The following is a 111,438-nucleotide window of genomic DNA, read 5'->3' as shown; positions in this document are numbered from 1 at the left end:
TCACCCTGTTCCGGCAGTACGACGAGCCACAGCGCGTCGAGCGCGCGACCGTCGACCCGGACATGTCCGTCCTCGGCCCGGAGTTCGGCGGCGACGCCGCCGCGGTGGCCGACGCCCTGCGCGACCTCGTCGAACACGACCCGGACGCCTTCGACGGCGAGACCGTCTCCGTCGAGGTCGACGGCGAGGCCCACGAGGTCGACACCGCGGTCGCGGATTTCAGCCGCGAGGAGGTGACGGAGTCCGGCGAGCATATCACCCCGCACGTGGTCGAGCCCTCGTTCGGTATCGGCCGCATCGTCTACTCCGTCCTGACCCACGCGTACGGCCGTGACACCGTCGACGGGGAGGAGCGCGCGTATCTGGACCTGCCCGCCGAGGTCGCACCCACTACCGTCGGCGTCTTCCCGCTGATGGACAAGGACGGCCTCGGCGAGCGCGCCCGCGAGGTCGAGGCGGACCTGCGGGGGGCCGGCTTCGCCGTCACCTACGACGACTCGGGCAACATCGGCCGGCGCTATCGCCGTCAGGACGAGGTCGGCACGCCCTACTGCGTGACCGTCGACTACGACACTCTGGAGGACGACACCGTCACCGTCCGTGAGCGTGACTCGACCGACCAGGCCCGCGTCCCGGTCGCGGAGCTGCCCGCCACCCTGACCGCACTCCGGGCAGGCACGACGGCCATCGACGACCTGTAGACCGATGCCCGACGTCCCCCGGTCCGACGGCGTCACGGCCGGCGACGAGCCGGGCGTCGCCCGGACCGATGGGGGGGAGGCGCCGGGGGCTACCCCGGACGGCGTGCTCGCCCGCCTGCGCCAGCCCGAGGTGGAGCGCCGGCTGGTCCACGTCACGGGTGCGTTCGCGCCGGCCAGCCACCTGCTCGGCGTGCTCACCTGGGCCCAACTGGGGCTGGCGCTGCTGGCGTGCTCGCTCGGCGTCGCGCTGCTGGAGGCGGGGCGACTCTCCGGGACGCTCGACCTGACCGTCTTCGACCGTCTCACCCGCGAGTACGAGGAGGAGAACGTCGCTGCCTACGCGCTGTACGTGGTGAGCGTCACGGCGGTGGTGCTCGCCTTCCAGCCGCGGGTGGCCATCCCGGCGGTACTGGCGCTCGCCATCGCCGACCCCGTCTCCGGGCTGCTCGGCTCCAGCGACCTCCAGGAGGTGAAGCAGGGGTACGTCCTGCTCGCGACGTTCGGCGTCGCCACGGGGCTGGCGGGCTTCTTCGTCCCCGTGCCGGCGGCCGTCCTCTGTGGCCTGGCGACCACATTCGCCGACGGCGTCAAGCCGAGCATCCGGGGGTACGTCCTCGACGACAACCTGACCATCCCGCCCGCGGCCGCCCTGGCGATGACCGCCTGGCTGGAGCTGTCGGGCTCGCTGCCGGCGCCGTTCTAGCCCGTACCCGGACGGCCCCCGGTCCCGGACTACCCGCGCCGCTGGGTGTGACCGGGGTAGTCCCGCTCGAAGCGGTCCTCGATCTCGCCGTGGTCGAACTCGACGAGCGTCGGCCGGCCGTGGGGGCAGGCGTACGGGTTCTCGCAGTCGTCGAGCGCCGACAGCAGCGCGACGACGGTCCCCTCGCGGAGCGACTCGTTGCCCGTGACGGCCGGGTAGCAGGCCATGTCGCCCAGCAGTGCGTCGACGCGCTCGGTGACGGTGGCCGCGGGGTCGCCGGCCGCCAGGTCCGCGAGCAGGTCACGGACGAGGTCGACGTCCATCACGTCGGCCAGGATCGCCGGGACCGCCGAGACCCGCACCGTGGACTCCCCCTCGGCGTCCACCAGCGCGACCGACAGGCCGAGTCGCTCCAGGGCCTCGCCGCGCTCGCGGACGAGTTCGGCCTCCTCACTGGTCACGGCGACCGCGACCGGCTCTGCGAGCGTCTGTGTCGTGACCGGGGCGTCGAGGAACCGCTCGCGGAGCGCCTCGTAGTTGACCCGCTCGTCGGCCGCGTGCTGGTCGACCAGCACCAGCCCGTCGTCGGTCTCGGCGACCAGGTATGTCTCGGAGAACTGGCCCAGCAGCCGCATCCCGGGGAGCCGGTCGAAGGCGAACGAGCGATCGACGGCCTCGCCGCCGAGCGTCCGCTGCTCGGTGGTCCCGCGCAACCGCCGGTGGGGGTCCGCCGTCGGTCCGGCCCCGCTCGCGCTTGCCCCCCCACCGGGCGCGGTCCGGGCGCCGGCCGCCGACTCGGAGCCCGAGCCCGCCGATGCGGTGCCGGTCCGGCCGTCGAGGTCGTTGCTCGTGGTCGCGTCGTCGGCCGTCGGGTCGGGCCCCGACTCGTCGGCGTCCGGTGCGGCCGTCGGCGCGATACCGTCGCTCTCGTCGACGCGCCAGCGTCCCGGTGCCGTCTCCGTGCGGGCCTCGCGCTCGGCCGCGTCCGGGCCGGGGTCCTCGACGCCGGGGTCGGGCTCGCCGTCGGCGCCGTCGGCCTGCCAGCGGCCGTCGTCGACCCGCCGGGGCTCCTCGCCGGTGCCGGCCAGCGAGTCCGCCTCCTTCACCGCGCGCTCGGGGGAGATCTCCGTCTGCCCGGGCTGGGAGCGCCCGCGTGGCGCCGAGGAGCGGACGAACCCGGCGTCGAGCAGCGCCGTGCGGACCGCCCGCTGGACCTGCCGGCGGACGCCCGCCTCGTCGGCGAACCGGACCTCCCGCTTGCGCGGGTGGACGTTCACGTCCACCTCGGCGGCGGGTACGGAGAGGAAGAGCGCGGCGAACGGGTAGCGGTCGCCCGCCAGCTGCCCGCCGTAGGCCTCGACGACGGCCTCCCGCACCGCGCGGGCAGTGACCCAGCGCCCGTTGACGTAGACGTTGCAGTACTCGCTGCCGCTGCGGGTGGTCTCGGGGTCGCTGACGAGGCCGCAGACGCCGTCCAGCGGACCGCCGGGGTCGGCGTCCGCCGCCCGGGCCGCGGTCCGCGCCGCGTCGGTCGTCGGGTCGGCACCGCCCCCGCCGACACGCACCGTCCCCGCGGCGACCTCGCGGCCGTAGACCGCCAGCATCGCGCCCCGGAGGTCGCCCTGCCCGGGCGTCGCGAACGTCTCCCGGCCGTCGTGGGTCAGCGAGACCGCCGTGTTCGGGTTCGCCAGCGCGTAACCCGCCACCACACGGTTGACGTGGGCGAACTCCGTCGCCTCGGTCTTCAGGTATTTCCGGCGCGCGGGGACGTTGTAGAACAGGTCGTCGACCTCGACGGTCGTCCCCGCCGGGCAGCCGACGCGCTCGACGGGGCCCACCTCGCCGCCCTCGACGACGAGCTCCGTCCCCGTGGCGGCCGCCTCGGTGTCGGTATCGTCGCGGTCGCCCCGGGGGCGCGTCCGGACGGTCAGCCGTGAGACGGCGCCGATGGCGTGGAGCGCCTCGCCGCGGAAGCCCAGCGTCCCGACGCCGGATTCGAGGTCCGAGACGTCGCGTATCTTGGAGGTGGTATGCTCGCGGACGGCCCGCTCGACCTCGCCGCGGGTCATCCCGACGCCGTCGTCGGCGACGCGGATGCCGTCGCTGCCGCCGGCCTCGACGGCCACCTCGACGCGGCCCGCGTCGGCGTCGATGGCGTTCTCCACCAGCTCCTTGACCGCGCTGGCGGGGCGTTCGACGATCTCGCCGGCGGCGATGCGGTCCACGGTCGCCGCGTCGAGTTCGTGTATCTCGGGCACTGTGAGCGGGGTCTCGGGACGGGAACAGGTGGGCGTTACGGTCGTCACGGCCCCTTCGGCTCGCTCCGGGCACTCGCGGACCGCCCGGGGCACGGCCGGCAATCGAGCCGCGCGACGTGCCAGCGCGCGTCGTCGTGCACCGCCGACCGCTCGTCACTCCGCCCGCGGGGTCGCCAGCGCCCGTCCCAGTGCGAGGACCGGAGCGCACAGCATGGGCCCGACGACGGCGGCGATGGAGAGGAAGGCCAGCAGGACCCCACCGCCGAGCCCGGTCGGCGGGTCGACGGGGTCGACGATCGTCAGCGTCATCACGATGAACCCGAGGACGACGACCCCGCCCCAGGCCGCGGCCGTCCGTCGGTCGCGGGCGAGCGCGGCGCCGAGCGGGAGGCAGGCGACCAGCGGGCCCGCGACGGCGAGCGACCCCATCGTCGTGCCGAGCGGTCCGGAGCCACCGACGGCGAGTTCGAGCGCGAACAGTGCGGCCGCGGCCCCCGCGAGCGCGAGGACGGCGCCGACCGCGAGCGAGCGTGGCGTCCACCGGCGCTCGCGCACCGCCGGGCGAGTGGCGGCCACCCCGACCGGGATGGCGGCGAGCGCCGGCGCGGTTATCCATAGCCAGTCCGGCCCGTAGACGATAGCCGGGACGACCACCGCCGCGACGCCACAGGCGACGAACCCGCCGCCGAGGGTGGTCGGGTCCCGTTCGGACCCCCGAACGGCGTAGGCCGCGACTCCGAGCCCCAGCGCGAACAGGAACGTCTGCCCGAGGACGAAGCGTCCCAGCGTCTCGATGACGACCGGGAGCGTGGCCAGCGCGAGCGCGGCGTTCGTCCTGATGCCGCTGGTCGATGCGGGCCCGATGACGACGCGCGCCTCGCCGACGCCCTTCCGGGCGCCCAACGCCGCGTCGCCGGTGTGTCCCGTCCAGGCCGCGGTGCGGCCGTCCTTGACGGCCCCTGCGGGCGCGTTGGTGACGACCGTCCCGGCCGGACCGCGGACGCGGAACAGGTCGGCGTTCATCCGGATACCGGTCCCCTCGCCGTCGGCGTTGAGGTAGTCGACCATCAGCAGGCCGGCGTGGCGCTCGGCCGCGTCCGCGTCGTACAGGACGACCACGGCGACGTTCGCCTCGAGCCGGGCGTCCCGGAGCGTCGCATCGTCGGGCGGGCCGTAGCCGTCGGTGCGTTCGCGGGCGATCCCGTCCAGCGTCCCCCCGTCGAGGCCGTCGGTGGCGTTCAGCCGGTTCCGGATGGTCCACGTGGCGCTGCCGTTCGCGTGGACCTGGACGAGCGCGCGGCTCTCGCGGACGGTCACGTCGGCACCGCGGTCGTCGGCGGCCTGCTCGAAGAGCGTGCCGCAGGCCGGACAGGCGGGTCGGGGCGGGGAGCTGGCCCCGGCGGGTGCGAGCGTCGCGACCGCGAGCACCGCGAGCACGACCGCGACGGCCACACCGGGGCGTGGAGGGCGGCGCATGGCGGGACCGTTTCGACCGTTCGGTAAATGTCTTGTCGGGGGCGCGGCCGACGCCGCCACCGTGCTCGCACCGCTCCGGCGCTCCCGACGGCCCCCGTGACCGAAGCGGTCGGCCCCAATCGGCCGGCAGGTGCATACCAGAGGCCCGACAACGAGGGGGCATGCACGGTGCGGAACCGAGCCGGCGGGCGCTGCTCGCGGCGGCCGGAGCCGGCGCTCTCGGCGCGCTCGCGGGCTGTTCGACCCCCGACGGCGGCGACGGGACCGCGGCCACGGAGCCGCTCCCCCCGGACCGCGAGACCGAACTCGCGGAGGCGTTCGCCCCGACGCTGCACTTCGACGCCGCGGAGACGTGGTTCCCGACCGACCCCCGGCCGTACGCGACCGACCGCGACGGCGAGCGGGTGGTCGCCGGGTTCGACGCCGTCGAGGGCTACCTCGCCGCCGGTGGCCCCGACGACCCGCCGGCGCCGACGCTGTTCTACAACGGCCGGCGCTACCGGGACTCGCCGCTGGAGGTGATCCAGTTCTGGTGGTACTCGGCGTTCGACCAGTTCTCGACCAACTTCCACTGGCACGACTGGGAGGCCCTCCACGTCTTCGTCGACGCCGAGTCGGACATACAGCAGCTGTACGTCGCCAGCTCGCACTCCCGGTCGGTCCCGAACAACGAGTTCATCGACCCGGCCCGGCAGCCGCGGGTGCTCTCGGAGCTCGGCTCGCACTCCAGCGCGCTCTCGCTGAACGAGCTGGCCGAGAGCTTCCAGCGGCTCCCCATCGACGGGGCGCCCGCCGACGTGACCAACGCGGCGCTGAGCGTCGTGGAGACGCTCGCGGAGCTGCCGGTCGCCTACGGGCTCCCCCGCGACGAGGCGTTCCGGCTGCCGTACGTCGTCCCGGAGCTGGACGGTGCGCCGGTGTACGAGCATCCGGCGCTGCCGACGTTCGAGCGGCGCCACCTCGCCCCCCCGGAGCACACCGTCCGGTCGTACGCCGAGCTGGCACAGCCCCCGAGCGACCTCCCCGGGCGGGTGCCGGGCCTGGCGCTCGGCCCTGGCGGCGACATCGACTACGACCTCGTGCCGACGAGCGAGGCGGAGGACATCGACGCGTTCACGGGCCCGCAGCTGAGCTTCGAGCTCTCCGTCCCCGGCTTCGTCGAGGACGCCATCGCGAGCCATATCACGACCGCCGGAACGCCGTGGGACCAGTCCCGCTACCGGAACCCGGCGGAGGACATCAGCGACCCGAACCACCGCGCGACGCTGGCCGAGCGCTACGCGGCCATCGGCGAGGGCGGGCCGGCGGCCCGGCTGGTCGCCGCCGTCCGGGACGTGGCGCCCGACGGCGACGCCCCCGACGGGGAGGGCGTGACGACCGAGCAACCGACCGTCGAATCCATCGCCCTCGTCGAGAGCGACCCGGTCGCCGTCCCGACGTCTCGGGGCGCCGTCGTCGCCGACGTGTCCGCCGGTGAACACCGCCTGACGGTCAACGGCGCCGGCCGCGCGCCCCACAGCGAGCGACTGACGACCGACGGCCCGACCGCGGCGGGCGCGGCCGGGACGGTGGCGATGGTCGCCACCGAGGACGCCCGGAAGCTCCGCATCGACACCGAGGGGACCGACGACGACCTCCGGCGCGCCGCCGTCGAGGACGACTTCGGCGGCCGCATCTACGACAGCCGGTTGGAGGGGCGCGACGCCGTCTACGTCCACCGCGAGGGGGCCTACACCGCCGAGGTCCGGGACACGGACGACGAGGTGGGCGCCTTCCGGGTCAACCCCGACCCCGACCCCGACGCGGACGACCCGGTGACCGTCGAGCGCCCCCGGACGGGGAAGGCCTCGCTGGCGGCGTTCCTCGGGTCGTTGGCCGGCGAGACACGCGACGCGGTGGCCGATGCGGCCGACGGGGACCCGGACGACGATGACGACGACACCCCCGGCGGCGGGAGCCGACCCACGCCGTCGGGGGCTGCCGGCGGGCTGGCGACCGCGCTGGACGCGGTACAGCGCGCGGCGGCCGCGGCGCTCGAGCGCGCCGAACAGGGCGACGGGCAGGGGGCCGACCAGCAGCTCCGGGCCGTCGTAACCCGGCTCGAACGGGTGGGCGAGGCGCTCTCATCGGCCCGGGGGAACGTTCCGGGGACGACCGCGAACGCGGTCGACCGCCGGCTGTCGCAGCTCCAGCGTCGGGCGGAGCAGGCGCTCGACGCCGAGACGCTGTGAGACGGTTCTACGCGAGCCCCCGAAACATACGTACGGAACGGCTGTTCGGGCGGATATACCGTATATAGCCGGGTTATGGCTGATACAACTCCTATACGGCCTCGGCGACGACGGAGACGTAGCCGATGGTCCCGTCCTCGACCTGCCGGCCCAGCTTCGCCCCCTGCTCGCGGAGGGACGCGGCGTCCCCGCCGGCGGCGGCGACCAGCCCCTCGATGTCGACGGCCTCGCCGACCTGCTCGCGCATCGCCAACAGGTCCTCGCGGTGGTCCCGGACCTCGGCGACGCGGAAGCCGGCGTCCTCGACGCGCTCGCGTAGCCGCTCGCGGTCGCGGTCCGTCCCGTTGGTCAGACAGAGCGCGCCCGCGATGAACGGCGGCAGCTCCGGCGACTCGCCGTCGGTGACGACGTCCGAGAGGGCGAGTCGACCCCCTTCGTCGAGCACGCGTCGGGCCTCGGCGAGCGTGGCCGGGACATCGTCGGAGAGACAGAGCGTGCACTCTGCGAGGACCACGTCGAGCGCGTCGTCCCGGACCGGGAACGACAGCATGTCCCCGCGGACGACCGGCAGGTCGGGCACGCCGTCGTCGAGTCCGGGGTCGCGGTCCAGACCGACCGGCCGTGCGCCGCGCTCGGCGGCGAGTGCGAGCGACTCCCCGCCGCCGCAGCCGGCGTCCAGCAGGCGCGTCCCGGCGCCCACGCCAGCCCGGTCCAGCAGTTCACCGGTCGCCGCCGCACCGCCCGGATGCAGCGGGTCGTCGGTGACCGCCCGGAGCGCGGCCCAGGGGTTCGACAGCGCGGCTTCCAGCGGGTTCATCTCAGTCGTCGTCCTCCGCGAGGTAGTGGGTGGTCTCCCCGGGGTCGGCGTCCAGCGCGTCGGCCTCGGGGTCGGGCAGGTCCGCCGCCGCCGCCTCCGTGGCGCGGTCGGCAAAGGAGGTCGGCGCGCCGACGGCGTCACGACCGCCCCAGTCGTTCCGGTTCCGGATGGCGTACTCCCCGTCGTCGGTGGTCATGTTGTAGGCGCAGAACGGCACCAGCTCCCCGCTCTCCGTGGGAACGGAGACACAGCAGTTCGAGAGCTTCCCCGCGTCGCCGACGTCGACGTCCATGAAGCCGGTGAAGGAGACGGCGAGCACGTCGCCGAACATCTCGAGGATCTCGTCGGGCACCCCCGGAATCGGGGTGGCATCGTCGCCACAGCAGCCGACCGCCGAGCAGACCGCGTCCCCGCCGAGGTCGGTCCCGGCCATCATCTCCAGCCACTGCTCCTCGCCGATCATCGAGGACATCTGCTGGTAGAGCTCGGGGGAGACGTACTGCGCGAGCGATGAGACCTCGCCGTCGTCGTCCCGGACCAGGATGCTGGCCATCTGGCAGGTGGCCGAGCAGCAGGGAATCGGCATGAAGTCACGGGTGCCGAGCCCCGGCATCTGGTCGGCGAAGGTCCGGGCGGCCTCGTCCATCGAGAAGCGGCCGCCGTGCTCCTCGTACCGGCCGAACTGCGCGACCGGCTGGAAGTTGATCGACTCGACCACGTCCAGGTTGTCCATCGCGAACTCGACGATGTCGGCCATCTCGTCGTCGTTGACGTCCGGGACGACGGTCGGGACCAGCACGACCGGGAGGCCAGCCTCGCGGCAGGCCTCGACGGCCCGCCGTTTCTCCTCGATGATATCGACCTCGCGGATCTCCTCGCTGGCCTCGCCGCTGAGGCCGTCGAACTGGAGGTAGATGGCCGTGACGCCGGCGTCGGCCAGCCGCCCCGCGTACCCCTCCTCCGTGCCCAGGCGGATGCCGTTCGTGTTCACCTCGATGTGGGTGAAGTCCATATCCCGCGCGAGTTCGACCAGTTCGGGCAGGTCGTCCCGTACGGTCGGCTCGCCGCCGGAGAACTGGACCGGCCGGGGCTCGCCGTCCTGCTTGACCGTCTCCAGCAGGTCGACGACCTCCTCGGTCGGCCGGTGGGCGCCCTCGGGGCTGGACGAGGCGAAGCAGAACGAACAGGAGAGGTTGCAGCTCTCGGTCACCTCCACGACCGCGAGACAGGCGTGGTCGTTGTCGACGACGAACTCCTCCTCGGGCGCCGGCTCGGGGGCGACCCCGCCGGCCATCTCGTGGGCCCACTCCCAGTGGTCGACCGACCCCCAGACCCGCCGGCTGGCGTGGCCGTGGTCGGAACACTCCCGGGCCAGTTCGACGTGTTCGTCGTCGCCGTCCTCGTGGACCTCGTACCGGCCGGGGATCCGCTCGAGGCAGTCGGGACAGAGGCTCGTCGTCTCGGCCAGTACCCTGGGGGTACCTGACATGGGAATATGGGTCGACCGACTCACAATAATAGTTGCCCAGGTTCGCCCCGAAACTACACGACCGCGCCGGCACCGGTGCCGGTGGCCATCACCGCTCGACCAGCGTCGACACCCGGGCGTTCTCCTTCAGGTGGAGGCCGGCCTCGGGCACCGTCAGCGGTACCCGTGGCAGCCGCCGGACGTGCAGCGTCGGGTGGCTCGCGCCCCGTTCGACCAGTGCGTCCCGTGGCTGGAGCACGACCGGCTCCTCGCCCGTCAGCGACTCGTTGTACGTGACGAGGTAGGTCCCCGGCGAGAGCGTCCACCAGCCGTAGTCCTCGTCCGGGTCGTTCTTCACCGTGTCCAGCGGGGTCGTCTCGGCGGGGTCCAGTTCGCCGCCGCCGAAGTCGATGGCGCCGGGTGCGGTGAGGGCGTGGACGGCGTCGACCGTCAGGTCGAGCCCCGGACCCGCTGTCTGGGTCCTCTCGTGGACGATGCCGTCGACGCGGTCGGCGAGTGACATATGCGGGGCCACGGTCGGCGCGGCGAAAAGCGTCGGGGGGACCTCACCAGGGGATGCGTTCGCGGTCCTTCCAGAGGCGGCCCGCGGGGCTGCCGGGCCGGAACCGCGCGCAGTAGACCGGCGTCTCGGCGCCCGTCTCCGGCGACCGCGGGGCCGCGTCGCCGCCCATGTCCGTGGCGACCCAGCCCGGGGAGACGGCGTTGGCCAGCAGCCCGTCGTCGGCGTACTCGCCGTGGAGGTAGGCGGTGAGCCCGCCGACGCCGACCTTCGAGAGCCGGTACGGCGGGTAGTCCCCGCCCATCTCGCCGCTCGTGTACCGCCCCAGTCCCGACGAGAGGGTGACGACGCGCCCACCCTCGCGCTCGAGCAGCAGCGGCAGGGCGTGCTTCGCCACGAGCGTCGGGCCCCGCAGGTTCACGGCCAGCGTGTGGTCCAGGTCGGCCGTGTCCGTCGTGTGGAGCGGCCCCGAGCGCGGGAACACGCCCGCGTTGTTAACGACAACATCGAGGCGACCGGCCTCGCCGTCGACCCGGTCGACCGCGGCGGCGATCTCTGCCTCCTCGGTCACGTCCAGTTCGACCGGCTGCTGGTCGGGCGCGTCCACGTCGTCGGTATCGCGCGCGCCGGCGTAGACGGTCGCACCCAGGGCCGCCAGCTCGGCAGCGATGGCGGCCCCGATACCGCGGGTCGCCCCCGTCACCAGCGCCACCTGCCCCTCCAGCGAATCGTACAGTGTCGGCTCGGTTTCGGTCACGTACCGCGTTCGGCCGCCGCCGTCGTAGCCGTTTCCCCCGGCGCTCGCCCGGGTCAGTCGCCCTCGGCCGCGGCAGCGAGGTGCTCCCGGGCCTCCTCGCGGGTCATCCCGCGGACGCCACAGGAACAGCCGAGCAGCTCCGGTTCGCCACGTTCGTCGACCTGTGCCTCGCTCGCGACGACCAGCCCCTCCTCGGGGTCGTAGTCGTAGCCGACGCGGTAGCTCACCTGCACGACCCCCTCGACCGCGTGGTCGGCGTCGGGGTCCGGCTCGGCGATTGCCCGCTCGTGCTCCTCGCTCATCGACGCCTTCCACTCCTCCAGGGTCGCCTCGGGGTCGCGCTCGGACTCGTCGGCCATAGGTGGGCCTGCGGGGCGGGGACCGAGAAGGTCACGACCTGCGGCGCGGCCGCTACGCGGTGTGGGGGCGACGCCGGGCGGGCGTCCGGCGACGGGAACGACGGGGAGCGTTGTGGCCGTCGCGCGTTCAGGCGCTGACGTCCTCGGAGACGTCCTCGACCTGGGTCTGGACGTCCTCCGAGATCTCGTCGACCTGCTCCTGCAGGTCGGCGGCGGCGTCCTCCAGCTGCTCGGTGGCGTCCTCGATGGACTCCGTCAGCTGGCCGACGCCGTCCTGGAAGCCGTCCTGGACGCCGTCGAGCCCCTCGGCGACCTGGTCCTCGAACTCGTCACCGCGCTCCTCGAACTCGTCTTGCAGGTCCTCGACCTGGCTCTGGAGGTCCTCCAGGGCCTCGACCGTGTTGTCCTCGAGGTCATCGGTGGACTCGAGCAGGGAGTCGATCTGCTCGTCCAGGCTCTCCAGCAGGTCCGACATGAACTCGTCGACGGAGTCGGCGCCCTCGCGCAGGTTCTCCTCGAACTGGTCGGCGGCCTCCTCGCGGCTCTCCGCGATGGTGTCGAGCTGCTCGTCGATGCTCTCGCGGAGATCACCGACGACCTCCTGGTCGCTGGGGAGCGCCGCCTCGACGGCGTCGAGGTAGGCCTCGATGCCCGAGCGGACGAGGTCCGCGCCACTGTCCGAGACCTCGCGCGTCGGCTCGATGGAGTCGACGACGGCCCCGTTGACCTCGCGCTGGACCGCCACGCTCGTGTGGATGGCCTCCTGGGTGGTCTGGATCGCACTGCGCTGTGCCTCGAACGCGATTCCGAACGGCGAACTGTTCTCTGCCATTATACTCCGCTATACGACAGCGGTATGGATAAACTTTGGGCATAGAAGACCACTCTATACCAGCGAGTACCACTCTATGTCAGAGGCGGTTCGGGACGGACACCGCCCGAGTCCACGTCGCGGCCGCCACGGTCGACCCGAACCCACCGGCCCCGCTCCCCGCGACTCCTTCCGCTCGGGTGGTACGTGCGTATCGCGGCCGGTAGCGCTGTTGCCCGGATAGGCCGGGACGTTTATCCAACCCACCACGCCACCGAAACGACCGTCACGAGCCGGCAGACGGGCCGTGAGTGACCGGGTTCCCGGTCCACACCCCGTGCGATGCCGGCGGGCGTCGCCCCGTGCAGTACGTTTTAGCCGGAGGCGCCCGGGCCCATCGGTATGGCAGAGCAAGGCACGTTCGAGGGGTACGGCGGGCGACACGTTCCGGAGCCGCTGGAGGAGCCGCTCGCGGAGCTGGCGGGCGCGTTCGACCAGCTGAAGAACGACGAGGCGTTCCAGCGGGAGTTCGAGTCCCTGCTGGAGCATTTCGGCGGCCGGCCGACGCCCGTCTTCCACGCTGAGACGCTCAGCGAACGCTACGACACGGAGATCTACTTCAAGCACGAGGACCTGCTCCACGGCGGCGCTCACAAGCTCAACAACACGCTCGGACAGGCGCTGCTCGCCAAGCGGGCGGGCAAGGAGCGGCTCATCGCCGAGACCGGCGCCGGCCAGCACGGCACCGCGACGGCGATGGTCGGCGCCCTCCTCGATATGGACACGACCGTCTACATGGGCCGGCACGACATGGGGCGCCAGGAGATGAACGTGTTCCGGATGCGGCTGATGGGCGCGGACGTCGAGCCCGTCGAGCGCGGCAACGAGGGGCTCGCGGAGGCCGTCGACGCCGCGATGGAGGACCTCATCGAGCGCACCGACGAGACCCACTACCTCGTCGGGAGCGCCGTCGGCCCGGACCCGTTCCCGCGGATGGTCCGGCATTTCCAGTCGGTCATCGGCCGCGAGGCCCGCGAACAGGTCCAGGAGCTCCACGGTGACCTGCCGGACGCCTGCGTGGCCTGTGTCGGCGGCGGCTCCAACGCCATCGGCCTGTTCCACGCGTTCAAGGACGACGACGTCGCCTTCTACGGCGCCGAGCCCGCCGGCAAGGGGCTGAACTCCGGCCAGCACTCGGCCCCGCTCTCGGCCACCGAGCGCGAGGACCCCGAGGTGTTCCAGGGGATGCGGACCCGCGTCATCGACGACGGGACGGAGAACCACTCCGTCTCCGCCGGCCTCGACTACCCCGCCGTCGGCCCCGAGCACGCCGCGCTCCAGGAACTCGGCCGCGCGGAGTACCACGGCATCACCGACGAGGAGGCGCTGGCCGCGTTCCGCGAACTCAGCGAGGCCGAGGGCATCATCCCCGCCCTGGAGCCGAGCCACGCCATCGCGCTCGCCTGCAAACTGGCCGAGGCGGACCGCCACGACACCCTGCTGGTGAACCTCTGTGGCCGCGGCGACAAGGACATGCGGACCGCCGCCGAGCAGTTCGACCTGAGCTAACCCCCCGTTGCTGCAGTTCGGCCACCGCCCGTCCAGCGCTGCCACGACAGTCCTACCACGGAATCCACCCGACAACTCGACGTATCGTGCCATTATCCCTCAAACAGCCATATATCTCCAGAAAGGACCCGGCTTCATCGGTATCCTCGCCGTCACGGCTCTGCCGCGAAGATTTATCTCCGGAGCCGTCACAGTCCCGACGCGAATGGGATTCCTCACCCGACTCAAGACCGGCTGGGCGCTGTCGATGGACAGCCTCGATGTCCTCCGTGACGAGCCGAGCCTCGCGGTGTTCCCGGCCATCTCGGGGGTCGCCGGCGCCATCTATCTCGCCCTGATCCTCGGCGGTGCACTCCTCCTGACGGGCCCGAACCCCGGGATGGTCATGTACGCCGCGCTGTTCCTCGTCTACCTCGGGACCGCCTTCATCGCGGCTTTCTTCTCGGCCGCGCTGATGCATAACGCCCGCGAGGTGTTCCACGGCCGGGACCCGACGCTGGGCGAGGGGCTGGCGGCCGCCTGGCGGAACCGGGGACCGCTGCTCGCCTGGGCGGTCATCTCCGCGGTCGTCGGGACGGTACTGAACGCCCTGGAGAGCACGGACAACCCGCTCGCCGAGCTGGCGTCCGTCCTGTTCAGCGTCGCGTGGAGCATCCTGACCTACTTCGTGGTCCCCGTCATCGTCTTCGAGGCGGTCTCCGTCCGGGAGATGTTCGAGCGCTCCGGCGAGACGTTCAGGAACACCTGGGGCGAGACCGCCGGCGCGAGCTTCGGCGTCGGCATCGTGACGGTGCTGTTCACGCTTGCGGGGCTGGCGGTCGCCGCGCTGGCGTTCTTCGTCCTCGGCGGTAGCGGGCTGGGGCTGATCGGTGCCATCGCCATCGCCGTGCCGGTCGTCCTGTTGGCCTACCTGTTCGGCACGACGCTCGGGTCGGTCGCAAAGACCGCGCTGTACGTCTACGCCACGGAGGGCGAGCGCCCCCAGCAGTTCGACAACGTCGACTTCCAGGCCGCCGGCACGGGGTCGCGGTAGGCGGCCTCGTCCCTACCGCCGAGGGTCGAGCCGGCCGAAAAACGTGCGTCGAGAACCGGAACCGCGGGTCCTACCGCTCAGCCCTCGATGGGGATGGGAGTCCCCTGGGCCGTGTCCCCCGCCGCGAAGGGGAGGGTGACCTCGAGGATGCCGTTGTTGTACCTCGCGGCGATGGCGTCCTCGTCGACCTGCTTGGGGAAGCGGAACCGACGGTGGTACGTCTTCTTCCGCCCACGGTCCTCCTCCGTGTGGTCGGCGGAGACGTTCAGGACGCCGTCATCCCACGCGAGCTCGATATCGTCGCGGTCGAAGCCGGGGAGCTCCAGCGTGAGGACGAACTCCCCCTCCTCCTCGTACAGTTCGTAGTCGGTACTGCCGGCGTCACCGAAGACCCGAGAGGGCAGGTCGAGCCCCTGCATCCAGCTGCTTGTCGGTCCAGTCGGTAGCGCCATCATGTGTCACCTCGATTGCATCCGCTGTTAGTCGCTCGGTGGACTAAAATCCTATTTGAGAACTGGTAGTTTGTGACTTACTGCTGAATCACACACCTGCTGCGGTGGCCAGAGGGGTTCCAGGGTGTCCTGCAGTGGTCGACGAGCGACCGGGGAAACGATTGCACGGGTCCGTATCCGCGGACTCCGGCGGGGAGCCGGACGGCTCCCGACGACCCACCCGGAGGACCGCCGTCACCGAGCCCTCAGTCGTCGAGCACGTCGGCCCGGCACTCCTCGTCGAAGCGGAGTGCCGTGTCGACCTCCGCCGGGTCGACGTCCTCGAACGCGTCGCGGGCGATGGAGCGGAGATGGACCTCGTCGGCCCCGTCGACGATGCGGAACGCGCGGACGTGCTCGTAGAAGTGCGCGATGGGCAGGTCCTTGCCGATGCCGTTGCCGCCACAGACCTGCAGCGCGAGGTCGATGATCTCGTTGGTGACGCGGGCGGTGTACACCTTCGACATCGCGACCTCGATGCGGGCGTCGGACTGGTCGAGTTCGCGGGCCGCGTGCCGGACCCCGGTCCGGGCCATGTGGAGCTTCGTCTCGGCCTCGGCGATGCGGTGGCGCAGCGACTGCTTCTCGGACAGGTCCGAGCCGAACGCCTCCCGCTCCTCGAGGTACGCCTTCGCGATGTCGAGCGAGCGCTCGGCCATCCCGGAGTAGCGCATGCAGTGGGTGAGCCGGCCGCCGCCGAGGCGCATCTGTGCGACCCGGAAGCCCTCGCCCTCCTCGCCGACCGTGTTCTCGACCGGAACGCGGACGTTCTTGTACTTGATCTCGGCGTGGCCGCCAGTCCGCTCGGTGATGTCGTGGCCGCCCAGATGGGGGACGTTCCGGACGATCTCGACGCCCGGGGTGTCCGTCGGCACGAGGATGATGGAGGTGCCCTCGTACGGGTGGGCGTCCATGTCCGTCCGGGCCATCACGAGCAGGAAGTCGGCATCCAGCCCGTCGGAGGTCCACCACTTGTGGCCGTTGATGACCCACTCGTCGCCGTCCCTGACGGCGGTGGTCTGGAGCATCTTCGGGTCGGAGCCGCCGCCGCCCATCGGCTCGGTCATCGAGAAGCCCGAGGAGATCTCGCCCTGGACGAGCGGGCGCAGCCACTCCTCCTTCTGCTCCTCCGTGCCGACCATCTCGAGGGTGTGCATGTTCCCCTCCTGGGGGGCGTTCGCGCGGATGGAGAGGGCACCCAGCAGCGACCGCCCGACCTGCTCGAACGAGGGGAGCATATCGCTGAAGTCCAGGCCCTGCCCGCCGTACTCCTCGGGGACCTGGGGCGCGAACAGGTCCCGCGTCTTTGCCATCTCCCAGAACTCCTCCAGCTCGTCCTCGGTGACGGGTTCGCCGGTCCGCAGCGCCTCTCGCTCGCGCGGGATGACCACCTCGTCCATGAACGCCTCGACGCGGCTCGCGACCTCCTTTGCTTTCTCGGAGTCGTGGTACTCCATGCGTACCCATCCGGCTCCGGCCACCTAAATTGATAGCCTGTCGCCCGGCCATCGACGGGGACGGTATATGCCGTCCGCGCGGCCGGTTCAGGCGCAGGAGAACCCCCCGTCCACGACGAGCGCCTGGCCAGTGACCCAGGCCGCCTCGTCGCTGGCGAGGTAGAGCATCGCGTTGGCGATGTCCTCCGGCCGCCCCAGCCGGCCGAGCGGGTACTGCTCGGCCATCCGCGAGGCGAGCTGCTCCCACTCCTCGTCGGACCGGCCCTCCTTCGGCATCGGCGTCTCGGTCACGCCCGGGCAGACGGCGTTCGCCCGGATGCCGTCCGGGCCCAACTCGGCCGCGATGGCGCGGGTGTAGTTGACCACTGCGCCCTTCGACAGCGAGTAGGCCGACATCCCCGGCGAGCCGATGACGCCCGCCAGCGACGCCGTGTTGACGATGGCGCCCGACCCCTGCTCCTTCAGGTGCGGGATGGCCGCCCGGCAGCCGTTCCACACGCCCTTGACGTTGATGTCGATGACGCGGTCGCGGGTCTCGAGGTCGAGTTCCTCCGTGTCGGTGCTGTCGTGGTCGATGCCCGCGTTGTTGAGCACGATGTCGAGGCCGAACTCCGCGACGGTAGCGTCGATGGCGTCGCGGAACGCGGCGGCATCCCGGACATCCAGCTCGTGCGCGGCGGCCTCACCGCCCGCGTCCTCGATGCGGTCGGCGGTCTCCCGGGCGGCCCCGTGGTCCACGTCGGAGGCGACCACCGTGGCCCCCTCCTCGGCGAACCGTTCGGCGGCGGCCCGCCCCAGTCCCGACCCGGCGCCCGTGACGTACGCGGTCTCGCCTTCGAGTCGCATGGATCCGGCCTCTGCGCCCGTCGCCGAGAAAGCTTCGGCGGACGAACCGTTTTGCTCGCCCGGCACCCAGTCGGGGTATGGACCGCGGGTTCACCATCCGGGTCGCGGCCGTCGGGACGCTCGTGGCCGGCGGCCTCGTCGCCACGCTGGCCGGCGACGTGACCGTCGCCGGCGTCACCGGCAGGACCCTCGGGTTCGGCCTCCTCGCGGCCGGCCTCGGCCTCGCGGCGACCGCCGAGGGTACCGACGGCGAGCGCCGCACGACCCTGCTGCTCGCGTTCTCGGGTGGGTGCCTCCTGCTGGCGAGCCGGACCGACGGCCCGGGACGGTACGGAGCCGTCGCGCTCGCCACGGTGGCCGCCGTCGGGGCGCTCTACCGGGATACCCTCACCGGCGGGACCGTGGAGTGAGTCCCGTCACACCCCGTTCCGCAGCCCGTCGAACGCCCCCGTCTCCTCGACGCGACGGACGTTCTCCGCGAGGATGTCAGCACACCGCTCGAAGTACCGCGGCGTGTGCCCGGCGTTGTGTGGGGTGATGAGGACGTCCTCCAGCATCCAGAGCGGGTGGTCCTCGGGGAGCGGCTCGGGGTCGGTCACGTCCAGCGCGGCGGCCGCCAGCCGGTTGCGCCGGAGCGTCTCCACCAGCGCGGCCGTGTCGACGACCGGGCCCCGCGCGACGTTGACCAGCGTCGCGTCCGGCCCGAGCAGGGCGAGCGTGTCGTCGCCAACCAGCCCCCGCGTCCGGTCGGTCAGCGGGCACGCGAGGACGAGGTGGTCCGTCCGCGGGAGGACCGCCGACAGGCCGTCGTACCCCACCACCTCGTCGGTCGGACCGCCCTTCCCGGGGCTGTGCCGGACGCCGACCGTCTCGACGCCGAACCCCTGCAGCCGCCTGACGATGGCCTCGCCGATGGCGCCCAGCCCGACTACCGTCACGGTCGAGCCCTGGAGTTCGCCGGCGGCCTGGAAGTGCGACCACTCCCGGCGCTGCTGGCGTCGCCAGCCCTCGTCCAGCCGCCGGACCATGGTCAGCAGCCAGCCGACGACGTGCTCGGCGACGTTCGGGCCGTGGACCCCGGAGGCGTTGGTGACCGCGACGCCCCGCTCGAGGAGCGCGTCCATCGGGAGGTGGTCGACGCCCGCGTAGGTGCACGCGAAGAGCCGCAGACCCCCGGCCGCCGCCAGCAGGTCCGCGTCGAGACGATTGCTCGTCACCACCGCCGCCTCGGCGACCGCCCGGCGCTGCTCCGCGGGCGTCCGCGCCAGCGTCACGTCCACCCCGGGGAGCCGCTCGTGGAGCGCGTCGACGTACTCGGTTGCCGGGATACCGTGCGGTTTGTGCTGTAGCACGGATATCTCCTCGATACGGTCGGACATATCCGCCGTACTCCGTAGAACTGTATAAACTCCGCGCGCCACCTGGTGGTATACACGACTATCGAACGCTCCCCTGTGATGTGGACGGCTTCGTCCGGGAGCCCAGCCCTCCGGTGTCCACTTACTCAGTGTTATGCTCCGTGTGGGCGACCGCTCCGCCGTGACTGATGACTACTCCCGGCGAACGGTGCTGGGTGCGACGGGTGGCGTAACGCTGACGGCACTCCCGGGCGGGCGGCTGCTGCAGCAGGACCCGGAGAACGGCCGTGGCCCGCCGGGGGGAAGCGACGTGGAGAGCCTCGCCATCGAGCGGGTCGGTCGGTACGAGACCGGCGAGTTCGACGGCGGTGCCGAAATCGTCGCGTACGACGCCGCACGGTCGCGGCTGTTCGTGGTGAACTCCGGCGCCGGACGGGTCGAGGTGCTCGACGTCTCGGACCCGGCGGCGCCCGAACAGGTGGCCGTCATCGACGCCGCAGGCGACGTCCCCGACGGTGGCGGGGCCAACAGCGTCGACGTGGTCGGGGACCTCGTGGCGGTCGCCGTCGAGAACGAGGACCCGCAGGCGCCCGGTTTCATCGCGCTGTACGACGCGTCGAGTCTGCAGCGGATGGCGCTCGACGAGGTCGGCCCGCTGCCGGACAAAGTGACCATCTCCCCGGACGGGAACTACGTCCTCTCGGCCAACGAGGGCGAACCCGCGACCGACGAGGAGCCGGGCAGCCGGACGGACCCGGGCGGGTCGGTGAGCATCATCGACGTGAGCGACGGCGTGGGCGGGGTCCAGCCGACGACGCTCGACTTCACCCCGTTCGACGAACAGGTGGAGTCGCTCCGCCGAGAGGGTGTCCGGGTGTACGGGGCCAGCGCCGAGGACGACGACCCGAAGCCCTCGACCGACTTCGAGCCGGAGTTCATCACCGTCGCCTCGGACTCCGAGACGGCCTTCGTCAGCCTGCAGGAGAACAACGCGATCGCGACCGTCGACATCCCGAACGCCGAGATAACCGACGTCTCCGGGCTCGGGTTCAAGGACTTCTCCATCGAGGGGAACGAACTCGACACCAGTGACGCCGACGCCGGCGACGCCGACGCCATCAGCCTCCAGAACTGGCCGGTCAAGGGGATGTACCAGCCCGACGCCATCGCGGCACACGAGGTCGCCGGTACCCAGTACGTCCTCACCGCGAACGAGGGCGACTCCCGCGACTTCGAGGAGACGACCGTCGCCGACCTCACGCTCGCGACGGACGCCTTCGCGCCGCGGCTGTCCGAGAACCCGTACGTCGACAGCGTCGAGGGGTTGCAGGCCCCGGAGAACCTCGGCAACCTGGCGGTCACGAACCAGCTCGGCGACCACGATGACGACGGCGAGTTCGAGGACCTCTACCTGTTCGGCGGCCGCTCGTTCTCCGCCTTCGAGGTCGCCGACGACGGCCTGGAGCTGGTGTACGACAGCGGGAACGAGTTCGAGCGGACGTACGCCGAGCAGTTCCCCGCCGGCTTCCAGAACGCAACGGAGAGCGGCCCGGAGACGGAGGCCGTCGAACTCGGGCAGGTCGGGGACCGTACCTTCGCCTTCGTCGGCATCGAGCGGGGGTCGGGCATCTTCGTCTACGACGTGACCACGCCTACCGAGGCTCGCTACGTCACGACGGTGCTGAACCGGGACTTCTCCGTCGGGTTCGGCGACCTGGCCGCCGAGGCCGAGGCGAACCCGGAGAGCGACGAGCCGGGGCGCGCGGGCGACTGGAGCTCGGAGGGTGTGGAGTTCATCCCCGCCGGAGGGAGCCCGACCGACGCGCCGCTGCTCGCGGCTGGCTACGAGGTCAGCGGGACCGTCGCGCTGTTCGAGGTGACGCCGCTCCCGGAGAGCGACGGCGAGCCGGGCGCCGACGCCCCGGCCGAGGACTGAGCCGGTCTACGCCGGCACGACGCCCGCATCGGCGACCAGCAGGACGGCCAGCCCGACCACGACGACGCCGGCGACGGTCTGTGCGACCCCGTGGACGGTCGCGCTGCGCTCGCCGAGCCGGCCGAAGGTGGCGCCGACGCCAGCGCCCAGCAGGCTCATCGTCGCGGTGATGGCGACCGCATACGTGAGCACCGCGAGCGAGGCGACGCCGGCGCCCGGCAGCAGCGTCGCCGCGAACGCGAGCATCGACACCGGCGGGGAGAGGGTGAACAGCGCGCCGACCAGCCCCGTCTTCAGGTACGAGCGGGCGTCGTGGTCGTGGTCGTGCCCGTCGACCCCCGGGAGCGGCAGGTGGAGGTGTGGGTGGCTGTGCCGGGTGTCGCCGTGGGCGTGACCGTCCGTGCCGACGACCCGGCGGAGCCCGGCGACGGCCAGCCCCGCGCCCAGCAGGCCGAGCACGAGTCCGGCCCCCAGCGTCCCGACCCGGTCGTAGACCGGCGGGAACTCGGCCCGCCCGAGGAGGAGGGAGGCGGCCCCGAGCCAGGCGACGACGAGGGCGACGTGGCCGAGGCTGAAGCAGGCACCCGCCAGCGCCGACAGCCGGGAGTCGCCGTACTCGGCGGTCAACGAGGAGATACCGGCGACGTGGTCCGGCTCGATGGCGTGGGTCACTCCCAGGGTGCCGGCAGTCACCAGCGCCACGACGAGCGTGCCGCTCATCGGTCACCCCGTGCGGCCCGACAGCCGGCGGCCCCCGGACGTGTCGTGTTCGTGGACATCACGCGGCAGTAGACGTACCGTCACTGAACAAGCTTCCTATTCCGCAATTATTGACTAATATGCCGTTTTTATCAGAACACTGTGCCAAAAGCGGGACGACGATGTACGAACACGGTTCCGCATCGACCCGGGGTGCACGCTCGGGATGACCGACCGGATTCCGGGCGAGACCCGCACCGGCGGGGGAACGGTGACGCTGAACGAGGGGCGCGAGACGGCGACCGTCACGGTGGCCAACACCGGCGACCGCCCGGTGCAGGTCGGCTCGCACTTCCACTTCTTCGAGGCCAACGCCGCGCTCGCGTTCGACCGTGAGGTCGCGTTCGGGATGCGCCTGAACGTGCCCGCCGGGACCGCCGTCCGGTTCGAACCGGGCGAGCGCGAGACGGTCGAACTCGTCGCTATCGGCGGGAAACGTGTTGCCCACGGGATGAACGGGCTGGTGAACGGCAGTGTCGACGGCGACCCGAGCGACGCCGTCGAGCGCGCCCGCGAGGCCGGCTTCCGGTTCGCCGACGACCACGGCGCTACGGGGGCCGACGGGACCGACGGCGGCGACGCCGAGGGGGACCAGCCGTGACCCGCGACATCGAGCGCGAGGCGTACGCCGAACTGTACGGCCCCACCGAGGGCGACCGGGTCCGACTCGGTGATACGGAGCTGTTCGCCGAGGTGGAGACGGACTACCGGACCCACGGTGACGAGGCGGTGTTCGGCGGCGGCAAGACCCTCCGCGACGGCCTGGGGATGGCGCCCGGCGTCACGCAGGCGGAGGGCGCGCTGGACTGGGTCATCACGAACGCGACCGTCATCGACCCCGTGCTGGGCATCGTCGCGGGTGACATCGGCATCCGGAACGGCGAGATCGCCGGCGTCGGCAAGGCCGGCAACCCGGACACGATGGACGGGGTCGACATGGTGGTCGGCCCGTCGACCGACGTCTACCCCGCGGAGGGGAAGATCGCCACGGCGGGCGCGCTGGACATCCACGTCCACTGGAACTCCGCACAGCTCCACGAGCACGCGCTCGCGGGCGGCATCACGACGATGCTCGGCGGGGGGTACGGCGGCGGCGCGACCACCTGCACGACCGGCCCGGAGAACGTCAAACACCACCTCCGGGCCGCCGAGGAGTGGCCGGTCAACGTCGGATTCTACGGCAAGGGTAACGCCTCCGACCCCGACCCCCTGCGCGAGCAGCTCCGTGCCGGCGCGTGCACCCTCAAACTCCACGAGGACTGGGGGTCGATGCCCGCGGCCATCGACACGGCGCTCGATGTCGCGGAGGACGAGGACGTGCAGGTCTGCATGCACACGGACACGCTGAACGAGGCCGGCTTCGTCGAGAACACGTTCGCCGCCGTCGACGGCCGAACGATGCACCTGTTCCACATCGAGGGCGCCGGCGGCGGGCACGCCCCGGATATCATGGAGATGGTCGGGGAGCCGAACATGCTCCCGTCCTCGACGAACCCCTCGATGCCGTACACGAACAACACGTTCGACGAGCACCTGGACATGGTGATGGTCTGTCACCACCTCAACCCGGACGTGCCCGAGGACGTGGCCTTCGCCGAGTCGCGGGTCCGGGCCGAGACCATCGCCGCCGAGGACGTGCTCCACGACATGGGGGCCATCTCGATGATGACGACGGACTCGCAGGCGATGGGCCGGATGGCGGAACTGGTGCCGCGGACCTGGCAGACGGCCTCGAAGATGAAGGCCCAGCGCGGACCCCTCCCCGAGGACGAGGGGACCGGCGCGGACAACCACCGCATCAAGCGCTACGTCGCGAAGTACACCGTCAACCCGGCCATCTCGGCCGGCATCGGACAGTACGTCGGGACGCTCGAACCCGGCAAGCTCGCCGACATCTGCCTGTGGGACCCCGCGTTCTTCGGCGTCAAGCCCGCGATGGTGTTCAAAGGCGGGTTCCCGGTCCACTCGGAGATGGGCGAGGCCAACGGCTCGCTGATGACCTGCGAACCCATCACGCAGCGCCCCCGGGCCGGTGCGGTCGGGAAGGCCAAGCACGGCCTCTCGCTCGCGTTCGTCTCGCCCGCGGCGGCCGACCGCGGCGTCGGCGAGGAGTACGGACTCGACAGGACCGTCGTCCCCGTCGAGGGGACGCGCACCCCCGGCAAGGCGGACATGGTCTACAACGACTACTGCCCGGACGACATCGACGTGAATCCCGAGACGTTCGAGGTGTGGGTCGACGGCGAGCACGTCACCTGTGAACCAGCTAGCGAGGTCCCGCTCGCACAGCGGTATATGCTATGAAACTGACACCGAAAGAGGAGGAACGGCTCACGGTCTTCACCGCCGCAGAGATCGCACGGCGCCGCAAGGAGCGCGGCGTCCTGCTGAACCACCCGGAGACGGTCGCCTACATCAGTGACTGGTGCATCGAGCGGGCCCGCGAGGGACAGTCCGTCGCGGAGATCCGCTCGGGCGCGTCGCGACTGCTCGGCCGCGAGGACGTGATGGACGGCGTCCCCGAGATGGTCGATATGATACAGGTCGAGCCGGTGTTCCCCGACGGGACGAAGCTCGTCACGGTCCACGACCCCGTCCGTTCGGACAGCGTCGGGACCGCCGACGGGCCGGGCGACGACGGCGCGGACGCGGAGGGGGAGCCGTGAGCCCCACCCACCGCGACGTGGCGACCGTCGGCGTCGGCGGGCCCGTCGGGTCGGGGAAGACCTCCCTGCTGACGGAGCTGGTCCCCCGACTCCGGGAGGCCGGGTTCGACGTTGGCGTCATCGCCAATGACATCCTCACACGGGCGGACGCCGACCGGCTCCGCGAGCGGTTCGCCGGTATCGTCCCCGAGGACCTCGTCGCGGGCGTCGAGACGGGCGCCTGCCCGCACACGGGGATCCGCGAGGACCCGTCGATGAACCTCCGACAGGTCGACGCCTTCCTCGACGACCATCCGGACCTCGACATCGTCCTCATCGAGAGCGGCGGGGACAACCTCGCGGCGACATTCAACCCGGAGCTCGCGGACTACTCGCTGTACGTCATCAGCGTGGCCGAGGGCGACGACATCCCGCGCAAGCGCGGCCCCGGCGTCGTCGAGTGCGACCTGCTCGTCGTCAACAAGACCGACCTCGCACCCCACGTCGGTGCCGACCTCGACCGGATGGCGGCCGACGCTCGCGAGGTACGGGACGGCCCGTACGTCCTCACGAACTGCAAGGACGAGGCGGGCGTCGACGACGTGCTCGAACACGTGCAGGACGGGGTGCTGTTCGCCTGATGGCCACCGACGCGCCGGGGGAGGGCGAGCCGGGAGACCGGGAGGACGAGGGCGCCCCGCACCCGGCGTTTGCGGGCTACGCCGCCGAGCCGGTCCCGCAGGCCGCGGTCGGGTCGCCGGGGAAGGACGGCGTCCTCGAACTCCGGTTCGAGCGGGGCGAACGCGGGACCGCGCTGAGCCACGACTACGCCACCGTCCCGTTCCACGTCTCGGGGACGCTGGGCCACGACCCACATCCCGACGCGGAGACGGTGTTCGTCCAGTCGCCGACCGGCGGCGTCGCGCAGGGTGACCGCCACGACGTGACGGTCAGGGTCGACGCGGACGCGGTCGCGCACGTCTCCACCCAGAGCGCGATGAAGGTCCAGACGATGCGGGCCAACTACGCGGCCGCGGAGACGCGGCTGTCGGTCGGCCCGGGTGGCCACCTCGACTACGTCCCGGAGCCGACCATCCTCCACGAGGGCGCGCGCTACCACGCCAGCCTCGACCTCGACCTCGCGGCGGGCGCGTCGGCGGTCCTGGGCGAGGTGCTCGTTCCGGGGCGTCTGGCCCGGGGGGAACGGTTCGACTTCGAGCGGTGCCTCTCGCAGGTCCGCGCGACCGGCCCCGACGGCCTGCTGTTCGAGGACGCTACCCACCTCGCGCCCGGCGATGACGCGGGCGGGCCCGGCCCGACAGCACCTGGGGTCCTCGGCGAGTTCGCCGTCTACGGGACCCTGTTCGTGGTCGCGCCCGACGCGGCCCTGTCGAGCGACGACCTCCACGATGTCGTCGCGGCGGCGTGTGCCGACGCCCCGAACCCGGCCCGCGGCGGCGCGACGCGGCTCCCGAACGGGGCCGGCGTGGCCGTCCGGGTGCTGGGCGACCGGGGTGAAACCGTCTCGGCCGGCCTCCACTCCGCATGGAGCGCGGCCCGCCGCGAACTGCTCGGGGCCCCCGCGCCCGCGGGGAGGAAGTACTGATGCTGGTCGCCGAGACCTACGTCGGCCACCGGGACGAGGCGGCGGTCGCTGACGAACTGACCGCCACGGAGGCCGTCCACCGGGTCGTCCTCACGGACACGGAGCGACAGCGCTCCAGGGTCCGGACCGAGACGGCGGACGGAACCGACCTCGGCATCGTGGTCGCGCGGGAACTCGCCGATGGCGACGTCCTCCGGACCGAGGACGGAGGGCTCGTCGTCGTCGACCTCGTCGCCATCGAGGCGCTGGTCGTCGACCTCGCCGGGACCGACGCCCCGGCGACCGCGGCCGTCGCCTTCGGCCACGCCGTCGGCAACCGCCACTGGGAGATGGCCGTCCGGGGGACGGCGGTGCTGTTCCCGGTGGCCGACGACCGCGAGCGGATGGCACGCTTCGTCCGGGCCGAGGCGCCCGACGGCGCGACGCTCGACGACGAGCGGGTCCCGCCGACCACCTTCGACGACGGGGGGCCGGACCACTCGCACGGGCCGAGCCTCGGGGACGACGGCGCCCACGCGGACGGCTCGCACCTGCGCCTGACCGAGGACGGGACCGTCGGCGACGAGGGGGAGCGATGAGCGACGACGCGACGCTGTCGGCGTTCCGACTGGCGGACTCGTTCCTGCCGGACGGGAGCCACACCGCCTCGTACGGCCTCGAACAGTTCGTCCAGGCCGACCGCGTGACGGACGCCGACGAGCTCGAAGCGCTGCTGGAGACGTACCTCAGGCGACAGGTCGGTCCGGCCGACCTCGTGGCGCTGCGTGCGGCCCATGCCGGCGCGGGCGACGGCGACCTCGACGCGGTGCTCCGCGCGGACCGGCGGCTCGCGGCCACGACGCTGGCCGCGGAGTTCCGCGAGAGCGCGACCGCAGCGGGCGGGCGGCTGCTCGACCTCCAGTGTGCGGCCCGTGAGGCCCCCTTGCTGGAGCGGTACGCCCGACGCGTCGACGCCAGGGACGCCCCCGGGATGCATCCGGCCGTTCTGGGGGCGGCGACGGCCGTTGCGGGGGTCGGCGAGCGCGAGGCCTGCCTGCTGTGCTGTCACGCGCTCGTCACGGGGCTGCTCGGGGCGGCCCAGCGCCTGCTCGCGCTGGGCCACACCGACGCACAGCGACTACTCGTCGCGCTTCGCCCGGCCATCCGGGCAGCCGTCGACGACAGCACGACCCGCGCGCTGGCCGACATGACCCCGTTCACGCCACTGGTCGACGTGCTCACGGCCGAGCACGAACGGGCCGACCGCAGGCTGTTCACCAGCTGACGGCGCCCTCGGCCCACGAACGGTCGGCGTCGTCCGTGACGGCTCGGCGGTGCTCGGGCCGGCCGAACCGGTCCGGGTCCTCCAGCGCGCTGACGCGGTCGAGGACGTCCGCAACCCCGCCGGCGCCCCCGCCCGGCTACCGCCCTGCGTCCGCCTCGTCGGTGACGGGGATGGTCCCCTCGCGCCGGAGCGGGTCGAGCCGGGCCACCGCCTCGGGCTCCAAGTCGAAGGTCCCGTCGAGGTCGGCCGGCGCGCGACCGTGGAACAGCCGCCCGAACGGCTCCGCCGTCCGCGGGTAGACGGCGGCGAGCCGGTCCGGGAGGTCGCCGTCGAACCGTCGCTGGAGCGCCCGCGTCACCGTCTCGCTCCCGGCGTGGACGACGTCGCCCTCGACGAGAAGGAAGGCGAACGGCTGGCCGCCGAACTGCGCCTCGAGGAACCGCTGAACCGGCCGTGACTCCCACGGCACCGGCCGGAGGTCGGTCCCACGGGTGAACGCCGCCATGGCCCGGCGGAACACCGGCGACCGACCGTCGTAGATGAGTAGCGCCCGCATCACCGGCTACACGGGCCCGGCCCGCTTGAGGGTTCGCCTACACCGCGGTCAGCGCCCGCCCGCCGGCCCAGACCAGCGGCGTCAGGACGAGCAGGTACGCCGCCGCCGTGACCACCCAGGCCCGCCGGAGCGCCGCCCGCCGCCCCCGTGGCAGGGCCGGCAGCGGCAGCACCACGCCGAGGAAGAAGCCGGTCATCAGGGCGAACAGGACCGCGGTCGACAGGACGTAGGCGACCGGCGACGGCCCGAGCACGCCCTCGACGAGCAGCAGCAGGACGACGTACAGCGGCCCGGTCAACAGCCCCGCGACGTAGTGGACGACGGCGGCCAGCCGTCCCGGCGCCGCGTCGACCGTCCGCTCGGTGAGCACGGCCGCCGGGACGAGGGTGAGTGCCCGCCCCTCCGGCACCCGGGCCATCACGAGGTCCATCGCCAGCGTCGCCAGGACGGCCGCCAGGAGCGCGAGCAGTATCCGCAGCGGCGCCACCAGCGAGCCGGTCGGCTCGAACATACGAGGCGGTCGGCCCGGCGGTCGCTTCACTCCGTCGGCATCGGTCGAGGGGGCTGGCCGGGATATCCGTCCGACTCCGGAGATAGTGAGTCAGTATCGGCGTGAGATACCGTATTCGACTCTGCGGGTCGAAACAGAGGCGATACGACGAGAAGCGACGCGATATCATCGGAACGGCGCTCGCGGCACCGCGGTCTGCCCGGGGTCGGCGGCTCAGTCGTCGACGACGACCTCGACCGGCTCGTCGGTGTCCTCGACGGCGTCCTCGTCGCCGGATTCGAGGTAGAACAGCCCGCCGGCGACCGCCAGGACGATCCAGGAGCGCCAGTTGGCGAGGTTGAGCGTGTAGCCGATGCCGAACGGCTTCTCCACGAGCATCCCCTCGTCGGGCTGCCAGTACGAGGAGAGCATCCGGCCCAGCGACGGCCGGTCGAAGTTGTACGGGATGCCGAACAGTTCGCCGGACTTGGGCATGTCTGCCATGCGAGCGCCTACGTCGGGCCGCGTAAAGGGGTTTCTGGTGGGTTCGTGCGGCCGGAATCCGGCGGTGGTCAGCCGCCCGGTCGGCGGGCGACACCCCGACGTCACCGCGCCACGCCCGCGGCCAGCACGACCACCACGGTCGCCGCGAGCGCGAGCGGGAGCCAGCTCGGCACCGCCGTCGCCGGGACGGTCGCCGGGGGGCATCGACGGTCACTGTCGGCCCCGCACATCCCGTTCGACGTTGGACCGCCAGTCACCCCTGACGGTGGCACACGACACGGCGCGCTCACTGGTAGCGGCCGCGCCCCTCGATGGCCCCCAACTGCCCGAGGACGGCCCCGGCGTCCAGCGACGTCCCGGCCGCGGTCCCGCGGTACGCGTCGACGACGGTCTCGCGGAGGCTGTCGGCGTCGTCGGCGGTCCCGTCGAGCGCCTGCCCGAGGACGTGCAGGTCCATCGCGAAGTCCTCCGGGGTGTCCGTGTAGTAGCCCAGCCCGAAGTCGATGAGGTAGGTCCGGTCGTCGTCGCCCTCGGCCACCCGGACGTTCCGGGTCGTCGGGTCGCCGTGGACCAGCCCGGCGGCGTGACAGCGCGCGAGATGAGCGGCCACGTCCCGGACCCGGGGTTCGGTCACGTCCGCTCGGAGATCATGCGCCCCGACGTACTGGAAGCGGAGCGTGGCCTCGACGGGGTCGACGTCCAGTACGAGCGGTGTCGGGACGCCCGCGACCCGGGCGTCGCGGGTGAGCCGGGCCTCGCTCCGGGTCCGGCTGGCCCGTAGTCGCTCGTCCAGGTCGGGGTGGCGATAGCCCTTCGACAGCCGGCGCTTGGTCACCCGGCCGGCCCCGGGGTCGAGCGAGACGACCGCCTCGGCGCCCTGGCGTTCGTCGAACTCGCCATCGCTCGGGGTGCTCCCGTCGGTCGCCCCGCCGCGCCACGTCACCGCCACCTCGTCCGGTCGGAACTCCGGGTCGACGGCCGAGTCCGCGATGGCGAGCGTGTCGCCCGCGGCCGCCATCTTCGCGCCGAGGACGGCGATCATCCCGGCGTTGTCCCGGAGGAAGCGCGGTTCCGGGGCGAAGAAGTCGGCGCCGCGGGCCTCGCACATCCCGTCGAGCATCCCGCGGAGCCGGTCGTTCTGCCCGACGCCGCCGCCCAGCACCAGCTCGTCGGTGCCGGTCAGCGAGAGCGCCCGCTCGGCGACCTCGGTGAGCATCGCGAACACGTGCTCCTGTAGCGAGAAACAGACGTCCTCGACGGGTTCGCCGTCGTCGACCGCTTCCTTCGCGGCGGACATGATGCCGGAAAAGGAGAAGTCCATCCCCTTCACCACGTACGGCAACTCCGTGTAGGCGCCCGTTCTCGCGCGTTCCTCGACCTTCGGCCCGCCCGGGTGCGACCAGCCCAGATGGCGGGTGAACTTGTCGATGGCGTTGCCGACGCCCGTGTCCAGCGTCTCGCCGAGCACGCGGTAGCGCCCGTTCCGGTAGCCCAGGACGTGCGCGTTCGCGCCGCTGGCGTTCAGGCAGATGGGGTCGGTGAACCCGGAGCGGTGGCGGCCGATCTCCAGGTGTGCTACCATATGGTTGACCCCGACCAGCGGGACGTCCAGCGTCCCTGCCAGCGCCCGGGCCGCGGAGCCGACGACGCGGAGACACGGGCCCAGCCCGGGCCCCCGGGAGAACGCGACGGCGTCGATGGGGACCCCCTCGCCGTCCCGGGTCTCGCGAGCGTGGTCGAGGACGCTCGCGACCACCTCGGGAACCGTCTCGCGCATGTGCTCGGCGGCCTCGCGGGGGTGGATGCCGCCGCTGTCGGGGAGATACGCGTCCGTCTCGATGACGGTCCCGTTCGTCTCGGTGTCGTGCAGCGCCGCGCTGGCGGCCCACGCCGTCCCCTCGATGCCGAGCACGCGCATTGGCTATCGGGCCGAGGGTGCCGGGCGGCTTAGGAGCGTCGGGTTGCTCCCGTCACGGGTACACGCCGGCGGAGAACTGGTGGTTCGGAGCCGCGTTACTTCCACTCGGTGTACGAGCAGCGACCGCAGTGCTGGCGGTCGTCGTGGTCGGCCAGGAACGCGTCCCCACAGCGGGGGCACTGCTCCTTTGCGTGGCCGCCGTCGTCGTCGTAGTACTCCGAGCGCATCTCAGGCCTCCTCCGCCTCCTCCTCCGCGTCGGCGCCGATCTTGTTCCGGTCGAGCATGTAGTCCTGCTCGATCTCGGCGGCCTCGCCCGGGCTGTCGTAGACCTTCGCGTAGCCGACGGTCTTGCGCATCCCGAACTTGGTGTCGAGCTTGTGGACGACGACCTCGTCGGCGTCCTTGTTCAGCTTGGCTGCGAGCGAGTCGCGCACGGAGAGCCGGGACGGGCTCGCCTCCTCGTGGACGATCCGGAACCGCACGTCGGTCCGATGCAACATCGGGTTCGCCTCCTCCTCGATGATATCGATATCCATGGTTCGTTGTTCACCAGTGGTTGCGAGGCGCGTAAAAGGATTTCGAGAACCGTTCCGCCCGTTTTCGCGGGGTTCCCGCCCGCAGCCCCCGCCGCTCCGGGGGCGCGGCCGACGGTGCCGCTTTTGCCGCTCGACACGAAACGGGGGATGTGGAACTGCACGTCCGCTACGAGGGCGACGACGACCCCGAGAAGTGCACGGCCCGTCGGCTCGCGCGGTTCGACGAGGTGACGCTCCACGACTCCGCGCGGGCGACCCCGCGGGGTGTCGTGCTCGACCCGCACGCCGAGCAGGCGCTCTCGCCGGCCGATGCCGCGGGCGGTGAACCCGCCGGGGAGGCCCCCGACCCCGGCCGACTCGTCGCGCTGGACTGCTCCTGGGAGACCGCCGAGCGCGAGGCGTTCCGGCTCGACGGCCCCCACCGGGCGCTCCCCTTCCTCGTCGCGGCCAACCCGGTCAACTACGGGACGCCGTTCCAGTTGAACACCGCCGAGGCCTTCGCCGGCGCCCTCTGCATCCTCGGCCGCCGCGAGCGGGCCGAGGCCCTGCTCTCGCACTTCTCCTGGGGGCACACCTTCCTCGAACTGAACGAGGAGCCGCTCCGCCGGTACGCCGACTGCGCCGACTCCAGTGCCGTCGTCGCCGTCCAGGGGGAGTACCTGGCCGCCGTCGAGGAGTGACCCCGGCCGAGACGACACCGCCTTACTTCTCAGCCGCCAACCGGTACTCATGAGCGGCCACGACGCCCCCACGACACCCGGGCCCCGACGCCTCCGCGCCGACGGGGTCCGCGACCTCGTCAGCGAGACCGACGTCCGGGCGAGCGACCTCGTCGCGCCCGTCTTCGTCGACGCGACGACCGAGGAGCGCCAGCCCATCCCCTCGATGCCGGGCCACGAGCGGGTGCCGGTGGCGGAGGCGGTTCCTCGCGTGCGCGAGATACTGGAGACCGGTGTCGAGGCGGTCATGCTGTTCGGTATCCCCGAGTCGAAGGACGCCGAGGGCTCCCGAGCGGACGTCACGGACGGCGTCGTCCAGCGGGCGGCCCGCGCCATCACCGCCGAAACCGACGCCTACGTCATCGCCGACTGCTGTCTCTGCGAGTACACGGACCACGGCCACTGCGGGCTGCTGGAGGACGCGGCGGCGGAGGACCCGGGGCTGACGGTGCGTAACGAGGCGACCGTGGAGCGCTACCGCTCCATCGCGGTCTCGCAGGCCGCGGCCGGCGCCGACATGATCGCCCCGTCGGGGATGATGGACGGGCAGGTCGCGGCCATCCGCGACGCGCTGGACGACGCCGGCCACGGTGACGTGCCCATCATGGCGTACGCCGCCAAATACGAGTCGGCGTTCTACGGACCGTTCCGCGACGCGGCCAACGGGGCGCCCGCCTTCGGTGACCGGCGCCACTACCAGATGGACCCGGCCAACGCCCGCGAGGCACGTCGCGAGGTCGCCCGCGACGCCGCCGAGGGCGCCGACGTGCTGCTGGTGAAGCCGGCGCTCCCCTATCTGGACGTCGTCGCGGACATCCGCCGCGAGTTCGACCACCCGGTCGCGGCGTACAACGTCAGCGGCGAGTACGCGATGCTGCACGCCGCCGCCGACCGCGGCTGGCTCGACCTGGAGGCGGTCGCCCACGAGTCGCTGCTCTCCATCAAACGGGCCGGCGCTGACCTCGTCGCCACATACTTCGCGGAGGACCTCGCCGACCGGCTCTGACCGAACGGCCGGTTGCGGCAGGGATTTCCGACCGAACGGTGCGCGTGCGGTGTCCCACACCGACAACCCCGCATATCACCGGTTCACGAACGTCCGGTTGTGGCCGGACGGATAGCCGGATTACCCGACGAACGGCGTCATTATATCCATAATATTCTGCCCAATTTTCGACGCGCGTCCTCTTATGGCCCGGATATTCAGAGAGTGTCAAGCCAATCCTTATGTACTGAAAGAGCACCAGATACGAGTGCGCAGAGAAACACGATGACGTGGAAATACTGGAGAAAGGCTGACGAATCGGTGACCGATTGCGAGGTAACTAACTGATGTTCGGGATACTCTCGGCGATGCTGGACGTCGTCGCGCTGCAGGGAGACGTCACGGCCATCGCGGACAGCATCAACGCGGTGTGGGTGCTGATGGTGACCTTCCTGATCTTCTTCATGCAGCCCGGCTTCGCGCTGCTGGAGGCGGGACAGGTCCGCGCCAAGAACGCGGGCAACGTCGTGATGAAGAACATGACCGACTGGTCGATGGGGGTGCTCGTGTTCTTCATCGTCGGCGCGGGCGTCTCCGCGATGGCGGGGATGCTCGGTTCGCCCGGTGAGGCGCTCTCCGTCTCGAGCGCGTTCGCCCACATCAACGACCCGACGGCGTGGATCGGCTGGCTGTTCGGCGCCGTCTTCGCGATGACGGCGGCGACGATCGTCTCCGGGGCCATCGCCGAGCGGATGAAGTTCGGCGCGTACGTGGCCTACGCGTTCGTCCTGGTCGCGGTGCTCTACCCGGTCGTCTCCGGGTCGACCTGGGGCGGGACCGGCCTGCTCTCGTCGACGGGCTACCTCGGCCAGGCGCTCGGCGTCGGCTACAAGGACTTCGCCGGCGCGACCGTCGTCCACGCGATGGGCGGCATCGCCGGCCTGACGGCGGCGTACATGGTCGGCCCGCGCAAGGGCCGGTTCGACTCGAACGGCGACGCACAGCCCATCCCCGGGCATAGCGTCCTGTTCGCGGTCATCGGGACGCTCATCCTCGCCTTCGGCTGGTACGGGTTCAACGTCGGGACCCAGGCGACGGTCCTGACGGCCGACGGTTCGTTCAACAGTGCCCTGCTCGGTCGCGTCGCGCTGAACACCACCCTCGCGATGGGCGCGGGCATGGTGTTCTCGTCGCTGACGACGACCCTCTGGGAGGGGAAGCCGGACCCGCTGTTCGGCGCCAACGGCCTCCTCGCCGGGCTGGTCGCCATCACCGGTGCCTGCGTCCACGTCTCCTGGTGGGGCGCGCTGGTCATCGGCATCATCGGCGGCATCCAGACCCCGTTCGTCTACCGATGGGTCGTGGACTCGCTGAAGGTCGACGACGTCTGTGGCGTCTTCGCGGTCCACGGTTCGGCCGGCTTCATCGGGACCATGCTCATCCCGTTCTTCGACGTGGCCGGCTTCTCGGTCAACCAGCTGATCATGCAGGTGGCCGGCTCCGCGTTCATCGGGACGTTCACCGTCCTCGGGACGATGGTCACGCTGCTCGTGGTCGACGCGGTCATCGGGCTTCGGGTCTCGGACGCGGCCGAGGCCGAGGGCCTGGACCCCTCCGAGCACGGCATGCACGCCTACCCCGAGTTCACGGACGACGGCGGCGCCGAGCGCGCGGTCGCTGACGGGAGCGGCAGCCCGACCGTGGAGCCCGACGGCGGTGTCGTCGAGGACGACGACCCGTCGGAGCTCCGCCCCGACGGTGGCACCGTGGCGACGAACGAGACGACAGCCGACACGAGCGAGGTGACTGACAATGAGTGACGAATCCGACGACCGCGAGGTGAAACTGGTGACGGCGTTCATCCGCCCGGACAAGCTCGGCGAGGTCAAGACCGGCCTGGTCGACGTGGGTGCGCCCTCGATCACGGTGACGAACGTCTCCGGCCGCGGGAGCCAGCCCGCCAAGAAGGGCCAGTGGCGCGGCGAGGAGTACACCGTCGACCTGCACTCCAAGGTGAAAGTCGAGTGCTACGTCGCCGACGTCCCCGCCGAGGAGGTGGCCGAGGCCATCGTCGAGGCCGCCAAGACCGGCGACCCCGGCGACGGCAAGGTGTTCATCACCCCCGTCGAGGAGGCCTACCAGATCCGCACCGGGACGACGGGACCGGACGCGGTGTAGGCGTGGCCGACACCGGCCCCGGGGACGGCGACGAGGGCGCCGACGCCGGCCGGACGTCGCCCACCCGGGTCGACGACGACCCGGCAGAGGAGGGGGACGCGGAATCGGCCCCGGCCGTCGATACGAGCCGTCCGGGGCCGCACGACCGCGCGACCGTCACCGCCGTCGACCGAGCGACCGCCGACCGCCTGGCGGCGCTGGAGGCGACAGACGCTGTCGAGCGGTACGTGCCCCTGGTCGATTACGACGCGCTCGGGCTCCGAACCGCGGTCCTCCGGATCGACGCCCGGCACGGCAACGCCCGGTCGGTCGCCGACGACCTCCGTGACGGCCCTGGCGTCGCGGTGTACCGGACCAGTGACCGGTTCGATGTCACCGCCGTCTGTCGGTTCCCATCCGTCGCGGCCCTCCAACGGAGCGTCTCGCGGCTCGCCAGCGACCCCCGCGTCCGCACACACCGGGTGGCGCTCACTCGGCGGGCCGTGGCCGAGCGGGGACCGCTCAACGCGGTCGCGGACGAGGACTGACCGGCCCCCTTTCTTCGGACTGCCAACGCAGTAGCGACGCGCCCCCCGTGACCGCTGCCGCCCGCAGGGACGGCTGTCCTGCCGCCCCCGCACCGCGCACTGGACGGACGTGGTGCGCGCGAGCCGAATACCGCTCGAACGGTGGGTTCTCTGACCGACGCGTGTCGAGGAAGCGCCCGATGAGTCCCGAGTTACTGGACGGATTACAACCTTATATCGATATCATTCTACGATATATCTGACGTTCGTCTACATACGCGGAAGTAAGTGGACATTGTTGACTCGAACGCTTATGTAGTAGTGTCTCCTGAGCGACGGGCGTGAGATACAACATGAACGTTGCAGAATCGATTCGGAATCTGGACGCGCGGTCGGCGTCTGAGGTGGGTAGTTCATGATGGGCGTGCTCCAGTCCGGCGTGGACCTGAGCACGCTCGTCGAGGGGGTCAACCTGCTGTGGGTGTTGACGGTGACCTTCCTCATCTTCTTCATGCACGCGGGCTTCGCGATGCTGGAGGCCGGCCAGGTCCGGTCGAAGAACGTCGCCAACCAGCTCACGAAGAACATGCTCACCTGGAGCATCGGGGTCATCGCCTTCTTCCTGCTCGGCGCCGGGATCTCCTCGCTGGTCGGCGGGCTGACCGGCGGCGGCGACTACGCTGTGAGCGATCTATTCGCGATCTGGAGCGCCGGTTCCGCGGACTGGGTGAGCTGGCTGTTCGGCGCCGTCTTCGCGATGACGGCGGCGACGATCGTCTCCGGGGCCGTCGCGGGTCGCGCGAAACTCCGCGCGTACGTCTCGTACACCATCCTGCTGGCCGCGGTCATCTACCCGGTGGTTGTCGGATTTACCTGGGCCGGGGGCTTCCTCGACCAGTTCGGCTTCCAGGACTTCGCGGGCGGCGTCATCGTCCACGGGATGGGCGGCGTCGCCGGCCTCACCGCGGCCTGGCTCCTCGGCCCGCGCATCGACCGCTACAGCGAGGACGGGAGCGTCAACGTCATCCCCGGCCACTCGCTGACGTTCGCGGTGCTCGGGACGCTCATCCTCGCCTTCGGCTGGTACGGCTTCAATGTCGGCACCGCCGCCTCCGTGTTCGCGCTTGACGACGGCGGCGTGCTCCAGCTCGGCGCGTTCGACTACGTCGGCCGGGTCGCACTGACGACCACGCTGGGGATGGCCGCCGGGGCCATCGGCGCCGGCGCGGCCTCGCTGTACAAGACCGGCAAGGTCGACACGCTGTACGTTGCCAACGGGATGCTCGCCGGCCTGGTCGGTATCACCTCGACCGCCGACAATATCCTCTGGGTGGGCGCGCTCGCGGCCGGCCTGCTGGCCGGCGCGCAGCTACCCATCGTCTTCGAGTTCGTCGAGAAGCGGCTCCAGATCGACGACGTCTGTGCGGTCTTCCCGGTCCACGGGAGCGCCGGTCTGCTCGGCGCGCTGCTGTACCCGTTCATCGCGACCGACACCTGGGCGAACGGCTTCAACGCCTCGTTCTTCGCCGACGCGCTGGTCGGCCAGGTCCTGCTCGTGGTCGTCATCACGGCGTGGACGGTCGCCGCGACGGCCGCCGTGTTCGGCGGCCTGAAGGCCATCGGCGAGGCCCGCGTCTCCCGCCAGCACGAGCTGGAGGGGCTGGACGTCTCCGAGCACGGGGTCGACACGTACCCCGAGTTCGGCCGCCCCGACGCTGCCACGGACGGCGGCTTCGTCGAGGAGGAGGGCATCCTGCGACCCGACGGCGGCGCCTCCGAGAGGGGTGGCATCAAGCTCGTCATGGGGTTCATACGGCCGGACAAGCTCGGCGACGTCAAGCGCGCCCTCGCGGCGGTCGGCGCGCCCTCGATCACGGTGACGAACGTCTCCGGCCGCGGGAGCCAGCCCGCCAAGAAGGGCCAGTGGCGCGGCGAGGAGTACACCGTCGACCTCCACCAGAAGGTGAAGGTCGAGTGTGTCGTCGCTGACGTCCCCGCCGAGGAGGTGGCCGAGGCCATCGCCGAGGCCGCCAACACGGGCGACCCCGGCGACGGCAAGGTCTTCATCCTCCCCGTCGAGGGGGCCTACCAGATCCGCACCGGCAAGACCGGCACCGAGGCCGTCTGAACGGCGCGACGGCCCACTACCGACACGTCCAGGGGGTCCCACTCTCCCGCCCGACCGCCGCGGTTGGTTCTCCCCACACCACCGACAGCCGCGAACCCCCCGGCCGCGGCTCCACTCATCGGGACTCATCGACATGGCCCCGACCAGCGAGGCGCCCATCGATGGCCACGACGCGGTCGCGTCGCTCGCGGTCGAAAGTGGCTATGCCGGCCGGCGGGAGTGCCCGCCGGCCGGCTGCAGGAACGGGGCCGGCCGTGGTGGAGCGGCCGGCCGGCCGGGTCGTGATACGAAGGAACGGCCATACGACGCACGACGCATGGCACCAGCCGTGGTTCGCCCGGCGTCGAACCGATTTCGATACGACACCGCCGTGGGATGTGGTTCGGTCCTGTGTATCGGATCGCCTCCGTCGTCGGTTTCGTCTTTCCCGCGTCGCATTCGCCTCTGTGGGCGGATGGCATATAGTATCTGGGATTACTGGCAACACCGGCAGCCAGATTCGACTACAGACTACAATCGTGCCGAAAAATGCCCGAAAGTATAGCGGATGTGTTTCCCACGGTGTCCCGGCGCCCGGGGGCGACTCGCGGCCGGTGAGCAAGCTACTTTCGCCCCCCGGCGCAAGGGACGTGTATGAACCGCGAGCGCTCCCGGGACCTGTACGACCGTGCGCTGTCCGTGCTGCCGGGCGGTGTGAACAGCGCGGTGCGAGCCGCCCCCCAGCCGTACCCCACGTTCATCGAGCGCGGGGACGGCGGCCACGTCGTCGACACCGACGGGAACCGGCTGGTCGACTGGGTGATGGGGCTGGGCCCGATGCTGATGGGGCACGACATGCCCGACTCCGTCCGGGCGGCGATCCAGTCACACGCCAGCGAGGGCCCGATGTACGGGATGCCGACCGAGGTGGAGGTCGAGCACGCGGAGTTCGTCTGCCGGCACGTCCCGTCGGTGGAGATGCTCCGCTTCGTCAACAGCGGCACCGAGGCCACGGTGTCGGCGGTGCGGCTCGCCCGCGCGGTCACGGAGCGCAACAAAATCGTCGTGATGCAGGGCGGCTACCACGGCGCCCAGGAGTCCACCCTCGTCGAGGGCGACGTCGACCATCCGCGCCCCTCCACGTCGGGCATCCCCCAGTCGTTCGCAAAGCACACGCTCCCCGTCCCGTTCAACGACGAGACGGCGATGCACGAGGTCTTCGAGGCCCACGGCGACGACATCGCGGGCGTCCTCATCGAGCCGGTGCAGGCCAACATGGGTATCGTCACGCCCGAGGCGGGCTACCACGAGGCCGTCGCAGACCTCTGTGACGAGCACGGCGCCCTGCTGGTCTGGGACGAGGTCATCACGGGCTTTCGCGTCGGCGGCCCCCAGTGCGCCCAGGGGAAGTACGGCGTCGACCCCGACATCTCGACCTTCGGGAAGATCATCGGCGGCGGCTACCCGGTCGGCGCCATCGGCGGCAAGACCGAGTACATCGAGCAGTTCGCACCCTCGGGCGACGTGTTCCAGGCCGGCACCTTCTCCGGGCATCCGGTGACGATGGCCGCGGGGCTGGAGACGCTGCGCTTCTGTGCCGAGGAGGGCGTCCACGACCACGTGAACGACCTCGGACGCCAGCTCCGCGAGGGCCTGACCGAGGTGGTCGCCGACCAGGCACCCGGCTACACCGTCACCGGGCTCGACTCGATGTTCAAGCTCGTCTTCACGCGCGCCGATGGCTCGCCACAGAGCGAGTGCTGCGCGAACGGCTGCCGGCAGGACCCCTCCTGCGACCGCTACGACGCCTGTCCGAAGCGCGGCACCGACACGACCCGCGCCGCGACGGACCGCTACGCCCGGATCTTCCGTCCGCGGATGCGCGAGGAGGGGGTGCTGGTCTCGCAGAACCAGTACGAGTGCAACTTCGTCTCCTGGGGTCACACCGCCGAGGACGTAGAACGGACCCTGGAGGCGTACAAGAACTGCCTGTGAGGCGATGGGCGACGACGACCGGGACGACCCGCCGTTGCCCGGCGAGGCGTCGGCGCCGACGGTCGCGTGGCCCACGAACGGCATCGAGAGCGCGGGGTGGGGCGGCTGGCTCGCACTCGGGTCCCCGCTCCTCATAGGGGCCCGAGCGCTCGCAACGGGGACGCTGCCGTTCCGCCCGGCGCCGGTCGGCCTGCTCCTCGGCGTGTGGCTCGCCGGCGACGACCCCCGGGGCTGGCGATGAGTGTCACCGCCGTGACGGTGACCTCAAGACGGCGCGAGCCCCCACGCGAGGAGGGGCCGGTCCACACGGCTCGATCCGATGGCCGGACCCCGGATTCCGCTCCTGCCGACCTGGGTTCGCCAGAGGATGGTCGCGCCGGCCGCCGGGTTCGGCTTCTCCGCCCCCCTCCCGACTGTCCCGCCGGAGGGGGCGGCCGACACGGCCCCCCCGATGCTCCCGCGGCGGTACCTCTCGCTCGGTGACGCCTGCGCCACCGCGCTGGGGAGCCTCGCCGTGATCCCGTGGGCCGCGCTCCGGCCACAGCTGGAGCTGATCGCGGTTCCGGAACGGTCGCCGCGGTGCTGTTCGTTCGAGAGACAGCCGGAGAAGTGACCGCTTACGCGGCGCCGCTGCCGTACGTCTCCTCCAGGTACTCGACGATGTCGTCGGACTCGGGCATCCCCTCGATGCCGTGCTCCTCGTCGATCAGCACCGGGACGCCGGTCTGGCCGGAGACCTCCTCGACCTCGGTCCGCTCGTCGTGCGAGCGGGGTACCATGTGGGAGTCGTACTCCAGTTCCAGCTCGTCGAGCTTCCGGATGACCTTCTCGCAGTAGGGACAGCCCTCCAGTTCGTACAGTTCGAGGTTCGCCATTGTCGACTCATCGTAGGCGCGGGAACGATAAATGCGCGACGGTGCTGTGTGCGGCGGGCGCCCCGTGGCTGGTCCCCGACGGTCCTGCGCCTACGGTCGAGCGACCCGTCCCGGTACGGTTCCTGCAAGGTTTTAAGCCGGCGCTCCGAACGGAGCGTTATGAGCCAGCCGAACATCCTGTTGCTCGGACCGCCGGGCGCGGGCAAGGGCACGCAGTCGGGCAACATCGCCGAGGAGTACGGCGTCGACCACGTGACCACGGGCGACGCACTCCGGGGGAACAAGGGGATGGACATCTCCGACCTGGATGTCGCGTACGACACGCCGGGCGAGTTCATGGACGCCGGCGAGCTCGTCCCGGACGCGGTGGTCAACGAGATCGTGAAGACGGCGCTGAACGAGGCCGACGGCTACGTGCTGGACGGCTACCCGCGCAACCTCGACCAGGCGCAGTACCTCGGCGACATCACGGACCTCGACGTCGTCGCGCTGCTCGAGGTCCCCCGCGAGGAACTGGTCGAGCGACTCACCGGCCGCCGGGTCTGTGACGACTGCGGCACGAACTACCACGTCGAGTTCGACCAGCCCGACGAGGCGGGCGTCTGTGACGAGTGCGGCGGCGAGTTGGTCCAGCGCGAGGACGACACGGAGGAGACGGTCCGAGACCGGCTCTCGGTCTTCGACGAGAACACCCAGCCCGTCATCGACCACTACGACGAGCAGGGGGAACTGGTCCGCATCGACGGCGAGGGGACCCCCGACGAGGTGTGGTCGGCGCTGGGGGCGGCCATCGAGGCCACCCTGTAACCCACCTCCGGGGCAGTTACGAGGTGAACGAGCGTTCGACAGCCGAACGGCCGGCGACGGGACACGCTCGACTCGCCCGGGTCGCTGCCGTGTCCGCCCGCCACCGGGGGGTCCTTTCGCCGGAAGGCTCGTGGGCCCGCGGCCCGAACCGTATGCGTGGTCGACGCCACTGACAGCGACACGGACGCCCGGCCGAGCGGCTCGCCGCTCTCGCGACTGCGCGCGGTCCTCACCGCCGAACCGGACAGTTACTGGCGGCTCTGGTTGACCGGCATCAACCTCGTCGGCCTCGTCGTCGTCGCCGGGGCGCTGTTCGACATCGGGGCCGTGGTCGGCCGGGGCCAGACCGGTATCTACCGACGGTCGCTCTACCCGTTCGTCCCGCCGGCGCTCACGCTCGGCGCGGCCCTGTTCGGGCGCTCCCGACGCCGGCTGGCGCTCTCGGGTGGCCTCCTGCTCGGCTACGCCGCCCTGCTGACCGCCGTCGGGGTGCTCCCCGAGGCGCTCCGGGTCGCCCCCCGCTACCCGCTCGCCGGGCTCCTCGCCTGTGTCGCCCTGACCGCGGTCGGCTGGGCGTTCGCCCGCCGCGTCGCCGCCCCCGCTCCCACCGCCGTCGACGAGGCTTGATGTGGGTCCGGCTCCAGCATGGGACATGGACATCGAACCAGTTGAGCTGACTATTCCCGAGACGGTGGTCGACCTGCTGCCCGGCGACGACGACGCCGTCCGGGACATGGACCGCGCCGTCGCCGGCTTCGAACGGCACGTCAACGCCACCATCGAGACCGCCGACGAGGAGACGGCCGTCGCCGCCGAAGTGCTGGATGTCGTCGAGCATCTCGAGGCACGGATGGAGACCTACGACGACTTCGTCCCCGAACTCCGCGCCTGGGGCCAGTCGCCCGCCTACGCCATCGCCTGGCGGGACCTCTACGCCGACCTCATCGGCCAGCTGACGGGTCACGACGGTCTCGCCCAGCACCTCGAACGCGAGGGTAACCGCCGTATCGTCGACGACGGCATCCGGCTGAAGGACCTGAACGAGGACTGACAGCCGCTCTCTACTCGTCCGGCGGCCTCGGCTGACGGCTTCGCCGGCGATTCCGCTCCCCGCACGAGCGTCCGGACCCCCCGTTGCCCGCTGGCTCCCCCCGGCCGCCAGCGGTGAGACCCCGCTCGCTTCGCCCGCGCGGTACGCTATGCCCGAACGGAACCGATATCGTAGATATCCGCCGCATATAGTACAAGCCCGGGAGGTATCCATCGGACGGACGGTATCGGCCCGTAACCCTCCGTCGTCCCGCCGGTAGCGTCGCTCCCCGAACCGACCCCTCCGCGAGCGAACTCCGGAGAAAGAGGGATACGGCTGCCGCCCCGAGGCGGTGATATGAGCCGGTCGGGCGAGACGGAGTACGATTCCGAGGTGGACATCGACGGTCTGCTGTCCGATGAGGAGCGTGCCGACCGGCAGACGTCGACCGGGGAACGCGAGCAGCCCGCTACGGCGGCCGACACCGAGACCTCGGGGGGACTGCGGTCGCGGCTCCCGTCGCCGTCGCTGCCGTCGCCCGGACTCCCGGGGTTCTCGCTGGGCGGGCTGGCGCTGTCGCTCGCCGTCTGCGTGGCGGCGTTCCTCGCTGCGGGCGTCGTCGTCCCGCTCGGCGGGGTCGCGGGGCTGGTCGGAGTGTTCGGCGCGGCCTTCCTGCTGGGGCTGCTCGGCCGGGGCCGGTACCTCGAACTCGTGGTCGCGGGCGCCGGAACGGCGGCGGTCGGCGCGCTGCTCGACCAGCTCCTGCTCGCGGCGGTCGCGGACATCGCGGCCCCGCTGGCGGCCATCAGCGGGGCCGCGGGGCTGCTCGTCGCCGTGATCGGCTGCTACTTGGGGCGCGACCTGCGCGCCGGCCTGACACAGTCGGTCGGCTGACCGGGGTCGTTAGTCGCCGGTCACGCGCCAGCCGTCGTCTGTCGCCCTGACGACGCCGTGCTCGGCCAGTAGCCGGAGCGCGTCGTCGACCGCGTTCGGAGCGGCGTCGACGTGGTGGGCGATGCGCTCGCGGCTGGTCGCGCCGTTGGCGACCGCGGCGGCCACCTCGGCGTAGAACCGGCCGTCCAGCTCCCCCAGGTCGTCGAACTGCTCGCTCAACCCGTCCATCACGTCGGTCAGCCGGCCCTGGACCCAGCGCTGGGCCATCGAGAGCTCGTTCTCCAGGGCCTCCAGACGGTCCAACTCGGCCGCGAGGTCCCGCAGCTCGCCCTTGGCCGTGTCGTCCTCGGGGGCCGCCCTCCCGGACTCGCCGCCGACGTCGAGCGAGAGGTAGCGACAGCGCGACATGTCGAACCCGCGGCTGGCGGGGTAGGCCGATTTCGTGCCGAAGCCGTACGGCGAGACCGACACCTCCAGCCGGAGACTCTGTGCGATGGAGAAATACTTACGACGCTGGCTGTCGACCCGCGATTCGACGAGGCCGGCCTCCTCCAGCTTCCGAAGGTGGTCGATGACGGCCTTCGGACTCACCCCCAGGTACTCGGAGATCTCCGTGACGTAACAGGGCTTGCGCGCCAGGAGGCGGAGGATGCGCCGCCGGTTCTCGTTGCCGAGCAGATCGAGCAGCGCCGCCGAGTCCATCGACCGGAACGAGGTTGCCGAGAGGAAAAAGCGTGTCTACCGCCCGTCGCCCTGCGCGTCCGCGTCGTCGCTCTCGGAGTCGCCCGTGGTCTCGTCGTCACCGCTCTCGTCGCCGCTGGCGTCCTCGGGTCGCTGGGCGTTGCCGTCCCCGGGCCGCTGGGAGTCGCCGTCAGTCGCGTTGCCCGCGTCCTCGGGCCGCGGGGAGCCGTCGTCGGTCGTATTGCCCGCGTCCTCGGGCCGCTGGGCATTGCCGTTGCCGTCGGGCATCATCCCGCTGGCGTTGCCGGCAGCGTCGGTCCCGTTCCCTATCGCGTCCGGCGGCCCGCGCTCGCCCATCCCGGGGACGCCGTCGGGCATCCCGGCCAGGCCGCGGGCGAGTTCGGACACCTCGGGGCCGGTCAGCTCGCTGGCCTCGGACCGGAGCCGCTCCAGCCGGCTCCCGTTGACCCCGACGCGGTCGGCCACCTCGGCGGTCTCGTTGACGTTCTCCTCGAGCTGATCGGCGCGGCTCGCGAGCCGTGCCGCCCGAGCCCGGTCGGCCAGCGTGAGGTTCGACCGGTTCAGCAGTTCAGCCCGCTCGGCGCGGAGTTCGGCCGCGCGGTCGCTCAGCTCCGCCGTTCGCTGGCGGACCACCGACGCCTGGGTGTCGCCGTCGGTCCGGTTGACGGCGGCCTCGAAGATGCCGTGCTGGACCTCGCCCTCGGCCTCGGCGGCGCTGGCCTGTGCGAAGGAGGCGACGGCCAGGCCGAACGAGGCGTTCCCGTCCGCGCTGCTCCCGTCATCGGCCGTCCCGTTCTCCGACGGCGTCGGCGTTGGCGTCGCGTTCCCGTCCTGGGCCGCGACCGCCGGGGCCGGTCCGCTGGCGCCGGCGACCGCGCCGGTCCACAGGGCGGCGAGGACCACGGCGACCGCGACCAGCAGCGAAGCGTCTCTCATCACCAGCCCATACCCGCTCCCCGGGCTAAAACCCGGACGGTCGTTCGGACGGTTCAGGGGCGGGCGCCCGCGTGAACGGAATGAACCGGGGCGGAAACGAGCCGTTAAGAGCGCCCGAGACCGTTCAGGACCCCGTTGCAGCGCCCATCCGGTCGAAGGCGAGTGCCGCGAGCCCGACGGCCACCAGCGAGGTCACGACGGACACGGCCGCCAGTCCGAGGCCGGGGTCGTACCGTAGCGGCGGGTGGAGGCCCAGCCCGTAGTCCACGAAGTCGTTCGCGAGCGCGCCGCCGAGCGCGAACGCGAGCGCGCCACGCGTCGTCCGCGCGGCGTGGGGCAGCAGGTAGGCCGCCCCGATAAAGGCGAGATGGCTCCCGATGACCCCGAAGTAGGCGAACGGGTCCGGGAAGTAGACCCCGAACCCGATGTTGAGCGCGACGGTCGTCCAGAGCGCCGTCTCGATGAGCCAGACGAACGCCAGCGTGTGGAGATACGCCATCGCGCGGGTGAACGGGGCCTCCTCGATGGGGCGTCCCAGGGCCGGCAGCAGCGTGGCGAAGGCCAGCGCCGCCAGCGTGGTCGCCGCGGGGGAGTCGGCGAACAGCGGCCAGGCGAACGTCGACACGCCCGCCAGCCCGCGGTCGACGTACCACCGGAGCCCGATGACGCCGATGGCGAGGCTCCCGGCGACGAGCCAGACCAGCGACGGCGCCGTCTCCAGGTAGTCGCGGGCGTACCGCCGCGGGATGGGGTTGAACCGACGCACGGCTCCGGCGACGGGGCCGGGCGGCAAAGGCCTGCGGGTGGCGGGTGGCTCCCGGGCCGGCCCCGGGCGACGCATCGACGGGTTTCAAGTCCGTTCGTCGCCGACATCGACGCATGAATCCAGGGGACCGCGTCCACGTCGTCCGCGGCGGGACGGAGTACGAGGGCGTCCTCATGCCCTCGACCACGGCCGACCGGCTGGTCGTCAAGCTCGACGGCGGCTACAACGTCGGCATCGACCGCGCCGAGGCCGAGCTCGACGTGCTGGAGTCGAACGTCTACGATGTCGAGGGCGCACGGGACGGCGAGGGCGGCAGCGAGATCCAGTTCGACGAGGCCCTCCCCACGGTATCGCTCATCTCCACCGGCGGCACCATCGCCTCCACCGTCGACTACCGGACGGGCGCGGTCACCGCCCAGTTCGACGCCGAGGACGTGCTCCGGGCCGTGCCGGACCTCGCGGGCCGGGCCAACTACCGGGGCCGGGTCGTCGCCAACATCCTCTCGGAGAACATGACCCCCGACGTCTGGCAGGAACTCGCGGGCGCGGTCCACGAGGAGATCGAGGCCGGCGCCGACGGCGTCGTCGTGATGCACGGCACCGACACGATGCAGTTCACCGCCTCGGCGCTCGCGTTCATACTCGACACGCCCGTGCCCGTCGTCTTCACCGGGAGCCAGCGCTCGGCCGACCGGCCCTCCTCGGACAACGTGATGAACGCCGTCTGCGCCGTCGAGGCGGCCAAGGCGGACTGCGCGGAGGTGCTCGTCTGCATGCACGCCACGGAGTCCGACGACCGCTGTGCGCTGCACCGGAGCACCCGCGTCCGGAAGAACCACACCTCCCGCCGGAACGCCTTCGAGACGGTCGGCGCCGAGCCGCTCGGGGTCGTCGACTACGACGACGAGACGGTCGACTTCCGCCGCTCGTACGACGAGCGCGGCGCGGCCGACCTGGCCATCCACCCGGGGCTGGAGACGGAGGTCGAACTCGTGAAGTTCACGCCCGGGATGTCGTTCGACCGGGTCGAGCGCCTCGCCGACGCGGCGGGCCTCGTGGTCGAGGGAACCGGCCTCGGCCACGTCCACACGGACCTCGTCCCGACGTTCCGGGAGATGGTCGAGTCGGGGACGCCGGTCGTGATGACCAGCCAGTGCATCGAGGGCCGGGTCTGCGACCGCGTCTACGACACCGGCCGGGACCTGCTGGATGCGGGCGTCATCGAGGCCGGGGACACGCTCCCCGGGACGGCGAAGGTGAAACTGATGTGGGCGCTCGCGAACGTGGCCCCGGAGTCGGTACCGGAGACGATGCGCACCCCGCTGGCGGGGGAGCTGACCGACCGTTCCACGCCGTGGCAGTGACCGATGAGTGACGCTGTGAGCGACCGGTTCCAGGTCCGACAGGCCCACGCGGACGACCGCGAGGCCGTCGTCGCGTTCACCACCGACACGTGGCCCGAGCGGGGGTCGGATTACCTTCCCCGCGTCTTCGACGAGTGGGTCGCGACGGACGGCCCGACACAGCGGACGTTCGTGCTCGAGACGGGCGAGACGGTAGCGGGCATCTGCCAGGCCGTGCTGCTGTCCGAGCGCGAGGCCTGGGCCCAGGGGATGCGCGTCGCCCCGAACTACCGGGGCGAGGGGGTGAGTCCGAAACTCACGGACGCCGTCTTCGACTGGGCGCGTGCGCAGGGGGCGACCGTCTGCCGGAACATGGTGTTCTCCTGGAACGCGGCGGGGTTGGGCCAGTCACGGGCGGTCGGCTTCGACCCCTGCGCGGAGTTCCGGTGGGCCGAGCCGGTACCGGACGCCGACGCCGCCGGGCCCGACGACCTCCGCGTCGTCGAGGACCCTGACGTCGCGTGGACCGCCTGGCAGCGTGCGCCCGGTCGTGAGCAACTCGCCGGCCTCGCGCTCGCCAGCGACGAGTCCTGGGCGCTGGCCGAACTCACGCGCGGCCGTCTGCGGGACGTCGCCGCGGCCGAGCGCGTCCTGGCGGTCGTCGGCGGCGACGGCGTCCGCGGGATGACCTTCCGCGTCCGCGACGACGAGCGCGAGACAGAGGACGGGGACCGGGAGCGGTTCGCGGAGTACGGTGTCGGCGTCTGGACGGATACCGACGCCGCGCGGGCGCTGTTCGCCGCGGTCGCGCGGGACGCGGCCGCGCTCGGCGTCGACCGGACGCGTATTCTGATTCCCGAGACGGCCCGCCACGTCTCGGATGCCGCCTACACCCGGGCGGGCTTCAATGACGAGCCGGACTTCGTCCTGGAAGCCGACCTGACCGCGGCATAGCCGGATTGGTGTGGTATCTTGCGATCAGGAAAGGTACCGACCGGATAGATGGATAGAACGCGGGATTCCGATATCAGCCGCCGCTGACCGGCGGGAACAGCGCCAGGTCGTCGTCCGCCTCGAGAACGGTGTCGTAGCCGTCGTCGACGACGAAGGGGTTGCTGTCGTTCCGGAGCACGCGGATGTGGTCGCGGATATCCCCGTCCTCGTCGAGGATCTCCTCGCGGAGCTCGGGGTGGGTTTCCAGCAGCCGGTCGAACGCCTCCCCGAAGGTGTCCCCCGGCTCAGCCGCGACCTCGACCCGCTTGGTCCCCGCCGTCTCGGCGAGGTTGGCGAACAGTCTCCATTCCATACCCGGGCGTGGGTGGGGCGCGCGCTTAGGGATTTGGCTCTCCGCCCGGTGACACGCCTCAACCGACAGAAGGCCTATTCCGGTCCCGTCCATCGGATCCGCCATGCGACGGGGGGTGGCACTGGTCGCCGTGGCGGTCCTGATGGTGACTGCAGGCTGTGGGGACCCGGCTATCAGGCAGACCGCACAGACCGTCAGCCCCAGCGCCACCGTCACCGAGACCGACGGCGCCTACGAGGTCTCCATCTCGTTGAACAGCACCGTCGCGAGTCGTGCCGGGCCGGCGCCGCTGAACGTCTCGGGGACGCGCGTGGTCGCGTACGACGCGGCGGGCGAGCGCCTCTGCGCGGTCGAGACCGGTGATCTGCCGCCGGGCGGGCGCGTCACGGCGAGCACCACCTGCCCGGACCGCCCGGCCGTGCTGGTGCCGGCGGCGGCCGACTGCGACGCCGAGGTCGTCCGGAGGACCGCGACCGTGACCGCGATCTCGTCCGTGCGGTACCGCGCGACCCGCTTCACTCCGTTCAGAACGCCGTCATACCAGCCGTTCACGGACGCCTGCGGCGAGCCACCCGCCCGGGAGACGTTCGTCGAACTCCAGTGTCAGTACTTCACGGCGAGCATACCGATGCCGTTCGAGCGCCGGCCCTGGACCGAGTGGGAGCGGCTCCCGCCGGAGGAGGACCGCAGCTTCCGGGTTCGAGTGGAGAACCGGACCGGGGGCGGGGAGATCTCCGTCGGTCCGGGCGGGCCGGAGAACCCCGACATCGAGCGCCCCCGGTTCACCGTCGGCGCGGACGCACCGCCGCTGGCCGGGGAACTGGTCGCCCTGGGCCGGCAGGACCCCATCAGCCCCTACCAGGCGGAGGTGTCACCGGCCGAGTTCTTCCGCGTCTACCGGACGCTCACCGGCTACGAGGTCGACGACACCGACGACCTCCCCGGCGTGGGGATCTTCGACAACGGGACCATCGGGGTGGATACCGACGACTACCCGCCGACCGCCGAGGTCCAGTGTGGCGGTGCCCCCGACGAGCTCCTGACGTACACCGGCAACTCCGGCTACCGGACGGAGGTCCACGTCGCGGGCGGCGACGGAACCGAGTGGGACATCCAGCTCGGGTACTCCTACCGCGCGAGCGGTCCGGTCATCGCGAACCGGTCGACGGTCATCCCCGGCGTCGAGCCGACCGACACCGCGACGGTGACGAACCGCTCCACGACGGCCGGTCCCACGAGGACGAACCGTTCCGCAACGGCGACGACGACTGGCGCCACGACGACGGGGACGGTGGCGACGCCGACCGGGACGGACGCGACAGCGGTTCCGACGGCGGACACCGGCAGTACGGATGGATGACACGAGGGGCTTTTCACCCGCAAGAACCAGGATATCTGCCAGCTTATCGCGTAGCGGGTAGAATATTCCCGGTATGGGCGGGTAACATAGCGTACGGCGGCCGTTTCAGCTCACTCTCCGCCGTCCCGGGCCGCGACGAAGACCTCCTCGTGGAGTCGCTCGCCGACGATGTCCATCAGCCGGCGGAGGTTGACGGTGTCCTCGCGGTTGTAGGTGGCCAGGGTCTCCAGACTGCTCGCGTCGCCGCGCTCGTACTCGCGCCAGAGCCGGATGGCGTCGCGCCCGGAGAGGTCCGGCCGGTCGCGGCCGATGCCGATGTCCTGCTCGATGCGCTTCAGGCCGCCGTCGAGGCCGATCCGTTTGCAGGGGTAGATCAGGTCGAGGTGCGCGGCGTCGTCCAGCGAGCAGCCGAACGAGGTCTCGAGGAACGGCTGGTCGAAGCGGATCCCGTTGAACGTCACGAGCAGCGGCGCGTCGAGCGCCTCGACGAGCCGGTCGCGGGTGAGCGGCTCGTGGCCGTCCAGCCCGCCGCCGTCGACCAGCGTCCGGGTCTCGCCGTCGCGGTGGACCGAGACGGTGGTCACCGAATCCCGGTGCTCGTCAAGCCCGGTCGTCTCGATGTCGAAGAAGGCGGCCTCCGAGCGGAAGTCCTCGTAGAGCCGCCAGCGCTCGTTCGAGGGGAGCCGCTCGTCGAAGAAGGTCGCGTCGCGGTCGGCCAGGCGCTCGCGGGCCTCGTCGACGAACGCCCCGATACGGTCGGCGGTCGTCGCGCCGACGCCCCGGCAGTCCCGCGCGACGGCCGGGTCGTAGTCCGCCCAGCGGGTCACGCCCTCCCGCCATAGCCGCCGCTCCGTGGCCTCGCCGACGCCCCGGACCCCGATGAACGAGTTCGTCAGTCGCACAGGTGTGGGTAGTCGCCCGCGTGGGTATAAACGCTCCGTGCGGTGTGCGCGCCCGGCCCGTCCCGGCGGCCGTCGACGCGCCCTCACCGGGTCACCACCTCGCCCGCGGGTTCGTACTCCATCCCGGTGCGGACCCGCTCGGCCACGTCGGCGCCGAACTCGCGCTCGACGAGGTGGACGGCCAGGTCCAGCCCCGAGGTGACGCCGCCCGCCGTCACGACGTCCCCGTCGTCGACGACGCGTGCCTCGACCACGTCGGCGTACTCGCGGAGGTCCTCGAGCGCGGTGGCGTGGGTCACGGCGGGGCGCCCGTCGAGCACCCCGGCCCGGGCCGCGAGCATCCCGCCGGTACAGACCGTCGCGACGGTGGCACCGGCCTCGTGGGCCGTGGCGATGGCCCCGGGCACCGCGCCGCGCTCGGCCTCGGTCCACGCCCCCGGCCGGTCGCGGTCGTTCCAGCCGCCGCCCGGGACGACCAGCAGGTCGTCCGCGCCGAGGTCGGGGAGCGGGCCGTCCGGTTCGACCCGGAGGCCGTGGCTCGCGGTCACGCGGTCGGCCGACTCGAGGGTGTAACAGCCGACCTCGCAGCCGGCGCCGGCGCGAGCGGCGTTCGCGAAGGTCTCGAACGGCCCTATGGCGTCCATCTCGTCGAACCCATCGTACAGCAGGACGGCGACGTGCATGCCCGACCGGTCGGCCCCGGCTGGCTTGTACCCCCCGACCTCTCGGTATCTCGACTGGAAACGGGGGGCGGTCGCCGTCGGGCGGTCGTCGCGTCTGCCCCGCGTCACACGCCGGCGCAAAGGTTGAAGTGGCCGCCCGACCGTGGTGAAAGTGAAAATATGGGCGGCGAGGACATGCTCGGGTGGGACGAGTCCGTCTTCCGCGACGAGCACGTCTTCGAGTTCGACTACCTCCCGGAGACGTTCAAACACCGCGACGACCAGATGGAGACGCTGAAGTACGCGCTCCGTCCCGCCGTGCGTGGCTCGCGGCCGCTGAACGTGATGATGCGTGGGCCGCCCGGCACCGGCAAGACGACCGCCGTCTGGAAGCTGTTCGACGAGCTGTCGGGGATGCCCGACGTGCGCGCGGTCCGGGTGAACTGCCAGGTCAACAGCACGCGCTACTCGGTCTTCTCGCAGCTGTTCGAGGGGATGTTCGACTACGAACCGCCCACGTCGGGCATCTCGTTCAAGAAGCTGTTCAGCCAGATCACCGACCGCCTCGTCGATGACGACGAGGTGCTGGTGGTGGCGCTGGACGACGTGAACTACCTGTTCTACGAGTCAGAGGCGAGCGAGACGCTCTACTCGCTCATCCGGGCCCACGAGGAGCACTCCGGCGCGAAGATCGGTGTCGTGGTCGTCTCCTCGGATCTCGAACTCGACGTCATCGACTCGCTGGACTCGCGGGTCCAGTCCGTCTTCCGGCCGGAGGAGGTCTACTTCCCCACCTACGACGAGCCGGAGATCGTCGACATCCTCCGCGAGCGGGTCGAACTGGGCTTTCGCGAGGGGGTCGTCGGCCCGCAGGTGCTCGACCGGGTGGCCGCGCTGACCGCCGAGGCCGGCGGCGACCTCCGTGTCGGCATCGACCTGCTGCGGCGCGCGGGGATGACCGCCGAGATGCGCGGCTCCACCGCCGTCGAGCGCGAGGACGTCGAGACCACCTACGAGAAGGCCAAACACGTCCACCTCTCGCGGCATCTCCGCGGGCTCTCCGACTCCGAGCGGGACCTCCTCCGCGTGCTGGCCGACAACCAGGGCAAGCGAGCCGGCGAGCTGTACGACGCCTTCGAGGCCGAGACCGACCTCGGCTACACCCGCTACTCGGAGCTCATCAAGAAGCTCGAACAGCTGGGGCTCGTCGAGGCCGAGTACGCCGACGTGGAGGGCCGGGGCCGGTCGCGGGCGTTCTCCCTGGCCTACGATGCCGACGCGGTGCTGGAGCGGCTGGAGTAGCCGCCGGCCATCCGACACCGCTTTCCCCGCCCTCGCACATCCGACAGCCATGACCGACCGTTCCGCGCTGGACGCCGTCTCGCCGCTCGACGGCCGCTACGCGCGCTACACCGAGCCGCTCGTCCCGTACGCGAGCGAGGCGGCGCTGATGCGGGCCCGCATCGAGGTCGAGGTGGAGTACCTCTGTGCGCTGGCCGACCTCGAGGCCGTACCGCTGACGCTCGACGACGGCACCCGCGACGTGCTCCGGAACCGCTACCGGGAGTTCTCCGGGACCGACGCGGAGGCGATCAAACGGCTCGAAACCGAGGGCTGGGCCGGCTACGACGCCACCAATCACGACGTGAAGGCGGTCGAGTACTTCCTCCGGGAGCACACGGCCGAGGCCATCCACCCGTGGATCCACTTCGGCCTCACCAGCGAGGACGTGAACAACCTGGCCCAGCGGCTGCTGCTCGGCCCGGCAGTCACGGAGGTACTGGTCCCGCGGCTCCGGGACGTGCGCGACGCGCTGGCCGACCTGGCGCGCGAGCATCGGGACCTGCCGATGCTCGCCCGGACCCACGGCCAGCCCGCCACGCCGACGACGTTCGGGAAGGAGATGGCCGTCTACGCCGCCCGGCTGGCCCGTGCGCTCGGTCGCATCAAGACGGCCGAACGCGAGCTCTCCGGCAAGCTCGCCGGGGCCTCGGGCACATACGCGGCCCATCACGCCGCCTACCCGGACGTGGACTGGCGGGCGTTCTCCGAGTCGTTCGTCGGGTCGCTGGGGCTGGAACACACGCCGCTGGCGACGCAGGTCAACCCCTGCGACGACATGGCGGCGCTGTTCGACGCGCTCCGGGCGGTCAACGCCGTGATTCTGGACCTGAACCTGGACTGCTGGCTCTACGTCAGCCGGCGCTACCTCGGCCAGGAGGCCGTCGCGGGCGAGACCGGCTCCTCCACGATGCCACACAAGGTCAACCCCATCGACTTCGAGAACGGCGAGGGCAACTGCTCGAAGGCCAACTCCGACCTCCGCTTCCTCGGTGACTACGTGACGAACTCGCGGCTCCAGCGCGACCTCTCGGACTCGACGGTCAAGCGCAACATCGGCTCGGCGCTGGCCCACTGCCTCATCGGCTACGAGAAGACCGCCCGCGGGCTGGGCACGGTCGTTCCGCGCGCGGACGTGATGGCCGAGGACCTGGCGGCGAACCCGGAGGTCATCGGTGAGGCCGTCCAGACGGTCCTCCGGCGGGAGGGCCGGACCGACGCCTACGAGCAGGTGAAGGCGCTCAGCCGCGGCCAGCGCGCCTCCCTCGCGGACTTCCGTGAGCTGTTCGACGAACTCGACGTCGAGGAGTCCGTCCGCGAGGAGCTGCACGCGCTGACGCCCGCGGACTACACCGGCCTCGGCGAGGAGCTGGTCGACGACGACCTCGCGGCCGAGCTGGCCGCGTTCGAGGCCCCCCCGGCCGAGGACCGGCGCGACTGAGACGCGCCGGCCGCGCCCGCTCACCGGGGGAACAGCCCGGCCAGGACGGCCAGCGGGTCCTGCGTCGCGGGCTCGACACGCACGTCCGCGACGACGCCCGCGTGGTCGGAGGGCCACAGCTCCGCTTCCCCGTCCGGCGTGCTCGCGGTGATCCGGCGCTCCGGGCCGACGCCGCGGCGCCGGACGGCGAGCGGCGTCGCCGCGCCCCCCGTCATGACGTGGTCGATGCGGATGCCGAGCCGGGACCCGTCGTTCCGGAGCTGCGGGTTCTGACAGCACGTCGGGCCCGGGCCGTCCCGGGTCGCCGCCCACGCGTCCGTCAGCCCGCCGTCCACGAGCCGGCGGTATGCGGCCGACCGGTCGCCGTCGGGGGTCGTATTCAGGTCGCCGGCCAGCACGACCGACTCGCGGTCGGCGAGGACCGCCGACAGCTCAGCCGCCTGTGCCTCCCGAACGACGCGGCTCCCGACCGCGAGATGCGTGGTCGCGAAGGTGAACGGCGCGCCCGTGGCCGCGACGACCGCCAGCGCGTACCCCCGGTCCACCGACACCTGGGTCCCGTCGTCGAGCGGGGCCGAGACGTTGAGCCCGAACGTCCCCGTCTCCGTCCCCTCGACCGTCAGGTCGTCGCGCACCAGCACGGCGTCGCGGTCGCTGAGCCGGACGTCGAACCGCTCGCCGTCGGGTCCCTCGGCGGGGAACTCCTCGTCGACGTTGTCGCTCACGGCCGCGAGCTCGTAGCCGATGTCGAAGTCGTAGCGGTCGAGCTCCCGGGCCAGCCCGTCGCGGAACAGCGCCAGGAAGTCGAAGACGGTCGTCCCGGCGTCGGGCTCGGCCCCGCCGTCGTCCGGACCGCGTCGGACCCGCGCGGCCTCCTGGAGGCCGACGACCGCGGGCAGGTCGTCGGCGACCCCGGCGGCCATGGCCCGCATCCGTGCGGCGGGGGCGCTCGCGCGAACCTGCTGGTAGCGGCCGTAGACCGTCTCGGCGTCGATACTCCGGGTCTCCGTGTCGACGAAGCCGTAGAGGCGGGCCCCGAGCCCCAGGTTCCGGGTGGCGACCCGGATCCGCCGCTGGAGCCGGGTCGAGGGGGACCCGCCGTCGATCCGCCCTCGGGCCGCCCCGCGACCCGCGCTCCCGACCAGGGCGCCGGCACCGGTCGCCGTTCCGACCGCCCGGAGCACCGAGCGACGACTCACCGGGCCGTCCGTCGAGGGGGCGTCCATCCGTCCGGTGTACGGCGGTCGTTGACGTAACACCGGTGGCCACCTGTGGGGCCTCGCCGCGACCGCAGGTTACATCCCACGCTCACCCAAACCGGGAGCCCATGCCCGACGGCGCCCACGAGATGCCCGACGACGCGGCGGCGCGGATCACCGAGTACCTGGAGGACCGCCACCAGTTCCTCTCCTGGCTCGGGTTCACCGTCGAGGAGTTCTCCGCCGACCGGCTGGTCGGGCGCATCCCCTTCGACGACAAACTGACCAACCCGACCGACCCGCCGACGGTGCAGGGCGGCGTCGCCTCCACGCTCGTCGACACGACCGGCGGCATCGCCCTGCGGCCCTACCTGACCGACCCCGTCAACGACGGCATCGCGACCATCACCCTCAACGTCAACTACCTCCGGCGGGCCGCGGGCGACCTGGTGGCGACCGCCGAACCCATCCGTGCCGGCGGTTCCGTCGGCGTCTCCTACATCGAGGTGGTCAGCGAGGTCCCCGGCGAGGGGGAGAAACCCGTCGCCGCGGGCACGGGCGCCTACCGGCTGTTCAACTCCGAGCGCCCCGACGAGGAGGCCGACCCGGAATAACGCTACAACAACGTTAGTTGGGCTGTAATCAGCGCGATTGACTACGAACCGGCGCGTTCCGTCTATAGGTTCGGCAACTGAAATAAGATATGTCATGATAGTTGAAAACGTACCGCGATGTTCGAACGTCGGCTGAGCGGCCGCTCGACGCGATGCCCGTGGTGGCAAGCGACACCTACCACCCGGTTGTTAAAATTCTCCGCCGGTCCATCGTACACCTTTCCGGGATGTTACGCTATATGTGGGTCGGACTGTACGGCTAATTCGCCCGCGAGATTTCCTCTCCCCACCCCCCCCTCGCGGGCCCCCTTCGAGCGGCCCGCCATCCCGGCGGGTGCGCTGCCTTTCACCGCGACTCCCGTCCGCCCGACTCCCCCAGCCGCTTCCGGAACCGGACGAGCTCGTAGCCACCATCCCGCAGCCGCCCGACCTCCTCGTAGGCCCGCGAGCGGTAGAGCGCCAGCCCGGCACGCTGCCGGGCCGCGGTGGTGAGGACGACGCGGTCGTAGTCGGCGGCCGCCGCGCGTGACTCCAGCTCGGCCAGCACGCGCGAGCCGAGCCCCCGTCCCTGGGCGCCGGGCGCGACCGCGATGCGGAACAGCTCGACGGCCCGCTCGGGGTCGACACCGTCGTCGAACCCCTCGTGCCCGCCCGCGGGCAGGTCGGCGACCGGCCGGAACCCGCCCATCGCGACGAGGTCATCGCCCTCGTACCCGACGAGGAACTCGCCACCGTCCAGATACGTCCCCGGGACGCGGCCGAGGTCCTCGGTCCCGGGCACGTCCCCGGGGTCCGTGCCGGCGTCCCGGAGTGCCCGCTCGTGGAGGGCCCGCAGGGCGGTCGGGTCGTCGCGCGAGGGGTCGAACCGGCGGAGCGTGACGCTCACGACCGCGTCCTCGGCGGGGGCGCTGGTGAACCCAGCGGTCGCGTCGCCCCCTTACGCGAACGTCACGTCGGCCCGCTGTTCGACCTCGCCGAACAGCCAGTCGGCGTGCTCGAGCGCGTACGCCTTGTGGTCGTCCTCGATGGCGCCGATGGCGTCCTCGGCCAGCACCGGCCGGTAGTCCCGCAGGCCGGCGGCGCCGGCGGTGTGGAGCACGCAGACGTTGGCGAGCGTCCCGCAGACCGCGAGGTCGTCGACCCCCCGCGCCGTGAGCCAGCCGTCCAGCTCCGTCGCGTGGAACGCGTTGTAGGTGTGCTTCTCGACGACGAGGTCCGCCTCGCGAACGTCGAGTTCGGCCACGAGTTCGGCCTCCCAGCTCCCCTCGACGACGTGCTCGCCCCAGCGCTCGAACTCGTCGTAGTAGTGGTTCCCGTCGAACTGGCCCGGCGGGTGGACGTCGCGGGTGTAGACCACCTGTGCGCCGGCGTCGCGGGCCCGGGCGACGAGGTCCACGACGGGGTCGATGACGGCCTCGCTCCCGGGCGCGTACAGCGACCCGTCGGGCTTACAGAAGCCGTTCTGCATGTCCACGACCACGACCGCTGCCCGTTCGCTGTCCAGTGTCGCTGGCATGGTCGACAGTTGGTCGCGCGGCGAGAAACGGTTTACGGGGGCCGAGCGCTGGCGACCCCACGCCCGGGATTGATACGCCGGACGCCGAAGGGAGTGGTATGCCACACCTGCAGTTCGAGGTCAGCGAGCCCCTGGCCGACGACGCCGTCGATGGCTTCATCGAGCGGGTCACGGGACTGTTCGCCGAACACATGGACACCGGGACGGGCCACGTCGCCGTGACCGTGCGCGACGACGCCGGGGTCGCGCTGGGTCGCGCGGCCGCGGACGAGCCCGTCGCGGTCCTGAACGCCGACGTCCGCGCCGGGCGGACGGCCGACCAGCGCCGGGCCCTCGCGGCCGACTGCATCGCGGCACTGGCCGACCGGCTCGGGGTGCCACCGGCGAACTGCTACGTCGTCTACACCGAACACCCGGGCGCGGACTTCCACCTCGACGAGGGGCCGCTGGACGCGTGGGACGCGGGCGAGGACGAGACGGGAGCGCTCTGAGCGCACGGCACGGGTACCGCCGTCGGCACGCATATGTCGCCGCCCGCCGAAGGGAAGCCATGCGAATCGAGTACGACCGGGACACCTGTATCGGGATGTTCCAGTGCGTCGCGGAGTGGGACGCGTTCGAGGAGGACCAGGACGCGGGCAAGGCCGTCCTGGCCGGGGCCGAGCAGAGCGAGGACGACCCGGACGTGATGGTCCGGGAGGTGCCCGAGGACGCCGAGCTGGACGCGAAGTTCGCCGCCCGGTCCTGTCCCGTGGAGGCCATCACCGTCTACGACGACGACGGCGAGCAGCTGGTCCCCTGAGCCCGCCGGTTCCCAGTCGCCGGGGAACGGGCACAATCATTATGTTCTCCACCCGAGTGCGTCCGGACATGTCACGCAGTGAGCAGCCCCCAGCGGTCCCCCGGGACGCGGACGCGGCGACGGAGGACGGCTGGGCCATCGACCGCGAGGAGCACGTCTCCGAGTGGGCGGCGCTGTTCCGCACGGAGCCGCGAGACCGGTAGAGGACCGGGCCGGGTCAGGCGATCTCGTCGTACTGGTCGGAGAGCTTCCCGGCGGCCTCGTCCATCAGGTCGGTCTCGTAGTCGTCCAGCTCCCACTCGACGACCTCCTCGATGCCGTTCGAGCCGAGCTTGACGGGGACGCCGAACGCGGTGTCCTCGTAGCCGTACTCGCCGTCGAGGACGAGCGAGCCCGGGAGCACCTCCCCCGTGTCCCGGACGACGGCCTCGACCATGTGCGCGACGCCGGTCGCCGGGCCCCATTCGGTCGCGCCCTTCCGCGAGATGACGTCCATCGCGGACTCCTGCAGGTCGCCGAGGATCGCCTCCTTCTCGTCCGCCGAGAAGGTCGGGTCGCAGCCGTCGACCCGGACCTTCGAGAAGACGGGGACCTGCGCGTCACCGTGCTCGCCGAGGATGGTCGCCTCCACGTTCGTCACCGGCGTGTCGAAGCGCCGGGAGAGGACGTAGCGGAAGCGCGCCGAGTCCAGCCGGCCGCCGAAGCCGATGACCTCGTGCCGGCCGCGCTCGCCGGACTCGTACAGGTGGCGGTTGAGCAGGTCGACCGGGTTGGAGGTGGTGATGGAGACGAAGTCGTCGTTGTACTCGGCCAGTGAGGAGCCGATGTCGTCCATGATGGGCGCGTTGTCGCCCGCCAGGTCGATCCGGGTCTGGCCCTCCTGTCGGGGGATACCGGCCGTGACGACCACCACGTCCGAGCCCTCGGTGGCCTCGTAGCCGCCCTGCCGCACCGTCGTGCTCGAGTCGTAGGCGATCCCGTGGTTCGTGTCCGCGGCCTGCCCGATGGTGGTCTCCTCCATGTCCGGGATGTCCACGAGGACGAGCTCGTCCGCGATGTCCCGCAGCGCGATGTTGTAGGCCGCCGCCGCGCCGACCGTCCCGGCGGCACCGATGACGCTCACTTTGGTCATATGTCGTTCGTGTGTGGGTGGGCCTCACCCGTTAAGGATTGCTCTTTGGCGTGGTTCATGGGCGAGACGATCGCTACTCCGAACTACCGACGATGGGCGTGGTGGCGACGGGTCCGGCCCCCGCCCCCGGGGACTCCCCGTGGGGACCGCGATAGCGCCCCCGGCGCTACCAGTGGCGTCGTGAGCACCCCGGTCAGAGATCGGTCAGCTTGTCGCGCTCGTACAGGTCCAGCTCGTGGACCATCGAGGGGGACTGCTTGGCGGCGAACGCGATGGCGTCGGCCACCTCGGCGGGCTCGACGACCTCGCCGGGAGCGTACCGGTCGGCCATGCTCCTGCCGTCGACCTCGAACTCCGTCCGGACCGCGGCGGGGTTGATGATGCTCACACCGATGTCGTCGTCGCCGACCTGCGCGGAGACGGACTTGGCGAACCCCCGGACCCACCACTTCGTGGCGGCGTAGACGGGGTTGTACGGCCGGGGGAACCTGCCGGCGAAGGAGCCGACGTAGACGAGGTGGCCGCCGGACTCGCGGAGCGCGGGGAGCGCGGCCCGGGTGAGGTAGAAGACGCCGTCGGTGTTGACGGCCATCATCCGGCGGTACTCCTCGTCGGTCATGGTCTCGATGTCCGAGCCGGCGGCGACGCCGGCGTTAGCGACGACGATGTCGACGCCATCCAGACGCTCCTCGGCGGCCGCGACCAGTGCCGCGACGGCGTCGGCGTCTGTCACGTCGGTCGGGACGACCTCGGCGGCGACGCCGTGGGCGTCGGCGACCTCGGCGGCGATCTCGTGGAGGCGCTCCTCGCGGCGGGCCGCAAGCACCACGTCGGCGCCGTCGCGGGCGAGCGCGCGAACGGTCTCGCGGCCGATACCCGACGACGCGCCGGTCACGACCGCGGTCAGCCCCGCCAGCGCGCCGCTCGTCGGTTGGGTACTCATAGACGGTGTTGCGCCGGGCACCGGCATGGCTCTTGTGTCGACCCGCGCCGACCGGTCGACGCCCCCGCCACGGCTAAGCCGCCGGCGGACGACCTCGCGAGCGTGCTCGTCGACCGCAGCGACCTGCTGCCCGACCGGGAGCCCATCCGCGCGACCGGCGTCGGTGTCACGACCTACGACGGCACGCCGCACGCCCTCGTCGCGGGCTACGGCGAGGCGAACCGGCTGTTCCGGGGCGGCGACGGGGAACTCGTCGACGCCGTCGAGGCGCTCCGGCGGGCGACCGCCCGCGGCTCGGACCGGTACGGCGAGGCGGCGCCGGTCGCCGACCCGGGTGGCCACGCGGTCGGGGTCGCGGCCGCCGACGCCGACGGCGATGGCGTGGAGGAGTGGTACGTCCACAACGCCGGCCCGTTCGCCCGCGAGGTGGTCGAACCGGAGGCGGGCAGCGGCGTCGGCAACCCGGAGCCCGACCGGCTGCTGGACCCGCACGGCGTGGGCGATGACGGGGCGGACGGCCCCGCGGGCTGGCTGGACCTCCTGGCCGACGGCCGCAACCGCCGGGGGCGCAACCTCCGGGTCGGGCGCTCGGTCGCGGCGCTCGACCGGACCGGTGACGGCGTCTACGCCTTCCTCGTGACCGGCGACGCCTCGCCGGCGCGGCTCCAGACCGTCGCGGCCGGCAGCGTGACCGACCGGGCCGACCGGATCGGCATCGACTTCCTCGGCGGCGGCCGCGCGGCGCTGGCCGGCCCCCTGCGACCGCCGCCCGACGGGGCCGACGCCGGCGTCCGCATGGACCTGTTCCTGGGGATGGAGCGCGGCCCGAACCTGCTGCTCCGGAACGAGGGCGGCGGGTTCACCGACTTCGCCCCCGAGCAGGGGGTTTCGGACAGCCACGGCGACGCCCGCGGCGCCGCGCTGGTTGACCTCGGGGACGGGCCGGGCCTCGTGCAGGTCACCGACGGCGACCGCAACCGGCTGTGGCCGCTCCGGCGCGATGCTGCGGGTGACGTGGCTCCCGATGGGCTCGCCGAGCCGGGACCGGCCCGGACCGTCGTCGCCGCGGACCTGGACAACGACGGTGCCGAGGAGCTGTTCGTGGCCTGTCACGGCGCGCCGAACCGGCTGCTCCGGCGCGTGGGGGCCGACCACCGCGATGGCCCCGGCTGGGCGCGCGTCGACCCGGGGCCGGCGACCGAGCCGGACCGCCCGACGACGGGCGCGGTCGCGGCGGACCTCGACGGCGACGGCTGCCCGGAGCTGCTGGTCGCCCACGGGGGTCCGGAGCCGGAGCCGCTGTCGCTGTTCCGCGCGGACGCCGATGGGAACGACTGGCTCCGCGTCCGGCCCCGCACCCCTCAGGGGGCGCCCGCCCGCGGCGCCCTCGTCACGCTCGAACCCGACGACGAGCCCGACCAGCGCCGCGCCGTCGACGCGGGCTCGGGCTACTGCTGCCAGGGGGAGCCGGTCGCGCATTTCGGGCTTGCGCACACGACGCCCCGGGCGGTCCGCGTCGCCTGGCCGGACGGGGAGACGCGGACCCGGGTCGAGGCCCCCGCCCCGAACCAGGTGCTCGACGTGCCGTTCCCCGGGTAGCGGCGGCCGTCAGGTCAGCGTCGCGCCGATGAGCTGTCGGTGGCCACGGCGGAGTCGGCCGGCGAGCGCCTGTCGCGAGATGCCCAGTCCGGCGGCGATCTCCGCGAGCGTCGCGCCGCGGTCGGTGTCAAAGTAGCCCGCCTCGTGGGCGGCCACGAGCGCCTCGCGCTGGGGTTCGGTCAGCCCGAACCGGGACTCCCTCTCCTCGTCGGCACGGTAGAGGCTCTCCACCTGCAGGTCGACCCCCTTCTCGCGACAGGTCTCCACGTGGTCCCGGAGCGCCTCCCGCGTCGGGACGCGGGCCCGGATGCGGGTCCGCTCGTGGGTCGAGCGCAGCTCCAGATAGACGATGTCGTTGGCCGCCGCGACGAGGTAGGTCATCCGTTCTTTCATCTCACCCGCGAAGCTCACGCGGTAGAGCCGCCGGTCGGCGAGCTCCGTCAGTTGCACGAACGAGGCCACCGTGTGGTCGTCGGTCAGCACGTCGTCGAGACGGTCGAGGTCGCCTCCCTCCGCCCAGAACAGGAACTTGCCGGGACCCCCCTCGACCAGCTGCAGGTCCTCCATCCGGAACGTGGTTCCCGGGAGCGCGGCGGCGGTCGCCTCCATCAGCGGGGATCGGTAGGTGAGTTCCGCGATGAGGGTCATACCCGTGGCTGGCGACGGGGAAAGATAAGCGTCGGTGCCGGCCGGGGCGACCGGGCCGACCCGACACCTGCGGGCACCGTCAGGGGGGGTATCCGGTGTGGCTAACGATGGGCATTGGGCCCCCCCTCGCGGTGCCCGTATGTGCATAGGTGGTCCGCCGGTATCGGAGATCGGGTTGACTATGCAAGGTCTGATGACCCAGGGGAGTCCGCGCTCGACGAACTCGAGAGCGCGACGCCGACCCCCTCCGACCGGCGGGGCTCGTCGACGACCAGGTCGTGCACCCACACGTGGCGGCGGTGGAGCACGCACTGGACGGAGCCGCCGGCGACGGCGACGAACTCTCCGGAGCCGGCCCCGGCGTCGCCGTCGAACGGTCCGAACCGGTGGTAGCCCCTCTCCTCGCCCCACGACCGGACGGAACCGGGGTCGGCGCCGCTCCAGAGCCGGCGCAGGACGGGCACCGGGGCGTCCGGTCCGCGTCGACCGCCAGCTCGCGAATGGCGCCACCGTGGCCCGAACCGTCCGCTCGTCCGGTCCCATGCGAGGCCCCCGTGCTGCCCCCGATCTCGGTGCCGGGGTCACCCGGGAACCGGTCACACGCGCCACCGGGGCCGGCCCGCTGCCACACTCTTTAGCCGGTCGCGCTCGTAGGTGGCATATGCGCGTCGTCTCGCTCCTCCCGTCCGCGACGGAGATCGTCCACGCCCTCGGCGTCGAGCCGGTCGGCGTCTCCCACGAGTGCGACCACCCGCCCGAGGCCGCCGACCTGCCGAGCGTCGTCGAGACGCGGGTCGACCCCGACGCCTCCAGCGCCGAGATCAACGAGCAGGTCGCCAGCGCCGAGCGCGGCGGCGGGGTGTACGAGCTCGACCTGGAGACCCTGGAGCGGCTGGACCCGGACGTGGTCGTCTCGCAGGGTATCTGCGAGGTCTGTGCGGTCGACCGCGTGCTCGTCCGCGAGGCCGTCGACGAACTCGGGCTGGACTGCGAGGTCGTGACGACCGATCCACACTCGCTGGGGGACGTGTTCGGCGACATCGAGCGCATCGGGGCGGTCCTAGGCCGCGAGGACCGCGCCGCCGCGGTGGTGGGTGACCTGCGCGAGCGGGTCGACCGCGTGCGCGAGGTGACCGCCGACGTGCCCGAGGCCGAGCGCCCCCGCGTGACGGTGCTGGACTGGCTCGACCCCGTCATGGTCGCCGGCCACTGGATCCCCGAGCTGGTCGAGTGGGCCGGCGGCGAGTACGGCATGGCCGACCACGGCGCGGAGTCACGCCCCCGCGAGTGGGCCGCGGTCAGGGCGTACGGCCCCGAGGTGCTGGTGGCCGCCCCCTGTGGCTTCGAGCTGGACCAGACCGTCGCCAACCTGGACGACCTGACCGACCGGGCCGGGTTCCCGGAGCTCCCGGCGGTCCGGGCGGACCGCGCGTTCGCGATGGACGGCCACCACCATGTCAACCGGCCGGGGCCGCGGCTGGTCGGGACCCTGGAGTACCTGGCCGGCCTCATCCATCCCGACCGGTTCGACGAGCCGCCCGCCGCGGCCGTCCGACCGCTCACCCGGACGGTCGCGTAGATGCTCCGGCTCCCCGCCGTGGTCCGCGACGACCTCGTCGCTCACGCACGCGAGGGCGCACCTGACGAGGTGTGCGGCGTCCTCGCCGGGACCCACGGCGAGCCATCGGTCGCGCGCACGTCACGGCGGGCGACTAACGCGGCCACCCACCCCCGCAACCGGTACGCGCTCGACCCCCCCGAACAGCTCGACCTGATGCGCGACCTGGAGACCGACGGCGACGCGGTCGTCGGGTTCTACCACTCGCACCCCCGTGGGCCGCCGGCCCCGAGCGACGTGGACGCCAGCGAGGCGACCTGGGAGGGGTACAGCTACGTCATCGTCTCGCTGGGCGGCGACGAGCCCGTGGTCCGCTCCTGGCGCTGGACCGGCGACGGCTTCGAGCCCGAGGGGGTCCGGATCACCGAGAACTAAGCGGATCATCGGGATATGATGTACGTTCTATCTGGAACGCCGATATCGGAACTGAATCCGGCGTGTTGGATGACTACAGCGTTTACAGTAAGCTAACGACCCGCGAGCCGTCCTGGGCCGTCAGTCGTTCTCCGCGACGCCGATGCCGTAGGCGTCGCCGTGGTCCGGTGCCAGGTCGGGGTCGTGGAGGTGGCAGGTGGCCTCGTGGTCGGGGCTGACCCGGCGGCGCTCGGGGGCCTGCCTGGCACAGGGTGTCGGGAACGCCTCGACCAGCCGCTCGCCGGCCGCCGCCACGTCACCGTCGGCCGCCGTCTCCAGCGCGGCCGCGAGCGTCGCCTCGGCCTCCCCGTCGGGGAGCGGGTCGGGCAGGTCGAACGCCTCGCGCACGAGGGCGGGCGTCGGCGACGGCTCGTCGGCGGCGTCCGCGAGCGCCCCGGGGTCGAGGTCGCCACGCGCGGCCCGACTCCGCAGGTCCAGCAGCGACCGCCAGGTCTCCTGGGCCACTGCCAGCCCCTCCGGCGGGATGACCGCCGGGCAGCGCGTGTGGAACCGGCAGCCGTCCGGCGGGTTCGACGGGTCCGGCACGTCCCCGGTCAGTTCGATTCCCCTCCCGCGCTTCCGGGGGTCCGGTCGCGGGATGGAGCTCAGCAGCGCCTTGGTGTACGGATGCTGTGGGTTGCCGAACACCTCCTCGGTCGGCCCGCTCTCGACGATCTCCCCCAGATACATCACGTTCACGCGGTCACAGACCTGCCGGACGACGCCCATGTCGTGGCTGATGAGCAGGAAGGAGAGCCCGAACTCCGACTGGACGTCGTCGAGCAGCGAGAGGACGTCCGCCTGGATGGAGACGTCCAGCGCGCTCACCGGCTCGTCGGCGAGGATGAAGTCGGGGTTGACCGACAGCGCGCGGGCGACGGCGACGCGCTGTTTCTGCCCGCCGGAGAACTCGTGCGGGTAGCGGTCGGCATCGCTCGCCGACAGCCCCACCCGCTCCAGCAGGTCCTCGACGACGGCCCGGCGGCGGGTCCGGTCGTTCAGCCCGTGGATGCGCAGCGGTTCGGCCACCGACTCCCCGATGCTCATCCGCGGGTCGAAGCTGGAGGAGGGGTCCTGGAAGATCATCTGTGCCCGCCGGCGGAACCGCTTCAGCGCCGCGTCGTCGTACTCGGTGATGTCCTCACCGTCGAACCGGACGGTCCCGCCGGTCGGCTCCTCCAGCCGCAGCATCGAGGTGGCCGCCGTCGACTTCCCGCAGCCGGATTCGCCGACCAGCCCGACCGTCTCCCCGCGCCCGATGTCGAAGCTCACGCCGTCGACGGCGCGGACGGTCCCGACCTGCTTCTTCAGGAGGCCCTCGGTGATGGGATAATGCTTCTCCAGGTTCTCGACCTCCACCAGCGGGTCGCGACTCACGAGCCGCCACCCTCCTCGTCGCCGGCCGCCCCACTGGCACCCTGGTCGGTCGACCCGCCGTCCGCGGCCGCGTCGTCGTGTCGGACGGTGGTGGCGTCGTACCCCTGCCGGTAGTAGATGCAGGACGCGACGTGCCCGCTGACGGTCGCCTCGCGGACCTCGTCCCAGCCGCCCTCCTCGGCTCCGTCGGTGTCGTCGTACGGACCGGCGGCCCGGACTGGCTCGCCGGGTGGGCCGCCGGCGCCGGTGCCGGCGGGGTTCCCTGCGCCCGTCGCGACCGCGTCCGGGTCCGGTACGGGGTGGAGCGGGGGCTGATCGCCGCTCTTGCAGTCCGGGATGGCGTGGGGACAGCGCGGATGGAACCGGCAGCCGTCCGGCGGGTTCGTCGGGGAGGGAAGCGAGCCGCCGATGGCGGTCGTCGCGTCCCCCCGGCCCGGGAGACACGCCAGCAGCGCCTGTGTGTACGGATGGCCGGGGTTCTCGAACAGGTCGTAGACATCGGCTCGCTCCATCACCCGCCCGGCGTACATCACCACGACCCGGTCGGCCACCTCGGCCACGACCCCGAGGTCGTGGGTGACGAAGAGGATGGCCATGTCGAACTCCGCCTGGAGGTCGTTCAGCAGCCGGAGGATCTGGGCCTGGATGGTCACGTCCAGCGCCGTGGTCGGCTCGTCCGCGATGAGCAGGTCCGGCCGCCCCGCCAGCGCCATCGCGATGACGACCCGCTGTTTCATGCCGCCGCTCATCTCGTGGGGGTAGTCGTCGACCCGTTCGGCCGCGTCGGGGATGCCGACCCGGTCCAGTAGGTCGACGGCCCGCTTCCGTGCCGCCTCCTTGCCGACGTCCTCGTGGATGCGGATGGTCTCGGCGATCTGCCGCCCGACCCGGTAGACCGGGTTGAGCGTCTCCTGCGGGTTCTGGAACACGTGGGCGATGCGGCTGCCCCGGAGGTCACGGAGGTCGGACTCCGGGAGGTCGGTCAGCTCCATCCCGTCGAACCGGATGCTGCCGCCGGCGATCTCCCCCGGCGGGATGGGGATGAGCTTCGTGATGGACTCGCTGGTGACGGACTTCCCGGAGCCGGACTCCCCGACCAGACAGACCGTCTCCCCGCGCCCGATGTCGAAGCTCACGCCGTCGACGGCGCGGACGACGCCCTCGTCGGTGTGGAACTGCGTCCGCAGGTCCGTCACCTCGAGGAGCGGACCGGTCATCCGGAATCACTCCGTGGGTCGATGGCGTCGCGCAGCGCGTCGCCGACGAAGTTGAACGCGAGCACGGTCAGGAACAGGAACAGGCCGGGGATGGTCGAGATCCACCAGGCCGAGTCGATATCCGAGCGCCCGGCGTTGATGGTCCGCCCCCAAGAGAACGTCCCGGGGTCGCCGAAGCCGAGGAAGGAGAGCGCCGCCTCCCCGAGGATGAACACCGGGATGGACAGCGTCGCCGCCGTGATGACGGTGCTCGAGACGTTCGGGATGATGTGGCGGCGGACGACCCAGAGCTTCGAGGCGCCGGCGGCCTCCGCGGCCCGCGAGTAGGCCTCCTCCGTCCGCTGGAGCGCCTCCGAGCGGACCAGCCGGGCGGTCCCCTCCCAGCCGAACACGCCGTACAGCAGGATGATGAGGAAGAGGCTCGCCCCGTACAGGTAGATGAGCAGGAGCAGCAGGATGAAGACGGGGAACGTCTGCTGGATGTCGACGTAGCGCATCAGCACCTCGTCGACGTAGCCGCCGAAGTACGCCGCCACCGCACCGACGATGGTGCCGATGGTGATGGCGAGCGTCATCGCGATGAGCCCGACCTCGAAGCTCACGCGGATGCCGTAGACGATGAGATGCCACAGGTGCCGGCCCTGTGCGTCGGTGCCCAGCGCGTGGTCCAACGAGGCGAGGTCACCGCCAATGAAGATCGGCGGCGCGTAGGCCTCGGCGTAGCTGATGGTCTCGTTGGGGGCCGCCCAGATGGCCGGGCCGAGGACGCCGATGACCAACAGCACGCCGAGGTAGCCCAGCGAAGCGACAGCCAGCCGGTTCTTCCGGAACTGGCGCCAGTAGTAGGCCGTCATCCGGCGGCTCCGTGCCAGCGGCACGACCACGTGGAACAGCCCCAGCAGCAGGACGGCGACGAACAGCCACTCGACGGCGGTGACGTCCCAGTCCAGTACCGTCGGCTCCCCCTCCGGGACGATGAGGTAGTCGTACGCCAGGGCCGCACCGAACGCGAGGAAGGTCAGGGCCTCGACGACCGCCACCACCGGTACGCCACCGGTGTCGGCCTCCACGCGGTCCCAGTCGACCGAGTCGAACGTGTCGGGGCGTGAGTCCGTCGCCATCAGCGATCACCGTAGTCGATACGTGGGTCCAGCAGGACGTACGCGAGGTCCTGTATCAGGTTCCCGACGATGGCCAGGAACACCGGGATGAGTGTTACCGCCGCCACGAGGTCCGTGTCCTTCTGGGTGATGGCCTCGAGCTGAAGCCGCCCCAGCCCGGGGATTTGGAAGATGGCCTCGATGATGAACGACCCGGCGAACAGGACCGCCAGGATGTCGACGATGAGGATGGTCGACAGCGGCACCAGCGCCACCCGGAGGACGTGTGCGACCAGCACCCGCCAGGTGGAGGCGCCCTTCGCGCGGGCCGTCTTGACGAAGTCGGCGTTGGCGTACTCGAGCGCCTGGGCCCGGGAGTAGCGCATCTGGCTCGCCACGCTGGCCGTCGCCAGCACGATGACCGGCATGATGAGCTGTTTGGCGTTCTCGACGGTGAAGACGCCGTAACTGGTCTCGTAGTAGGTCCGCAGGCTCAACGCGTCCAGCGAGACCCCGAGCAGTGATGCCTCTCTGAAGTACACCCCGACGACGAGGATGAGGACGATGGCGAACCAGAAGTTGGGGATGCTGATGCCGAAGTAGGCCACGAACGACCCCAGGTAGTCGGTGAGGGTGTACCGGTTGAGCGCGCTGTACAACCCGATCGAGTAGCCGATGAGGACGCTGATGATGATGCTCGGGACGAAGTACTGTGCCGAGTAGATCCAGGCGTCCGCGATGGCGGCGGTCACGGGCTCCTCCTGGCTCTCCGAGTAGCCGAAGTCGAGCGCGGCCAGATCGGTCATGTAGTCGATGTACTGGACGTGCGCCGGTCGGTCGAGACCGCGGCTCTCGAGGTACTGCTGGCGACACTGCTCGGGGTCGCGGTCCTGTGAAGCGCACTGTGCGGCGGCCGCGTCGGCGCCGGGGTTCGGCGCCGCGAGCAGGACGCCGAACGTGAGCGTCACAGCGAGCCAGGTCGCTACGAGCGCCCAGGCGAGTCGCCGGGCGACGTACCATCTCATTCCCATGCGTGCGTAGTGTAGATCGGAAGCGGCGGCGTCGGGGTGTCGAGTGTACCCCCAGTTTCGGCTCCGTGCCCTTGTGCCTTTGCCGGGACTCACTCGGTCGTCCGCAGGCCGATGGTCCGGGCGTCCGGGCGGTCCCAGAAGCTGTCGGGCTCGGGCAGCCCCTCGACGGGCCGTCGGTAGGCGACCGTCGCCTGTGGGCTGAACAGCCAGGTCAGCGGCTGATCCCGCGCCAGGAAGGTGAACAGCTCGTTCATGTTCTCGCGGGTCCCCTCCTCGCTGGAGGCGGTGGCGGCCGCCGTGGCCGTCCCCGAGACGTCGAAGTCCGGCCGGTACCCCATGAAGTTGAACTGGGACTGCTCCGGGAGCAGGGCCCGGATGGTCCCCCACGGGGTGAACGGGTTGCCCGAGAAGCCGACACCGTAGATGAGGTCCCAACTGTTCTTGCCGATGGCCTCGTCGTAGGCGCCGTTGTTGAATCCGCTGGCCTGGAACGACGGCTCACCGTCGTAGTTGGGGTTGTTCTCGACGCTGTTCTGGAGGTAGTTGGCGATGATCTTCCCGAAGCTGGTCCCCTCGATGGTGACCGCGATGCCGGCCTCGCCGAGTCGCTGTTTGATGTAGTTCCCGACGATCTCCGGGGTCTGTTGGGTGTTGTCGATAACCATCTTCAGTTCGACCTGCTCGCCGTCGGGACCGAGGAACGTGTCGCCGTCGTAGCCGTAGTCGCTCCCGGTTCCGTTGGCGAACTTCTCCTTGGCGGGCTCGATGCCGGTCTCGAACGTCGGCAGGTCGTCCGGGTAGAACGGCCCCCAGGCCTCGTGGAAGGTCCCGATGGGGTCGCCGTAGCCGCTGAAGATCTGGTCGACCAGCGTGTTCTTGTCGATGAGGTGGGCAAAGGCCTGCCGGACCTCGCGGCTCTCGCGGATGGGGGCCCAGCCGTTGACCCGGTGGTTGAGGCTGAGGAAGAAGGTCCCCTCGCCGAAGTCGGACTCGAAGATACTCACGCCGTCGGACTGGCTCACGTCCTCGACCTTCCGCCCCTCGACGCCCGTCGTCGTGATGTCGCCCGCCCGCACGGCGGAGTAGGCGGTCGACTGCTCGTCGAACACCTGGTAGGTGTACTCCTCGAGGTTGGGGCCGGCCGCGCCCAACCCGTCGAGTTCGGTCCCGGAGAGGTAGTAGTCCTCGTTCCGGCTGACGACCAGCTTCTGGCCCTTGTCCCAGGACTCGAAGTTGAACGGCCCCAGGTTCCCACTCAGGTCGCCCTCGACGATGGCCTCGTCCTGCCCGATCTGCGTGATGACGTTCGCCTGGTTGCCGTTGACCTCCCGCTGTTCGAACGGCTTGTACTTCTCGATGAGGTCGGCGGGTAGGACGTACGCCGTCCGGATCGGGTCCTCCGAGAGCCAGAACCCACGCGACTGGGGCAGGTTCACCCGGAACTCCAGCTTGCCCAGCTTCTCGATCTCGATCGGCTCGCCGCCGAGGATGTAGCTGCTCGTCTGCGAGTAGCCGACCACGCCGGTCCTCATGTCCGGCCCGCCCAGCGCGATGTCCCGGACGAAGGAGACGTAGTCGTCGGCGGTGACCTGCCCGTAGTCGGCGCCCCACTCCAGGTCGTCGCGGAGCCGGTAGGTCGCGGCGGTGAAGTCGTCCGCGATCTCGTACTCCTCGATCATCCGGCCCTCGAACTCCAGGCCGTCGATGGTCACGCTCCCGGGGTCGTACAGCAGGTCCAGCCGGTTGTTGGTCGCCTCGTCGCTGATAGCCAGCGGGTTGAGGCTCTGCGCGCCGGACGTGGTGCCGGTGATCCAGCTCCGGTCGCCCGGACCCTGCGGAGCGAACTCCTCGTCGACCGAGTCGGTCGCGTCAGTCCCCGGCGTGCCCTCCCCGTCGCCGTCACCACCGCTACTACATCCGGCGAGCGTCACCGACACACCGGCCGCGGCCGCAGCCTGCAGTACTCGCCGTCGCCGCTCGTCGATCTGGTCGTCGGACATGGGCTATGTATCCTTACCACATGGGCTACTGAAATGTATATGTAGATGTCTAGCAACATTCACCGGTTCCTGCCCGTCTCCGGGAAATCAGCCGGTTCACCCGTCAGAACCCGACCGCGACGCCGTCCTTCCGTGGCTCCGTGGCGCCCTCGAGGACGGTCTCTTCGGTCCCGACGGCACGCGCCCGGACGAACTGCGCGCCGCCGAACAGCCGCGGGGGCAACACCGCGACGTCGTGCCCCCGTCGGAGCAGCCCGTGCTGGACCGCCGACGGGAGCCGTGTCTCGACGGCCAGCGAGCCGTCCTCCCGGTAGCGCCAGCGCGGCGCGTCCAGCGCCTGCTGTGGCGTCATCCCCAGGTCGACGAGGTTGGTCAGCACCTGGAGGTGCCCCTGCGGCTGCATGTAGCCGCCCATGACGCCGAAGGCGGCCCAGTCGTCGGCGTCGAACCGGGCCAACGCGGGGATGAGCGTGTGGAACGGCCGCTTGCCCGGCTCCAGCCTGTTGGGGTGGTCGCCGTCGAGTGAGAACGACGCGCCGCGGTTCTGCAGGGCGATGCCGGTGTCGCCGGCGACCAGCCCGGAGCCGAAGCCGGCGAACCGGCTGTTGATGTACGAGACGACGTTCCCCTCGGCGTCCGCGGCACAGAGCAGGACCGTATCGGCGTCCTCGGCGGGGGACCCGTGGAACGTGTGCGACCCCGCCTCGGGCCCGATATCGGCCGCCCGGGCCTCGGCCCACTCGTGGCTCGCCAGCGGCGGGTGGGACTCGAACGCCGGGTCGGTGATGTAGCGGTGGCCGTCCTCGAACGCCACCGCCATCGCCTCCGCCAGGTAGTGGTAGCGCGCGGGGTCGTCGGCGTCGTCCCCGCTGACGCCGAGTTCGGCGGCGACGTTCAGCGCCTCCAGCGCGATGAGCCCCTGGTTGTTCGGTGGCAGTTCGTACACCTCCGTCCCGCGGTAGGTGGTCGAGACGGGGTCGGGCCATTCGACGGTGAACGAGCGGAGGTCGTCCATGGTCATGAACCCGCCCGCGTCCCGCACCTCCGCGACGATGGCCTCGCCAAGGGGGCCGTCGTACAGCGCGTCGGCGCCACGGTCGGCGATGGTCCGGAGCGACGCGCCGAGTTCCGGGAGCGTGACCAGTTCGCCGGGCTCGGGCGCCCGCTCCCCGTCGACGAGGTACGCCTCCCGGGCGTGGTCGTCGTCGAACAGCTCCTCGCCGTGCCGCCAGGCGTCGGCGATGACCGGCGAGACCGGGTAGCCCTCGGTCGCGTAGTCGATGGCGGGCCGGAGGACGGTCGCCAGCGACAGCTCCCCGAGCCGCTCGACGGTCGCCTCCCACCCCCGCGCCGTTCCGGGGACCGTCACGGTGTGTGGGCCGGTCATCGGCATCTCGGCGTCGGCCGGGTCGCCGGTGTCGGTGATGGCCTCGCGGACCCGCTCGCGGGTCGCCCCCTCCGGGGCGCCCCCGCAGGCCCGCATCGCGCCCACCTCCCCGTCGGCGGTCCGGTAGAGCGCGAACACGTCGCCGCCGAGGCCGGTACTGGTCGGTTCGACCACGTTCAGCGCCGCCGCCGTCGCCACCGCCGCGTCGAACGCGTTCCCGCCCGTCCGCAGCGTGTTCAGCCCCGCTTCCGCGGCCAGCGGCTGGCTCGTCGCGACCATCCCTTCCGTCGCGTAGGCGGTCGACCGTCGGGAACCGAACTCGTCAACGGCGGGTCGATCCGGAGTGTCGTCCATGCCCCCGGCTTGTGGTGGGTGGGGCTTAGGGTTCGGTGCCGGGTCCGGTCGCGTGCCGCTGGTCCACCCCGGTGGCCCGCGCACACGGGCGCGGCTACTCGATGGCGCAGCTCTCCCGGTAGTCGACCTCGGCGACGGACTCGACGCCGCCGGGCTGGCAGACGGGACAGTCCGGCCGCGGCTCGACCTGGATCTCGCGGAACGTCATGTCCTCGGCGTCGTAGAACACCATCCGCCCGTCCAGGCTGTCGCCGTGGTCGAGCAGGAGTTTGACCGCCTCGGTGGCCATCACGCAGCCGACGGTGCCGGGGAGGACGCCGAGCACGCCCGCCGTCGCGCAGTCCGGGACCGTGCCCGGTTCGGGTGCCTCGGGGAACAGACAGCGGTAGCAGGGGCCGTTGTCGGCGTCCGGGTCGTCGACGGGTGTCGTCGCTTCGAACGTCGTCATCTGCCCCTCGAACCGGAGGATGGCGCCATGGACGAACGGGACCCCGGCGAGGGTGCAGGCGTCGTTGACGAGGTAGCGGGTGGCGAAGTTGTCCGACCCGTCGACGACGAGATCGTAGTCCGCGACGAGGTCCCCGACGTTCTCGGCGGTGACGCGGGTCTCGTGGGGTTCGACGTCGATGTCGGGGTTCTGCCGGGCGACGAAGTCGCGGGCGGACACGACCTTCGGCCGGCCCACGTCGGGGTCGCCGTGGATGACCTGCCGCTGGAGGTTCGACCGTTCGACGACGTCGTCATCGGCGATGCCGAGGGAGCCCACGCCCGCGGCCGCGAGATACTGGATGACGGGCGAACCGAGGCCGCCCGCCCCGATGCAGAGGACGCGCGCATCGAGCAGTCGGCCCTGTCCTTCGGGGCCGACCTCGTCCATGATGACGTGCCGAGAGTAGCGGTCGAGCTGCTCCGGTGTGAGGTCGAGTGACATATCCGTCGTACGGAGCAGGGGCGAATAAGAGCGGGGGTCGCACGCGGACGACGGACACCCGCGATACACCCCGGCCGGGTGAAAGACTTATTATCGGCTGGCGAAGCGACATGGTAAGGCCCGACGGTGCCGGGCACAGAGACACATCAGCAGCGGCTCTGAGGCCCTACTATTATATGGGGGCGTTTCGTAGTCCTGTCCGCATCATGTCGGCACCACCGTCGGGAAGTCTCGAACAGATCGCGCTCGGTATCGGTACCCTCGGAATGGCGCTCGGTACCCTCGCCTTCGTCGCGATGGGCTCCGGGGAGACCGATGAACGAAAACAGGAGTTCTTCATAATCACGACGTTCATCGCTGGCATCGCATCGGTGGCGTACTTCTCGATGTTCCAGGGGTTCGGCGTGATTTCCGTCGAACTGGCGAACGGAACGACGCTCGAACGCATCTACTGGGCACGATACGCCGACTGGCTGTTCACCACCCCGCTGCTCCTGCTCGACCTCGGACTGCTCGCAGGAGCCGACCGCAACACCCTGGCGACGCTCGTCGGCCTCGACGCCGGTATGATCGTCACGGGGCTCGTCGGCGCGCTCGCCACCGGTGGCGGCAGCAGCCTCAGCCCGGGCGCCACCCGCATCGCCTGGTGGGGCATCAGCTGTGGCTTCTTCGTCGTCCTGCTGTACTACCTGGTGTCCACGCTGAGCAACCTCGCGGCACAGCAGTCCGGCGACGTTGCGAGCCTCTTCAGTACGCTTCGCAACCTCGTCATCGTGCTGTGGACCGCGTACCCCATCGTGTGGATCATCGGCACGGAGGGGACCCTGAACATCGTCGGTCTCGGCGTCGAGACCGTCCTGTTCATGGTGCTCGACCTGACCGCCAAGGTCGGGTTCGGCTTCATCCTGCTCCGCAGCCGTGACGTCCTCGACCAGGCCTCCGCCGCCGCGGGCGTCGCCGCCGACTGACGAGGCACCCACGGCTGACTGCCGTTACCGAACGTTCGACCACCGAACCCCCGGCGGGGCGGTCGGTCGATCCCGCCGGATTCATGCGACCCCGCGGTCATTCTTCGTGAAACGACTCCGATGACGACACTCACGTATCTCCAGTTCCACCTGCTGTTCCTGGGCCTCCCGCTGCTGGCCCTGGCGGCGGCGACCGCCCGCGGGGTCGCCCTGTGGACCGACGTGCGGGCCCCCACGCCGCGGGTCCCGGTGGCCGGGCGACCGGTCGACGCCCGCGTCGTCGGCATCGTCATCATGGGGCTGCTGGCGCTCGTCTACACGACCCCCTGGGACAGTTACCTCATCCGGCGGGGCGCCTGGAGCTACGGCGAGGGGGCCGTGCTGGTCCGCTACCTGCAGGTGCCGCTGGGGGAGTACCTGTTCTTCGTCGCGCAGACCGTGCTGACGGCGCTGTGGCTCTACCTGCTCCCCGCGGGGCCCGTCGGTGGCGAGCCATCGGCGCGGGCCGATGGCGGGGCTACGGTCCGCCACGCCCGCGGTCGCCGGCGTGTCACCGCCGGACAGCGCGCGCTCGGCGCCGGCGGGGCCGGACTGGTCGCGCTCGCGGGCTGGTGGGCCCTCGCCCTCGACGGCGGCCTCTACCTGGGGACGCTCCTGCTGTGGGCGGCGCCGGTGCTCGCCATCCAGTGGGCGTTCGACTGGCCCTACCTGTGGGCCCGCCGGCGGGTCGTGGCCGCGGGTGTCGCCGTCCCGACGCTGTACCTGTGGGCCGCCGACCGGGTCGCGCTCGCGCTCGGCGTCTGGAAGCTGTCGCCGACGCTCACGACCGGCTTCGCCGTCCCGCCGCTGGGGCTCCCGGTCGAGGAGGCCGCCTTCTTCCTGCTGACCAACCTGTTTCTCGTCCAGGGACTCGTGCTCTGGCTCCGGGTGGCCGACCGATGGCTGTGAGGGACCTGACGGTCGCGGGGCGGGTCCGGACGACGCTGACCGGGAGCGCGCTGGCCCCCGTCTGGGTCGCCCACGGGCTCCTCGCGCTCCCCTTCCTCGCGGGGCTCTCCGTCCCGCTCGAACTCCAGTACGCCCCGCTCGCCGTGAGCGTCGTCCTCCTGGGGTTACCTCACGGGGCCGTCGACCACCTCGCGGTCCCGCGGGTGCGCGGCCGCCCGGTCACGACCCGCGCGCTCCTCGGCGTCGGCGCGCTGTACGGCCTGCTCGGCGGGCTCTACCTCGCGGGCTGGTTCCTCGCACCCGTCCTCGCCTTCCTGCTGTTCATCGCCATCACCTGGGCACACTGGGGGCAGGGGGACGTGTACGCCCTGCTGGCGCTGGCGGACGCCGACCATCTCCGCACGCGGCTCCAGCGCGCCGCGACCGCCGCGGTCCGGGGCGGGCTGCCGATGCTCGTCCCGCTGCTCTCCTATCCGGGCCAGTACCGCCGCGTGGCGCGGGCGCTGACGGGCCGTTTCGGCGTCGGTGCGGCCGACCTGGCCCCCCTCTTTCGGGTCGAGACCAGACTCGCGCTGGGCGTCGGGTTCGCGCTGCTGACGGCCGCGGCGCTCGCGGTCGGTCTCCACCGGGCGCCCGACGGGTTCGGCGACCGCGGCTGGCGGGTCGACGCCGGCGAGACGGCGCTGCTCTGGCTGTTCTTCCTCGCCGTGCCGCCGGTGCTGGCCATCGGGGTCTACTTCTGCCTCTGGCACTCGACCCGTCATATCGCCCGGCTGGTGCTACTGGACCCGGACGCCGTGGTCGGCCTGCGCGACGGCTCGCTCGCCCCGGCGCTTCGGGGCTTCGCCCGGGACGCGGCCCCCCTGACCGCCGTCTCGCTCGCCTTCCTCGCGGGGTTCTACTACCTCGTCCCCGTCCGCCCGGCGACCGTCGAGGCGGCGGTCGGGCTCTATCTCGTCCTCATCGCCGTCCTCACGCTCCCGCACGTCGTCGTGGTGGCACTGATGGACCGGGTGCAGGGCGTCTGGTCCCCGGCGTGAGCCGGAATCCGGCGGGTGTTATCGGGATATACCACCTGTTATCGACGAAGCGGTTTCCGAACCGAGCAATAGGGTCGATACTCGGGTAATCCGTCCCGGTCCCGCCCTGCGCCGGCACGGATGAGTAACCCCTATCCGCGTCAGCGCCCTCCTCAGAGGTAATGGGAACGGCCGACGAGGGGAGCGTCTTCGACCGCTACCGGGCCGACGTGGACCGACCGATGCGGCGGCTGTTCGCCGCGTACGGCCGCGACCGCCGCGGCTGGTTCGTCGTCGGGGTGCTGGCCAACCTGGTCGCGCAGTTCGCGTCGCTGGTGCCGCCGGTCGTGCTGGGGGCGGCCATCGACGGTGTCTTCGGCGGCGGGGCGTTCCGGCTCCCGCTCGTCCCTGCGGGATCGCTCCCGCAGGGCGAGGCCGCGTTCGAGTTCGCCGTCGTCGCCATCGCGGGGGCCTTCCTGCTGACGGCGCTCGCGACGTGGGTGTACGGTATCGCTGCCAACGAGTTCGCCCACGGCGTGATGCACGAGGTCCGGGTGGACTGTTTCGAGGCGCTCTCCGGGCTGGACATGAGCTTCTTCGACGACAAGCAGACCGGCGAGGTCCTCTCCATCCTCTCCTCGGACACGGAGAACCTGGAGCTGTTCCTCGACGACGCCCTGGTCAGCAGCGTCCGCCTGGGCGCGATGGTGCTCGGCATCGCGGTCGTCCTCTTCCTCGCCCAGCTGGCCCTCGCGGTCGTCACGCTGGTCGCGATACCGGCGATGGTGCTGTTCACGCGCTGGTTCATGCGCGCGGCCGAGCCCCGCTACGCCGCCCGCCGGTCCAGCGTCGCCAACCTGAACACCCGCATCGAGAACGCCGTCGCGGGCGTGGAGCTGACGAAGGCGACCGCCTCGGAACCACACGAGAGCGACCGCGTCCGGGGAGCCAGCCGCCGCCTGTTCGACGACACGATGCATATGCTCCGACTCTCCTACCTCTACCGCCCGGGGATGGAGCTGCTGGCCGGACTCTCCTTCGCGCTCACCTTCGCCGTCGGGGGCTACTGGCTGCTCGTCGGCCCGCCGGTCGCCGGCGCGGGCACCCTCCAGGTCGGCACCTTCGTCACCTTCCTCCTGTTGACCCAGCGGTTCGTCTCCCCGCTCGCGGAGGTCTCGGAGATCATCGACCGCTACGAGAACGCCAAGGCCTCCAGCGAGCGCGTGTTCGGCCTCATGGACATCCCGCCGGCGGTCACGGACGCCCCGGACGCGGTCGCGCTCGAGGGCGTCCAGGGGCGGGTCGAGTACGACGACGTGACCTTCGCCTACCCCGAGGGCCCGGGCGAGACGGCGGGGGAGACCGCCGAGACCGCCGATGCCGACGGGCCGGTCGTCGCGGACGTCTCCTTCGCGGCCGAGCCGGGCGAGACCATCGCCCTGGTCGGCCCGACCGGCGCGGGCAAGTCCACGCTCGCGAAGCTCCTCCTCCGGCTGTACGACGCCACCGAGGGGGGCGTCCGGGTCGACGGCCACGACGTGCGCGACGTGACCCGCGAGAGCCTCCGGGGCGCCGTCGGCTACGTCGGGCAGGACGCCTTCCTCTTCGACGGGACCATCGCCGAGAACGTCCGCTACGGCCGGTTCGACGCCGACGGCGCGGCCGTCCGGGAGGCCTGCCGCGCCGCCGAGGCCCACGCCTTCATCACCGACCTCCCGGAGGGCTACGACACCCGTGTCGGGGAGCGCGGCGTGAAACTGTCGGGCGGCCAGCGCCAGCGGGTCGCCATCGCACGGGCGATGCTCCGGGACCCCGCCATCCTGATACTCGACGAGGCCACCTCCGCGGTCGACACGGCCACGGAGGCCCGCATCCAGCGCTCGCTCGACCGGCTCAGCGCCGACCGCACCACCCTCGCCATCGCCCACCGGCTCTCGACGGTCACGGACGCCGACCGGATCCTCGTCGTCGAGGACGGCCGGGTCGTCGAGCGCGGCGCCCACGAGGAGCTGAAGGACGACGACGGGCTGTACGCCGCCCTGTGGGCCGCGCAGGCCGGCACCGATGTCCCCGACCGACTCACCGACCGCGCCGCCGGCGACGACTGACGGCACGGCCGGTCGTTCCGTGCTGATGACCCCCGTCAGGAGCCTCGGGAGGCGGCCGATGGTCGGGCGTGACCCGCACGAACTCCAGGAACGCTGGGCGCTCGGCCTGCGGCTGGACGCGACCCGCCCCGAGGGGCGCTGCTACGCGCCGTCGTCCCGAGGGCCGACCCACCCCGGCCTGCTGACGCGCCGCGTCTACGCCCGCCGTTCCACGCTCTCGACGGCGGCCACGGGGGAGTCGACCGGCTCGAACCCGTCGAGCCCGGCGAGGTCGTGGGTGTCCAGCCCGGCGACCGGGAGCCCGTCGTCCAGCGCGAGCGCGAGCTCGGAGAGGGTCCCGGTCGCGCCGTCTATCGCGATCGCGGCGTCGCCGTTCAGGACGACCAGCACGTTCCGGCCGTTGCCCATGTCGGTCACGACCGGGGTGTCGACGTAGTCGTTGGCCGCGTCCGGGTCGGTCCCCTTCAGGATGCCGACGGTGTGCCCGCCGGCCTCGCTCGCGCCGCGGCAGGCCGCCTCCATGACGCCGCCGTAGCCCCCGCAGACGACCGTGTGCCCCTGCTCCCCGCAGCGGCGTCCGACCTCGCGGGCCCGCTCGTACGTCGCCCCGTCAACCGTGCCGCCGCCGATAACGCTGATGCGCATACCGTCGTCCCCGGCCCCCGTCGTGAAAAGCCTCGGCCGGCGCGGCAGCCGCCGACGGCGGGATCGCGACCGGGTCGGTGTCCTCGGTCGAGACCGTATCGAGGCTGCACCGTGATATCGGGCCGGCGGGCCTCGATAGCGCTCGGTGGCGCTCTACAGCCGTCCGGAGCCGTCAGCTACCGCCGTATGTATCCCGACCGTAACATGTCGGTTCGGAACAAGTTACTTCAGTGAACGGTCACTGATTCGATATATGAGCAGCGACTCGAAGGGCGAGACGGAGGTCTGCTGTCGCACGTGCGGGACGCCGACGACGATACAGCCGGCGGAATCCGGCGCGTTCGCGTTCGTCTGTGACGCCTGCGGCGAGTCCGGCGAGGGACGCTACCGGGCCGAGGACGGGACCATCGTCTGGCGGTAGCCTACCGACGGGCCGTCACGGCGGACTCGAAGCCGGGGCTGTACTGGGCTGTCGGCGGGCCGTCGAGGTCGATACCGAGCGCGCGGCCCAGCGAGTTCCGCTCGACCGTCGCCTCGGCCGGCGCGACCCGCCACGGGTCGCGATCGATCTCGCCGACGCGGAGCCCCGGCGCGACCCGCGAGAGGTACGGCGAGGGCTTGCCGGTGTCGGTGAACCAGCGCCGGCGCTCGACGCAGAACTCCGCCAGCGACCCCGGCTCGGCCGCCGCGGGCTCGCCGTCGGGGCCGTATGTCGCCCGCAGGGTCGCCGGCGGCTGGCCCGCCTGCGAGCGCCGGCTCCGGAACGAGACCGACCGGACGACGCCGTCGCGCTCGTCGATGTCGACGGTCGTCTCGGCGTGGTAGCACGGCATCCCCATCGCCCCCTGCAGCGCCGCCGCCCCGACGCGGGTGCCGGCGTCGAGCGAGAGGAAGTAGACGCCGGGGTCGCCGTCGTGACGGACGTAGGTGCGCAGCGTCGCCTCCCCGAACGCCCCCGTCGGCGAGAGGCCCGCGGGGAGCGCCCGGGGGCGGGCCTCTGCCACCTCGAACGCGAGCACGCTCGCCCAGGCCGACCCCTCGTGGGTGTCGAGTTCGAGGGCCTCGGGCAGGTGGGGCCGGAGCTGCGCGGCCGGGACCGGCCAGTGGGCGAACAGCACCGCCCGCCCGACGGTGGTCAGGGCGGTGTCCATGCGCATACGGACCCTTGTGGCCCGGGGGGTCTTGCCGTTTCGGGCCGGGCGCCGGCCGAAGCTACAACACCGGCGCCGTGGTAGGTCGGGCATGCTCGACATCGAGGACGTGCGGGCGGCCCGCGAGCGGATCTCCGACGTGGTCCGGGAGACGCCGCTCGACCGCTCCTTTGGCTTCTCCGAACGGACCGGCGCCGACGTCCACCTGAAGCTGGAGAACTTCCAGCGGACGGGCGCGTTCAAGATCCGCGGCGCGCTCAACAAGGTGCGGCTGCTCTCCAGCGGGGAGCGCGAGGCGGGCGTGGTGACCGCGAGCGCCGGCAACCACGCCCAGGGCGTGGCGCTGGCCGCGACGACGGAGGGCGTTGACGCGAAGGTGGTGATGCCCGAGCAGGCCCCCATCTCGAAGATCAAGGCCACCCGCGGCTACGGCGCGGAGGTGGTACTCGCGGGTGCGGACTACGACGCGGCGGCCGAGCACGCCCACCGCATCGAGCGCGAGGAGGGCCGCACCTACATCCACGCCTTCGACGACTACGACGTGATGGCCGGGCAGGGGACCATCGGGCTGGAGATCGCCGAGGCGCTCCCGGCGGTGGAGACCGTCGTGGTCCCGGTGGGCGGCGGCGGGCTCATCAGCGGCATCGCGACGGTGATGGATTCGGAGACGGACGCGCGGGTAATCGGCGTCCAGGCCGAGGGGGCCTCGGCGGTGGCCGAGTCGCTCCGGAAGGGCGAGCGCGTCGAGCGCGAGCAGGTCGACACCATCGCGGACGGTATCGCCGTCCGCCGGACCGGCGAGCACACGCTCCCCATCATCCGCGAGCACGTCGACGAGGTGGTGACGGTGACCGACGCCGAGACGGCGGGTGCGCTGGTGGCGCTGCTGGAGCGGTCGAAGACGCTCGTCGAGGGGGCCGGCGCGGTGTCGCTCGCGGCGCTGCTGGAACGGGCCTTCGGCTTCGAGGACGACGAGACCGTCGTCGCGGCGCTGTGTGGCGGGAACATCGACCTGAACGTGCTGACGACGGTCATCATGCGGGGGCTGGTCGAATCGGGGCGCTACCTGCGGCTCCGGACGGTGCTGAAGGACCGGCCCGGGGCCCTCCAGCAGCTCATCGACGTCATCGCGGACGCCCGCGCGAACATCTACGCCATCCAGCACGACCGCACCTCGCGGGACATCGAGATGAACGCCGCCGACGTGAAACTGGACCTGGAGACCCGGGGCCACGAACACGTCGTCGAGCTGGTGGACGCGCTGGAGGCCCACGGCTACGAGGTCGACATCCTGGTGTAGCGTTCGACCACCCCGACTTAACCCGACAGCGGTCGAACGCCCCGCGTATGACCGAACTCGTAGCGTTCGGGGAGAGCGGGCTGGGGCTCTCCGCGCCGCCGGGCGAGCGGCTGGAAGGGGTCGACCGGCTCCGGGTCCGGGCAGTAGGCCCGGAGAGCAACGCGGCGGTGGCGGCCCGCCGGACCGGCGTCGACGCGACCTGGCTGTCGCGGCTGCCGGACACGGCGCTGGGGCGGCGCGTGGTGACCGAACTCCGGGGGCACGACATCGACGTCGACGTGGAGTGGGTCGACGCCGCGACCGCCCCCGAGGCGCGCGTCGGACTGACGTTTGAGGAGCGCGCGACCGTCCCGCGCGGAGATCTGACCGTGCCCGACCGCACCGGTACGGCGATGGCGGGCGTCTCGATGGACGACGTGCCCGTCCCCCGCGTGGAGGGCGCGGACGTGGCCTACACGACGGGCGCGACGCCGGCGCTCTCGGCCCGCGCCGCGACCGCCACGGCCCGCTACCTGAAGGCGGCCCGCGACGGCGGCGCGACGACCGCGTTCGCGCTCTCCTACCGGCCCGGCCGCTGGGCCGACGCCGCGGCGGCCCGCGAGACGCTGACGGAGTTCTTCCCCGCTATCGACGTGCTGCTGACCAGCGAGGCCGACGCGGCGGCGGTGCTCGACGAGTCGGGTCAGCCCGCGGCCGCGGCGAACGCCATCGCCGCCGAGCACGGCTTCGACACCGTCGTCGTCCACGGGAGCCGGGGGGCGACCGTGCTCCACGACGCGACCGTCAACGAACTGTCGGCGCCCGAAACCGACGCCCGGGACGGGACCGGCGCGCCGGACGCCTTCGCGGGCGCGTTCTGTGCGGAGCTGACCGCGACGGACGACGTCGAGGCGGCGCTCCGGACGGGACTCGCCACGGAGGCCCTCGCGCGCACCGTCGAGGGGTCGGTCCCGGCGGTCACGCGCGAGGAGATCGACCGCGTCGCCGCCGATATCGGCGAGTGACGGGTCGTTCGCCCCCCGCACGTGTCGCGCAGTTGCGCCCTGTCCGTCCGCCGCGCGAGGCCCGGCTCCGTTCGCCGACGGACTGGTCCGCCCGCCCCTCGGCACAGTTAGTATAAGAAAAATTATCTTTCGGTTCGAAGAGGTGAACAATCGTTCACCAAAAGGCCTTCAAACGGTCTGTCGTACCCGTCTGCGGTCATGTCATCAGTTCGCACGAATGGCCAGGAGGCTTATACATCGCGCGCCGGAACCGGCGAATCGTCATGAACTGGAAAGCACTCGCGGTCGCGGTCACGCTGGTCGTCTCCGTTGTGGGGACGCCCGTGGCCGCCGCCGCGACGACACAGCAGACGTCCGGGCAGGCCCAGAGCGGGACGTTCATCTCGTTCCAGGCCTCGGAGAACGCGGTCACGAACTACTCGGTCAACGGTCGGACGCTGGTCGAGCGGATGAACGTCCAGTCCGCGTCCGAGGCCCGCGCACAGGCGGGTGCCGACATCGGGCTCTCCGACGGGGTCGGGTTCTCCGGCGCCGGGCTGCGCATCGCCAACAGCCTCGACGCGGGCGCCAGCACGAGCGCCACCATCGAGTCCTCAAGCGGCGCGGAGATCGTCGCGCACGACAACGACCGCGGTATCATGGTCGTCAGTGCGAACGGCGAGAGCCACGTCGCCCGCTTCGACGGCTCCGAGGGCGCCGAGGCCGAGCAGGAGTCCGAGAAGCGCGCGGTCATCGAGGGTGACGACGGCGGGGCCGCGACCGTCATCGTCATCGGTGAGGGCAACGTGTCGGTGTCCGAGGGCGGTAACGTCACGGCCATGATCGAGGAGGACGGCACGGTCGTCTACCGGCAGTACGAGGACGGGCGCAGCGACTCCGAGGCGGCACAGGAGCGCATGATCGCCAACGGCACCGCCGTCGCCGAGGTGTACGTCGGGACCGCGGCCGACGCGACCAGTGACGACGGCGGCGACACGCCGACGGTGACCCCCACCGACGAGCCGAGCGACGAGGCCGCGGAGCGGAGCGCCGATGTCGTCCGCTACAGCGAGGACACCACCGTCGAGGTGACCGAACGGTCCGCCACCACGGTCAACGCGACTGTCGACCGGGCCGAGAGCGAGGGGAAGGTCGTCATCATGAGCGTCTCGGAGACCGCCTTCGAGAACGCCGACGCCGCCGCCGTGTTCGTCGACGGCGAGGCCGCGGCCGAGGCCGAGTCGTACGGCGCGGTCGAGAGCGCGACGAACGACGGCGAGACCTCGAAGTACCTCGTCCGGAGCTCCTCCGGCGCGGCGGCCTCCACCGACGTGGTCGTCGGCATCAACCACTTCTCCGAGCGGGAGGTGTCGATGCAGTCCGGGGACGGCGGGAGTGACGGCGGGTCCACCGCCAGCGGCGGGCAGCCCGGTTTCGGTGCCGGCCTGGCGGTCGTCGCCCTCGTCGGCGCGGCCCTGTTCGCGCGACACCGGTCGTAACACCCCCGACCACCGCGGATGCTGACGCCCGTGACCACAGCGGTTCCGACGGTCGTCCTCTTCCGGTCCCGGCGCCGTACTGCCGACGGTGCCGTGGGCAGTCCGCGACGGGCCCCGCCCCCTCGTGGTGCGCGGGGCCCCAGACGGTGGCGAGTCGGGCCGGGAAAGGAAGGGTTAACCGGGCCGGAGGGTACCTCTCGCGCATGAAGATACTCGTCACGGACCCCATCGCGGACGCGGGGCTGGAGCGCCTCCGGGCGGCCGGCCACGAGGTCGCCACCGACTACGAAGCCGAGGGTGCCGCGCTCCGCGAGGCCATCGCGGACGCCCACGGGCTCATCGTCCGCTCGGGCACCGAGGTCACCGCCGACCTGCTCGCGGTCGCGCCGGAGCTCCAGATCGTCGGGCGCGCGGGCATCGGCGTCGACAACATCGACATCGAGGCCGCCACCGAGCACGGCGTCATCGTCGCGAACGCCCCGGAAGGCAACGTCCGGGCCGCCGCCGAGCATACCGTCGCGATGGCCTTCGCCACCGCCCGGTCCATCCCGCAGGCCCACGCCCGCCTCACGACCGGCGAGTGGGCCAAGGGGGAGTTCCTCGGGGCCGAACTCCGGGACAAGACGCTGGGCGTCGTCGGCCTCGGTCGCGTCGGCCAGGAGGTCGCCAAGCGGCTCGGCTCGCTGGGGATGGAGCTCGTCGCCTACGACCCCTACATCGGCGAGGAGCGCGCCGACCAGCTCGGCGCCGAGCTCGCGGACCTGGACGAGACGCTCGACCGCGCGGACTTCCTCACCATCCACACCCCGCTCACCCCGGAGACGGAGGGGCTCATCGGCGCGGACGAGCTCGCACAGCTGGAGGGCGGTTACGTCGTCAACTGCGCCCGCGGGGGTATCCTCGACGAGGCGGCCCTCGCCGAGGCCGTCGACGAGGGGGTCCTCGCCGGCGCCGCGCTGGACGTCTTCGCGGAGGAGCCGCTGCCCGATGATTCGCCGCTGCTGGACGTCGAGGATGTCATCGTGACGCCGCATCTGGGCGCCTCGACCGCCGCGGCCCAGGAGAACGTCGCCACCTCCACCGCCGACCAGGTGCTCGCCGCGTTCGACGGCGAGCCCGTCATGAACGCGCTCAACGCGCCCTCGATGGACGCCGCGGCGTTCCCCCGCGTGAAGCCGTACATCGAGCTGGCCGAGACCGCCGGCCGCATCGCCTACCAGCTGTTCGACGGCCACGTCAACGCCGTCGAGGTGGAGTACGCCGGCGACATCGCCGACGAGGAGGTCGATCTGGTGACCGCCTCCGCGCTGAAGGGCGTCTTCCGCCCCATCGAGTCGCAGGTCAACGCCGTCAACGCCGCCGGCATCGCCGAGGACCGCGGCATCGAGGTCCGCGAGACCAAACGCTCGGGCGCCGAGGACTTCACCTCGCTCGTCACCGTCACCGTCCACAACGACGACGAGTCCCTCTCCGTCTGCGGGACGCTGTTCGCCGGCGACGACCCGCGCATCGTCCGCATCGATGGCTTCCGCGTCGACGCCATCCCCGGCGGCCGGATGATCGTCTCGCGCAACACCGACGAGCCCGGCGTCATCGGCCTCATCGGCTCGGTCATGGGCGAGTACGATATCAACATCGCCGGGATGTACAACGCCCGCCAGACCATCGGCGGCGAGGCGATGACCGTCTACAACGTCGACCAGCAGGTCCCCGAGGAGGCCCGCGAGAAGCTGGAGTCCGACGAACGGGTCATCGAGACGCGCTACATCTCGCTGGCCGACGAGTAGGGTCGGCAGGGGCATACCCTATCAATACTCGAAATTAGTTGTTTCTTCCGGGGATACTCGGTAGAGATCGAATCCATGTCTAATACGGGCCGCTCCCCGTTCTTACAAGGGATCCTATCCGCGCCGGGAGCGATAGAACGTCCCCGAACCCCCCGCCCTTCGATCCTACCAGGGACCCCCGTTCCCCGTCGAGCGCTCGCCCGTGGTGGTTCCAGCCCGGCAGGACGTCGACACATCACCTCGCGCTCGCGCCGGGGGTCGGCAGGCGGCTCGGCCGGGAGCGCGTGACCGAGGCCCGCGCGACCCGGGGAAGAGCAGGGTCACAGCGCGCTGTTCGACCGAGGGCAGGTCGACCGCTGCGCGACGGCGCTGCTATCGCTCGCGCCGACCGCCGAGGGGGGGGGACGTTCAGACTCGCGTGCGCCGAGCACCGCACCCGGCAGGACCAGCAGCGTCGGCGGCAGCACCGCCCGGACCTGCTGCCAGTCGACGCCGGTCAGCGAGCCGGTGGTCCGGGCGATGGCCGCCTGCACCGTGCCGAGGTTCGAGGCGAAGAGGAACAGTGCCGTCTGCAGCGAGTTCAGCACGGTGCCGACGATGACGCCGGCGAGGTCCCCCCTGCCAGGCGATGGCGTAGACGACGAGGAAGGCGGCCGTCCCCCGAGCGCCGCCGTGAGCGGGAGCAGTGCGGCGACGTTCACGAACACGATGAGGGTCAGCAGCACCGCGAGGCCGGCGCCGGGGGGGACGCCGAGGGTAAAGCGGCTGGCGAGTCCGTTCCGCGTGACGGCCTGGAACACGGCCCCGGACCGCGCCAAGTTCAGCCCGACCAGCGCCGCCACGAGGACGCGCGGCAGCCGGACGCTCCAGACGATGAGCGTCTCGGTCGGCAGGTCGAAACTCCTCTCGAAGCCCAGCGCGCCCGTCAGGCCGTCGCCCGGCAGGAACGACGCCAGCACGTTCGGGCGGAGCCACACGAGCGGATCGAACACTGCGGCGACGACCTGGCGGAACGTCACGGGGTGCGACCCGAACCGGACCTGCAACAGCCCGGCGAGGACGGTGATGGCGAGTCCCGCGGCACAGGCCAGTACCAGCGAGCGGTCCAGCCAGCCGACCTCGCGGCCGAACAGCGCTCGGGACCCCGTCGCCACCGGTGCTCTCAGCGGTCATCCGTCCACGGTTTAGGCTGACCTAATCGTATGTCGGGGTTCCGGTTCGGGTTCCCTGCCCGCCCGGCGCGTGACCCGAACGGTTTTGTCTCTTTAGGGCTACCTAAATACATGGTAGACGGAGCCGCCCCCGACGCCCCACGACCCGCCCGTCGTGCCGTGCCGACGCGTATCGCGAACGGTCGTCCGTACCGATGAGCGGCCGGTCCGAGTACCTGCTCGCGCTGTACATCGCGGGCCATCAGGGCGACCCACCGGTCTCGCCCGGCCGGGTGGCCGAACGACTCGGCCGATCGCCGGCGACGGCTGCCGAGATGTTCGGCAAGCTCGACGACGACGGGCTGGTCACCTACGAGCCGTACGAGGGCGTCGCGCTCACCGACACCGGCCACGCCCGGGCCGTCGAACTCCACGAGACGTACGTCCTGCTATCGTGGTTCTTCCGGAGCGTGCTCGGTCTCGACGACCACGAGGGCACGGCGATGGAGATGGCGGCCGTGATGGACCACGAGGTCGCGGTCCGGCTGGTCGAGACGCTCCCGTACGACGGTGCCGCACCGCCCGCAACGGACGACCCGGCCCCCCCCGCCGACAGCGAGGGCGAGAGCGGTGGCAGTGGCCAGACAGAGGGGCGCTCGCACTGACTGACGGCCGACGTCGTCCCGCTCTCACCGGCGGACGTCGACTGGGTCGTCGGCGATGAACACGTCCCCGCCCCGCCCTCGGGGACGAGCGCCAGCCCGTCATCCACGCGTCCCTACGGACGATAGCCGCGACCCGCTCCCGGTCGAACAGCCGCTCGCCGGTCGGGATGTCGGGATACGGTGCGCCCGCCTCGTACTCCGGCCGGGCGCCGAACTGCTCGGGGTAGAGCTGCTTGGCGGTCATCTCCAGCCGGAACAGGTTCATTGGCGGCCCTTGAACGGGGTTGCCGGAGGGGTAGAACCGGTCGTTCCGGATGGCGCTGAGTTCCGCCCCGACCTCGTGGCCGGCGACCGTTTCACGGACCGCGGCCACGCCGCAGTAGGGGGGATGCCGAACTGGTGGAGGATGACGTCGGGGTCGACCTCCGGCAGCGCCTCGTAATCGCAGGTGGTGTCGCAACTCAGTTCGCCGAAGGCGTCGGTCACGACGGGTGGCCGGGCGTGGGGCCGGGGCCGCCCCGCAGGTTTAACCCGGAGAGCGACCCACCGACGGGTAATGGCTGCCACCGTCTCCCCGCCGGACCCCGACGAGCTTCCGGTGCCGGAACTCGCCGAGGACGCCACACGCTGCGCCGAGCGGCTCGCGGCGGCCGACCGCGTGCTGCTGGCCTCGCATATCGACGCCGACGGGCTGACCAGCGCCGCGGTCGCCTCGACGGCGCTGGAGCGGTCGGGCATCCCCCACGAGGTCGTCTTCGAGAAACAGCTCGACGCCGCCTCGGTCGCCGGCATCGCTGACCGGGCGTACGACACCGTCCTGTTCACCGACTTCGGCAGCGGCCAGCTCGACCATATCGCGGCCCACGAGCGGGCCGGACACTTCGAGCCCGTCATCGCCGACCATCACCAGCCCGCGTCGGGCGAGGCGGCCGATGGCGGCGACTGCGAGACGGCCTACCACCTCAACCCGCTCCTGCGCGGGCTGAACGGTGCTTCGGAGCTGTCGGGCGCGGGCGCGGCGTACGTGCTGGCCCGGGCGCTCGAACCCGTCGGTGCCGAGCGCGAGGCCGGCCACGCGGCGGACAACCGCGATCTCGCGGCGCTGGCGGTCGTCGGCGCGGTCGGGGACATGCAGGCCTCCGGCGGCGAACTCCACGGCGCCAACGCCGGCATCGTCGCGGAGGGCGTCGCCGCCGGGGTACTGGCGGAGGGCCAGGACCTCGCCGTCTACGGCAAGCAGACGCGCCCGCTCCCCAAGCTGCTCGAGTACGCCACCGACACGTTCGTCCCCGGCATCTCGAACGACGAGGCCGGCGCCGTCGAGTTCCTCCGTTCGCTGGACCTGGACCTGCAGGACGACGACGGGGACTGGCGGACCTGGGTCGACTGTTCGCGCGAGGAGCAGACGGCTATCACCTCCGGCCTCGTCGAGCGGGCGATCCGCTCGGGCGTCCCGGCCCGGAAGGCCGAGACCCTGGTCGGGACGACCTACACCCTGACGGAGGAGCCGGTCGGGACGGAGCTCCGGGACGCGAGCGAGTTCTCCACGCTGTTGAACGCGACCGCCCGCTACGAGCGCGGCGACGTCGGACTCGCCGTCTGCCTGGGCGACCGCGATGAGGGGCTGGCCCGGGCCCGCACGCTCCTCCGGGACCACCGCCGGAACCTCTCGGAGGGGCTGGACTGGGTCAAACGCACGGGCATCACCCGCGAGGAGCATATCCAGTGGTTCGACGCCGGCGACGAGATCCGCGAGACCATCGTCGGCATCATCGCCGGGATGGCCGTCGGGACCAGTGGCGTCGACCGGAGCACGCCCATCATCGCGTTCGCGCACAAGAGCGAGGCGGAGACGAAGGTGTCCTCGCGCGGGACGCCCGCGCTCGTCGGCCGTGGCCTCGATCTCTCGGTCGTGATGGGCGAGGCCGCGGCGGCCGTCGGCGGCGGGGGCGGTGGCCACGACGTGGCCGCGGGCGCCACCATCCCGGCCGGCGAGGAGGCGGCGTTCATCGAGACCGCCGACCGCATCGTCGGCGACCAGCTGGGCTGACCGCCGGTCCGTCCGGTCCTGGTCGAACGGTGCCCCCGCTCAGCGGGTCGCGCCCCGCACCACCGGATCGGTCGTCAGGCCCGGCGGTCCACCGACTCGGTGACGCGGGTTCGGAGTCGCTCGGCCATCGCCGCCGCCTCGGTCGGCTCGTGCTGGTCCTGTACGTGGCGCGGGCAGTGGTATACCGTGTTCAGGAGCGCGTCGTACGGCCGCCGCCGCTCGAACCCGTCCGGCAGTGGTCGAACCGACTCGTAGCCCTCCCGGAACGCGGTTCGAGCGTCGCTCTCCGCCGACCCGAACGCCGGGACCACCGCTCGCCAGACGTCGTCTTCGCCGGGTGCGGCGATCGCGTGTTCGAGGTCGACCATGCACGCCACCCCCCCATCGACGACGGAGACGTGCTCCGGCGTCGCCCACCCGTGACAACACCCCGGACCGCCAGCCCCGACGAACGCGTCGGGGTGTCCGTCGAGATACTTGAGCCCCGTCCCGGCCACGACCCCGTGACCGTACCGGACGAGGACCGGACGGCGGTCGGGAACGTGCGCTACCGCGGCGGCGTGCCACTCGTCGTGACTGCCGCCCCCGGCCCCGTCCTCCGGTCGAACGGGCCCGTACGTATCCAGCAGCGGGGCCGTCTCGCCGTGAAGGCTCGCCAGGCCACGCCCGGCGGCGCGCGCCCAGTCCACCTCCGTGCTCCGCCCTGCCCCGGGTGAGGGGGCGTCCTCATGCCACGCGGCGACGTCGAACTCGTCCCCGACGAGGAGCGTCTCCGGAACCGGAGTCGAGGTGTGCTCGCCGACGAACGACAGTACCCGTCCCTCCGTCCCCGCCTTCCGGTCCGTCCGGTGTTCCCCCTGTGGACGGCGCGCTGCCCGTCGACGGTCACCTCGTGTGGCGGCACGTCGTGGAGTCAGCCGCGGAGCTCGTGACTGTCGCGTGTTTCGAGCCTGGCGGTAGGGTCGTGTCCCATGGGTGTGACGCGACGGGTGGCAGCCGGTCGGGTGCACGGTGCCACGCCGACGGCGGGACTGACACCCGGGTAGCGGGAACCGGAGCGAGACGTATACTGGCTCCGGACCACCGCCACACCGGTCCTCGCCGGCACAGGCGCGACGCACGCAGGCGTCATCGGACACCACCGCCCACACGCCCATGTACGGCGACTATCAAGACCGGGCATGCAACAGCACGACGAGACCGAGGAGGGGAGCGCCGACGAGTCGACGACCGGTCGCCCGCCGATATCACCCCTCGACCCGGCCACGGGGCGCGCCCAGGAGCTCCACGACCTGCTGGCCGGCGACGAGGCGCTGACGGTCGTCTGCCACGACAACCCGGATCCGGACTGTCTGGCGAGCGCGCTGGCGCTGTCGGAGCTGGCCGCCGACGCCGGCATCGAGGACGTGGTGCTGTGCTACGGCGGTGATATCTCCCACCAGCAGAACCGCGCGTTCGTCAACCTGCTCGAACTCGACCTGGAGCCGTTCGAGCCGGGGCTGCTCTCCGACCGGCTGGTCGCCTTCGTCGACCACTCCGTCCCCGGCGAGAACAACGACGTGCCGGCCGAGACGGCTATCGACGTGGTCATCGACCACCACCCTGCGGAGTCGGTCGAGGCCCGGTTCGTCGACCGCCGGGAGGACGCGGGTGCGACGGCCACCATCCTCACCGAGTACGTCCGGGCGCTGGACCTGGACCTGGCGGGCCGGCTGGCGACCGCGTTGCTCTTTGCTATCCGTCGGGAGACGCTGGGCTTCCTCCGGGGGGTGACCGCCGCCGAGCACGAGGCCGCGGCCGTCCTCCACCCGTACGCCGACGCCGAGACGCTCCGCCGGCTCGCCAGCCCGCCGGTCACGGGCGCAACCGCCGACGCACTCGGCACCGCCATCGAAAACCGCGAGATCCGAGGCGCGGTCTGCATCTCCCACGTCGGCCGGACCGGCGAGCGGGACGCGCTCCCGCAGGCCGCCGACTACCTCGTCGAGTTGGAGGGCGTCGGGACGGCCGTCGTCTTCGGCATCGTCGAGGATACCATCGAGCTGAGCGGTCGCACTACCGATTCGCGGGTCCACATCGGCGAGGTGCTCTCCGACGCGTTCGACGACGTCGGCAGCGCCGGCGGCCATCGCGAGATGTCTGGCGGGCAGGTCCCCCTCGGCCTGTTCGCCGACGCCGCGACGGACGAGCGGCTGGTCGCGTTCGTCGAGGACATCGTCACCGACCGGCTGGTCGAGGGGATGAACCTCCCGGAGGACGAGGCGGACGAGGGGTGACGGCAGCTCCGGAGCGGGGGCAGCGGGGGCATTAGGCGTCGGGGGACGGCTCGACCGACGGGGCGGCGCCACCCTCCGAGAGCGGCACGAGAACCGCCACGCCGACCAGGCCGATCGCGCCGAAGGCGCCGAAAGCGATCGCCCAGGAGTAGCTCTCGATGAGCCATCCGCCGAGGATCGGCGCGGCGAACGACCCGGTGAAACCGATCGTCGTCATCACGGTCAGGCTGGTCCCCTCGGTGCCGGGAGCAGCGAGCTCCCGGATGAGGACGTAGTAGACACCGGTCCCGAGCTGGAGCGCGAACGCACCCGTCACGAGGAGGACCACGAACGGGAGGAAGCTCCCGGCGAACGGGACCGCCACCAGGAGCACCAGTCCGGTCAGGAGGCCGCCGGCCAGCACCGGCCGGCGGCGGTTGCCGATGCGGGCGCTGAGCCAGCCGCCGCCGGTCCGTGCGGCGATACCCACCAGCGGGACCAGTGCCGTGACCGTGCCGGCCGCCGAGAGCGACAGCGAGAGCACGTCCGTCCCGTATGTCGGGACCCAGCTGTTCAGGAACAGGTAGAGCGCGTACGCACAGAACGTCGACACCGAGAGCAGGAGGACCCGGGGATTGCCGAGTGCCCGCGTGAACTCCGCCGTCGTCGGCGTGCCCGCGCTCCGGATGGGGCTGCCCGCGCCGGCCCAGAACAGCGTCAGCCCGGCGACAACGAGCCCGCCGTGCAGGAGGAAGACCCGCAGCGGGCCGACGGCGGTGCCGACGAGCGGGCTGGTCGTGTGCGCGAGCACGAACGCGGCCGGCGGACTGGTCATGAACAGTCCCGTGGCGAAGCTCTGCCGGTCGCCGACGAACACCTCGCCGACGACGTTCGCGCCGGCGGTGAAGACGAACCCGCCGACGATGCCACCCAGCGCGCGGAGCACGAGGAACGGGACGAACGACCCGACCGACTGCGTGGCGACGACGACGAGCACGAACAGTCCGACGCCCGGCGCTATCAGCCACCGGTTGTCGTACCGGTCCATCAGATACCCACCCGGGATCTGCGTGACGATGGAGCCGACGATGGCGGCGCTGACGACGTCGCCGACGGCCGGCTTCGCGATGGCGAACCGCTCGACGAACAGCGGAGCGATGCTGGACGGGGCGATCATGAAGGCGTTGGCCCCGATGGAGATGAGGAAGCAGCCGACGAAGACCGTCCACGCGTTCGTCGTCCTAGACACGTCAACAGCGTACGGCCAGGGGGAACAAACCAGTACCGGCGACCGTCTGGGCGGACGGCAGGCCGCCGAGGGTTCGAACCGGCACCCCTGAACTGCGGATACTCTCCCCGGCCGCTCAGCGGTGTGTATTACTCCACACCTCTCATGGAAAACCACGTAGCTGTTTTATCAGGGCAGTCCGGGTCGATGCCATCGGTGCCGCGATCGGCCACGGAGGCACCGGCGCCATCGGCGGCGAGGACGGCGGTGCTGGCAGACCACCGACATCGGTGCGGGTAGGTGCTTCTTATCGAGACCGGCGTCACGTCGCCGGAGTCGTCGCCGCCGCCAGCGCTGCCGTCAGCGACGACCCCGACCACGGCGCGGACCTCGGCGGCGAGCGGATAGCGAGCGCCCTGCCGCCGTCCCGCCCGTGGACCGTCCGAGCGGTCCGCCTCGCCCCCGCCACGCCGGAGTTAAGCCCCCCGCCATCGTGGCCGGCCGCGTGAGCGACGACCGCGACCATGGCCTCGACGGTGACGACGAGCCCGTCCACTACGAGCGCGACGGCCCCGTCGCCGTCGTGACCATCGACCGGCCCGAGCGGCGCAACGCCATCGACCACGAGACGAGCCAGCGGCTGCTGGACGCGTTCACCCGCGCCGAGACGTCCGACGCGAAGGTCGTCGTCCTGACCGGCGCCGACGGCACGTTCTCGGCGGGCGCGGACCTGAAGGCGATGGATCTGGATGACTCGCCGGAGGGGTGGCTGGGGTTCACCCGCACCCGCTGTGCGGTCCCCGTCATCGCTGCCGTCGAGGGCCACTGCGTCGCCGGCGGTATCGAGATGGCGTGCTGGTGCGACATCCGCGTGGCCGGCCGCGGCGCCACCTTCGGCTGCTTCGAGCGACGCTTCGGCGTCCCACTGGTCGACGGCGGGACCCAGCGGCTGCCCCGCATCGTGGGGCTCGGCCGCGCGCTGGACATGATTCTCACCGGCCGCGCGGTCGACGCCGAGACCGCCGAGCGCTGGGGGCTCGCGACGCGGCTCGCCGACGAAGGGGCGGCGCTGGAGACGGCCGTCGACCTGGGGACACGACTGGCCGGGTTCCCCCAGGAGACGATGCTCTCGGACCGTGACGCCGTCTACGACGGGGTAGGAACGCCGCTCCAGCAGGGTCTCGGACTGGAAGGGTGGCACGGCTCGCGCGTGCTCCGAACGGCCGCGGCCGGCGCCGAACGGTTCGCCGGCGGTGAGGGTCGAAGCGGTGCCGGCATCGAGGACCCCGACGACGAGTGACCGGCCGTAGTTACTAATACAGGCCCAATCAAGTAGCAATGACTAGTCCTCCGACCCCCGATTTTATCAGTGAATCTAATAACATCGGAGCCCCTTCCTCCCGGTAATGAGCGACCGTCGCGACGCCGTCGGGGGCGAACCCACCCCGAGTGAGAGCGACGGCGGCACCGACGCCGAGTTCACCCTCGACGTGCCCGACATGGACTGTGCCTCGTGTGCGGAGAAGATCGCGGGGAGCGTCCGCGAACTCGCGGGCGTGCGGACGGTCGAGACCCACCCGACGACGGGTCAGGTCGTCGTCGGGGGACGCGTGTCCCGCGAGGCCGTCGTCGAGCGTATCGTGGCCGCCGGGTACGCGGTCGCCGAGCGGACGGTCGCGTTCCAGGTCCCCGAGATGAACTGCGCGTCGTGTGCGGACACGGTCGAGGGCGCACTCGCGGCCGTCGCCGGCGTCCACGGGATCGATGCCCGGCCGACCGTCGGTCGCGTCGAGGTCACCGTCGGTGACGGGACAACCGTCGACGCGCTCCGCCGGGCCGTCGAGGACGCCGGCTACCCCGTCGTCGGGGAGGAGGTCGACGGCCAGGGACCCGACGGCCCGGCTGCCCGCGAACCCGTCCGGCGGAGCCGCCGGGCGAAACTGACCGGCGTCGCGGCCGTGCTGCTGGCCGTCGGCCTGGTGCTGGAGTTCCTCGTCCCCGGCTCGAACGCGACCGTCGTCGCGGGGCCGGTGACGTTTGCCGTCGCCGACCTGCTGTTCCTCGGCGCCGTCGCCACTGGCGGGGCCGCCATCCTCCGGAACGGCTACTACTCCGCCCGGAACCGCTCCCTCGACATCGACTTCCTGATGTCGGCGGCCATCGTCAGCGCCGTCGTCGCCAGCGTCGTCGCCGGCACCCACCTCTACGTGGAGGCGGCGACGCTGTCGACGCTGTTCAGCGTCGCTGAGCTGCTGGAACGCTACGCGATGGACCGGACGCGGGGCTCCGTCCAGGAGCTGCTGGAGCTCGCCCCGACCGAGGCCACGGTGCGGCGCGACGGGGCGGAGCGGACGATACCGGCCGCCGATCTGGTCGCCGGCGACCGGGTCGTCGTTCGGCCGGGCGAGAAGCTCCCGGCCGACGGGGTCGTCCGCGAGGGCGAGAGCGCCGTCAACCAGGCCCCCATCACCGGCGAGTCGGTCCCCGTCGACAAGACCGCCGGCGACGAGGTGTACGCCGGCACGCTCAACGAGTCCGGCTACCTGGAGGTCGACGTGACCGCGGCGGGTGGCGACAGCACCCTCTCGAAGATCGCCGACCTCGTCGCGGACGCCGACGCGAACCGGACCGAGCGCGAGCAGTTCGTCGAGCGGTTCGCGGCCTACTACACGCCGGTGATGGTCGCCGTCGCCGTCCTCGTCGCGGCGGTGCCGCCGCTCGTCCTGGGGCTGGACCCCGTGGCATGGTTCGTCAACGGCATCACGCTGCTCGTGCTCGCCTGCCCCTGCGCGTTCGTCATCTCGACACCCGTCTCGGTCGTCTCGGGCATCACCGCCGCCGCCCGCAACGGCGTTCTCGTGAAGGGTGGCGACCATCTGGAGGCGATGGGCGGCGTCGAGGCGGTCGCGGTCGACAAGACCGGGACGCTCACGACCGGCGAACTGGCGGTGACGGATATCGTCCCGCTGGGCGACCACACCGAACGGGACGTGCTCCGGTGTGCCCGGGGGCTGGAGGCCCGCAGCGAGCACCCCGTCGGCGAGGCCATCGTCGCCCACGCGGAGGGCCGCGGTGCCGAGCGTGCCGCGGGACCGGTCTCGGGGTTCGAGAGCCTCACCGGCAAGGGCGTCCGCGCCACGCTCGACGGGACCGAGCACTACGCCGGCACCCCGGCCCTGTTCGAGGAACTCGGCTTCGACCTGGGCCACGCCCACGTCGTCGGGGACGCCCGGGAGCGCGTCCCGGAGCTCCGGTCGCTCTGCGACCGCCAGGGCTGCCTCGACCTCGCCGAGGAGACCATCCCCCGGCTCCAGGCCGAGGGGAAGACCGTCATCCTCGTCGGCTGGGAGGGCCGCGGCCCCGACGGTCACGAGGTCGAACTAGAGGGGGTCATCGCCGTCGCGGACACGGTCCGCGAGACGGCGCCGTGGATGGTCGAGCGGCTCCGGGACGCCGGCCTCGAGGTCGTGATGCTGACCGGGGACAACGAGGGGACCGCCCGCGCCGTGGCCGACCGGGTCGGCGTCGACGACTACCGCGCCGGCCTCCTGCCGGCGGAGAAGGCCGACGCCGTCGCGGCGCTGGAGACCGAGTACGAGGGCGGGGTCGCGATGGTCGGCGACGGGGTCAACGACGCACCGGCGCTGGCCGCGGCCACCGTCGGCGTCGCGATGGGCGCGGCCGGCACGGACGCCGCCATCGAGGCCGCCGACATCGCGCTCCTCGGCGACGACCTCACGCGGCTCCCGTACCTGTACGACCTGGCGCGGGCGGCCGACGGCGTCATCCGGAGCAACGTCTACGCCAGCCTCGCGGTGAAGGCCGTACTGGCGGTCGGGGTGCCGTTCGGCGTCGTCGGCGTCGCCGCGGCCGTTCTCGTCGGCGATGCCGGGATGACGCTCGGCGTGACGGGCAACGCGATGCGGCTCTCGCGGCTGACCCCGGGGACACCGGCCGACGGGTGAGGCGGCGACTGGCTGGCGAGCAGGCGGCACGACCATTCCCCCCGGACCGGATGCCGCGCTGTCGGAACCGGGCGGGACGATGTGTCCCGCATCGGGCCGGCGGCCCGGGGGCGACCCATCGGGGCACGGGTCGGCTGCCGTGCCATCGGATCTGAACCTCCGTGTGGTCCGCCACAAGCGCCAAACCACTATCCCGCGTAGGGACGACCGATGGGACAGGGGACGGACGACCGACCCGACCGCCGGCAGCACCCGGACGCCACGCCGCACGACGCGACGGACGGGGGCGACGGCCACGCCGAACTGGCATCGCTCCTGTCGAACGACGACCTCCTCCTGAGCCAGCGCCCCCGCGAGCCCGACCGCGACGCGCTGTTCGTCGCCGACGGCGACCGCAACCCGGACGCGGTGTTCCCCCAGTCCGTCGCCTCGGGCGGTCCGACGACGACGGGCGTCATCCTCTGGACGCGGGTGGCCCCCGACGCGTTCGACCCGGACGAGCCGCTCGGCGTCGAGGTCGCGAGCGACGACTCGTTCGACGACCCCTGCTACCGGGGCATCATCGACGATACCGACCGTATCCGGGCCCACGACCACGTCGTGAAGGTCGACGTGGACGGGGCGCTGGAGCCGGACCGGGCGTACCGCTACCGGTTCGGCTACGACGGCGTCGCCTCCCGGACCGGCACCTGCCGCACCCTCCCGAAGCCGGACGCCTCGCCCGACTCGCTCCGGGTCGGCGTGCTCGCCTGCCAGAACTACTGCAACGGCTACTACCCCGCGCTGGGCCACGTCGCCGATGAGGAGCTGGATTTCCTCGTCCACGTCGGCGACTTCATCTACGAGTCCGGCGACGGCGAGTTCCGGGGGCTCGGTAGCCGGGACTACCCGGACCGGGACGTCGAACTCCCCAGCGGCGCCGACCGCGTGCAGGGCATCGACGACTACCGTCACCTCTACCGCACCTACCGCTCGGACCGGTTCCTCCAGCGGGCGCTGGAATCACACACCCTCATCGCCGCCTGGGACGACCACGAGATCGCGAACGACGTCTACTGGGACCCCGAGGACGACGCGCCCAAGGCCGACCACCCCCGCGGGGAGGCCCCCGAGTTCATGACCCGGCTGACCGCGGACGCCATCCACGCCTGGTGGGAGTTCATGCCCGCGCGGCTGGACTACGACCCCGACGCCGACTCGCTGCAGGACCGCTTCCAGCTCTGGCGCTCGCTCGAGTTCGGCGATCTCGTCCACCTCGTCCTGACCGACGAGCGGCTCTACCGGGACCCGCCCCGGGAGGGCCTCCCGACGGCCGCCAACGTCCGGCCCGATGCCGAGCCGGCCGGCCGGACGATGCTCGGCGAGGACCAGCTGGCGTGGTTCACCGACGAGATCCGCGACTCGACGGCCCGCTGGACGGTCTGGTCGGACGAGGTGCTCACCGTCCCGTTCCGGCTCGGCGGGGGTCGGGCGTCCCTCTACCCGGTGCAGGGCGGCTGGGACGGCTACACCCGCGAGCGCCGGTACGTCACCGAGCGCATCCACGAGTCCGCGCCGCGCAACTTCGTCACGCTCACCGGGGACATGCACTGCTACATCGCGGGCTACAAGCGGACCGACTACGGCGGCCCGGTCACAGGCCGGCTGTTCCCGCCCGGCGAGCGCGTGGGGGTCGAGTTCATGACCCCGGCGGTGTCGAGCCTCAACGTCGCGGAGGCGCTCGGCATCGGCGACGGCCCCCTGGGCCGCCTCACCGAGCCGCTCCTCCGACGGTTCGTCACCGCGCAGAACCCGCATATCGAGTTCTTCGACTCGCATCACTGGGGCTACTCCGTCGTCGAGTTCACCCGCGAGGACTGCACCTACGTCGGCTACGCCGTCGACAAACACACGGACTCGATGGCCGCCGACCGCGAGGTCGTCGCCGCCTACCGGGTCCCCGACGGGTCCGTCGAGCTGAACGACGTAACCGACGAGTACCGCGAATAGTTCGGATATCGGTTCTGTCGGGCCGTTATCCGTCGGATTACACGCTTCCTGCGGGCATCACGTCCCGCGCTCGCCCCCGGCCGACCGGTCGCGCCGTCTGTGGACGCCCCGGCCGAGGGGTCCCCGGAGGTCGCCGCCCGAGAGCCCACCGGGCAACAGTTCTGCCACGCTCCCGCCGAGCGAGTCGGTCGAGCCGCCGGAGTCGTCGCTGCCCATGCTGGCGGCTACCGGTCTCGGTGGATGACGCTGCCGTGTCCGTCACGCGATGTGGATGCTGGCTCGGTAGAAGGGCCTCGTCACACGGGGCTCGGAGGGGGTAACCGTCGTCATCGCCAGCAGTCGGACCGAGCGGCCGTGGCGACAAAAACGCCCCGTCTCCCCGGCCTACATCCGGGTCGACTCCTTTGCCTCCTCGGCGTGCTCCAGCGCCAGCTCCAACTGCCGGCGGTGGAGCGCCTCTAGCTCCTCGGGGTCGGCGTCGCCCAGCTGCGTCGTGACCTCCACGCCCGGGAGGCTGGTCTTCAGCTTGTTCCCGCCCTCGCCCGTGACGTCGTCCAGGTCGATGTCCATACCTATGTTCCGTCCAGCGACCACTTAGTTGACCCGGCGGGCGACCGCTCGTCCGTCGCCGCCCCCGGTACCGTCGTCCGCACCCCGATGGCCCCCCGGCGGTGGTGTCGTCGTGCCGCCCGCTCGCCCTCGACCGGGCGAGGCGCCGCCCTGTGCCGACGGGTGAAGGCCCACACTGTTGTGGGGAGCGAACCAACCCCGTTCGGCCGGAACCGTCGACGATGGCACGACCCGACGACGCGGGTTCGCGGTCCCGAGCGGCCGACGACCCGTCGGTGGCCGAGTCCGTCGACGAACTGGTCGGCGGGACGCCGCTGCTCCGGCTCTCCAGCCTGGCCGACACCCTGCTCGGGAAGGTCGAGGCGGCGAACCCGTACTCCGTGAAGGACCGCATCGCTCGCGAGATGCTCGATGCCGCCGAGCGGGCCGGCGCGCTCGACCCCGGTGGCACCGTCGTGGAGGCGACCAGCGGGAACACCGGCATCGGGCTGGCGGCGGTCGCGGCCGCGCGGGGCTACGACTGCGTCCTGACGATGCCCGAGTCGATGTCCGCCGAGCGCCGACAGCTCCTCCGGGCGCTGGGGGCCGACCTCGAACTCACGCCCGCCGCGGCCGGGATGACCGGCGCGCGCGAGCGGGCCGCGGAACTCCTCGACGAACGGGCGAACGCCGTCATGGCCCGGCAGTTCGCCAACGCGGCCAACCCGCTGGCCCACCGCCGGACGACCGGCCCCGAGATCTGGCGTGCCACCGACGGCGCGGTCGACGCCGTCGTCGCCGGGGTCGGGACCGGCGGCACCATCACCGGCGTCATGCGACATCTGACCGAGGACCGCGACGCCGACGTGACGGGCGTCGCGGTCGAGCCGGCGACCTCGCCGACGCTCTCGGCACGCAGCGACGCGAGCCACGACATCCAGGGTATCGGCCCCGGCTTCCTTCCGGACACCCTCGACCCCGACCTGGTCGACGAGGTCCGGGGGGTGACCGACGAGCGGGCGAAGACGACCGCCCGGCGGGTGGGCCGGGTCGAGGGGCTCCTCGTCGGCGCCTCGGGGGGCGCGGCGCTCGCGGCCGGCGCGGACTACGCCGCCGAGCACCCGGGCGAACTCGTCGTCGCGGTCATCCCGGACGGCGGCGAGCGGTATCTCTCGACGGACCTGTTCGACGGCGACTGAGACCGCGGTCAGTCGGCTCGCTCGGCGGCACGTTCGGCCAGCGCATCCACCTCCTCCGGTGCGAGCGGGCCGCGCTCGGTCAGGTAGCGGTCGACCACCCCCGGCGGCGTCACGTCGAACGTCGGCTGTTCGACCCCCAGCGCGGCCGGCGCGTCGGCCCCGAGCAGCTCGTCCGGGTCGCGCGGCTCGAGGTCGACCCCGTGCCCCGGCGGCGCGACCTTGTCAGCGTGGGCCGCGACGTGGACGGGCACGTCCTGTGCGGCGGCGGCGCTCGCCAACGTCCGAGTCCCGACCTTGTTGACCACGCTCCCGTCCGCGAGCACGGCGTCCGCGCCGACCAGCACCGCGTCGGCGTCGCAGGCGTCGACGCGTGGGCGATGCCGGCGTCCCCACACAGCGTCACGTCGACGGCGAGCGTGTCGGCGAGCGCCGCCCCGGCCGCTCGACCCTCACCGCCGGGCCGCGACTCGGCGATGACGACCTCGGTCGGGTCACATCGCGCCAGCAGGTCCCGGACCGTCCCGGAGCGCGACAGCGTGGCGACGGTCGCCCCCCGGAGCGCGTCGGGGGCCTCGATGCGGGCGTCGTCCAGGCCGGCGAGCAGCCGCTCGGCGGCGTGCCGGACGGCCGACGCCTCGCGGTCGCCGCGTGCCTCGAACGTGACGCGGTTCACCCGGTTCGCGACGACGGCTATGCTTGCCCGTGCCCCCAACAGCCCGGCGGCGAGCGCGGTCAGCCGTGACCATTCGTCCTCGCCCTCGCCGTCGGGTACCGCCACCGGCGCATCGACGCCCGCCGCCAGCGCCGCCGCGGCGTCCCGCAGCACCTCCACGGCCCGCCGGGAGACGTACTCGGAGCCGTGCTCGCGGTCCTCGCGCACGGCGGCGACCGTCGGCGCGACCCGGCGGTAGGACTCCCAGAGCCACGGCACCGTCTCGCGGTCGAGGATGGCGGTCGGCTGGACCCACTCCTGCGCCGCCGTCCCGCGGTTCGTCGTCACCTCGCGGGTCGGGCAGTCGAACAGGACGGGATGTACACGCCACGCACCGTGGTCGGGGTCCTCGACCGGGAACGATGCCCCCCGACGGACGGGAGAGCAGTCCCCGGGGTCGAGGCCGGTCCCCTCGCGGACCGCCTCGCGAGCCAGCCGTTCCGGGTCACCCCCGGCGTGGCCGGCGACGACACCCCACCGGCCGCTGCCGGAGCCCACGGCCTCGCTCCGGCGGCACAGGAGCACGTCCGACCCGTGCCGCAGGAACACGGAGACCATGCCCGCCCCGTCCGCATCGCTCATGGCCGGGGCTCCGTCGCGCAGACGGATAACGGTTCGACCGGAACCGGAGGGGTAACGCCGGTCGGCGCCGAACGCCCGGCTACACACTTTTGCCCCCGCCAGCCGACACCACCACCCACAGATGACGACCCGCGTCGCGGTCATCAGTGACACGCATATCCCGTCCCGCGCGAGCGAGATCCCCGATTGGGTGCTGGACGAACTCGACGCCGCCGACCTGGCGATCCACGCCGGTGACTTCGATACGTACGACTCGTACGAGCACGTCGAGGACGTGACGCCGGAGCTGACGGCCGTCCTCGGGAACATCGACCCGCCGGACCTGGACGTCACGGAGGTGGCGACCCTGGACGTCGAGAGGGTCCGGTTCGTCGTCACCCACGGCACCGGCGACATCGCCGGCTACGAGGAGCGCGTCGGCGACGTCGTCGCCGAGCACGCGGCCGACGACCGGCGCACGGTCGGCGTTGCCGGCCACACCCACCAGCAGACGGAATGGGAGCACGCGGGCTACACCTGCTACAACCCGGGAACCTGCACCGCCGCGGACCCGGCCGCCATCGCGTCGATGCTGGTCGTGACGGTCGACGGGGAGGCCCTCGATATCGAGACGCGACGGGAGGCGGCCTGAAGCGTCCACGCCCCGCCGCCTCCCTCGGGCGGCCGAGGGCCCCTTACGACGCCGCTCTCACGCGTCGTTCGGTGCTCGGTCGATCCGCACCGACACTCGCTGAGCGGTACGGCTCGCGGGAGTACTGTGGGTTCTCGCTGCTGGCGCTCTCGGCGCGTATCTCCACCGACGCCGCGTGTGGCGTCCGCTCCTCACAGTTACCCCACCGCCCCCCGTCGCTGGTGGCCGCACTGCCGGTTGGCATGGTACATCCACCACGGGGTTCCGAACGGGTCCGTGCTCGGCATTGCACACTAGTGTGGACACTCGCCACCCGGCCCGCCGCGTCGGACGCCACACACGGGACGCGATTCATGCCGAAACCTGACCGCCGCAGTTCGAGATCGGGTATCGACAGCAAAACGACGGCGTCTCCCGACCCCCGATGGAACAACCACGGAACCCGGTCATCCCTCGTCGGCATCGAACAGCCCGGACACGTCCTGCACCCGCTGTTCGCGGCGCTGGACGTGGTCGCGCAGGCGCGAGAGCGGCATCGCGTCGGGTCGCTCGGGGTCGAGCACCTCCAGCACGAGCGTCACGAACGGGCTCGTCGTCTCGCCGTCGGCGAGGTCGGCGCGGCCGAACGCGGCCGCCCGCTCGAGGAGGTCGGCGGCCGCGTCCTCGCCGCGGGCCGCCGCGAGGTGGGGTGCAGCGACGCTCGCCGCCGGGAACTCCAGGTCGCCAGGGGTGACGACGGCCCCCCCGACCCGGAGCTCCGGCGGGTCCCGCTCCCGGATGACCCCCGGGTCCGCCGCGAGCGCGTCGAGCCAGTCGTGGACGGGTGCGAGCGCGACGCCGCGGTGCCCGTCCAGCCCGTCGAGGTAGTCGCGAGCACCCGCCGCGAGCGTCGTCGCCCCATCGACGTTGTCGGGGGCGTGGTGGGTCGCCGCGGCGGTCTGGATGAGCCCGTGGCACAGCCGCTCGTCCGGCCCCGATTCCAGCGGGAGCCAGGCCGCCTCCCACGGGTCGTGCGCGGCGAGGTGGTGTCCGGCGTTGAACAGGGCGGCGCCGGCCCGGACCCGGTCGGACAGCCCCGGCTGGGCGGGGCCGTCGTCCGAGACCGGATCGGTCGGGTCCGCGCCACTGCGGGTCACGTCCGTCGGTTCGGGACGGGCGGTGAAAACATCCGCGGCGCGGGCAGCACCGGGACGGGGGACGTGCGGGGACCGGCCGGTGGACGCGCGAGGACCGGAGAACGTCCGGTCAGCGATTTGAACGCTGGTCCCTGGCTCCGCAAGCCAAGAGGATAGTCCACACCGCCTCGCGGCCCAGACTGCCCGGATTAAGGCTATATCGACAGTTTACCGACTTCGACAACAAGCAATAATAGCTGACGATATTTATAACCTGGGCCGTTGGCTCTCAGCCAAGTGCGATAGAACGTCTAAAATCGTAACGGAGTTAGTGAAATTATATTCCTGACGGTCAGTCCACATCGCCGGGTACCGTCCTATCGCCAGAAGGGTAGCTCTGAAACTGTGCAGATAGGTCGGTAATAATGGCATAAAAAAGCTTCAATTCACAGTCCTGGAATCCGTCCTCCATGGATTCACGTTTCCTATAGCTGCAAGACCTGAATTTGAAAATAAGTACCACCATGTATCAACTCCCCAAATGCGTCATCGTAAGCAAGCCTGAGAGGAGCCATTCCAATCTTAGTAAATATCGGCTCTGTTGAAACCCTCAGAGGGTGACAAGTTTAGCGTGCTGCATACACAGCGCGAGTACGCCACAGGGTTCGCGTGCTATCTGCAGTCGAAGCCATGCCGTTTCCTGTTTTGATGAATACGTTTGTCACAGCCACTTGCTGACTACATCCTCTATATTCAGCACGGCTCCAACAAACTATCAGAGACAGAGGATTTCAACAGAGCCTAAATATCCAAATTAGTGTTCGGTACAAGAAACCGAACCACTCCAAGGCACGATAGGTGACTGATGGACAAGACGCTACTGTATGAGGCGTCGATGCAATGGGCTCCCGACTTCCCTCGCCAAGCGACATTCGGCTCCGGGGCGAAGCAGGGAGAGGTAAGCTCTCGGTTAGAGCTTCGAGATTGGCTGATGCAGGCTCACGAGTCCGGGGGTCCGGGCTACACCTCGGTCTACTCCTTCCCGAACGGGCACTCGCTGGATGGCAACCTGCCGAAGATTGACACGCTGTTCTTCGACCTGGATATTCCGTCTGACGAGGGCTCGTACAACCCACAGGAAGGCGGTGATATAGATGCATAGAGGCGGGACATGAGCAAGTTGCTCGTCCGTGCCCGCATGGTGGCGAAGGTCATCAAAGAGGCTGACCTTGCGAAGCACGTCCGGGTGGCCTATTCTGGTCACAAGGGCATCCACCTCTACATTGACTTCCCCGAGTTACCCCGCGACCTCGGAAGCATCAATCGGTACAAGAATGGCCTCAATGAATACGCCAATTCGCTTCTCGATTTCCTCTCCGGTGAGGCGGGCGTCGAGTGGACTCCGTACTGTGTGCCGGGCTTGTTTCAAGAGCTTGTTTTAGCGGACGCCAGCACGCATCATCTTTGCCTGTTTACATCGCATACTCAGTGCCTCCCATGTCGAACTTGTTCATCGGAACCAGCTCTTGCCCTCCATGACCGTGAACCGCTATCAATTTCTCGCGGCTTGACTACATCTCCGTGCTACCGGGTCAGGAAATCTGCACCTACACGTCAGGGGAGACGCACAGTGAAAATGCAGCAAGGTGGTCAACATAGCGCTTATTTTGAGGCAAATCAGCATTGGAAATGCTCGGGATAGAACCCCGAAGCCCAGACACATGGATGCCAGCTAACGAACTCTGGGTGGGCACAGAGACTGAATGAGAGATATTTTCTGGCTCAACGAGTCGAAATTAGAGACTTTAACTGTAAGAACATCCCAAACGAGATTTTTCAGGCCGATACACATGATGGGACCATCTTTACACGACAGGTCGTCTAACTATCCCGTGTGTCTGGCGAGGACCCAATTTTGTGCCCGGAGTGTGGGTGGAGCGGCCCGAGAAAGAAGGTGGACGCGTCAGGAGAAGACTCGACCTGTCCGGTGTGTCGCGCCGAGCTCGCAATGGAGTAGTTGTCGCTACCGTCTCGCATAGTACCGAGAATCAGCGCGCAGTTGGAATCACGGTCGGCGGGACGGTCACGGCCTGCCGCCCTTCTCGCGTAGCGGCTTGAGAGACTACGATTCGGTTGGTAATAGCCCCCTGCAGTCATAGAGGAATCTTCTCCGTATGCCCGAACTGTGCGAGTGGTGCTTCTCCGACTTCCAGGTAGTACGCTCCGATGAGGTCCGTCTCGATTTCCTGCCGCTTGTGCGAGGCGTCGAGGTCGCCCCACGCGGCGTAGGCAAAGAGCGCGTCCTCACCAAAGGTTTGCTCGTGGTTGTAGAGCCGTGAGGAGATGTTACTGGATTCCCCGATGTACGCCAAGGTCGAATCCTGTCCATCGTACCAGATGCGATAGACTCCTATGTCGGGCGGGTCCGCGTTGAGTCGTTCTGCAAGTTGGTACGGCTCGGACCAGCCGAGACTCATCCAGTCTTGTGCAAGGGGCTCTCGCCAGTTCTGCCAGTTGGGGGGTCCGACACCACTCGCAGAATTAGGTTCGTTCTCGCCCGATTCGAGACGGCCACCCTTGTACGAGGGTTCGTTGTAGCTATAAGAGGATTGCCTGTAGCCGTCGATGATTCGCCCGAAGTTCGCTGTTGGGCTACGGTCAGTCTCTCGTCGGTGTAGGGCGATGAGTGCTGCTTCTATCCCCTTTCGGTGTTGCTCGTCTTCTGCCTTCGGTGGAGTTGTATACGAGAATTCGAGTGCAGGGCAAACGTAATCTCGAACTGCCCAAAGGCAGGGGGCCGCAGTATGCGGGTCACGGTAGGGCATTTCATCTGCGTAGACTCCTCTGGCAAGGCTTTGGATTCGCCTCCGTGTATCGCCAGACTCACCGAGATATTCGAGATGGTCGCGTTCCTCATACTCGTGGCGAATTCGGTACAGTCCAGCTTCTTTGGGAACTTCTGAGGACGAGTCTGCGTCAAGAGGTTTCCACTCGGACCAGTCGAGGCCAAGCCAATCAAGGCCGTAGAAGTCGAGTTCACTCATCGTCAAAGGTGTGGATTTTCCGGTGTTCTTCGAGAAACATCGGATGCGGGTGAGCCTCCTCTTCATCCGGCAGGCGTATCTGGTCTCCCTCAAATTGCTTGAACTCGTGGTATCCGTTTCGCTCAGAGGCGTCTTTCACCAGAATCTCGTGGTCGTCGGAGAGGGAGAACCATCCTGAATCGAAGGCCCAGTGATGGAGCTTACAGAGTGCGATACCATTTCTCACGTCATCGCTTCCGCCCTCGTGCTTCGGGTAGATGTGAGCCGCCTCAACTTCTGGATTCCCGTCGGGCGATTCTCTCACACTTCCACAGATAGCACACTGCTCATCGTAAGCGTCTCTGACTAATTGCGTGAAGGCTGCATATCTTGCCCGCCGTCGGCTTTCAGTGTACTGCTCTTCATCATCCGTGAGCTGAGGCTCAGATTCTACGGCTTGCTGGAGTTCGGTTCGTTCCTGTTCAATCTCTTCTGCTGATGGTTCAGGCTCATCCGGTTGCTGTCGATGTTCGAGCGTGAAGACGAGAACCTCTCTCCCATCTTGTTCTTGCAACTCGTAGTCAAGCACATCGACAAGTCCCTGATATTCCCAGTCCGCTTCTTCCGCTCGCTTGTAGAAGAAGTGAATTAGGAAGTCCGACGTTCGCGCGTCAATGAGCGCGGAGTTTCCTGGTGAGTCTTCGCTCTGGTCTCCATTGAGTCCTTCACCGATATACTCGAATCGGCCCTGAGTCACCGAGTCACTGTAGGGTCCGTCCTCGTTGGCGAAGAGGAGAATATATCGCCGGTTGTGGTCGTCACGCCGTGGGTTGATTCCTGAGATACGATAGCCGAAACCAGTCTTGTAGGCATCTTCGATTTCGTCTTGAGTGAGAGTATCACCTACCTCGATACCTTCGGGTGGTGTCCGCATTGTTACGTCGAGTCAACGATTTCCCACGTGATAATAGCACCCTGCTGATGCACCGGATGGCGCAATCCATCAAAATGGGCCACGTTCCTCGTCTCAACCTCGAAGTCATACCAGTAGTTGACATCAAGAGCGAACTTTTCTGCGATAGCTTCGGGGCTCATCCGCTCGTAGGACTCGTCAACCGGCTCGTAGTAGAGGCCGAGCAGTCCACCCATCTCCTCAAAGCCTGCCTCGTAGAGTTTCTGAGCGTCTGTGAGAAGCGTAGAGGTCGTTCGTTCGGGGAAAGGACTGAACACCTTTGAAAAGCTGTTCGGGTCGATGTTCCCGTTGTCATAGCGGAATCGGAGGAGCTTCACCTCGACCGGTATCCCTATTACCTCGCTCTCGGTGAAGAGGTCTACCCGTTGCCCTCCATCGAGGTACGGCGCTTCCGTCTTGATGAAGTAGCTGGTGTCTCCGTCGACTGCTTCTCGGAGCATCTCGACTTGCCTGTCCTCCTCGAAGGGGCCGATGCCCGCTTGCCAGCGGTCGTGCTCTGCCTCTTTATCGACTGCTGGAACGACAGACGCGAAATCATCTGCGAGGCTCGTGAGCAAGTCCGAGGAGTCCATTACTTGCATAGAGAGCGACGGTCATTAAATTCTCTTACCCCGCGCGGACACTGACTGAGTTTGATGACCCTGTGTGCCATCAATTGACAAGGGTTGAATTATGGCTGACGACAGACGGCGATTCGCGCTCAGGGAGAACGGTGAAGAAACCAGCGTCTTCAAATGAAATGCTCCACGGCAGGCGGCAATAAAAGCCGCTCGAAGACTTGACCCGAAGAGTTGCCGACGGTCGAAGGCGGAGCGACAGTATTTTATTCGCCGAACAATATTGTACGATACGATCACAAACATGGTCAACAGATGCGAAGCAAACGTTCGCAGGCTGGCGGGGATTGTCGTCCTCACCGGCCTCGTTCTCGGCTGGTTCGTGAGTAGCTGGGCCTACGCACTGAGTGCGTTTGCGGGACTCAATCTCCTGCAGAGTAGCTTCACGGACATCTGTCCTGCAGAGACGATATTTGCGCAGCTCGGTCTCGGCTGCTGACGGTCGCGCTCATATCAGTAGTGTACTGAAGGCAAAATTCTGAACCGCCCAGAGACGAAGGGGGCAGAGCGGACAATCGAACGCCTAGAAGACGGCTTCGAGCATCACCTCATCGGCTTCGTCTGTCCCTTCTCCGATGACCGAATCCCCGGACCCATTACACCACACTCGTCGGAGTGCCCACCCGTCTCGGTCGTAGTGTGTCGCATACGCTCGCACGAGGTCGCCAGTCCGAACGCGATTGTTGCACCGGTCGCAGATGTAACCCGACTGAACTTCGTTGAGTGCCTTCGCAGGATTCGACTGACTCATTAGTCACTCCTCCCAGCGTTCGGATTCGGCTCTTCCAACCCATCTTTGTAACACGGTCAACAGGAAGTTCTTCCATCAGCGGAGAAGAGTCGCAATCGTCAGGTCGCTCGTCGATTCGTTGCAAGGGTCTCTCCTTATAGAGCCGCCTCACGGCCTTATCGGAACTGACTCTGTGATTCAGGCACGCGCGAGTTCCAACACTCAGGGAATACACTTACGTAGGAGCCGAATCTCCTTTTTTACAACCGACAGACGGGAGCAGGGTACATGCGGCTACCTGCTGCGCTTGAAAACAGATTCATCCCCCGAATCGCATGACGGCACGGGTACTATCTATCTTCAACGAGGCAGGAAGATTGCCACCGACAATCGTAGCCGCTGTATCAAGGAAGAAGCCGGCAGTGGCGCATACAGATATGAACTCATGGACGGCGTGCTTGGGTTTCAATAATAAATCGGTAACCGTGGGGTCTGACTATACAACGTCAGTAGGTGTGGGAATAGTGGGGAGCAAAGCGTTCAAGCGGCGAAATTCAGGCGATATAAAAATTTTCATACTGACTTACATGAATATCGGATATAGTATCATAGTTAGTTGTCAAAACCGAGTGTTAATTTCTGGCTCAGAGTTATCTGTAACAAATCCATAGGTTGGGTGCATTGAGCCCCATAGATTGGTCTGAGATGGACCCAGATTATTCTAAGAGGTGGGAACCGGAGGTGTGAACTCTACGTATTGTATAATTAGTAGGGCACAGTTCACACTTCGGGAATTTTACAACTTTACGATACCGTCCGCTTGTCGTTCAACAGAATAACGGTCTCCAGTGTTGTTTCCCTCTGTGTGAGTTACGTGGCACCAGGGGGCTTCAAGTAGTTGCTCTAGAGTATCATAGACATGCCGGCGGCTGGCTTCAGTTTTGCTGGCGATGTCTGCTGGCGATATCCCCTCAGTAGAATCATGAATGATTTCGATGATGTTCTGCTGCTTCTCGCCGAGAACATCAATATCATCAATACGTTCATCGACCCATTGTCTATTCAGCACATTACTCAAGACATAGACGGCTGCTCCGTCTTAGCCGTCTGCCGGACGCCGTGCATATCGTCCTATCGCTTGGAGGACATGCTTATCACGAACGTCTCTCAAGAGCTCGTGCGCGACATGTGCATCAGGACCGACCCACTCCTGGCCCTCATAGTCACTGCGAACTTCACGTTTTGGCGTCGCATCATTTCCCAGCAGAGCCAACCAGTCCTTGATTGAATCACTGCTGGGACTGATACACCCAACAACCAGCACAACAGCTTCAGTAGCGAACTCGTCAACCGATTTCTCCAATCCGTAGTGAATCGTGCGGGGATTCTCGACCCCAGCCGCCTCCATGCTGTCCTGTAAATCATCAGCGAACCGTTTTGAGGTGACGCCAGACCTGAAATCCTCCACAAACTGACATTGAAGTTCAGAGCATAGGCTAGTGACCTCCTGCTGATTGAATCCGCTGACTGTCCATGTATTCTTATTCGAGCCTACTTGGATAATCTTGAGATTCCGCTCGTGCTGGCGCCACAGCTGCTCCTCACGGCTGGACAATATCCGGTCAAACTGAAGACTATAGTAAACTTTAGAAGTAATTACTCACTTTGGGAAGAGACAGTTCCTCGAGAGCAGTGTCGATCGCCGTTGTTAGCTCGTCGAGTGAGTCGAAAAAGCGGTTGCTGAGAGCCGCTTGCAGTTGTCTCCAGCACTCCTCGACAGGATTCAACT

The 111,438-nt window shown here is 70.6% G+C and carries 114 protein-coding genes and 3 pseudogenes (1 of these 117 only partly in view); 58 read left to right on the top strand and 59 right to left on the bottom strand.

All coding sequences use genetic code 11. The features are described from left to right. On the top strand, window positions 1-701 hold the final stretch of the coding sequence (gene glyS / locus DP107_RS06665; RefSeq protein WP_144261378.1) for a glycine--tRNA ligase. 1,114 nt of this gene lie to the left of the window's left edge; 701 of the gene's 1,815 nt are visible here — the last part of the coding sequence; its start codon lies beyond the left edge, outside the window; the stop codon is at window positions 699-701. A 4-nt stretch (window positions 702-705) separates the two neighbouring features. Further along, complete coding sequence (locus tag DP107_RS06660; RefSeq protein ID WP_238330797.1) at window positions 706-1,404, top strand: diacylglycerol/polyprenol kinase family protein; 699 nt, start codon at window positions 706-708, stop codon at window positions 1,402-1,404. A 29-nt stretch (window positions 1,405-1,433) separates the two neighbouring features. Here DP107_RS06660 and mutL read toward each other — a convergent pair whose 3' ends face one another. Next, complete coding sequence (gene mutL, locus DP107_RS06655) at window positions 1,434-3,662, bottom strand: DNA mismatch repair endonuclease MutL (RefSeq protein WP_144261377.1); 2,229 nt, start codon at window positions 3,660-3,662, stop codon at window positions 1,434-1,436. A 153-nt stretch (window positions 3,663-3,815) separates the two neighbouring features. Then, window positions 3,816-5,138 (bottom strand): hypothetical protein, encoded by a 1,323-nt coding sequence (locus DP107_RS06650; protein WP_144261376.1) that lies wholly within the window; start codon window positions 5,136-5,138, stop codon window positions 3,816-3,818. 161 nt (window positions 5,139-5,299) lie between these two features. On the opposite strand from DP107_RS06650, the gene DP107_RS06645 reads away from it, so the two are divergent. Further along, window positions 5,300-7,369, top strand: coding sequence for a hypothetical protein (locus DP107_RS06645; protein WP_144261375.1), 2,070 nt, complete (start codon window positions 5,300-5,302; stop codon window positions 7,367-7,369). A 91-nt stretch (window positions 7,370-7,460) separates the two neighbouring features. On the opposite strand, the gene DP107_RS06640 is transcribed toward DP107_RS06645, so the two are convergent. The 6 genes from DP107_RS06640 to DP107_RS06615 all read right to left on the bottom strand — a co-directional run bounded on the left by DP107_RS06640 (window position 7,461) and on the right by DP107_RS06615 (window position 12,122). After that, entirely contained in the window at window positions 7,461-8,186 is a 726-nt protein-coding gene (locus tag DP107_RS06640; RefSeq protein WP_144261374.1) for a class I SAM-dependent methyltransferase, read from the bottom strand. Window position 8,187: 1 nt separating this feature from the next. After that, entirely contained in the window at window positions 8,188-9,675 is a 1,488-nt protein-coding gene (locus DP107_RS06635) for a radical SAM protein (RefSeq protein ID WP_144261373.1), read from the bottom strand. An 88-nt stretch (window positions 9,676-9,763) separates the two neighbouring features. Continuing rightward, window positions 9,764-10,177, bottom strand: coding sequence for a dCTP deaminase/dUTPase family protein (locus tag DP107_RS06630; protein WP_144261372.1), 414 nt, complete (start codon window positions 10,175-10,177; stop codon window positions 9,764-9,766). A gap of 43 nt (window positions 10,178-10,220) precedes the next feature. Then, complete coding sequence (locus DP107_RS06625; RefSeq protein WP_202877360.1) at window positions 10,221-10,931, bottom strand: SDR family NAD(P)-dependent oxidoreductase; 711 nt, start codon at window positions 10,929-10,931, stop codon at window positions 10,221-10,223. Between the two features lie 53 nt (window positions 10,932-10,984). Continuing rightward, entirely contained in the window at window positions 10,985-11,290 is a 306-nt protein-coding gene (locus tag DP107_RS06620; RefSeq protein ID WP_144261371.1) for a hypothetical protein, read from the bottom strand. A 127-nt stretch (window positions 11,291-11,417) separates the two neighbouring features. After that, window positions 11,418-12,122 carry a hypothetical protein gene (locus DP107_RS06615; RefSeq protein WP_144261370.1) on the bottom strand — a complete coding sequence of 235 codons (705 nt, stop codon included), beginning with the start codon at window positions 12,120-12,122 and terminating at the stop codon, window positions 11,418-11,420. 381 nt (window positions 12,123-12,503) lie between these two features. On the opposite strand from DP107_RS06615, the gene trpB reads away from it, so the two are divergent. Further along, the gene (trpB, locus tag DP107_RS06610; protein ID WP_144261369.1) at window positions 12,504-13,670 is read left to right on the top strand and encodes a tryptophan synthase subunit beta; all 1,167 of its coding nucleotides are present in this window, start codon (window positions 12,504-12,506) and stop codon (window positions 13,668-13,670) included. A gap of 205 nt (window positions 13,671-13,875) precedes the next feature. Continuing rightward, complete coding sequence (locus DP107_RS06605) at window positions 13,876-14,703, top strand: DUF6159 family protein (RefSeq protein ID WP_144261368.1); 828 nt, start codon at window positions 13,876-13,878, stop codon at window positions 14,701-14,703. 77 nt (window positions 14,704-14,780) lie between these two features. On the opposite strand, the gene DP107_RS06600 is transcribed toward DP107_RS06605, so the two are convergent. The 3 genes from DP107_RS06600 to DP107_RS06590 all read right to left on the bottom strand — a co-directional run bounded on the left by DP107_RS06600 (window position 14,781) and on the right by DP107_RS06590 (window position 17,497). After that, on the bottom strand, window positions 14,781-15,155 hold the full coding sequence (locus DP107_RS06600) for an Hsp20/alpha crystallin family protein (RefSeq protein WP_144261367.1): 375 nt from the start codon (window positions 15,153-15,155) through the stop codon (window positions 14,781-14,783). A gap of 245 nt (window positions 15,156-15,400) precedes the next feature. Then, the gene (locus DP107_RS06595) at window positions 15,401-16,651 is read right to left on the bottom strand and encodes an acyl-CoA dehydrogenase family protein (RefSeq protein WP_144261366.1); all 1,251 of its coding nucleotides are present in this window, start codon (window positions 16,649-16,651) and stop codon (window positions 15,401-15,403) included. A gap of 87 nt (window positions 16,652-16,738) precedes the next feature. After that, window positions 16,739-17,497 (bottom strand): SDR family NAD(P)-dependent oxidoreductase, encoded by a 759-nt coding sequence (locus DP107_RS06590; RefSeq protein ID WP_144261365.1) that lies wholly within the window; start codon window positions 17,495-17,497, stop codon window positions 16,739-16,741. Window positions 17,498-17,574: 77 nt separating this feature from the next. On the opposite strand from DP107_RS06590, the gene DP107_RS06585 reads away from it, so the two are divergent. Continuing rightward, window positions 17,575-17,907 (top strand): hypothetical protein, encoded by a 333-nt coding sequence (locus DP107_RS06585; protein WP_144261364.1) that lies wholly within the window; start codon window positions 17,575-17,577, stop codon window positions 17,905-17,907. Window positions 17,908-17,913: 6 nt separating this feature from the next. Here the strand turns inward: DP107_RS06585 and DP107_RS06580 are convergent, their stop codons facing one another. Then, window positions 17,914-18,876, bottom strand: a complete 963-nt coding sequence (locus DP107_RS06580) for a D-2-hydroxyacid dehydrogenase (RefSeq protein WP_144261363.1) — start codon at window positions 18,874-18,876, stop codon at window positions 17,914-17,916. Between the two features lie 160 nt (window positions 18,877-19,036). On the opposite strand from DP107_RS06580, the gene DP107_RS06575 reads away from it, so the two are divergent. Next, entirely contained in the window at window positions 19,037-20,791 is a 1,755-nt protein-coding gene (locus DP107_RS06575; protein ID WP_238330796.1) for a choice-of-anchor I family protein, read from the top strand. Window positions 20,792-20,797: 6 nt separating this feature from the next. On the opposite strand, the gene DP107_RS06570 is transcribed toward DP107_RS06575, so the two are convergent. Next, window positions 20,798-21,511 (bottom strand): hypothetical protein, encoded by a 714-nt coding sequence (locus DP107_RS06570; RefSeq protein ID WP_144261361.1) that lies wholly within the window; start codon window positions 21,509-21,511, stop codon window positions 20,798-20,800. A gap of 205 nt (window positions 21,512-21,716) precedes the next feature. Here DP107_RS06570 and DP107_RS06565 point away from each other — a divergent pair, with 205 nt between their 5' ends. From DP107_RS06565 to DP107_RS06535, 7 genes are read left to right on the top strand one after another with little or no spacing between them, the layout of a single operon-like run. Then, window positions 21,717-22,151, top strand: coding sequence for an urease subunit beta (locus tag DP107_RS06565; protein ID WP_144261360.1), 435 nt, complete (start codon window positions 21,717-21,719; stop codon window positions 22,149-22,151). Next, entirely contained in the window at window positions 22,148-23,854 is a 1,707-nt protein-coding gene (ureC, locus tag DP107_RS06560; RefSeq protein WP_144261359.1) for an urease subunit alpha, read from the top strand. Before DP107_RS06565 ends, ureC begins: the two co-directional genes overlap by 4 nt. Continuing rightward, window positions 23,851-24,216 carry an urease subunit gamma gene (locus DP107_RS06555; protein ID WP_144261358.1) on the top strand — a complete coding sequence of 122 codons (366 nt, stop codon included), beginning with the start codon at window positions 23,851-23,853 and terminating at the stop codon, window positions 24,214-24,216. Before ureC ends, DP107_RS06555 begins: the two co-directional genes overlap by 4 nt. Next, window positions 24,213-24,836 (top strand): urease accessory protein UreG, encoded by a 624-nt coding sequence (ureG, locus tag DP107_RS06550; protein WP_144261357.1) that lies wholly within the window; start codon window positions 24,213-24,215, stop codon window positions 24,834-24,836. The genes DP107_RS06555 and ureG overlap by 4 nt, the downstream gene beginning before the upstream one ends. Next, the gene (locus DP107_RS06545; RefSeq protein WP_144261356.1) at window positions 24,836-25,801 is read left to right on the top strand and encodes an urease accessory protein UreD; all 966 of its coding nucleotides are present in this window, start codon (window positions 24,836-24,838) and stop codon (window positions 25,799-25,801) included. The genes ureG and DP107_RS06545 overlap by 1 nt, the downstream gene beginning before the upstream one ends. Then, window positions 25,801-26,379, top strand: a complete 579-nt coding sequence (locus tag DP107_RS06540; protein WP_144261355.1) for an urease accessory protein UreE — start codon at window positions 25,801-25,803, stop codon at window positions 26,377-26,379. Before DP107_RS06545 ends, DP107_RS06540 begins: the two co-directional genes overlap by 1 nt. Continuing rightward, a complete protein-coding gene (locus DP107_RS06535) occupies window positions 26,376-27,065 on the top strand; it encodes an urease accessory protein UreF (protein ID WP_144261354.1) in 690 nt (229 codons plus the stop codon). The genes DP107_RS06540 and DP107_RS06535 overlap by 4 nt, the downstream gene beginning before the upstream one ends. 136 nt (window positions 27,066-27,201) lie before the next feature. On the opposite strand, the gene DP107_RS06530 is transcribed toward DP107_RS06535, so the two are convergent. From DP107_RS06530 to DP107_RS06505, 7 genes are all read right to left on the bottom strand, one after another. Next, on the bottom strand, window positions 27,202-27,621 hold the full coding sequence (locus DP107_RS06530; protein WP_238330795.1) for a hypothetical protein: 420 nt from the start codon (window positions 27,619-27,621) through the stop codon (window positions 27,202-27,204). 37 nt (window positions 27,622-27,658) lie between these two features. Next, the gene (locus DP107_RS06525; RefSeq protein WP_144261352.1) at window positions 27,659-28,132 is read right to left on the bottom strand and encodes a hypothetical protein; all 474 of its coding nucleotides are present in this window, start codon (window positions 28,130-28,132) and stop codon (window positions 27,659-27,661) included. A 213-nt stretch (window positions 28,133-28,345) separates the two neighbouring features. Beyond that, window positions 28,346-28,615 carry a DUF5808 domain-containing protein gene (locus DP107_RS06520; protein ID WP_144261351.1) on the bottom strand — a complete coding sequence of 90 codons (270 nt, stop codon included), beginning with the start codon at window positions 28,613-28,615 and terminating at the stop codon, window positions 28,346-28,348. Window positions 28,616-28,716: 101 nt separating this feature from the next. Beyond that, window positions 28,717-28,845, bottom strand: a complete 129-nt coding sequence (locus DP107_RS21095; RefSeq protein ID WP_272949826.1) for a hypothetical protein — start codon at window positions 28,843-28,845, stop codon at window positions 28,717-28,719. A 56-nt stretch (window positions 28,846-28,901) separates the two neighbouring features. Beyond that, entirely contained in the window at window positions 28,902-30,533 is a 1,632-nt protein-coding gene (locus DP107_RS06515; protein ID WP_144261350.1) for a bifunctional N(6)-L-threonylcarbamoyladenine synthase/serine/threonine protein kinase, read from the bottom strand. Window positions 30,534-30,628: 95 nt separating this feature from the next. Further along, entirely contained in the window at window positions 30,629-30,760 is a 132-nt protein-coding gene (locus tag DP107_RS06510) for a 30S ribosomal protein S27ae (RefSeq protein WP_144261349.1), read from the bottom strand. A 1-nt stretch (window position 30,761) separates the two neighbouring features. Next, entirely contained in the window at window positions 30,762-31,070 is a 309-nt protein-coding gene (locus DP107_RS06505) for a 30S ribosomal protein S24e (RefSeq protein WP_144261348.1), read from the bottom strand. 149 nt (window positions 31,071-31,219) lie between these two features. Between DP107_RS06505 and DP107_RS06500 the strand changes: the two genes are divergently transcribed. From DP107_RS06500 to DP107_RS06460, 9 genes are all read left to right on the top strand, one after another. Further along, on the top strand, window positions 31,220-31,750 hold the full coding sequence (locus DP107_RS06500) for a DUF367 family protein (protein WP_144261347.1): 531 nt from the start codon (window positions 31,220-31,222) through the stop codon (window positions 31,748-31,750). 49 nt (window positions 31,751-31,799) lie between these two features. Further along, on the top strand, window positions 31,800-32,795 hold the full coding sequence (gene hemB, locus DP107_RS06495; protein WP_144261346.1) for a porphobilinogen synthase: 996 nt from the start codon (window positions 31,800-31,802) through the stop codon (window positions 32,793-32,795). A gap of 326 nt (window positions 32,796-33,121) precedes the next feature. Next, entirely contained in the window at window positions 33,122-34,594 is a 1,473-nt protein-coding gene (locus tag DP107_RS06490) for an ammonium transporter (protein WP_202877359.1), read from the top strand. Beyond that, window positions 34,587-34,952 (top strand): P-II family nitrogen regulator, encoded by a 366-nt coding sequence (locus DP107_RS06485; protein WP_144261345.1) that lies wholly within the window; start codon window positions 34,587-34,589, stop codon window positions 34,950-34,952. The genes DP107_RS06490 and DP107_RS06485 overlap by 8 nt, the downstream gene beginning before the upstream one ends. 2 nt (window positions 34,953-34,954) lie before the next feature. Beyond that, window positions 34,955-35,479 (top strand): Lrp/AsnC family transcriptional regulator, encoded by a 525-nt coding sequence (locus DP107_RS06480; protein ID WP_144261344.1) that lies wholly within the window; start codon window positions 34,955-34,957, stop codon window positions 35,477-35,479. 394 nt (window positions 35,480-35,873) lie between these two features. Beyond that, a complete protein-coding gene (locus DP107_RS06475) occupies window positions 35,874-37,586 on the top strand; it encodes an ammonium transporter (RefSeq protein ID WP_144261343.1) in 1,713 nt (570 codons plus the stop codon). A gap of 633 nt (window positions 37,587-38,219) precedes the next feature. After that, window positions 38,220-39,560 (top strand): glutamate-1-semialdehyde 2,1-aminomutase, encoded by a 1,341-nt coding sequence (hemL, locus tag DP107_RS06470; RefSeq protein WP_144261342.1) that lies wholly within the window; start codon window positions 38,220-38,222, stop codon window positions 39,558-39,560. A 4-nt stretch (window positions 39,561-39,564) separates the two neighbouring features. Continuing rightward, on the top strand, window positions 39,565-39,801 hold the full coding sequence (locus tag DP107_RS06465; protein WP_144261341.1) for a hypothetical protein: 237 nt from the start codon (window positions 39,565-39,567) through the stop codon (window positions 39,799-39,801). A gap of 126 nt (window positions 39,802-39,927) precedes the next feature. After that, window positions 39,928-40,173 carry a hypothetical protein gene (locus tag DP107_RS06460; RefSeq protein ID WP_144261340.1) on the top strand — a complete coding sequence of 82 codons (246 nt, stop codon included), beginning with the start codon at window positions 39,928-39,930 and terminating at the stop codon, window positions 40,171-40,173. A 4-nt stretch (window positions 40,174-40,177) separates the two neighbouring features. Here the strand turns inward: DP107_RS06460 and DP107_RS06455 are convergent, their stop codons facing one another. Next, complete coding sequence (locus DP107_RS06455; protein WP_144261339.1) at window positions 40,178-40,435, bottom strand: glutathione S-transferase N-terminal domain-containing protein; 258 nt, start codon at window positions 40,433-40,435, stop codon at window positions 40,178-40,180. 159 nt (window positions 40,436-40,594) lie between these two features. On the opposite strand from DP107_RS06455, the gene DP107_RS06450 reads away from it, so the two are divergent. From DP107_RS06450 to DP107_RS06435, 4 genes are all read left to right on the top strand, one after another. After that, entirely contained in the window at window positions 40,595-41,242 is a 648-nt protein-coding gene (locus DP107_RS06450; RefSeq protein ID WP_144261338.1) for an adenylate kinase, read from the top strand. Between the two features lie 156 nt (window positions 41,243-41,398). Beyond that, window positions 41,399-41,869 carry a hypothetical protein gene (locus DP107_RS06445; protein WP_144261337.1) on the top strand — a complete coding sequence of 157 codons (471 nt, stop codon included), beginning with the start codon at window positions 41,399-41,401 and terminating at the stop codon, window positions 41,867-41,869. A gap of 31 nt (window positions 41,870-41,900) precedes the next feature. After that, the gene (locus DP107_RS06440) at window positions 41,901-42,293 is read left to right on the top strand and encodes a hypothetical protein (RefSeq protein WP_144261604.1); all 393 of its coding nucleotides are present in this window, start codon (window positions 41,901-41,903) and stop codon (window positions 42,291-42,293) included. Between the two features lie 336 nt (window positions 42,294-42,629). Next, on the top strand, window positions 42,630-43,166 hold the full coding sequence (locus DP107_RS06435) for a hypothetical protein (protein WP_144261336.1): 537 nt from the start codon (window positions 42,630-42,632) through the stop codon (window positions 43,164-43,166). Between the two features lie 9 nt (window positions 43,167-43,175). Here the strand turns inward: DP107_RS06435 and DP107_RS06430 are convergent, their stop codons facing one another. The 3 genes from DP107_RS06430 to DP107_RS06420 all read right to left on the bottom strand — a co-directional run bounded on the left by DP107_RS06430 (window position 43,176) and on the right by DP107_RS06420 (window position 45,570). Then, on the bottom strand, window positions 43,176-43,868 hold the full coding sequence (locus DP107_RS06430; protein WP_144261335.1) for an ArsR/SmtB family transcription factor: 693 nt from the start codon (window positions 43,866-43,868) through the stop codon (window positions 43,176-43,178). 36 nt (window positions 43,869-43,904) lie between these two features. After that, window positions 43,905-44,804, bottom strand: coding sequence for a hypothetical protein (locus DP107_RS06425; protein ID WP_144261334.1), 900 nt, complete (start codon window positions 44,802-44,804; stop codon window positions 43,905-43,907). A gap of 124 nt (window positions 44,805-44,928) precedes the next feature. Beyond that, complete coding sequence (locus DP107_RS06420) at window positions 44,929-45,570, bottom strand: DUF1405 domain-containing protein (RefSeq protein WP_238330793.1); 642 nt, start codon at window positions 45,568-45,570, stop codon at window positions 44,929-44,931. A gap of 113 nt (window positions 45,571-45,683) precedes the next feature. On the opposite strand from DP107_RS06420, the gene gatD reads away from it, so the two are divergent. Beyond that, on the top strand, window positions 45,684-46,934 hold the full coding sequence (gatD, locus tag DP107_RS06415; protein WP_144261332.1) for a Glu-tRNA(Gln) amidotransferase subunit GatD: 1,251 nt from the start codon (window positions 45,684-45,686) through the stop codon (window positions 46,932-46,934). Between the two features lie 15 nt (window positions 46,935-46,949). Next, the gene (locus DP107_RS06410; protein WP_238330792.1) at window positions 46,950-47,867 is read left to right on the top strand and encodes a GNAT family N-acetyltransferase; all 918 of its coding nucleotides are present in this window, start codon (window positions 46,950-46,952) and stop codon (window positions 47,865-47,867) included. A gap of 73 nt (window positions 47,868-47,940) precedes the next feature. On the opposite strand, the gene DP107_RS06405 is transcribed toward DP107_RS06410, so the two are convergent. Continuing rightward, window positions 47,941-48,219 (bottom strand): ubiquitin-like small modifier protein 1, encoded by a 279-nt coding sequence (locus DP107_RS06405; RefSeq protein WP_144261330.1) that lies wholly within the window; start codon window positions 48,217-48,219, stop codon window positions 47,941-47,943. 103 nt (window positions 48,220-48,322) lie between these two features. On the opposite strand from DP107_RS06405, the gene DP107_RS06400 reads away from it, so the two are divergent. Continuing rightward, complete coding sequence (locus DP107_RS06400; protein ID WP_144261329.1) at window positions 48,323-49,579, top strand: hypothetical protein; 1,257 nt, start codon at window positions 48,323-48,325, stop codon at window positions 49,577-49,579. Window positions 49,580-49,689: 110 nt separating this feature from the next. On the opposite strand, the gene DP107_RS06395 is transcribed toward DP107_RS06400, so the two are convergent. Both DP107_RS06395 and DP107_RS06390 read right to left on the bottom strand, forming a co-directional pair. Next, window positions 49,690-50,481: a ribonuclease H-like domain-containing protein gene (locus DP107_RS06395; protein WP_144261328.1), complete on the bottom strand. Its 792-nt coding sequence runs from the start codon at window positions 50,479-50,481 to the stop codon at window positions 49,690-49,692. Between the two features lie 83 nt (window positions 50,482-50,564). Next, window positions 50,565-51,164 (bottom strand): DJ-1/PfpI family protein, encoded by a 600-nt coding sequence (locus DP107_RS06390; RefSeq protein WP_144261327.1) that lies wholly within the window; start codon window positions 51,162-51,164, stop codon window positions 50,565-50,567. A gap of 159 nt (window positions 51,165-51,323) precedes the next feature. On the opposite strand from DP107_RS06390, the gene DP107_RS06385 reads away from it, so the two are divergent. Together DP107_RS06385 and purB are read left to right on the top strand one after the other, a co-directional pair. Further along, window positions 51,324-52,445 carry an ORC1-type DNA replication protein gene (locus DP107_RS06385; RefSeq protein ID WP_144261326.1) on the top strand — a complete coding sequence of 374 codons (1,122 nt, stop codon included), beginning with the start codon at window positions 51,324-51,326 and terminating at the stop codon, window positions 52,443-52,445. Window positions 52,446-52,494: 49 nt separating this feature from the next. Continuing rightward, the gene (gene purB, locus DP107_RS06380) at window positions 52,495-53,925 is read left to right on the top strand and encodes an adenylosuccinate lyase (RefSeq protein ID WP_144261325.1); all 1,431 of its coding nucleotides are present in this window, start codon (window positions 52,495-52,497) and stop codon (window positions 53,923-53,925) included. A 20-nt stretch (window positions 53,926-53,945) separates the two neighbouring features. Here purB and DP107_RS06375 read toward each other — a convergent pair whose 3' ends face one another. Continuing rightward, window positions 53,946-55,151: an endonuclease/exonuclease/phosphatase family protein gene (locus DP107_RS06375; protein ID WP_144261324.1), complete on the bottom strand. Its 1,206-nt coding sequence runs from the start codon at window positions 55,149-55,151 to the stop codon at window positions 53,946-53,948. Between the two features lie 101 nt (window positions 55,152-55,252). On the opposite strand from DP107_RS06375, the gene DP107_RS06370 reads away from it, so the two are divergent. Further along, window positions 55,253-55,738 carry a PaaI family thioesterase gene (locus DP107_RS06370; RefSeq protein WP_144261323.1) on the top strand — a complete coding sequence of 162 codons (486 nt, stop codon included), beginning with the start codon at window positions 55,253-55,255 and terminating at the stop codon, window positions 55,736-55,738. A gap of 346 nt (window positions 55,739-56,084) precedes the next feature. Here the strand turns inward: DP107_RS06370 and DP107_RS06365 are convergent, their stop codons facing one another. Both DP107_RS06365 and DP107_RS06360 read right to left on the bottom strand, forming a co-directional pair. After that, the gene (locus DP107_RS06365) at window positions 56,085-56,624 is read right to left on the bottom strand and encodes a GNAT family N-acetyltransferase (protein WP_144261322.1); all 540 of its coding nucleotides are present in this window, start codon (window positions 56,622-56,624) and stop codon (window positions 56,085-56,087) included. Between the two features lie 51 nt (window positions 56,625-56,675). Next, complete coding sequence (locus tag DP107_RS06360; RefSeq protein ID WP_144261321.1) at window positions 56,676-57,254, bottom strand: cysteine hydrolase family protein; 579 nt, start codon at window positions 57,252-57,254, stop codon at window positions 56,676-56,678. A gap of 98 nt (window positions 57,255-57,352) precedes the next feature. Between DP107_RS06360 and DP107_RS06355 the strand changes: the two genes are divergently transcribed. The 3 genes from DP107_RS06355 (at window position 57,353) to DP107_RS21090 (ending at window position 58,259) form a co-directional block, all read left to right on the top strand. Next, window positions 57,353-57,745, top strand: coding sequence for a phenylpyruvate tautomerase MIF-related protein (locus tag DP107_RS06355; protein WP_144261320.1), 393 nt, complete (start codon window positions 57,353-57,355; stop codon window positions 57,743-57,745). Between the two features lie 59 nt (window positions 57,746-57,804). Then, window positions 57,805-58,056, top strand: coding sequence for a ferredoxin (locus DP107_RS06350; protein ID WP_144261319.1), 252 nt, complete (start codon window positions 57,805-57,807; stop codon window positions 58,054-58,056). A gap of 68 nt (window positions 58,057-58,124) precedes the next feature. Continuing rightward, entirely contained in the window at window positions 58,125-58,259 is a 135-nt protein-coding gene (locus DP107_RS21090; RefSeq protein WP_272949824.1) for a hypothetical protein, read from the top strand. A 14-nt stretch (window positions 58,260-58,273) separates the two neighbouring features. On the opposite strand, the gene mdh is transcribed toward DP107_RS21090, so the two are convergent. Continuing rightward, the gene (gene mdh / locus DP107_RS06345; RefSeq protein WP_144261318.1) at window positions 58,274-59,188 is read right to left on the bottom strand and encodes a malate dehydrogenase; all 915 of its coding nucleotides are present in this window, start codon (window positions 59,186-59,188) and stop codon (window positions 58,274-58,276) included. 193 nt (window positions 59,189-59,381) lie between these two features. Further along, window positions 59,382-60,131: an SDR family oxidoreductase gene (locus DP107_RS06340; protein WP_144261317.1), complete on the bottom strand. Its 750-nt coding sequence runs from the start codon at window positions 60,129-60,131 to the stop codon at window positions 59,382-59,384. Between the two features lie 102 nt (window positions 60,132-60,233). On the opposite strand from DP107_RS06340, the gene DP107_RS06335 reads away from it, so the two are divergent. After that, on the top strand, window positions 60,234-61,730 hold the full coding sequence (locus DP107_RS06335) for a CRTAC1 family protein (RefSeq protein ID WP_144261316.1): 1,497 nt from the start codon (window positions 60,234-60,236) through the stop codon (window positions 61,728-61,730). 9 nt (window positions 61,731-61,739) lie between these two features. Here the strand turns inward: DP107_RS06335 and DP107_RS06330 are convergent, their stop codons facing one another. Next, window positions 61,740-62,378 (bottom strand): helix-turn-helix domain-containing protein, encoded by a 639-nt coding sequence (locus DP107_RS06330; protein ID WP_185977204.1) that lies wholly within the window; start codon window positions 62,376-62,378, stop codon window positions 61,740-61,742. 179 nt (window positions 62,379-62,557) lie between these two features. After that, entirely contained in the window at window positions 62,558-62,842 is a 285-nt protein-coding gene (locus DP107_RS06325) for a hypothetical protein (protein WP_144261314.1), read from the bottom strand. 197 nt (window positions 62,843-63,039) lie between these two features. Here DP107_RS06325 and DP107_RS06320 point away from each other — a divergent pair, with 197 nt between their 5' ends. Together DP107_RS06320 and DP107_RS06315 are read left to right on the top strand one after the other, a co-directional pair. Further along, the gene (locus tag DP107_RS06320; protein ID WP_144261313.1) at window positions 63,040-63,957 is read left to right on the top strand and encodes an ABC transporter substrate-binding protein; all 918 of its coding nucleotides are present in this window, start codon (window positions 63,040-63,042) and stop codon (window positions 63,955-63,957) included. Continuing rightward, window positions 63,958-64,371 carry a desampylase gene (locus DP107_RS06315; protein WP_144261312.1) on the top strand — a complete coding sequence of 138 codons (414 nt, stop codon included), beginning with the start codon at window positions 63,958-63,960 and terminating at the stop codon, window positions 64,369-64,371. It begins immediately after the preceding gene. 120 nt (window positions 64,372-64,491) lie between these two features. Here DP107_RS06315 and DP107_RS06310 read toward each other — a convergent pair whose 3' ends face one another. The 7 genes from DP107_RS06310 to ubaA form a co-directional block, all read right to left on the bottom strand. After that, window positions 64,492-65,787, bottom strand: a complete 1,296-nt coding sequence (locus tag DP107_RS06310; protein WP_144261311.1) for an ABC transporter ATP-binding protein — start codon at window positions 65,785-65,787, stop codon at window positions 64,492-64,494. Then, the gene (locus DP107_RS06305) at window positions 65,784-67,004 is read right to left on the bottom strand and encodes an ABC transporter ATP-binding protein (RefSeq protein ID WP_202877358.1); all 1,221 of its coding nucleotides are present in this window, start codon (window positions 67,002-67,004) and stop codon (window positions 65,784-65,786) included. The genes DP107_RS06310 and DP107_RS06305 overlap by 4 nt, the downstream gene beginning before the upstream one ends. Continuing rightward, window positions 67,001-68,125 carry an ABC transporter permease gene (locus tag DP107_RS06300; protein WP_144261310.1) on the bottom strand — a complete coding sequence of 375 codons (1,125 nt, stop codon included), beginning with the start codon at window positions 68,123-68,125 and terminating at the stop codon, window positions 67,001-67,003. The genes DP107_RS06305 and DP107_RS06300 overlap by 4 nt, the downstream gene beginning before the upstream one ends. Next, on the bottom strand, window positions 68,125-69,135 hold the full coding sequence (locus tag DP107_RS06295; RefSeq protein ID WP_144261309.1) for an ABC transporter permease: 1,011 nt from the start codon (window positions 69,133-69,135) through the stop codon (window positions 68,125-68,127). Before DP107_RS06295 ends, DP107_RS06300 begins: the two co-directional genes overlap by 1 nt. 89 nt (window positions 69,136-69,224) lie before the next feature. Further along, window positions 69,225-71,135, bottom strand: a complete 1,911-nt coding sequence (locus tag DP107_RS06290; RefSeq protein ID WP_144261308.1) for an ABC transporter substrate-binding protein — start codon at window positions 71,133-71,135, stop codon at window positions 69,225-69,227. 103 nt (window positions 71,136-71,238) lie between these two features. After that, on the bottom strand, window positions 71,239-72,876 hold the full coding sequence (locus DP107_RS06285) for a gamma-glutamyltransferase family protein (RefSeq protein WP_144261307.1): 1,638 nt from the start codon (window positions 72,874-72,876) through the stop codon (window positions 71,239-71,241). Between the two features lie 94 nt (window positions 72,877-72,970). Continuing rightward, on the bottom strand, window positions 72,971-73,807 hold the full coding sequence (gene ubaA / locus DP107_RS06280; protein ID WP_144261306.1) for an SAMP-activating enzyme E1: 837 nt from the start codon (window positions 73,805-73,807) through the stop codon (window positions 72,971-72,973). A gap of 206 nt (window positions 73,808-74,013) precedes the next feature. Here ubaA and DP107_RS06275 point away from each other — a divergent pair, with 206 nt between their 5' ends. From DP107_RS06275 to DP107_RS06260, 4 genes are all read left to right on the top strand, one after another. Further along, complete coding sequence (locus DP107_RS06275; RefSeq protein WP_144261305.1) at window positions 74,014-74,775, top strand: bacteriorhodopsin; 762 nt, start codon at window positions 74,014-74,016, stop codon at window positions 74,773-74,775. 120 nt (window positions 74,776-74,895) lie between these two features. Then, on the top strand, window positions 74,896-75,723 hold the full coding sequence (locus tag DP107_RS06270) for a lycopene cyclase domain-containing protein (RefSeq protein WP_144261304.1): 828 nt from the start codon (window positions 74,896-74,898) through the stop codon (window positions 75,721-75,723). Beyond that, window positions 75,714-76,763: a Brp/Blh family beta-carotene 15,15'-dioxygenase gene (locus DP107_RS06265; RefSeq protein ID WP_144261303.1), complete on the top strand. Its 1,050-nt coding sequence runs from the start codon at window positions 75,714-75,716 to the stop codon at window positions 76,761-76,763. The genes DP107_RS06270 and DP107_RS06265 overlap by 10 nt, the downstream gene beginning before the upstream one ends. Before the next feature lie 161 nt (window positions 76,764-76,924). After that, window positions 76,925-78,850, top strand: a complete 1,926-nt coding sequence (locus tag DP107_RS06260) for an ABC transporter ATP-binding protein (RefSeq protein WP_144261302.1) — start codon at window positions 76,925-76,927, stop codon at window positions 78,848-78,850. Window positions 78,851-79,045: 195 nt separating this feature from the next. Here the strand turns inward: DP107_RS06260 and DP107_RS06255 are convergent, their stop codons facing one another. After that, window positions 79,046-79,495, bottom strand: coding sequence for a TIGR00725 family protein (locus DP107_RS06255; protein ID WP_144261301.1), 450 nt, complete (start codon window positions 79,493-79,495; stop codon window positions 79,046-79,048). Between the two features lie 253 nt (window positions 79,496-79,748). On the opposite strand from DP107_RS06255, the gene DP107_RS19900 reads away from it, so the two are divergent. Beyond that, window positions 79,749-79,916, top strand: a complete 168-nt coding sequence (locus DP107_RS19900) for a eukaryotic translation initiation factor eIF-2-beta/eIF-5 family protein (RefSeq protein WP_185977203.1) — start codon at window positions 79,749-79,751, stop codon at window positions 79,914-79,916. 1 nt (window position 79,917) lies between these two features. Here the strand turns inward: DP107_RS19900 and DP107_RS06250 are convergent, their stop codons facing one another. Continuing rightward, a complete protein-coding gene (locus DP107_RS06250; RefSeq protein ID WP_185977202.1) occupies window positions 79,918-80,652 on the bottom strand; it encodes a YqjF family protein in 735 nt (244 codons plus the stop codon). 85 nt (window positions 80,653-80,737) lie between these two features. Here DP107_RS06250 and ilvA point away from each other — a divergent pair, with 85 nt between their 5' ends. The 4 genes from ilvA (at window position 80,738) to serA (ending at window position 86,215) form a co-directional block, all read left to right on the top strand. Beyond that, window positions 80,738-81,946: a threonine ammonia-lyase gene (gene ilvA, locus DP107_RS06245; protein ID WP_144261299.1), complete on the top strand. Its 1,209-nt coding sequence runs from the start codon at window positions 80,738-80,740 to the stop codon at window positions 81,944-81,946. 47 nt (window positions 81,947-81,993) lie between these two features. Beyond that, complete coding sequence (locus DP107_RS06240; protein WP_144261298.1) at window positions 81,994-82,950, top strand: sugar kinase; 957 nt, start codon at window positions 81,994-81,996, stop codon at window positions 82,948-82,950. 263 nt (window positions 82,951-83,213) lie between these two features. Beyond that, window positions 83,214-84,428: a PGF-CTERM sorting domain-containing protein gene (locus tag DP107_RS06235; RefSeq protein ID WP_144261297.1), complete on the top strand. Its 1,215-nt coding sequence runs from the start codon at window positions 83,214-83,216 to the stop codon at window positions 84,426-84,428. 203 nt (window positions 84,429-84,631) lie between these two features. Next, window positions 84,632-86,215, top strand: coding sequence for a phosphoglycerate dehydrogenase (gene serA / locus DP107_RS06230; protein WP_144261296.1), 1,584 nt, complete (start codon window positions 84,632-84,634; stop codon window positions 86,213-86,215). 320 nt (window positions 86,216-86,535) lie between these two features. On the opposite strand, the gene DP107_RS06225 is transcribed toward serA, so the two are convergent. Then, a complete protein-coding gene (locus DP107_RS06225; RefSeq protein ID WP_185977201.1) occupies window positions 86,536-87,369 on the bottom strand; it encodes an iron chelate uptake ABC transporter family permease subunit in 834 nt (277 codons plus the stop codon). A 212-nt stretch (window positions 87,370-87,581) separates the two neighbouring features. Between DP107_RS06225 and DP107_RS06220 the strand changes: the two genes are divergently transcribed. Then, on the top strand, window positions 87,582-88,031 hold the full coding sequence (locus DP107_RS06220) for a metal-dependent transcriptional regulator (RefSeq protein ID WP_144261294.1): 450 nt from the start codon (window positions 87,582-87,584) through the stop codon (window positions 88,029-88,031). A 109-nt stretch (window positions 88,032-88,140) separates the two neighbouring features. Here the strand turns inward: DP107_RS06220 and DP107_RS21380 are convergent. After that, window positions 88,141-88,535, bottom strand: a pseudogene (locus DP107_RS21380) (ABC transporter substrate-binding protein); the annotation flags it as partial. A gap of 52 nt (window positions 88,536-88,587) precedes the next feature. On the opposite strand from DP107_RS21380, the gene DP107_RS06215 reads away from it, so the two are divergent. Then, window positions 88,588-90,081 (top strand): DHHA1 domain-containing protein, encoded by a 1,494-nt coding sequence (locus DP107_RS06215; protein WP_144261293.1) that lies wholly within the window; start codon window positions 88,588-88,590, stop codon window positions 90,079-90,081. Between the two features lie 74 nt (window positions 90,082-90,155). Here DP107_RS06215 and DP107_RS06210 read toward each other — a convergent pair whose 3' ends face one another. Beyond that, window positions 90,156-90,770, bottom strand: coding sequence for a hypothetical protein (locus DP107_RS06210; protein WP_144261292.1), 615 nt, complete (start codon window positions 90,768-90,770; stop codon window positions 90,156-90,158). A gap of 492 nt (window positions 90,771-91,262) precedes the next feature. On the opposite strand from DP107_RS06210, the gene DP107_RS06205 reads away from it, so the two are divergent. Further along, a complete protein-coding gene (locus DP107_RS06205) occupies window positions 91,263-92,357 on the top strand; it encodes a DHH family phosphoesterase (protein ID WP_144261291.1) in 1,095 nt (364 codons plus the stop codon). A 31-nt stretch (window positions 92,358-92,388) separates the two neighbouring features. Here DP107_RS06205 and DP107_RS06200 read toward each other — a convergent pair whose 3' ends face one another. Continuing rightward, window positions 92,389-93,585 (bottom strand): MFS transporter, encoded by a 1,197-nt coding sequence (locus DP107_RS06200; RefSeq protein ID WP_144261290.1) that lies wholly within the window; start codon window positions 93,583-93,585, stop codon window positions 92,389-92,391. A gap of 128 nt (window positions 93,586-93,713) precedes the next feature. After that, complete coding sequence (locus DP107_RS06195) at window positions 93,714-93,944, bottom strand: hypothetical protein (RefSeq protein ID WP_144261289.1); 231 nt, start codon at window positions 93,942-93,944, stop codon at window positions 93,714-93,716. Between the two features lie 125 nt (window positions 93,945-94,069). On the opposite strand from DP107_RS06195, the gene DP107_RS06190 reads away from it, so the two are divergent. The 3 genes from DP107_RS06190 (at window position 94,070) to DP107_RS06180 (ending at window position 99,518) form a co-directional block, all read left to right on the top strand. Beyond that, window positions 94,070-94,864, top strand: a complete 795-nt coding sequence (locus DP107_RS06190) for a crotonase/enoyl-CoA hydratase family protein (protein ID WP_144261288.1) — start codon at window positions 94,070-94,072, stop codon at window positions 94,862-94,864. 106 nt (window positions 94,865-94,970) lie between these two features. Then, complete coding sequence (locus DP107_RS06185) at window positions 94,971-97,529, top strand: heavy metal translocating P-type ATPase (protein ID WP_144261287.1); 2,559 nt, start codon at window positions 94,971-94,973, stop codon at window positions 97,527-97,529. A gap of 210 nt (window positions 97,530-97,739) precedes the next feature. Next, window positions 97,740-99,518, top strand: coding sequence for an alkaline phosphatase D family protein (locus DP107_RS06180; RefSeq protein WP_144261286.1), 1,779 nt, complete (start codon window positions 97,740-97,742; stop codon window positions 99,516-99,518). Window positions 99,519-99,575: 57 nt separating this feature from the next. Here the strand turns inward: DP107_RS06180 and DP107_RS19895 are convergent, their stop codons facing one another. Next, window positions 99,576-99,734: a hypothetical protein gene (locus DP107_RS19895; protein ID WP_185977200.1), complete on the bottom strand. Its 159-nt coding sequence runs from the start codon at window positions 99,732-99,734 to the stop codon at window positions 99,576-99,578. A 168-nt stretch (window positions 99,735-99,902) separates the two neighbouring features. Further along, window positions 99,903-100,088, bottom strand: coding sequence for a hypothetical protein (locus DP107_RS06175; RefSeq protein ID WP_144261285.1), 186 nt, complete (start codon window positions 100,086-100,088; stop codon window positions 99,903-99,905). Window positions 100,089-100,309: 221 nt separating this feature from the next. Here DP107_RS06175 and cysK point away from each other — a divergent pair, with 221 nt between their 5' ends. Next, on the top strand, window positions 100,310-101,266 hold the full coding sequence (gene cysK / locus DP107_RS06170; protein WP_144261284.1) for a cysteine synthase A: 957 nt from the start codon (window positions 100,310-100,312) through the stop codon (window positions 101,264-101,266). A gap of 116 nt (window positions 101,267-101,382) precedes the next feature. Here cysK and DP107_RS21235 read toward each other — a convergent pair. Further along, window positions 101,383-101,571: pseudogene (locus DP107_RS21235) on the bottom strand (initiation factor 2B); the annotation flags it as partial. 1,110 nt (window positions 101,572-102,681) lie between these two features. Here DP107_RS21235 and DP107_RS06160 point away from each other — a divergent pair. After that, window positions 102,682-103,191 (top strand): YfcE family phosphodiesterase, encoded by a 510-nt coding sequence (locus DP107_RS06160; RefSeq protein WP_144261283.1) that lies wholly within the window; start codon window positions 102,682-102,684, stop codon window positions 103,189-103,191. Window positions 103,192-103,234: 43 nt separating this feature from the next. Here the strand turns inward: DP107_RS06160 and DP107_RS21660 are convergent, their stop codons facing one another. Beyond that, entirely contained in the window at window positions 103,235-103,435 is a 201-nt protein-coding gene (locus DP107_RS21660) for a DUF7835 family putative zinc beta-ribbon protein (protein ID WP_144261282.1), read from the bottom strand. A gap of 202 nt (window positions 103,436-103,637) precedes the next feature. Continuing rightward, window positions 103,638-104,327 carry a DUF309 domain-containing protein gene (locus DP107_RS06150; protein WP_202877357.1) on the bottom strand — a complete coding sequence of 230 codons (690 nt, stop codon included), beginning with the start codon at window positions 104,325-104,327 and terminating at the stop codon, window positions 103,638-103,640. A gap of 844 nt (window positions 104,328-105,171) precedes the next feature. Between DP107_RS06150 and DP107_RS19890 the strand changes: the two genes are divergently transcribed. Then, window positions 105,172-105,468, top strand: coding sequence for a hypothetical protein (locus tag DP107_RS19890; RefSeq protein WP_185977199.1), 297 nt, complete (start codon window positions 105,172-105,174; stop codon window positions 105,466-105,468). Between the two features lie 991 nt (window positions 105,469-106,459). Here DP107_RS19890 and DP107_RS06140 read toward each other — a convergent pair. From DP107_RS06140 to DP107_RS06130, 3 genes are read right to left on the bottom strand one after another with little or no spacing between them, the layout of a single operon-like run. After that, on the bottom strand, window positions 106,460-107,416 hold the full coding sequence (locus DP107_RS06140) for a GIY-YIG nuclease family protein (RefSeq protein ID WP_202877356.1): 957 nt from the start codon (window positions 107,414-107,416) through the stop codon (window positions 106,460-106,462). Beyond that, complete coding sequence (locus DP107_RS06135) at window positions 107,343-108,263, bottom strand: HNH endonuclease (protein ID WP_144261281.1); 921 nt, start codon at window positions 108,261-108,263, stop codon at window positions 107,343-107,345. The genes DP107_RS06140 and DP107_RS06135 overlap by 74 nt, the downstream gene beginning before the upstream one ends. Before the next feature lie 2 nt (window positions 108,264-108,265). After that, a complete protein-coding gene (locus tag DP107_RS06130) occupies window positions 108,266-108,874 on the bottom strand; it encodes a transcriptional regulator (protein ID WP_144261280.1) in 609 nt (202 codons plus the stop codon). 289 nt (window positions 108,875-109,163) lie between these two features. Here DP107_RS06130 and DP107_RS21340 point away from each other — a divergent pair, with 289 nt between their 5' ends. Next, window positions 109,164-109,358 carry a YgaP-like transmembrane domain gene (locus DP107_RS21340; protein ID WP_144261601.1) on the top strand — a complete coding sequence of 65 codons (195 nt, stop codon included), beginning with the start codon at window positions 109,164-109,166 and terminating at the stop codon, window positions 109,356-109,358. 1,087 nt (window positions 109,359-110,445) lie between these two features. On the opposite strand, the gene DP107_RS06115 is transcribed toward DP107_RS21340, so the two are convergent. The 3 genes and pseudogenes from DP107_RS06115 to DP107_RS06105 all read right to left on the bottom strand — a co-directional run. After that, a complete protein-coding gene (locus DP107_RS06115) occupies window positions 110,446-110,718 on the bottom strand; it encodes a hypothetical protein (protein ID WP_144261278.1) in 273 nt (90 codons plus the stop codon). A gap of 30 nt (window positions 110,719-110,748) precedes the next feature. Next, window positions 110,749-111,264: a hypothetical protein gene (locus tag DP107_RS06110; protein ID WP_144261277.1), complete on the bottom strand. Its 516-nt coding sequence runs from the start codon at window positions 111,262-111,264 to the stop codon at window positions 110,749-110,751. Window positions 111,265-111,295: 31 nt separating this feature from the next. Beyond that, window positions 111,296-111,438, bottom strand: a pseudogene (locus DP107_RS06105) (IS630 family transposase); the annotation flags it as partial.

The sequence above is a fragment of the Haloglomus irregulare genome (assembly GCF_007421925.1).
Lineage (GTDB): Archaea > Halobacteriota > Halobacteria > Halobacteriales > Haloarculaceae > Haloglomus > Haloglomus irregulare.
The sequence above is the reverse complement of the archived record's forward strand: the minus strand, read 5'-3'. Positions and strand labels throughout refer to the sequence as shown.

Bases quoted from the DNA above. Each gene is read 5' to 3' on its own strand.
- DP107_RS06660 (WP_238330797.1), top strand. From the start codon at position 706: ATGCCCGACGTCCCCCGGTCCGACGGCGTCACGGCCGGCGACGAGCCG.
- DP107_RS06650 (WP_144261376.1), bottom strand. From the start codon at position 5,138: ATGCGCCGCCCTCCACGCCCCGGTGTGGCCGTCGCGGTCGTGCTCGCG.
- DP107_RS06645 (WP_144261375.1), top strand. From the start codon at position 5,300: ATGCACGGTGCGGAACCGAGCCGGCGGGCGCTGCTCGCGGCGGCCGGA.
- DP107_RS06640 (WP_144261374.1), bottom strand. From the start codon at position 8,186: ATGAACCCGCTGGAAGCCGCGCTGTCGAACCCCTGGGCCGCGCTCCGG.
- DP107_RS06635 (WP_144261373.1), bottom strand. From the start codon at position 9,675: ATGTCAGGTACCCCCAGGGTACTGGCCGAGACGACGAGCCTCTGTCCC.
- DP107_RS06630 (WP_144261372.1), bottom strand. From the start codon at position 10,177: ATGTCACTCGCCGACCGCGTCGACGGCATCGTCCACGAGAGGACCCAG.
- DP107_RS06620 (WP_144261371.1), bottom strand. From the start codon at position 11,290: ATGGCCGACGAGTCCGAGCGCGACCCCGAGGCGACCCTGGAGGAGTGG.
- DP107_RS06615 (WP_144261370.1), bottom strand. From the start codon at position 12,122: ATGGCAGAGAACAGTTCGCCGTTCGGAATCGCGTTCGAGGCACAGCGC.
- trpB (WP_144261369.1), top strand. From the start codon at position 12,504: ATGGCAGAGCAAGGCACGTTCGAGGGGTACGGCGGGCGACACGTTCCG.
- DP107_RS06605 (WP_144261368.1), top strand. From the start codon at position 13,876: ATGGGATTCCTCACCCGACTCAAGACCGGCTGGGCGCTGTCGATGGAC.
- DP107_RS06600 (WP_144261367.1), bottom strand. From the start codon at position 15,155: ATGGCGCTACCGACTGGACCGACAAGCAGCTGGATGCAGGGGCTCGAC.
- DP107_RS06595 (WP_144261366.1), bottom strand. From the start codon at position 16,651: ATGGAGTACCACGACTCCGAGAAAGCAAAGGAGGTCGCGAGCCGCGTC.
- DP107_RS06590 (WP_144261365.1), bottom strand. From the start codon at position 17,497: ATGCGACTCGAAGGCGAGACCGCGTACGTCACGGGCGCCGGGTCGGGA.
- DP107_RS06585 (WP_144261364.1), top strand. From the start codon at position 17,575: ATGGACCGCGGGTTCACCATCCGGGTCGCGGCCGTCGGGACGCTCGTG.
- DP107_RS06580 (WP_144261363.1), bottom strand. From the start codon at position 18,876: ATGTCCGACCGTATCGAGGAGATATCCGTGCTACAGCACAAACCGCAC.
- DP107_RS06570 (WP_144261361.1), bottom strand. From the start codon at position 21,511: ATGAGCGGCACGCTCGTCGTGGCGCTGGTGACTGCCGGCACCCTGGGA.
- DP107_RS06565 (WP_144261360.1), top strand. From the start codon at position 21,717: ATGACCGACCGGATTCCGGGCGAGACCCGCACCGGCGGGGGAACGGTG.
- DP107_RS06555 (WP_144261358.1), top strand. From the start codon at position 23,851: ATGAAACTGACACCGAAAGAGGAGGAACGGCTCACGGTCTTCACCGCC.
- DP107_RS06545 (WP_144261356.1), top strand. From the start codon at position 24,836: ATGGCCACCGACGCGCCGGGGGAGGGCGAGCCGGGAGACCGGGAGGAC.
- DP107_RS06540 (WP_144261355.1), top strand. From the start codon at position 25,801: ATGCTGGTCGCCGAGACCTACGTCGGCCACCGGGACGAGGCGGCGGTC.
- DP107_RS06535 (WP_144261354.1), top strand. From the start codon at position 26,376: ATGAGCGACGACGCGACGCTGTCGGCGTTCCGACTGGCGGACTCGTTC.
- DP107_RS06530 (WP_238330795.1), bottom strand. From the start codon at position 27,621: ATGCGGGCGCTACTCATCTACGACGGTCGGTCGCCGGTGTTCCGCCGG.
- DP107_RS06525 (WP_144261352.1), bottom strand. From the start codon at position 28,132: ATGTTCGAGCCGACCGGCTCGCTGGTGGCGCCGCTGCGGATACTGCTC.
- DP107_RS06520 (WP_144261351.1), bottom strand. From the start codon at position 28,615: ATGGCAGACATGCCCAAGTCCGGCGAACTGTTCGGCATCCCGTACAAC.
- DP107_RS21095 (WP_272949826.1), bottom strand. From the start codon at position 28,845: ATGTGCGGGGCCGACAGTGACCGTCGATGCCCCCCGGCGACCGTCCCG.
- DP107_RS06515 (WP_144261350.1), bottom strand. From the start codon at position 30,533: ATGCGCGTGCTCGGCATCGAGGGGACGGCGTGGGCCGCCAGCGCGGCG.
- DP107_RS06510 (WP_144261349.1), bottom strand. From the start codon at position 30,760: ATGCGCTCGGAGTACTACGACGACGACGGCGGCCACGCAAAGGAGCAG.
- DP107_RS06505 (WP_144261348.1), bottom strand. From the start codon at position 31,070: ATGGATATCGATATCATCGAGGAGGAGGCGAACCCGATGTTGCATCGG.
- hemB (WP_144261346.1), top strand. From the start codon at position 31,800: ATGAGCGGCCACGACGCCCCCACGACACCCGGGCCCCGACGCCTCCGC.
- DP107_RS06490 (WP_202877359.1), top strand. From the start codon at position 33,122: ATGTTCGGGATACTCTCGGCGATGCTGGACGTCGTCGCGCTGCAGGGA.
- DP107_RS06485 (WP_144261345.1), top strand. From the start codon at position 34,587: ATGAGTGACGAATCCGACGACCGCGAGGTGAAACTGGTGACGGCGTTC.
- DP107_RS06475 (WP_144261343.1), top strand. From the start codon at position 35,874: ATGATGGGCGTGCTCCAGTCCGGCGTGGACCTGAGCACGCTCGTCGAG.
- hemL (WP_144261342.1), top strand. From the start codon at position 38,220: ATGAACCGCGAGCGCTCCCGGGACCTGTACGACCGTGCGCTGTCCGTG.
- DP107_RS06465 (WP_144261341.1), top strand. From the start codon at position 39,565: ATGGGCGACGACGACCGGGACGACCCGCCGTTGCCCGGCGAGGCGTCG.
- DP107_RS06460 (WP_144261340.1), top strand. From the start codon at position 39,928: ATGGTCGCGCCGGCCGCCGGGTTCGGCTTCTCCGCCCCCCTCCCGACT.
- DP107_RS06455 (WP_144261339.1), bottom strand. From the start codon at position 40,435: ATGGCGAACCTCGAACTGTACGAACTGGAGGGCTGTCCCTACTGCGAG.
- DP107_RS06450 (WP_144261338.1), top strand. From the start codon at position 40,595: ATGAGCCAGCCGAACATCCTGTTGCTCGGACCGCCGGGCGCGGGCAAG.
- DP107_RS06435 (WP_144261336.1), top strand. From the start codon at position 42,630: ATGAGCCGGTCGGGCGAGACGGAGTACGATTCCGAGGTGGACATCGAC.
- DP107_RS06430 (WP_144261335.1), bottom strand. From the start codon at position 43,868: ATGGACTCGGCGGCGCTGCTCGATCTGCTCGGCAACGAGAACCGGCGG.
- DP107_RS06425 (WP_144261334.1), bottom strand. From the start codon at position 44,804: ATGAGAGACGCTTCGCTGCTGGTCGCGGTCGCCGTGGTCCTCGCCGCC.
- gatD (WP_144261332.1), top strand. From the start codon at position 45,684: ATGAATCCAGGGGACCGCGTCCACGTCGTCCGCGGCGGGACGGAGTAC.
- DP107_RS06405 (WP_144261330.1), bottom strand. From the start codon at position 48,219: ATGGAATGGAGACTGTTCGCCAACCTCGCCGAGACGGCGGGGACCAAG.
- DP107_RS06400 (WP_144261329.1), top strand. From the start codon at position 48,323: ATGCGACGGGGGGTGGCACTGGTCGCCGTGGCGGTCCTGATGGTGACT.
- DP107_RS06390 (WP_144261327.1), bottom strand. From the start codon at position 51,164: ATGCACGTCGCCGTCCTGCTGTACGATGGGTTCGACGAGATGGACGCC.
- DP107_RS06385 (WP_144261326.1), top strand. From the start codon at position 51,324: ATGGGCGGCGAGGACATGCTCGGGTGGGACGAGTCCGTCTTCCGCGAC.
- purB (WP_144261325.1), top strand. From the start codon at position 52,495: ATGACCGACCGTTCCGCGCTGGACGCCGTCTCGCCGCTCGACGGCCGC.
- DP107_RS06375 (WP_144261324.1), bottom strand. From the start codon at position 55,151: ATGGACGCCCCCTCGACGGACGGCCCGGTGAGTCGTCGCTCGGTGCTC.
- DP107_RS06370 (WP_144261323.1), top strand. From the start codon at position 55,253: ATGCCCGACGGCGCCCACGAGATGCCCGACGACGCGGCGGCGCGGATC.
- DP107_RS06360 (WP_144261321.1), bottom strand. From the start codon at position 57,254: ATGCCAGCGACACTGGACAGCGAACGGGCAGCGGTCGTGGTCGTGGAC.
- DP107_RS06355 (WP_144261320.1), top strand. From the start codon at position 57,353: ATGCCACACCTGCAGTTCGAGGTCAGCGAGCCCCTGGCCGACGACGCC.
- DP107_RS06350 (WP_144261319.1), top strand. From the start codon at position 57,805: ATGCGAATCGAGTACGACCGGGACACCTGTATCGGGATGTTCCAGTGC.
- DP107_RS21090 (WP_272949824.1), top strand. From the start codon at position 58,125: ATGTCACGCAGTGAGCAGCCCCCAGCGGTCCCCCGGGACGCGGACGCG.
- mdh (WP_144261318.1), bottom strand. From the start codon at position 59,188: ATGACCAAAGTGAGCGTCATCGGTGCCGCCGGGACGGTCGGCGCGGCG.
- DP107_RS06340 (WP_144261317.1), bottom strand. From the start codon at position 60,131: ATGAGTACCCAACCGACGAGCGGCGCGCTGGCGGGGCTGACCGCGGTC.
- DP107_RS06330 (WP_185977204.1), bottom strand. From the start codon at position 62,378: ATGACCCTCATCGCGGAACTCACCTACCGATCCCCGCTGATGGAGGCG.
- DP107_RS06320 (WP_144261313.1), top strand. From the start codon at position 63,040: ATGCGCGTCGTCTCGCTCCTCCCGTCCGCGACGGAGATCGTCCACGCC.
- DP107_RS06315 (WP_144261312.1), top strand. From the start codon at position 63,958: ATGCTCCGGCTCCCCGCCGTGGTCCGCGACGACCTCGTCGCTCACGCA.
- DP107_RS06305 (WP_202877358.1), bottom strand. From the start codon at position 67,004: ATGACCGGTCCGCTCCTCGAGGTGACGGACCTGCGGACGCAGTTCCAC.
- DP107_RS06300 (WP_144261310.1), bottom strand. From the start codon at position 68,125: ATGGCGACGGACTCACGCCCCGACACGTTCGACTCGGTCGACTGGGAC.
- DP107_RS06295 (WP_144261309.1), bottom strand. From the start codon at position 69,135: ATGGGAATGAGATGGTACGTCGCCCGGCGACTCGCCTGGGCGCTCGTA.
- DP107_RS06290 (WP_144261308.1), bottom strand. From the start codon at position 71,135: ATGTCCGACGACCAGATCGACGAGCGGCGACGGCGAGTACTGCAGGCT.
- DP107_RS06285 (WP_144261307.1), bottom strand. From the start codon at position 72,876: ATGGACGACACTCCGGATCGACCCGCCGTTGACGAGTTCGGTTCCCGA.
- ubaA (WP_144261306.1), bottom strand. From the start codon at position 73,807: ATGTCACTCGACCTCACACCGGAGCAGCTCGACCGCTACTCTCGGCAC.
- DP107_RS06275 (WP_144261305.1), top strand. From the start codon at position 74,014: ATGTCGGCACCACCGTCGGGAAGTCTCGAACAGATCGCGCTCGGTATC.
- DP107_RS06270 (WP_144261304.1), top strand. From the start codon at position 74,896: ATGACGACACTCACGTATCTCCAGTTCCACCTGCTGTTCCTGGGCCTC.
- DP107_RS06265 (WP_144261303.1), top strand. From the start codon at position 75,714: ATGGCTGTGAGGGACCTGACGGTCGCGGGGCGGGTCCGGACGACGCTG.
- DP107_RS06260 (WP_144261302.1), top strand. From the start codon at position 76,925: ATGGGAACGGCCGACGAGGGGAGCGTCTTCGACCGCTACCGGGCCGAC.
- DP107_RS06255 (WP_144261301.1), bottom strand. From the start codon at position 79,495: ATGCGCATCAGCGTTATCGGCGGCGGCACGGTTGACGGGGCGACGTAC.
- DP107_RS19900 (WP_185977203.1), top strand. From the start codon at position 79,749: ATGAGCAGCGACTCGAAGGGCGAGACGGAGGTCTGCTGTCGCACGTGC.
- DP107_RS06250 (WP_185977202.1), bottom strand. From the start codon at position 80,652: ATGCGCATGGACACCGCCCTGACCACCGTCGGGCGGGCGGTGCTGTTC.
- ilvA (WP_144261299.1), top strand. From the start codon at position 80,738: ATGCTCGACATCGAGGACGTGCGGGCGGCCCGCGAGCGGATCTCCGAC.
- DP107_RS06240 (WP_144261298.1), top strand. From the start codon at position 81,994: ATGACCGAACTCGTAGCGTTCGGGGAGAGCGGGCTGGGGCTCTCCGCG.
- DP107_RS06235 (WP_144261297.1), top strand. From the start codon at position 83,214: ATGAACTGGAAAGCACTCGCGGTCGCGGTCACGCTGGTCGTCTCCGTT.
- serA (WP_144261296.1), top strand. From the start codon at position 84,632: ATGAAGATACTCGTCACGGACCCCATCGCGGACGCGGGGCTGGAGCGC.
- DP107_RS06220 (WP_144261294.1), top strand. From the start codon at position 87,582: ATGAGCGGCCGGTCCGAGTACCTGCTCGCGCTGTACATCGCGGGCCAT.
- DP107_RS06215 (WP_144261293.1), top strand. From the start codon at position 88,588: ATGGCTGCCACCGTCTCCCCGCCGGACCCCGACGAGCTTCCGGTGCCG.
- DP107_RS06205 (WP_144261291.1), top strand. From the start codon at position 91,263: ATGCAACAGCACGACGAGACCGAGGAGGGGAGCGCCGACGAGTCGACG.
- DP107_RS06185 (WP_144261287.1), top strand. From the start codon at position 94,971: ATGAGCGACCGTCGCGACGCCGTCGGGGGCGAACCCACCCCGAGTGAG.
- DP107_RS06180 (WP_144261286.1), top strand. From the start codon at position 97,740: ATGGGACAGGGGACGGACGACCGACCCGACCGCCGGCAGCACCCGGAC.
- DP107_RS19895 (WP_185977200.1), bottom strand. From the start codon at position 99,734: ATGGGCAGCGACGACTCCGGCGGCTCGACCGACTCGCTCGGCGGGAGC.
- DP107_RS06175 (WP_144261285.1), bottom strand. From the start codon at position 100,088: ATGGACATCGACCTGGACGACGTCACGGGCGAGGGCGGGAACAAGCTG.
- cysK (WP_144261284.1), top strand. From the start codon at position 100,310: ATGGCACGACCCGACGACGCGGGTTCGCGGTCCCGAGCGGCCGACGAC.
- DP107_RS06160 (WP_144261283.1), top strand. From the start codon at position 102,682: ATGACGACCCGCGTCGCGGTCATCAGTGACACGCATATCCCGTCCCGC.
- DP107_RS21660 (WP_144261282.1), bottom strand. From the start codon at position 103,435: ATGCCAACCGGCAGTGCGGCCACCAGCGACGGGGGGCGGTGGGGTAAC.
- DP107_RS19890 (WP_185977199.1), top strand. From the start codon at position 105,172: ATGGACAAGACGCTACTGTATGAGGCGTCGATGCAATGGGCTCCCGAC.
- DP107_RS06140 (WP_202877356.1), bottom strand. From the start codon at position 107,416: ATGAAGAGGAGGCTCACCCGCATCCGATGTTTCTCGAAGAACACCGGA.
- DP107_RS06135 (WP_144261281.1), bottom strand. From the start codon at position 108,263: ATGCGGACACCACCCGAAGGTATCGAGGTAGGTGATACTCTCACTCAA.
- DP107_RS06130 (WP_144261280.1), bottom strand. From the start codon at position 108,874: ATGGACTCCTCGGACTTGCTCACGAGCCTCGCAGATGATTTCGCGTCT.
- DP107_RS21340 (WP_144261601.1), top strand. From the start codon at position 109,164: ATGGTCAACAGATGCGAAGCAAACGTTCGCAGGCTGGCGGGGATTGTC.